The following is a 115,343-nucleotide window of genomic DNA, read 5'->3' as shown; positions in this document are numbered from 1 at the left end:
CTTAAAGGCCATCTTGAAAATAAATTACTCAGCCCTTTTGAAGTTTCCTGTGTATTGGGCGATAATAGTCCAATACTGTCAGTCATAGAACAAAATGTTGCTGACGATGATTCTCTGGCAAGCAGCGACGATCCGGTAAATAAAAATAAGGGAGCATATGTAATCAATTTATCAGCGATGGATTCGGCCTCAGGCAAAAGTTTTCGCCGACTCGCAGCTGAAAGCAAGCAGGCCTACCGGTCAGTATTTCCGGATAGCAGTTTAGAGTTAGCCTCTATTCCATTAATCGCCGGACGGTCAGCCAAAGCCTTGGTGTCCTTGGGGAAGAAGCAAAATTTAGAGAAAGCGGATGATGGCCACAGGGATTTCGATTTATTGTTTACGAACATGTCGAAAGATTCGCGCAGCCATAAAAAAATAGGCATATGGCCCCGGCTAGCGGTGCTAGCCACGCAGCGCCCGGGTCGCATGATGGATATAGATGGAATGCAAAAACAACTTCGCCTTTTGCACGAGATGCTTTTGGAAAATAAAAGTGACAAAGCAAAAAAGATACTGTATCCATTGCTTGATTCACTTCGCTTATACGAAAGCGAACTGGAGAAAGAAGACACCGAACTTGCTGGTTCTGATTTAAAATGGGTTGCTGCACAGCTAAAAACCATTGAGCAGAACCTGTCAGGCATAGGGCTTTGGGCAACTTCTGACAGGGAATTGGGGTGCTTGGTCAGAAGTTCAGACTCAAGGTTGCCATGCAGGGTAACGCCGCTGTACAGTGGCTGTTGGTGCCAGGGTTAACAGACACCATAAGATTTGAACAGGACACCAGCAAAAGCATGCATCTGGATATTCAAAACAAGGTTATACTGGATACCTTGCTACATATTCCTTTATACAAGGAGGCTTATCAACCCTTTTGGCTGAATAAACCCATGCGTAGCGATGGGAGTTATGGGATTGATACTGAGATGCAGGGCCGGCTTTCAGATACCACAAGTTTTCACGTCGAAGCGCGTATTCTAAATGGTGCGGATTCTCTGGTCTATCAGATACCTGTTTATTACCGACATTTTGACCGCATGGAAGGTCAGATCATCCGGCCGTTTTATACCATTGAGCCACTGCTGGTTTCGCTGACACCTACTGTCGTATTGACCCACGTTTTGAGAAACAACGAAACAATCGGAAATAAAGACCTGAATATAAATATTAAAACATTGTTTAATGATACGGCTCAGGTAGCACTATTTAAAATCCGGCAGGTGGGGATGAAAGCATTGATTAACGGACATAAATTAGTATCTGATTCTGCCAGTATTTTCTACCGGGATGCGGGTTTTATTACGCCTTCTGCCGGCGCAAAAATGAAAACCAGCATTGTACTGACACAGGATATGATCAAAGGGTTAAATCCGTTGACGCCAATATTAAAACCCAATATATTAATGAAATTGCCAGAAGGTGTCCAGGGATTTTCCTCCAATATTAAATCAGTCGGGTATGCTTATCAGCAGCCCAGGTTGTATAACTATCACAGTCAGACCATGGTTGTCGGTGATACCATTCATACGACAGGGCGGCAATTGTTATATGTGAATGGTCTTTCAGGTGATGTTTATGAAAATGCCTTTAATCAACTAGGGTATCGGGTACATAATACCGGATTTGTAAGACTGGCTTCCTGGATGCAGGAAGTTGACCTGACCAGTGGCATAATCCCATCCATGATTGAAGATAGTCTTCGTAAACTGGATGTAATCGTCCTTTCCGGGGCAGATGATCAACTACCCACAGATTCCGTTGAAAGAACACGCTTACAGTATATATTGGCTGTGTATATGCGGCTAGGTGGCCGGATCATTAATCTGGATCCCGATCCAGGTATGCAGGAGCTGCTACCGCTTAAAGATCGTATTTACAGCGGCATGTTGATCGGGATCAATAATCCGTATAATTCAACAGGAAGGCATCCTCAAATAGACCGTTCATCTGAGCTATTTGCGTTGCCCAATAAACTGCCTGATTCCTATTTTGAAAACTGGGACGGACTATTGGCTAGAAGCGCTGTATATATGAATGATAATGGACTTGGGAGCGTGCAAGGCAACCCAAAAAGCAAAACAAATTTGACTTTAGCCGATAGTTTGCGGCAGCAAAAAAAAGATAAGATGACTGGTGACAATAAGTATCCCGTTTGGATGCCCAAGCAAGTTGTAGATTCGGCAATGCATCGCTTTAAAGTAAACCTGGCAGCCGTCTCCATTCACTCAATTACGTACAATAAAACGAAAGATATGACTGCTGCAGTAAAACAGGGGGAAACCAAGGCTGTATTGATAAACTGTTTTTTGGAGCTGGGCCCCGATTTGGGTAATGGCAAAGTGCAGGCTTATAAATGGCTGGCCAATTTATTGGCCTACCCCATAAAGTGAACAAGGTCGATTAAAAATAGGGGCTAATTCAAAAATGCATATGGGTGCCAAAATATCCTTGTGATATTCAATTATTGAGGTAGTTGGATCCGGTAGTCCTATAAAATGACCGTTTTAGCTGTTAATTTTCAACGGTTGAGCTCATTTTGAGCAACAGGCAGTAACTTTACTGCTGAAATTTATGTCTGGATTAAATAATAATAATAATAATTTAAAAAAATAATAATATTATGGTGGAACCAGCACCACATCCTTCTCATTTATTGCAACCATCCTGGATTGAAACGCTTAGGGCCGAAGCGCCTAAGGCTGAATTACTGGGCAGGTTAACTGCAAAACAGCTAGAATTGTTTTATGATCAGCGTTGGTTTAAGGCCTTGTGCCTAAGGTATATGGCGGATTAGCGTGGTCTTTAAGAGAAATTGTGCGTTTTGAAGAGGCGATTGGCTGGGCTGAAGGCAGCGCCGGCTGGGTGTTTACCTTGTGTAGCGGAGCTGGTTGGTTTGCAGGCTATATCGATCCGGCCATTGCCCGTACTATTTTTAAACCCAAAAAGGCTTGTCTTGCAGGAAGTGGAGCAGTTGGAGGAACGGCCAAAATCAATAAAAAGGGAGGGGTGTTTTATCCGGTCAGTGGGCTTATGCCACAGGAGCCCCACATGCGACTATTTTTACAGCCAATGTCTTTTTAGAAGCAACAAACAGCATTCGGCCTTTGTTTCTATTGCCTTCAGAAGTGACAGTTATCAAAAGCTGGCACTCTATTGGGCTCAGGGCTTCAGCCAGTGAGTCTTTTATGGTTAAAAGGAGAAGCTTTCCGGCTGAAAGGTTTTTTCAGATAGATCCGGATAAGGCGGTCATAAATGCGCCGCTTTATCGGTTGCCCTTCGGAGCCCTTGCAATGGCCACTATAGCCGCCAATCTATCGGGGATGGCCTTAAGGTTTATGGAGGAAGTAAAGGCATTATGGGATAACAAAAAAGGAAAGGCAGTTGCAGGTAGACAAAATGCCTGGCAGCCAACGATCAAGATGCAGAGACCGGAGGCTTTATGGGAAGAATATTGGCAAAATTGGCAAGCTGCAAGAACCCGTCTTATTCAGAAAGTACAATATTTGGAGGATTTTATTGCCAGCCATATGTCAAACCCCATATTCGGCAACCATAAAACCTATCAAAGACATTCGCTTGTTGTATCTCGTGCAGCGCAAAGGCAGGTGATCATTTGCCGGGAAATTGTCAATGGGTTATACCCATATACGGGTCTCACCGGTGCCAGTATGGATAGCACTTTGGGCAAAGTATGGCGGGATTTTCAGACTGGGAGCCAGCATGCCTTGTTTGTTCCAGTTAAATAAATTGCCTGAGGGCGGTAAAACTTCTCTTTAGCTCCGATGGATACTGACTAGTCTGTGCCGTAAATAATAAATGTAAATGAGATTCAAGTGTGGTGCAACTGGGAGACAATTGAGATAAGGGCGGCAGCGAAAAATTCGCTGCTGCCCCTGTTCCGCTTAGGTCATTTTCCATTTAATTGCAACCAGTATTCAACTACCCTGTTTTATTGATTGCCCGGATAATATGTTTGTAACAAAGGTGCTGCAGATTACATCTGCGCATTGCTCGGCAAAATGAAAGAATGAAAAATGATGGCCCGGGAAAAGAATTTCCTCACAGGCCAGCTCCGCAGCTATTATTTGGGCATTTTCCGCATAAAACCGTCTTTTTTTAACGGATGCCGTGGCCGCACCTGTATATATTAAAACTTGATTGTTCCTTATTTTCTCAAAATCAGGTCGATAATTAACAAGTAACACGGTTTCCAGAAATTCCCGGCCAATATCAGGTCTCATACGGGTATCGGTACAATTTTCAGATGATCCTTGTAGGCGGACCCGCTGCGCAGTATGGGCGCGATGGGCAATCCCGTTCCCAGTGCAAATCGAAGTCCGGCTATGGACTCACCCCATTTTAAGGCTGTCAGATAGACTTTTGCAAAGTGTTTTGACAAAGCGTCAAATCGGGGATGAATACAGATGAGTGGTGGTTCGAAGACAATCATCTCCTTAACATACGCCGGATATTTTTCGGCGATATCCAGGGCGATAACCGCTCCGCTGCTCACACCGACGATATAGACTTTTTCCAGCCCCAGGGCCGTAACCAGATTGATGGCATCCTTTGCGAATTGATTAATATCGATATTAGAAGGCGTATGAGTTATACTGCGGGCTTTGCCATACAAGTCATAAGAAATGACCTGAAAGTTACCTGATAACGCATCTGCGATTTTATGTAACCACCAGCAGTCGCCAGACCCGCCGGGTATGAGCAATAAGGGGGCACCTTTGCCCTTTATTTCATAATAGATATGTCCTGATTTATATTTGTAATAGCCTTTGTGTAAAGGCAAGGAAGCATGTAAATCCATGATTAGATTATTTTGAATAATTAAGCAATTGACAATACAAAGCCGCCTGTCGCTATTGGTTAACGACAGGTCGTACTGTTTCAATAATTGCTTTTATCTAACCATTTTTTTAAAAGTGTCTTGCAAATATAAGGTAAAGATACGGTGATTTGTTGTATCTGATATTGCCACAGAATCGAATTAGATCAACTTTTATTCTTCTTTTAATCTTGGATCTGTATAAGTAATTGCTGTTTTACCGTGAGGTACCGGTTTGCCGGAAGCGTCCACGGTGACAAAAACGATTTTATCTATGGTCAGTATGATAGAATGGTCTATTTTATTGCGGACCTGGCAGGCAAGGGTAAGGGAAGTGGTGCCAAATTTGATGGCTTTAATGCCCAATTCTATGATATCGCCCTGACGCGGAGACCGCACAAAGTCGATTTCGGACATAAATTTTGTCACACAATTGCCGGTTCCTAGCTGAATAATAGCGTAAATAGCCGCTTCTTCGTCGATCCACTTTAATAAGGTGCCTCCAAAAAGGGTATTATTGGAATTTAAATCACCTGGTTTGATCAGTTTTCTGGTATAAAAATTCATTTTTTTGCCTTCAAAAATTGACGTTTGATTGTTTTCAGGTGCAAAATTACAACAATCTAAAGGCAAAGTCCTTACTTTTGTTGCCTGATTTCTGGCGTTTTTTGCCTAAAATCAGGTATTTATAAGCCATAATTGCCTCAAAAACTGCAGTTTAATGGAATTTTAGGGAGTTTTTATACAATATCACAAATTTTATTTTACCTTTGCAGCCCCAAATAGTTCTTTTTTGAGAATGGCATATTGGGAGTCTAAGCATTTTGCGAGGACGTTATCACCAAAAAAAGTATTAAAATGGCAAAAGAAATCTCTGGTTTCGTAAAGTTGCAGGTTAAAGGCGGACAAGCCAATCCTGCGCCTCCGGTAGGACCTGCTCTGGGTTCTAAAGGTGTGAACATTATGGAGTTCTGTAAGCAGTTCAATGCAAGAACACAGGACAAGCCCGGAAAAGTGCTTCCGGTATTAATTACTGTTTATTCTGATAAGTCTTTTGACTTTGTCATCAAAACAGCACCCGCTTCTATCCAATTAATGGAAGCAGCCAAAATCAAAAAGGGTTCTAAGGAAAGCAATCGTAACAAAGTTGGAAAAGTGACTTGGGAGCAAGTTGAGGCCATCGCACAGGACAAGATGCCTGACCTGAACTGTTTCACCGTTGAAAGCGCCATGAAAATGGTTGCCGGCACTGCACGTAGCATGGGTCTTACTATTGAAGGTACCGCTCCGTGGGAAAATTAATTCTTATCCTTAAAACTCATTTGTAATGGCAAAAATTACTAAAAAAAGAAAAGTAGCGGAAGCGAAAGTCGATAGCAATAAGTTCTATTCACTGACAGAAGCTTCTGCATTGGTTAAAGAAACCAATACTACAAAATTCGATAGTTCAGTGGATCTACACATCCGTCTGGGTGTGGATCCCAAAAAGCAGACCAGCAGGTTCGTGGTACTGTAACCCTTCCACACGGAACTGGTAAAACAAAACGCGTGCTGGTACTTTGTACGCCTGATAAAGAAGCAGCTGCTACTGAAGCCGGTGCTGACTTTGTTGGTCTGGATGAATATATCCAAAAATTGATGGCGGTTGGACAGATGTTGATGTAATCATCGCTACGCCTTCCGTAATGCCTAAAATCGGTCGTTTAGGTAAGATCTTAGGTCCTCGTAACCTGATGCCAAACCCTAAAACCGGTACCGTAACCAATGATGTTGCAGCTGCTGTAAATGACGTTAAAGGCGGTAAAATTGCCTTTAAAGTAGATAAAGCTGGTATCGTACACGCTTCCATTGGTCGTGTTTCTTTCACTGCAGATAAATCGCTCAAAACGGACAGGAATTGATCAATGCCCTGCTCAAATTGAAGCCAACTGCAGCTAAAGGTACGTACGTTAAAGGTGTCAGCCTGGCTGCCACTATGGGACCTGGCATCGCAGTAGATACTAAATCTGTTCAAAACTAATTCTGTAATCAAGATTAGTTTACAAACATCAAAAATTTTTGAAAATGACCAAAGATCAAAAAATGAAGTAATTGAGCTTTTAAAAGAAAAGTTCAGTCAATATAATAACTTCTATGTAACCAATACGGAATCTTTAACCGTAGCACAAATCGGTACCTTACGCCGCGCTTGTTTCAACAAGAATGTTGAAATGAAAGTAGCTAAGAATACGCTGATTAAAAAGGCACTGGAAGCTATTGATGCAGAAAAATATTCAGGTGTTTACGAATCACTGAATAATGTAACAGCGCTGATGTTCTCTGAGAACCCTAAAGAACCAGCTGTTATTATCAGCAGTTTCCGTAAAGAAGGCAAGAAAGAAAAACCTGAGCTGAAGGCAGCTTTCATCAATGGTGAAATTTACAGCGGCGATAAGAATCTGGATGCACTCACTAAGATCAAAACACGCGAAGAACTTATCGGCGAAGTTATTGGCTTACTGCAGGCACCTATTCAACGCGTGGTTGCGGCCTTGCAAAATCAGGAAAACAAAGCAGAAGCAGCAACGGAAGAAGCCGCGGCCGAGCCAGCTGAAGCAGCAGCTCCAGAAGCGCCTGCAGCTCCAGAAGCACCTGCAGCTGAATAATTTAAATTTCTCAGATTGTGTTAGCGCTAGTTGCACAATCTCTAAACTTTTTGGGGGGTATTTTTATAATTAAAGTGCACTCCAAGTATTTAATAATTTTTTTAAAACCCTCCGCTGGAGCGCTTAAAGGCAATGAAAGCGGAAAAAATTGAAAACAAAATGGCAGAAGTAAAAGCATTAGCCGAGCAGTTAGTAGGCTTAACAGTAAAAGAAGTACAGGAATTAGCCGATTTCCTGAAAACTGAATATGGTATCGAACCAGCTGCAGCAGCAGTTGTTGTTTCTGGTGGTGGTGCAGGTGAAGCTGCAGCTGAAGAAAAAACAGCATTCGACGTAGTTTTGATTAGCGGTGGTGCTAGCAAATTAGGCGTTGTTAAAGTGGTTAAAGAAATCACTGGCTTAGGTCTGAAAGAAGCAAAAGAAATGGTTGATGGTGCTCCAAAAGCAATCAAAGAAGGCGTTTCTAAAGCTGAAGCTGACGAAGTTGCAGCTAAACTGAAAGACGCTGGAGCTGAAGTAGAAGTAAAATAATCCCCACGCCCATTAGGGCTTCCAGGAATATTCTATAAAACCCGTTACGGATAATTTTGATCTGTAGCGGGTTTTTGTTTGACTGTGGCGGAAACTTTTAATAAGAGGAGGGACTTTAATTTAAATGCGGCTGAAAGTTTATCCAGATTAATCGTAGCTTAGTATACAGATATGAAAAATAATCGCAAAAAGAACAGGAAAAGGAATAAATCCAAGATCAAAAGGCCGCAAAAGCGGCTACAAAGATTGCAAATTGCCCCGTTGTGGTTATTGACGATTGATTATACGGGTAGCCAATTGGTGCATGCCTATAGCAAAAAGTTTAACACGGATCTGCTTTGCAGTATTAAAGAACTTCGTATGCTTGGCATTGAAATATCGGCGAACTATGAAGAGGCGGTGGCCCGGTCCCTTTCAAACCGGATTGAACAAAAAAGACAAAAGAAAGCAGAAAGTGACATTATGGAAGAAAGCTGGACGGATGCTAACTTTGCCTATATTGTCGGTTATACTAGTGGCGGCGCTCCCTATGGAATATCCTGGGAAGAACTAGATGATCAAGCGTAATAATTTTATTTTAACGTTAAGCGGCTGATTGAAAAAGAAAGAAAACAGTGTTTGATCGCAGATGGGATTCAAAGCAGAATTGCTGAAAGTTCCAAGACAATTCTTATGGACGGATGATTGATTACTTTTGGCGTCACAATGTTTTGTAACTTGCTGAGTAGATTTTTATGTGTTTTAATAATTGCGTAGAATTATGTTACTAGAAATTGCTGTTTTTAATATTAGTGCAGCCCTGCAAGCTCAAAAGGCAGGCGCTGACAGATTGGAACTTTGCGAAAACCCTTTAGAAGGGGGCACAACCCCATCTTATGGTACACTTCGGTTGGCCGCTGAAAAGATCGCTATTCCCGTTTTTCCTATTATCCGGCCCAGAGGGGAGACTTCCTTTATGGAGATGAAAGTTATGAGGTGATTAAAAGGGACTTATTGCTTTGTAAGGAACTGGGATTTCCTGGGGCTGTGCTTGGTTTATTGAATCAGGACGGCTCTATTAGTGTGGGACGGACCGCTCAACTGGTGGAGCTGGCCTATCCGATGGAAATTACCTTTCATCGAGCATTTGACCGTGCAAAAGATCCCTGGTAGCGATGCAGGCACTCATTGAATGTGGTATTTCCAGGATACTGACCAGTGGTCAGCATCCAAATGTCAGTGAAGGGATTGGTCTTATACAAAAGTTGATTACCGTTGCAAAAAAAGAGATAATCATATTGCCCGGAAGCGGTGTGCGCAGTGCGACGATTCCTATGCTTATGGAAGCCGGTGCAGTTGAATTGCATTCCAGTGCCCGCCAGTTAGTTCCATCAAAAATGGATTATACAGTACACTCCATGAATGAATCACTAGACACTTGGGGCGTAGACACTGCTGAGATTAAGGCCATGAAGGCGCTGATCTCAAAGTAATGGATTCGAAATCAATCAATAGCAAATGTGCAGTATTTTGTAGCGGTTTGTTAAGATTTCAATACCAAAAAAATAGCAGAAATGGATTTTTCAAAAGCCATACTCGGTCCGGTACATTTACAAAAAGAGGCGGCAGAAAGGATTGCCACGTCGGCTGCTCAGTCCCAAAGCGCCTTTGGACAATTACTTGCTTTGATGTCTTCGCAAAATGTGCTGTGCTGTAAGAGGGCCGCCTGGTGCTTTAGTCTGGCTGCAAAATTACGGCCAGGCTGGACAATCAATTGCCAAAAAGATTTGGTAGCCTTATTGGATAGAGAAAACCCACCTGATGGGTTACTGCGTAATACCCTTCGGATTTTAAGGGATAGCCGGCTTCAACCTGCTTTTTATGACCGGCTAGCCTATCATTGTTTCAATTTTGTGGAGGATCCAAAGCAAGCCATCGCTATCAGGGCTTTTGCGATGCATATTCTGGGACAAATCGGCCTCGCATTGCCTGATATCAGAAGCGAAGTCAAAGCCATTATTGACTATTATTTTACCGGTCAGACACACGCTGGTCTGGTCTCTTCTGCGAAAGCCGTCATTACCTTATGGAATAAGGCAGATAAGCAGGCGTATAAACAGACGGATAAACAGGCAAAGACTGCTAACAATAAGTAGTCTTTCAATATAGATCACTTTACGCTAAATGGCAGGACCTGTTTGCCATGATCTGAAAAGATCACCAAGTTATAATCTCCTTTATATAGTTTAGGTGTTCTGATCCGAAAACTGTCCCCTTTAAGGATATACTTCCTATGGACAGAAAGTACTTTATGCTGCCTTTTATTATAAACGATAAATTGGATATTTCTGCTTTTTGTTGCGGCGCGTACCAATATACTACCCGTCGTTACGCTAGCCGTAAAAATGCGCTGTTGCAAACGCTGGGGTGCATCTATTTCTTCCCCAGCTGCTGCTCTGCTCTTTGTCGTAGTAATTACCACTGCTTTTGAAGCGGTGGCTTGCAGCGGAGGTGCTTCCGCTCGTTCTCTGGAAAAAACAAATATGCTGCTGACCGGATAGTGATCGGATGTATGGCCATTTTTAAAATCAGGTACGACACTGGTGATATCCGTACGGATCTTCACGGAACCTGCTTTATAATATTTATTTAATTCCTTAGATATGATCTGTTGATCGATAACGCCTGGATAATCCAGGGTAGAGCGCAAGTTGGAAAGGTCCCGGGTTAAAACATAATAGTTCGGATCCTGCATAAAGCAATCATACGGGGAAGTTTTGCCTTTGGTAATGGAGCTAGTGACATGGTCATTGAAGTCTCCCAGAAGGATGAATGGTTGTCCTGGTTTATCTTTATCCAGTGCGGCTTTTAAGGTAGTCGCTCCTTGTAGCCTTCGGTCATAACTAGATAGGTCTGCCCCGGATTTTGCATGGATAATCAAAATTCTACTTTTTGATCCAGATCAGGCGTGTGAACTGTGGTCTGTAGTTCAAATGGGTATCTGCCAGAAGCAAAATAATAGCCTGCTTTTGGATTTTGCTGTAAATAACCAGAAGTTTTAATGTTTTTAAAGATCTGTTTGTTGTAAATAAAGGCGAGTTTCTGGCTGTTAGCGTATCCGGGATCTCTGGTACCCTTGGCTCCTGAAGCGTAATCAGAAAGGGCACAAGCATAATTAACACCCAGACTGCTGGTCAACTTTTTTAAAGCAGCTGGATCTACTATCTCGCAAAGGCAATATATATCCGCCTTTAGATATCCAATGATTTTAATGGCGTTTTGGAGTTGCTGTTCTTTATTCTTAGGTCCCTGGGTAGTAGCGCCCAGCCATTCAATATTCCAGTTGACCACCGTAATCGCATCAGCGCCGTTACTGCCTGCATTATCGACAGCTTCAGTGGTAATGGTATTTGGTGTAGTTCCTTTGTTTTCTCCGTTGGCCTGCGGTTGGTTGCAACCCACAAAAAAAAGGAGTATCAACAGATAATACAGACCTTTGGCCGGTGTAATTCGCGTAAGACGGCTACTGAGACGCTCAGATTTCACAGGTGTAGTTGTTTTAAAGGTGATAAGGATTTGGGTAGCAGATTTAAAGCTTAAATGGATTGTTTTCTTAGCAGCTGATAGGTTCAAAAAAGGGGACGTTCCTGATTTGGACGTCCCCGAATATGAATTTATCTAAAATGTTGCAATTACAACATCATATCTTCAACTTTCTTGCTTTTAAAGCAGATCGGAAAGGCGATGCAACCCGCTATGCCTATAAAACTCAGAATCGGGATGACCAATTCTTTAAACTGATGCTGGGTTACAGGGTTCGTGCCATAGTCGCCATTTGCAACCACCATAATCAACCATAAGGTAGCCAGTGCAAATAAAATGATGGTAATAATTGAACCTGCCTTTTTAAAGTAGTGATTAAAAGTGGCCCAAAGTACACCAAAAGTAACCAGTGGCAGGATGGAACCAAAACTGATCGTCTGTACATTGACAATATAAGAAGACATCCCTAATGCCGTAATATTCACATAGATAGACCAGTAAGCAATATTAAGAATCGCGGTTACGAATCCTAAGAATACACCAACGTAAATTGCACGAGTAACGGGTGTGTGATAGCTTTGAAAATCATATACCACTCTGTTCTCTGAAAGATTTTGATTGTCCATGCAGGAATACTTTTGAATAAATATTAAATTATCAGGTTACAAAGTTATGACAAACGGGTTGTATCTAAAAAACTTTTTTCGGTTAAAGGTGGGATAAACCCTAAATATTACCTGATATTCAAGTTTGTTTTCTTTGGAAGATAGCAGGTAGTTTTAGAGATATATTAATTGTAGTATATATGTCAAATCAAATTTACGTATTTTTCCACAGCAGACTGCCATCACCATAGCTCAGAAATCTAAAGTCATGGGTAAGGGCATATTGATAAATGTTTTTCCACTCCTGCCCAACAATGGCTGCAATTAATAGTAATAAAGTTGAGTGAGGTTGATGAAAATTGGTCAGGATTCCATCTGCTACCCTTAATTGATAACCAGGAGCGATGATAATGCGGGTTTGGGTGACAAGCGTTTTTTTGCCAGCCTGTTTTAAACTGTCCGTAACTGCTAAAAGCGCCTCCGTCAAAGTCTTATTTTGGGGCAGCCTATAAGGCTGCCACTGCTCAACGACAAATGGATCCAACTGGTCCGTCAATAATTTAACCCCCATCCAATACAGACTTTCCAGGGTTCTAAGTGAGGTGGTGCCTACCGCCAGGATCTTACGCTTATTTTTTGCCTGCTCATAAAGCGTTTCTAAAAAATCCAGCGGAACTTCCATAAACTCTGCATGCATCTCATGGTCTTTCATCTTGTCTGCTTTGACGGGCTTAAAAGTGCCGGCTCCGACATGCAGTGTGACAAAAGCTTCTTTGATGCCTTTATCACTGAGCTTTTGGAGCAGGCTCGGGGTAAAATGCAGACCTGCCGTTGGGGCAGCAACGGAACCGTCTTTGTCAGCGTAGACCGTTTGATAAGTTTTCAAATCATTTTGTTCTGTCGCTCTATTAAGGTAGGGTGGGAGCGGAAGCTGACCGGTTAGATGCAGCATCTCTGCAAAACTAAGGCTTTCCGGTATCCAGCTAAATCGTATAAGAAAGCTATCGCCTTGCTTTTCTTGTTTTTCTGCCTGTAATTCAATGGTTTGTCCATTGTGTTCAAGTCGCATTTTAAGGGCGCCGGTTTTCCATTTTTTGGCGCCACCTACCAGGCATTTCCAAAGAACTGTGCCTTTTTGTAGCATGGCCGTTGTAATATCCGGATACGCTCCACCCGGCTCCAGACAAAATAGTTCGATCTTACTGCCGGTGTCTTTTTTAAAAATCAGCCTGGCTTCGACAACTTTCGTATTATTAAATACCAATAGGCAGTCTGCTGGCAACTGCTCATCTAATTGTTGGTAAATCTTTTCTTGGATTTGCCTAGAATCGTTGCTGTTGTAAATCAGCAGCTTACTCTGATCTCTGACGGCCAGGGGATATTTAGCAATCCGGTCTTCGGGTAGATCGTAGTCAAAGGATTCAATGGAAAGTTCCTCTGGATGAACTAAAGAGGAATTTGCATGGGGCTGCGCTGTCATAAGGATATAAACAAATGTAAAATTAAAAACTGGTCGCAAAATTACGGTTTATTGAGGTATTCTAGTGCTGCTTTGCGCTGAGATGTCAAATGGCGCTCCAAGGCGGCCGCGGTTGGCATTATCAAAACGATTTAATAAAGAACTATTGAAAAGGAGCTTTGAAAATCGTTTGGTTTAGCAGTTGGTGAATAATTGAGCAAAAATTAATGAGCATCTGTCCTCCATTAACCTGAAAATGGCGGCTTACTTTCCTGTAGGAAACGCTTTGTCATACAACTGTAAATAGTCGTCAAAACGGTGTTTTTAAAGGAATTCTAAGGAAAATAGGTGCTACTACCATCCGAATTGTAGTATCTTTGCCGTAGAATTTTAAATGATCTATCATGATTAAGACAGGTAACCCGATTATCAGTATATATACAGAAATGACGCCCAATCCGGCGACCATGAAGTTTGTAGCCAATAAGTTGCTTTATCCTGGGAAAAGTATTGATTTTCAGGATGAAACGACCGCAGGCCCTTCTCCACTGGCTAAGGAGCTCTTTAGTTTTCCTTTTATCAGAAGTGTATTTATTGCCAGCAATTTTGTGACGCTGACAAAAACCAATGATGTAGAGGACTGGCAGGAAGTTATTCCACAGGTGAAACAGTTTTTAAAGGAATACATTGAAAATGGTGGTACCATTGTCAATGAAGAAGAGGTTTCTAAGATTGTCCCTGAATCATCTAATGCAATTGCAGCGGATGATGATGATATCGTTAAGAGAATCAAGGAGTTGTTAGATAATTATGTCAGACCGGCCGTTGAAATGGATGGCGGTGCTATCCAATATAAAAGTTACAATCATGGCGTTGTTAATCTAATGCTTCAGGGAAGCTGTAGTGGTTGCCCTTCATCCATGATTACCTTAAAAGCTGGTATCGAAGGCATGATGAAAAGAATGATCCCAGAGGTCAAAGAAGTGATCGCAGAAGCTGATTAATTGAACATTCACATCGATTAATCCGGCATTTGTCTATATTTTTGTCTGGTTTTTTTGGCAAAAAATGAGTCCCTTTATAGGGGCTCTTTTAATTAAACCACCTATATTGCAGCTGATTTTAAAGAATAGGGAGGATAAGAATATCCTCCCGCATTACATCTTATTTTCTCGCCGGGCCGCTTAGAAAACCCGGAGACTCTTTAAAGCCCTTTTCGTAGCGGCTGTATTTTAAACCTTTGGCTACTAACGGCTTTTTATTTCTTTAATTATAACGGCGTTTTTTCCACAAATCTCTGTAGGAAAGTGTCACGCCCAATTTAAAATAATTTTCCTGAATCAGGTTGTTTGTTGTGGTGCCTCTGGTACCGTATTGCAGGCTGATTAAGTAACTCAGACTGGATCTTTTGGAAAACAAACCTATCCCTAATGAAACGCCTTTATCCTGGATTTGCTGGCCATACATATTCACATATTCTGTATTAAAAAAAGCGCCGGCCTGCAAACGGAACTTTTCCATTTCTAAATACTGTCCGTTATATAAAAGGACTTTTCTGGGTGCATAACTCATCCCAAAGGAGAGTTGTGAGCTATTATTATATCCATAATTATACCCGTTGGTTGAATTCCCGACATCTTCCCATTTGCCGTATTGGTAATCTGAGGCAATGGTAAATGTCCTGTTGTAGGTCAGTGAGAGCCCGCCACCGATCTGGTCAGGGAGGTTAAAGCGCGTGTCTCCCAAAGTTGAGTCGGAGATGATATTAGTGGGTGCCCCATTATCCGGATCACCAGAGCTCATGGAAAGTGAACGGTCGCCTTTAAGGGTTGCCTTTTTTGTAGCGGTAAGGCCCAGACCCAGTCTGATCTTATCTGAGAGATTGCCTTGGTATTGCAGTCCCCCCGTGAAATTAAATCCTGCGTAATAAAGACGGTTAGCGGTATTGAGCTCGTTGCCAATGTAATTGGCTCCATATAAATATTCGGTCTGGGTCATGTTACCAAACAGATAGGAGCTATTTAACCCCAAAGAGAAATTCTTATTCAGTCTGAGACCATTGGAGAAATACACTTGATTAATGCCTCCGGTGCCTTCATAATAGGTCGTGATATAATCGCTGGTCCCGATAATGTTTTTCTCTCCATACAGGCTATAGTTGCTGCTGCTGTACTGCTTCAGCCCCCAGGCCGCTCCCCACCATTTTGTAAGCTTCGTAGCCATGGCAAACCGCTGAAATTGAGACTGATTTGATCTGATGGGATCTTTTATGGGTGTACCGGTGTAATTGATGGACTCAAAGCTGCCATTGAGTTCAATGGCAAAAAAATGATCATCCAGATAGGGCAGGGAAGCCGGATTAGATTCAAGGATAAAGCGTCCATCCCGTAGTGATCTGGTTGCGCCGCCCATACCACTGCCATAATCATAATTATCTTGACGGATATTGCCAATGCCCAGCATGGAATAGACCGAAATATTGCTCTGGGCATGAAGTGTTCCCAGCGTGCAAAAGCAAATTGCGGACATGAGAGGCATTAGCAGGGATTGATATTTTATGGATGTAACCGTCATTATTGTACAGATAAGTATTGAATTTTGAGTGTGGCCTTGCCTTTAGCAGCGCTGGCATCTCCTAGTTGCAGCCGGTTGAAACTATCATACCGGTTGGCATAGGGGCCTGTTAGCAAGAGGCCTTTTTTTAGCGAACCTGCGGTATTGTCACGCATGAGTGTTGACAAATAACTGGTAATATCAAATGAATAATAGGTGCCCAGCCCTGAGGTATTCTGATAGTCAATCACCAGATTACCGCTAAGTGCACTGCCTGAATTATCTGTCAACTGGCTGCCAAAACCATTATTTAGGTCTGTGGTAAACAGATTTAGCGTTGTTGGCAGTGCAAACTGCCTGAGGGTTCCCTGATCTGTTGGTTGCAGATATAATTTGGCGGCAATTATCTGCAAAAAGCCCGCTCTTTGCACCAGTGATCCAATCGACGGAAATTGTATTTTGATCATATAACCGGCCAGGGACTGCAACAGGGCATTATGACCTGAGCTGCCACTTGAGATGACAGGATTGGTCAGGGAAATGCCGGCCGCAGCCAGGCTTCCCTTGCGGTTAATGTCTATATGATTAAACTGGTGAGTAGCATCATTTAAACTAAAGACGGCCGTGTGCTGCGTTGCCTCTGGTAGCCCGGGTGTTTTGTAATAAACCCGCAATTCTATACTATCCTTAAACCCGTAGGCAATTTTATTTTGACTGGTAGGGGCAATTTTTAAGCCCTTAAAATAAGGCAAGAACTGATTGACAGACTGAATAGCTATATTTTTTTGAATGAGCAGATCCAGTAATTGCTGGCCAAAATTGTCAGACATTCTTATACTCATGGAATCAGCTGTGCCAGGCAGATCCGGACGCAGTATTTTTGAACCGGTCGCAAGTGGAGTCGTCTCGGCCAAAAAGGAGTCGTGATTGTATAAAGTTTCATCTGTGCCTGGGGTAATCTGCTCTTTTAGTTGATAGATGCCTACCTGAAAAGGTAAGGTGGTATCTCCTGCATATTTACCTGAATCCAGCCGCATGACCAGGCAAACAGAATCCAGCGTGGCATTGTCGTAAGTGGTGGCTGTTCCGCTGTAGCTAGGTGGCGCCAGTTCAAAATACGAACTCATTGTCAGATCTCCTACGGCAGTGTCTGAGATATATCCCAGCAGTGCTGTTCCTAGGTCTGCTGTCGCAAAGCTATCTGTATAAACAGTAGACAAAGTTGGTGTGAGACTGTCTAATTGTATGATTTGGGTGTACTGGCCATCGACAAACTGACCACCATATTGAATATCTTTTTTCGTACAACCGGCGGTGGCTACCGTTGTCAGTATTGCTAAAGTCGCTAAGTGTTGCCAGGTGTTTAAAGTCCCTGTTTTTTTGAAAAAAGACATAAGTCGGTCAGGAAATAATGAGCGGCAATGTTAGTTCCATTAAATGTTACAAAGGTGTTAGTGTGTATGAACTGGCCAAATTCATAGACGAATAGGCTCAATGTGTCGACAAGCTCGTAATGCCCGACAGGCGTGGATTTCAGCGGAAAAAATTGCCATATTTTTAACCTGATTTCTCATAGAACACCCCTTCCTTTGTACCAGAAAATGTCGCCCGAGAACGCTTATCCTGGTAAGCTTTGCTACTTGTGAGGTGGACTTTTTCTAGGCCTTCTTATTGATTAATCTCTTAGACGTACACTATTGCATAAGTTTAAATCATACATGCTGGGTTCCAGAACACTCTCCACCTTGGGGCAAATTGTGTTATGGGTGATGTTCTTTTTATTTCCCCTGCATTTATATAATGTGCGGATAATGGATCCCCACTTTTTCCAGCGGCAATTAATTGATAATATCTTTTTTGTGTTGCTTTTTTATGTAAATGTCAATTTTCTGGTTCCTAAATACCTGATTAAAGGGCGCAAGGCTAAATATTTTCTGGGGGTAGGAGTAATACTCATAGTTGTCTTTTGTCAACAGGTTCTGACAGAACATGCGTTTCTGCCGCCTATACATGCAAGGTTTGAACACCATGAAATGGCTTTCCCGGCCGCCAGAGGACGGATGGGACCCCATGATGATTTTTACGTTGAAAGAGGTACCACACAAGCCATTACTGCAGGCAAATTAGCGGACAGTGCCTATATTAGAAAGTATGGGCTGCCTCCACGCCCGGTAATATTGCCGCAAGGGCAGCACCGTCAGATGTTGATCCGCAAGGGCCAAGTTGGAATGGACGATGGTCTGCCTTTTGTTAAAGGGGTGGATGGATTTTTTATTTTTATGGTCGTCAGAAGGGCCTTTAGTACTTCATTATTGCTGTTATTAGTGGGCTCTTTCTGGAAAATTTCTTTTGTCTGGTCCAAGGCTGAAAAAGAAAAAGAACGACTGGAAAAAGAAAAGCTGGGTGCAGAACTAAAACTTTTAAAAAGTCAGATTAATCCGCATTTTCTGTTCAACGTACTCAATAGTCTATATGCGTTATCTTATAAAGAACAATCTAAAGTATCCACATCTATTTTAAAATTATCATATATCATGCGTTATATGATATACGATACGGCTGCCACGGCAGTACAGTTACAAAAAGAAGTCGATTATATAGAAAATTACATCGCTTTACAAAGGCTACGAATGCCGGATTTTATTGATATTTCTTTTAAGGCGGAGGGCGTATTGGCCACGCATTTTATTGAACCAATGCTACTGCTGCCTTTTATTGAGAATGCTTTTAAGCATGGGGTCAGTTATCTGACACCTTCTAAAATCAGCATTCAATTACTGATTAAAGCAGATGAGCTTTATTTGGAAGTGGATAATCCTATCGCTGGGCATAAACAAGTAGGACTACCCTCAGAAGGAGGTGTAGGTCTGAATAATGTGAGCGAACGCCTGAAATTATTATATGGAAGTTATTATGATCTGAAAATCCAACAAGCGGATCAGCGCTATAAGGTCAACTTGCATATTTCATTAAACAAAATAAAAAGGATCTGTATGATTAAGTGTATTATCATTGATGACGAACCGCTGGCCATAGAAATTTTAAAAGATTTTATTGAGCGAACCCAGGATTTACAGCTGGAAGCCAGCTTTGTCAGTGCAACAGAGGCGTTGGCTTATGTGGAGCGCTCCGATGCAACACTCGTATTTTTGGATGTACAGATGCCGGATCTAAATGGCATGGACTTTTTAAAACATCTGAACAGAAAACCAATGGTGATCCTGACCACAGCCTATCAGCAGTTTGCGGTACAAGGCTATCAATATGATGTAGCCGGTTTTTTGGAAAAGCCAGTCGCTTATAGTCAGTTTCTAACCGTGATTCACAAAGTAAAAAAGAAGCAAGAGGAGCTGGCGCTATTTGAAAAAACAGATGGGCATGATTTTCTTTTTGTCCGTACTGAGTATAAACTGATGAAAATCAATTATGCAGATATCTTATTTATAGAAGGGATGAAGGATTATTCCAAGATTTATATGAAAGGAAAAGATAAGCCCATCATTACCCTGCAGAACCTGAAATCTTTTGAAGAGAAGTTGCCTGGAAGGCATTTTGTCCGGGTACACCGTTCCTATATTATCTCTGTTACACAGATTGAATTGATCCATAAAAGCAGCGTCCTGATTGCACAGCATGAGCTGCCCATCAGCGACGGATTTAGGGAACAGTTAAATAAAATAATCCAACTCCATTCATAGATGGAGATTAGGTATTGGTAGATAAATCAGGGCACTTCGTCCAGAAATAGACGTTTTGAGTCCATTTTAACGATTTGAACCTCCTTTTAACTGATACTTTCACCACCAAACAAATTGTAAAAAAGGTATTTATGAAAACAAATAGACTGTTCCTGCTATTAGGGATCTGCCTTATGCTGGGTACTGCATGTACTAAATCGACGACTTCTGACGATGAAGAAGATGGCAACTGGGTAACGCGTTCCACCCTGGATGGTGTGGCAAGATCATTTGCGGTGGCATTTACCATTGGTGATTATGGCTATATCGGCACGGGCCTGGACGGCAACAATAAATTATTAAGTGATTTCTGGCGTTATGATCCGGCGACCAATTCCTGGACACAGATTGCTTCTATGGCGACCGCAAGACATTCTGCCGTTGCCTTTGCCATTGATGGGAAAGGGTATGTAGGAACAGGAACGGATGGTGTTGGCAATTACTTTAATGATTTTTATCAGTATGATCCGACTAGCAATATCTGGACTAAAAAAGCAGATTTTGCGGGCGCAGCCAGGTCCAGAGCAGTAGGCTTTGCTATTGGAGATAAAGGCTATATTACCTGTGGCTGGGACGGTACTTATTATAAGGATATGTATGCTTATAACCCCACGACAAACAGCTGGGCAGCCGAGATTTCTCTGGGCGGCGACAAGCGTGTCGGTGCCATGAGTTTTGTATACAATGACGAGGCTTATATTGTAGGGGGAACCAACAGCAGCGGACAGGCTGCAACTGACTTTTGGAAATTTTCTCCTGCCACGGACAGCTGGACCGAACTCAATAAGATTACCACTGCCACGGATGATGATTTTGATGATGACTATACGGACATTGTACGTACCAATGGCGTAGCCTTTGTTATTGGTGACAGAGGATTTATTACCACTGGGCAAAGTGTTGACAATGGCAGCTATGTAAATAAAACCTGGTGTTATAATTTTGCGACCGATCGTTGGACGCGCAGAACACCATATGAAAGTACCAGAGCCAGCCGCCGCGGAGCAGTCGCCTTTACGGTAGACGGACGTGCATTTGTCGGAACAGGTATTAACACTGGACAGCCCTTTGATAATTTTGATGAATTCCTGCCTGATCAGACTTATGAAGAAAATGACTAATCTTAATCCTGGCCTGATGCGCGCAATCATCTGCTCTGTGCGTCAGTTTGTAACAAGGCGGTTTGATTTATCATTGATGGTATGGCTATTTTTTGTGGCTACTTTGCCGTTGCTAAATAGCTGCCAAAACAGTGACCATAGCCAAAATAAGAATCGGACGGAAAGGTTAACCAAGGCGGGGGCTTTAGGCCAAAAGGCAGCAATCCCTGCTGTAACCCCTGCTGGCGTCCAGGCAGGTGCCCCTATATTTAACGAAGACAGTTCGCTTTTAAGGGTGCAGGCCGTAAAATTAACGGCCTCAGCAGCAGATGCGCGCTGGGGATATGAGATTTATGTGAAGGACAGTTTGTTGATAAGGCAACTCAGCGTGCCTGCTGTTGCGGGTAAATATGGGTTTACAAGTAAGGCGGACGCCGAAAAGATAGGAGAAATGGTTATACGTAAGCTTAAAACCCATCAAATACCTTCCATTAGCCTGGAAGAGTTAACTAAGGCGGGCGTTAGGTATAAGGCGTTTTAAAGCAATTTGACGCATTTTGACGCCCTGAGGTTGCAGGCTAAGTCTTTTTGACTTTTTTAAAATTGGTGTTTATTTAGCGGGCTAGATGATCCCTGCTTGATTTTAAAATAAAATGCGAAAGGGTGGGTAGGTTTTAAATAAACTTATCTGCCCTTAGTTTTTGTTATTTTAGAAGGCAGATCTGCATCCAAGAAATTGTCTTTTTCTTGATAACCAGCTTTCCAGTTATACCAGCGCCTCACTACCTTTAGCTTTTGATATAAATCAGCAGCGCAGATAACAACACAAAACTAAGTGCAATCAGTACGGCATTACGGATGACTTTAGGATAGCCGTTTTCGGTGACATTTACAAAAGGGTAGGGGTAATGCGTTGTCAGATGACCCAGTATCAGGATGTAGCCCAGATAGAGAAGGGGAAGTATCAGAAAATAGGCAATCAGACTTATATCCAACATGCCAGCCGGTACCAGCAAATACCAAAAAAGCACGTAGAATAAGGGAAGCCAGGTGTGCAGCAATGCATTGGCTAATTTATCCAATCCCACTAGTGGGAAGCTTTTTCTAAGCAGTAAATGGTAAATAACACCAACAATGATTATATATACGCTGATAGCAGTTGAAATAATGGCAACGGGTTTATCCATTAAAATGGAGACGGGGTATATAAACCAGGCGGTAAATGCGAGTGCTACGAGGATATTGGATAAGATGGTAAAATAACCCAGAAATCGACTCAGTGTCTGTTTAAAACTATATGCTGAACGGCCAAACATGAGCGACCATTGCAGGGTAATAGTCAACCAGGCGCAAAGGGCGAGTGTTCCGGCCAAAAAACGGATACCGGTGGGGGATAGTACACTTAGTGGGTTTGCCAAATGATGGGTAAGGGACATTTTGGGGACGCTGAATTTTATAGCCCTTTGTTTTAAATTGTTAAGGGCCGCTCTGTATATTTTTGATTAGTTATATGAACTATCCAAAGTTAATGGCTTCTGCCCAAAAAGAAAACCGGTTCTGTGTTAAAGAACCGGATTAACAAATGGGGAGAGAAAAAGGAGAAAATTGAGAAAATTGGTTGACTGATGGATTGCTCCAAATAGTACTGCAATGACCCAATAATTAGTGCCAGACAGCACTTTAGGTTTTAGTGGATACCCACCAATGTAGCTTATGAACTGACGACCAATTTGCAACAGTTGTCAGCCAAAAGAAAACATTTTTAAGATAGGCGATTGTGTTGGATGGCCACATAAAACGCGCTGAAGCCTGCCTGGGCTTAATCAGGTTTAGCCATGGGTAAGCATAGCGATCATAGATTGTGCGACCTGCTCGCTGTCCGCTCTAAAAATCAACGCTTGCAGCTCATTAATTTCGTTTTTGCTGAGTAGCATGTTTACGCCATAGTAAGGTGTGGGAATAATAATATGTCTGCAGTCCCTTTTTTCCACAGGGGTCTGCTTTTCACTGAGATGTTCTATCAACAAAGCGAACTTTTGATAATCTTCCTGGTTAATGGACAGCATCATGCCTGCAAATCCTATCTGGTAATAGCCACAACTTCTGCAACGCAGAATAAATCCGTTTTCACTTGTGTGGAGGTTGTTAAAATCGCACATATTCCATTGTTTTTATGTCAACAAAGATGGAATATAATAGGCCAAACGGTTTATGGATTCTGGAAAAATGCTTTCGAGATCAGGAATCATTTGAAGGGGCGGCTAGTGAGTCATGCGTTCAAATAAAAAGCTTTCTCAGGTAGTATTATTAATTACCATGAGAAAGCTTTTTATTTGCTGCCACCATTTTGTATGCGGCTATTTACCAAGACTAGTTTTCAGCAATCAAGTTTTCAATCGCCGTATCATATTTTTCTTTCCAATCCTGGATGCTGTCCCAGTTGACGCCGTCAATGGTGACGCTACCTTCAGTTACCGTACCTAACAGCGTAAAACTGGCAGATTGTGCCTTAAGTGCCGCTTCCAAGGTCTCGCTGGCCTCAGCAGGTACGCTGACCACAACCCGGCTTTGGGCTTCACCGAACCAGAAGGCATCTTTTCTGATGTCCGTTGTATTTTGTACATCAAAACCCAGATTACGGTTAAATCCTTTTTCCAATAGGGTGATCATCAAACCTCCTTCAGAGATGTCATGGGCACTGCTTATCTGTTTATTTTTAATGAGTCCGGCCACTACTTGCTGCAGGGTGTATTCTTCGTCCAGATCAAAGCTTGGAACGTTTGAAAATTCTACTTTTTGGAGTTTGTGCAGGTATTCTGAGGAGCCTATATCATTTTTAGGTGTGCCGATCAGATAGATCTTGTCACCTGCTTTTTTATAATCCAGGCTCATTTTATTTGTGATATCATCCAAAATGCCCACCATGCCAATTGTAGGTGTAGGATAGACCGGACCGGAAGGATTCTGGTTGTAAAAGCTCACATTGCCACCTGTGACCGGCGTATTGAACTTTTTGCAGGCTTCTCCCATACCCTGTACGGCTTTAACGAACTGATAATAGACTTCGGGGTCGTAAGGATTGCCGAAGTTTAGGCAGTTGGTGACGCCAATGGGCTCTCCACCCGAGCAGACAATATTTCTGGCGGCTTCCGCTACTGCGATTTCAGCGCCGACAAACGGATCTGCATAAACATATCGACTATTGCAGTCAGTGGTAACGGCAAGGGCCTTACCGGTTCCTTTGGCCAGGACAACGGCTGCGTCACTAGGCGCATTGGTCTGCGTATTGGCAGTACCTACCATGGAGTCATATTGTACCGTAACCCACCTTTTGTTTGCAATATTGGGGATTTGGATCAGATTTTCTGCGGCCGTTTTGATGGCTGCATTGTCTTTCAAATCCTCAATACTGTCCTGATTAAAGGCGGCTACTTTGTCCAGATAAGCAGGCCGGGTATATTCGCGTTCATATTGTGGAGCGCCGCCGCCCAGTACTAATTCTTCAGCCGGGACATCCGCCTCCAACTCTCCATTCATATAGAATTTTAACTGACCGTCGTCTGTAACATAACCGATTTCGCTGCAAGGAAGATCCCATTTTTCAAATACCTCCAAAATCTGATCTTCCTTGCCTTTATGGGCGACTAGTAGCATTCTTTCCTGGCTTTCACTCAGCAGTAATTCCCAGGCTTTCATGTTTTTTTGACGGGTAGGCACTTTTTCCAGATCAATATGCATACCCACACCGCCTTTGGCACTCATTTCCGCCGTTGAGCAGATTATGCCTGCGGCACCCATATCCTGCATGCCTACCACGGCATCTGTACGTAATACTTCCAGACAGGCTTCTAATAATTTTTTCTCCTGAAACGGATCCCCTACCTGTACGGCGGGCAGTTCCTCTGTACTTTCTTCAGTAATATTGGCGGAAGCAAAACTAGCTCCACCAATACCATCCTTGCCGGTAGCACTGCCCACAAAGAAAATAGGGTTACCCTTACCTTCGGCAGTGGCACTGACAGTTCTGTTGGTTTCAACGATACCCACACTCATGGCGTTGACCAGGGGATTGGTATGATAACAATCCTCAAAATAAACCTCGCCAGCTACAGTCGGCACACCAAAACAGTTGCCATAATGACCAATGCCGTGGACGATGCCTGCCAGCAGACGCTGTGTTTTTTTATCTTTCAGATTCCCGAAACGTAAGCTATTGAGCGATGCAATGGGTCTGGCTCCCATGGTAAAGATATCCCTTTGGATCCCACCCACGCCGGTCGCGGCACCCTGGAAGGGTTCAATGGCACTGGGGTGATTATGACTTTCAATTTTAAATACAACGCCGTAACCGCCACCCATATCCATCAGGCCGGCATTTTCTTCCCCTGCGGCCACCAGCATTCTGCCTCCATCACGTGGCAGGGTCTTCAACCATTTGATAGAGTTTTTATAACTACAGTGCTCGCTCCACATGGCACTGAATATACAGAGCTCCGTAAAGTTGGGCGTGCGACCTAATTTTTGTTTGATCAGTTCAAATTCTTCTGCGGTTAAACGCAGCTCTTTGGCGTGTTGTACGGTAATTTCCATTGGAATCTTTAAGAAAAATTGTAATTGAAATGCCACGCAAATTTATAACAAAAGTTGGGAAAAACAGCCCCGAACCCCTGCCCTTTTAAATGCGGTGGTGTCAACATGCTATAAAGCAAGCGGCCATTTAAGCAACCAGGCAGCAAAATACAAGGTTAAAAAGATCATCGGCGGTGAATTGTCTGAAGCGCAGGATTGCCTGATCTTATTGACAGACAGCAAGATGCCTTGTTTTATTGTAGGGAGCTATGGGGGCTATTCTGGCAGTTATTCTTATTGAGTGTCCTTTTCAGCACCTGTCACCAGATATTGCAGTACCAGGACATCATTAAATGCTGGACAATAATGGTAATACATTAACGCATTGATAGGATGTAGTACGCCCTGTAGCCCTCTTGACATATAAGAAGGGATATTGCCGATAAAATAGGCAAAATCACTATGTTCTATGACGGATTGCCAGTTTTGGGCACTGGGCAGTCTGAGTTGCGGGGTTTTTTCTCCCAGTTGCATCAGCGCATTTGCGGCAATGACCTTTTCCATTAAATCTGCGGATGGTTTTTGCAGTATTGCATAACCCGTCTTCATTAAGAAAGGACGCAGACTATCCAGCGCCGGTAGTTTTTTTTGCTGCATCAGTCTTGAATAATGATATAGCAGGATAGCTGTTTTACCGTAATATGGTGAAATGGCCAGCGGGCGCTTAATATAATCACCTGATTTTACGCTTTGTACAATCAGCCTCATGGCCGCTGAATCGGCTTTTGTCCAGGGTAGGTCATAATGACACACAAAACTTAATATATTGCTGAGTACAACTGCGTCCAGCACAACCGGGAATTTTTTGCCAAACCAGGTTGAGTAGGTATGGAACCTTCTATAGGCTTTTGGAGCAGTATGTAAATGTTTGCCAGGGTGTCCGGTATAATTTTGCAGGATCTGATGGAGCTTTTCCAGGCTGTCTTTATTGCCTTTGGGGTCGACAAAACGGGAAAGGACGCTGTCATCCATATCATCAGGTACGGCGCCATCTTTTTTGATCAGTGGGATCCACCAGGAATACGGAAAGCGGTAGGCACTGTCTCGTAGCCAGAAATTATAGCTGCCACGGGCTTTATTGTAAAATCTGGGATAAATCCTGCCAGAACGCTTAAGTAAAGTATCAATTCTTATTTGCAAGCTGTCTGGCAGTGCCGGTCTTATTTTTTTGAGTGTCAGGTCGATCAGTATATTGTAAAATATCGTAATGTCCTTTTTTTTCTTTTTAAAGCGCTGCGTGTGATGAATATAGGAAGGATAGCTGCCAGGTAGAAAAACCGCGTCTTCCCCTGGTTTTACCTGTGCTTTCTCCAGTCGGTGCAGAACAAGGCTAATCCGGGAAAGTGCTTTGGCATTATAGGGAGCTTGGTCGGACTTTTGCGCCAGTGCTACCGGACATCCAACAAACAGCAAAGCGCAAAAGAAGCTACAGCGCAGCAGCCATTGGTCTAATACGGGGCTGCGCGAGGCTTTTAGTAGCTGTTTTACTAGTCGTTTAAGCCGGTTAGTATAGAGAATATATGTGTTGACTGACTGCATAAATGAGAACTGGATAGGGGGACGCTTTTAAGTATAACACTTTGAGACCGCCATGGCTTTTCCTGCCTCAAAAATAAACAAATTAAAGCTGTCAATGGTCGATAGATGCTGGAAATTGGTGTTATGCCTTATTGAATAATGCTTAAATAACAATCGCCGCAGTACGGTTAACTGCGGCGATTGTTAGGGTAAAGTATCAAGAAGGAATACTTAGTAAGTATTGTTGTTATTGGTTTTTGAGTTCCATAGAGGAGTAGTGCTCAACTTTCTCGTTGGTGCTCTTCATCCATTGGGCCAGTTCCGGGCAATGGGCAAATGATGGATCTATCTGGATATAAAAATCTTTCATGTGCTTATTCAGCCAGTCATCCAGAGCCTCCTGTTTTTTGACTGCCAGGGCACGTTGAGCGACTTTATCGTAATCATCTTTAATATTTTCTCTATGAGGCTCCGTTCTAACCCGTAGATAAACAATTCTTACACCCTGTCTGCCAGTCTGATCGGTAAAGACCTGCGGGTCAGAAAAGTCACCAACTTTCATGTTGGGTAGCAGTTTGACCAAATCTTTATCATGGAGCTGATCAATGGTAAACGAAGTTACCGGGCTATAGCCATCATACCCATAAATTGCGCCGGCATTGTATTTGGCATCTTTGTCTTCGTTGTAACGGTTAAATGCTTCGGAGAAGTCCATTTTACCCGAAGAGAGCAAGTCCCTTATGCTGTCCATACGCTTTTGAACGATCTGAATTTCTTCATCTGTGACAGGAGGTATTTTGATGATATGTCTGACAATGGCATCATTACCAGCCCTACTCACCATCTGGATAATATGATAGCCCATCTGGCTTTTAATTACAGGAGAAATCTGACCTTCTCTTAACCGAAAAGCTGCATTCATAAAATCCGGGTCAATTCTGCCTTTATCATCCTGACGGTTGATACTCAATTGACCGCCTGTTTGCTTGGCGGCGGGTTCATCAGAATATAATTTTGCGAGGGCTGCAAAGTTGGCTTTTTTGTCTTCTACCTGCTTTTTCCAATCTTCCAGTTCGTTTTTGATATAATCGATGACGTCCTGATTGGGTTTTGGGTAAATAATAATCTGACTGGCCTCAAACTGACTTTCATAGAATTTAAGGCTATCCTTGGGAATCTGATTGTAATAAGCTTCTACTTCAATCGGGGTAATGGTTACGTTTTGCGCGATGGAACGTTGCATTTTCTGAGCCAGCAATGTCTGTTTTAAATCTGGGGTCCATTCCTGGCGCATTTGTTCGATGGTTTTGCCTGCGGCCTGTTCCAGTCTTTCTCTTGAGCCGAACTGTTGCAGGTACATTTGAATTTTGCTTTGAAAAGCCTGCGCAACCTCGTCATCTGAAAAGGGCAGGGAGTCCCGTTTGGCCTGGATGGCCAGGGCTTTCATCATGACCTGCGTTTTCAGGATATGACAATCCAGATCTGGTGGCAGATCCGTAAATTCCGGATTACTTTTATATTGATTGACGCCTTCCTGAATATCGGATTGCAGGACGATGTCGTCGCCTACCTGTGCGATAATCTTATCTGCCACGACTTTATTTGCGGTCGTTTGCTGAGCATTTGCGATGCCCGCAAGGCTCATTGCCATAGCAGCCAGAGTCAGGCCCCTTTTGATCATTTTTTTTTGCATTACCAATGATTATCTGTTTTTCACCTGCAGGTCTTAGCCTGAGGCGGTCTCAAAAATAGTGATTTGAAGGCAGTTAAAACCAGTGGTGGCGGGTTTTAACAAAATGTATTTATTTGTATTTGCCCATGAAACAAAAGGGCTAAATCATTTTTTTGAAAATAATTTAGCCCTTTTGTTTATTAAGCGGTATGCTTTAGATCATTTATTATTTGATTTAGTTTCAAATAACTGAGGATCAAAGCGTACGTTTGATTTCTTCCTGTTCGTAAGCCACGATATTATCGCCCACCTGAATATCAGTGAAGCTTTTCATGGTCAGACCACACTCGTAACCCTGCGCCACTTCTTTGACATCGTCTTTGAAGCGTTTTAAGCTGCCGAGCTCAGTATAGGCGCCTTCTTGTCTTGGATAGACCAGGATACCATCACGGAATAACCGGATTTTGTGATCTCTTTTGATCTTCCCTTCCAATACGTAGCAACCTGCAACAGTAGCCTTATCAAATTTGTATACTTCTCTGATTTCAACAGTAGCCACTTCTTTCTCCTGGATTTTTGGTTCCAGCATACCTTCCATGGCACTTTTGATCTCTTCGATCGCATTATAGATAATAGAGTAGGTCTTGATTTCCACACCTTCTTCATCTGCCAGACGTGCTGCCTGAGAAGAGGCGCGGACATTAAAGCCAAGGACGATGGCGTCAGAAGCCGTTGCCAACAAGACATCGCTTTCTGAGATCTGACCCACGGCCTTGTGGACCACGGTGACCACGATTTCTTCTGTGGAGAGTTTTTGCAGTGAATCACTAAGGGCTTCAACAGAACCATCCACATCACCTTTGATGATGATATTGAGTTCTTTAAAGTTACCCAGTGCGAGACGACGACCGATTTCATCGAGTGTGATATGCTTGCGGGTTCTAAGTCCCTGTTCACGCATAATCTGTGCTCTTTTATTGGCAATGTCTTTCGCTTCGGACTCTTCTTGATATACTTTAATTTTTTCACCCGCCTGTGGCGCTCCGTTCAGACCTAGTACCTGTACCGGGGTGGAAGGACCGGCGATTTCAATGCGTTGATTCAACTCATTGAACATGGCTTTCATTCTTCCATAATACTGTCCGGCGACCACCAGGTCTCCCTGACGTAAGGTTCCGTTTTGAACCAGTAGTGTGGCGACATAACCGCGACCTTTATCTAAAGAGGCTTCAACAATTGAACCGCTGGCTTCTTTGTCAGGATTTGCTTTTAGTTCCAGCACTTCTGCTTCCAGTAAGATCTTCTCTAATAGCGCATCTACGTTTAAACCTTGTTTTGCGGAGATTTCCTGACTCTGGAATTTACCGCCCCATTCTTCTACCAGAATATTCATCTGGGAGAGTTGCTCATATATTCTTTGCGGGTTGGCCCCGTCTTTATCGATCTTATTGATGGCGAAGATCATTGGGACACCGGCTGCCTGCGCGTGGCTGATGGCTTCTTTGGTCTGTGGCATGACCGCGTCATCCGCTGCGATCACAATCACCGCGATATCCGTTACTTTGGCTCCTCTGGCACGCATGGCCGTAAAGGCTTCGTGACCCGGTGTATCCAGGAAGGTGATTTTATTGTCACCAACGTTTACAACGTAGGCACCGATATGTTGGGTGATACCACCGGCTTCGCCACTGGCCACTTTGGTTCTTCTGATATAATCCAGCAGGGAGGTTTTACCATGGTCAACGTGCCCCATGATGGTTACGATTGGATTACGTGGTAACAGATCCTCGGGTGCATCCGTATCCTGCTCTTCGTCTTCCTCATTAACGTCATCCAGTCCGATAAAGTCTACCTCAAATCCAAATTCTTCGGCGACCAGTTCAATCACTTCCGCATCCAGACGCTGGTTAATGGAAACCATGATGCCCAGTCCCATACATTTGCTGATAATGTCTGTAAAACTGACATCCATCAGATTGGCCAGTTCGCTTACGGTAATAAATTCCGTTACCTGTAAACGCGTATCCTGTCTGGCTGCTGCAGCTTCCATTGCTTCGGCCATTTCCTGGCGTTTTTCCCTGCGGTGTTTGGCCTTGGATTTAGCCTTAGAACCACCTGAACCGGCGAGCTTGGCCTGTGTTTCCTTGATTTTTTCCTGAATGCGTTTTTGGTCGATTTCTTTATCGGCCTCAGCATTATGCGGTGTATATCTGGAACGACCACCGGGTTTATTACCGGTATGTGGATGTTGTCCAGGACGGTTATTGTTATGCCCTTGCCCTTGACCCTGACCGGGACGATTGCCTTGACCACCGCGGTGCCCACCACCATGGCTGTTGTCTCCGCTTCCTGCTGGTCTTTTGTTGTCCAGCGGGATGCGCTTGCGTTTGCGGCCACTATCTTTATTGGGCTTGGGTCTTGTATCGCTATCAACGGGCAACTGGATTTTGCCTAAGATCTTAGGTCCTTCCAGTTTAGCGGCGCGAATGTTCTCAATAACCGGTGGTTTGTTTTCCTCTGCCTCCGGTTTTTTGGGTGTGATAGATGGTTGTGCGGCCAAAGGCGCTTTTGGCTGGGTTGTTACCGGTTTTGCCGGCTGCTGCCCAGCTTTGTGCTCTGGTCTGTTTACCTGTTTGTGTTCTGCTTTTTTATGTTTTTCTTCTTTCTTAGGTGCCGCTTTTTTAGGACGGGTAGAAGAGTCGATGGCAGACAGGTCAATTTTATCAATGATTTTGAGACCCTCAATTTCTGGGGTCTTTGCTTTTGGCGTTTGCGGCTCTATTGGTGTTTGCTGCTCGGTAGCAGGAGCGGTCGCTGCCGCTGGTGACTCTGTAGACGCAGCCGCTTCGTTCGTTTGAACAACTGTTTCTTTCGTGGCAGGCTGCTCAGTCTGGTTTTTACTAGCAGGTGCCTCAGCCTCTGTGACAGGTTCGCTTGGAACCACTGGCTGTGTCGGTTGTGCCGGCGTCTGAGTCTGAGACTGAGAATCTGACTGTGTTTCAGGCTCTTTTTGAGGGGTAGCGGTTGGCTGCTCCTCTTTCTGGACCGTAGCAGCCGGTGCCTGCACTGCCGGTGCGGGTTCTGGGGACACAGGTGTCTCCAGGGGCGTCTGTTCTTCTTTTACCTCTGGAGTTGGCACGCTTGGTACCACCTCTTCCTTTTTCTTTTTTTCTTTTTCTTTCTCTGCCTGAGTGGCTACTGTACTTTTAGGAATCTCAATTTTATCAGCCTTGTCTTTAGCCAGTTTATCACTCTGAAACTCACGCTGAAGGGCAGCATATTGCTCCTCGGTCAATTTGGCCGTGGGTTTGAGTTCGTCCTTGTTAAATCCTTTGCTGTCAAGAAATTCTATGAGCGTCTCCTGCCCAATGTTAAACTCCTTGGCGGCCGCCAATAATCTTGGTAATTTCAATTCTGCCATATTTTCTTTTAGTCGTAGATAAGGTGATTGCTTCCTGTTTGTTCAGTAGCGGGCCTTATTTACTCTTTTTCAAATTCTTCTTCGAGGATTCGCCTGATGTCCTGGATGGTTTCTTTTTCCAGGTCGGTTCTTCTTTCAAGCTCTTCCGGTGTCAGGGCCAGTACACTGCGGGCAGTATCACAGCCGACACGTTTTAATTCATCAATGATCCACATATCAATTTCATCGGAGAATTCTACCAGGTCAATATCGAATTCTTCGGTTTCTTCATTTTCACGGTAAACATCAATATTATAACCTGTGAGCTCACAGGCCAGTTTGATATTCACCCCGCGACGTCCAATGGCCAGAGAAACCTGATCGGCTTGCAAATAGACCTCGGCACGCTTTTTCTCGTTATCGAGCTCCATATAACTGATCTTGGCAGGTGTCAATGAACGCTGGATGAGCAGTTGTGTATTGGTAGTGAAATTAATCACATCAATATTTTCATTTTTTAGTTCTCTTACGATACCGTGTATACGACTGCCTTTCATACCCACACAGGCGCCTACCGGATCAATTCTGTCATCATAACTCTCTACGGCCACCTTGGCTCTTTCGCCCGGCTCCCGGACAATTTTTTTGATAGTGATCAGCCCTTCCGCGATTTCCGGAACTTCCATTTCCATGAGTTTTTCAAGGAAAATCGGATTGGTACGGCTCAGGATAATGACCGGTGTATTGTTTTTTACATCAACACGACTGATCACGGCTCGGGTATTCTCTCCTTTTTTGAAGAAATCCTGCGGAATCTGTTCAGATTTAGGCAGGATCAGTTCATTACCATCATCATCCAGTAATAATACCTCTTTTCTCCATACCTGATAAACCTCAGCATTGATCATTTCTCCCAGACGACCTTCATATTGTTGTACCAAAAGATTTTTCTTCAGATCTCCAATACGGCTGGCCAGGGTTTGTTTGGCTGCCAGAATGGCTCTACGCCCAAAATCAAACAGATCAACAGATTCAATGAGCTCTTCACCGACTTCAAAGTCTGGTTCAATTTTAATGGCTTCGCTATAGGCGATTTCTGCAAGCGGATCTTCCACCTCTCCATCTTCAACGATCATCCTTCTTCTGAAAATTTCCAGGTCACCCTGTTCTGCATTGACAATTACGTCAAAGTTTTCATCACTTACATATTTTTTCCGAAGTAATGTCTTAAAGACGTCTTCCACCACTTTCATCATGGTTGGACGGTCAATGTTTTCCGCGTCCTTAAATTCCTGGAACGCTTCTATCAGATTAATACTTGCCATATTATACCATTTTAAGCTGGGACGCTTTCCCGCTTTTTAAAACTGAATTTGAACAATTGTTGTTTTTATATCTTTAAACGGCAATAAGGTAACTTCCGTTACAGCTTTTTTACCCTTTCCTTTTGTTTCTTCTATAGTAACCGTTTCGTCCTGAACTTCCTTTAGAATGCCTTCCAGTTTGCGCTCATCCAAAAGGGTTATTTCAACCTTACGGCCGGTGTTCTTTTTATATTGACGAATATTTTGCAGCGGCTCATCTACGCCCGGAGAAGATACTTCCAGTGAAAAATCTCCATCGGGATATAAACCTGCCTCTTCAATTTTCTTATAGAGTGCCCGGTTAAACTTGATACACTGATCAATGGTAATACCCTGGTCGCCGTCAATAAAAATCTTATAGTTATTGGTAGGCTTAACCTTGAACTTCACTTTAAAATAAGTGGATTCGGATTCTAAAATCTCGTCCAGAAAACCTTCCACCTGATCTAATATAACGCTATCCGACATGCCGTTTCTTTTGAAAATAACAGAAGGGAACGTTAGCCGTTCCCTTCATCCTCCGTTCTTTACACCGCAAAGGTAGTATAATATAGGGATTCAATCCAAATATTAATTTCTCTGGAATGTTCCCCGCAGAGATCTGAAGTTTACAGCGGATCAATTGATAACGTATATATAATATAACTCAGGGAATCAACCCCTTCTGTCTTTAAGTTTTAGCCAGCAGTTTATAAAGGCGTCCTGCTGGGCTTTCCCGCTGGTCAATCAGCTTGCTTTGGGGGCTCCTGGCTTTTAGCTGTTGAAGGCTGCTGCTCATTTTTTTCTCTTGATTTTTTCCCCATGTCCAAAATCCAGTCTTTTCTTTTTAGTTCAAAGTTGGTTCCCAGATAAAGATTTCTAACCTTTTCATCATCAGCGAGTTCTTCTGCTGTGCCATGCTTATAGATCTTCCCTTCAATTAAAAGATAAGCCCTGTCACAGATGGATAAGGTTTCATTTACATTGTGGTCTGTAATAAGAATCCCGATGTTTTTATATTTAAGTTTGGCCACTACCGCCTGGATATCTTCGACGGCGATAGGATCTACCCCTGCAAAGGGTTCATCCAGTAATATAAATTTTGGGTCTACCGCCAGGGCACGCGCAATCTCGGTTCGACGTCTTTCCCCTCCGCTGAGGCTATCTCCATTATTTTTACGAACATGATGCAGGTTGAACTCGTCGAGGAGATCTTCTAATTTGGTTGCCCTTTCCGCTTTGGACAGTTTGGTCATTTCCAGTACAGCCATAATATTATCTTCCACGCTGAGCTTCCTGAATACGGAGGCTTCCTGGGGTAGATAACCGATGCCCATCTGCGCCCTTTTATACATAGGGAGCTTTGTAATCTCCTGATCATTAAGATATACCGTTCCTTCGTCTGGCTTAATCAGCCCGACCACCATATAAAAAGAAGTGGTTTTGCCCGCCCCGTTAGGCCCTAAAAGTCCTACGATCTCCCCTTGGGTGACCTGCACGGAAACCTGATCGACGACCGTTCGGTTGCGATAGGATTTGACCAGATTCTTTGTATATATCGTAATACTCAAATGCTGCGTGGTTTATTTAAGATTTAAAGGCGACTAGTCGCGGCCTCTGATATAATGGAAATTTAAGTCGATCACCATTTATCCGACGCTGCTAAATGCCACGCAAATATAATCATCCTTAAGGTTAAAGCTGCGGTTTTTTCAGACCAAATTGTAAACATTCTGCCAGCAGTTATTGCCCATTTATTGGTCTGGCTGGCACTGACCGCGATATTAAAGGGTTGAAATTCTATATAGTAAATAATAATATATATCTTGTTTTGGCTAAAACAGGGTTAAAAAAGGTCTTTAGGAAAAATGAATGACATTTTAAAAATTGAGGTATAAAGTGGTCTTTAGTTGGATTACGAACGTTCATTTTGAGTCAACCACTGAAATACAGTGACTTTACAAAAGAATAAAATATAAATAATAATAAAATAAATATATTAAAAAGTGAAAATTGTATAGCGAAAACAGTATAAATTTGTTTTATAGAAACAGATATAAAAATTATTAATTTAAATAGACACTAATGAAAATAAGTTTTGATTTTAAAAAATGGGCGCCTTTTTGCCTGCTGGCTATTGTAGCGTTGTTATCCTTATTTGTTCCAGAAACTTCCCTATTTGATGGAACAGGTGTATATAATTCTGCTGACATTGCCTGGATCCTTGTCGCAACAGCGCTGGTATTTTTAATGACCCCGGGGCTGGCCTTGTTTTATGGGGGAATGGTGAACCGCAAAAACATCTTATCTACCATGATAAAAAGTGTCGTTGCCGCAGGAGTGGTAGGGGTACTTTGGATCGTTATTGGGTTTAGTCTGGCTTTTGGTGATTCGCTGGGCGGCGTCATTGGTAACCCGTCTACATTTTTGTTTTTTAACCACGTAAGCGCTGGAGCTCCCTGGGGTGGCGCTCCTACCATTCCTTTAATGTTATTTGCGCTCTTTCAGTTAATGTTCGCAATCATTACGCCGGGGCTGGTCGTTGGTGCTGTGGCAGAAAGAATTCGTTTTACAGCTTATATTTTGTTTATAGTGCTATTTAGCCTTTTGGTCTATTGTCCTTTGGCACATTGGTGCTGGAATCCGGATGGGTTCTTGGCAAAAATGGGGTTCTGGACTTTGCCGGTGGAACCGTGGTACATATTTCTGCCGGTTGTGCCGCACTGGCAGGTGCCATTGTATTAAAACGTAGAAAATCTCATCTGGAAAATATTGAATCGGCACCTGCCAATATACCTTATGTGTTGATTGGCACCAGTCTGCTTTGGTTTGGCTGGTTCGGATTTAACGCAGGTTCAGCCCTGGCAGCTAATGGGCTGGCGGTGTCCGCCTTTGCTACGACCAATACGGCTGCTGCTGCAGCCGGGTTGTCCTGGATGTTTTTTGATGTCTTAAAGGGGAAAAAACCTTCAGTATTGGGATTTTGTATCGGCGCCGTTGTAGGGCTGGTGGCAATAACCCCTGGAGCTGGTTTTGTGTCTATTGCCAGCTCCATATTTATCGGTGTAATCTCAGCTGTCATTTCAAATGTGGCTGTATATTATAAATCCAAATCCACGTTGGATGATGTTTTGGATGTTTTCCCCTGTCATGGTATTGGTGGTATGGTAGGGATGTTGCTGACGGGTGTATTTGCTTCCAAAGCCGTCAATCCGGCCGGCGCAAACGGGCTGTTTTTTGGGAACGCTTCGTTTTTTCTGACACAGCTGACAGGGATGGCCATTGTGGTGGTCTTCAGTTTTGGAATGTCTTATGGTATTTTTAAATTTATCAATTTTATTTTACCGCTCAGGGTCAGTGAAGAAGAAGAGGAATTAGGCCTGGATGCCAGCCAGCACAATGAAAAGTATCTGGATCCGCCGGTTGCCGCCTATAATTTTGAGCAAGAAGCTTTTACCGCTTAATTGGACACGTTAAATCTGATATATATTTTGATTGACTCTTCGTACCAATAATCACAAATCAACTGCCTTTTCTACTTGGATAAGAAAAGGCGGTTTTTGTAAGAAGCCGACTTGGCCTTTGGGTAGATTGCTGCGCAATTCAGGATAAATAGTTGTTTATGCTATCCATCCACGGAAGATTCAATAGAGCGTTGCCCGGACTTAGAAACTGTCATCTTCTCGCATCTTTAAACATAAAACTTTTCCTATGAAACTTGGATACTGGTTATTGGGGTCTTTACTGCTTTGCTCAGGTTGGGTCTCGGCCCAGGAGCATGTAACGGACACCTTAGAGGATACAACTGTTTTGGAGGATGGCGGTCGCCACCACCTGACGATCCATGGTAATCTGGATTTTTATTATAAAAGCACATTTCACGGCAATAAAACGCCGACAACCAGCTTTACGGACGCCAATGAGCGCTTTGAACTGGGGATGATGAGTGTACAGTTGGCTTATCAGGATAAAAACTATGGTGTTGTGCTGGATCTGGGCTTCGGTCCAAGGGCCAGGGCTTTTGCCTATACCGATCAGGGGGCCATGGCTGCCATCAAACAGGCTTATATTTATTATGATGTGACAAAGGGTCTTAGAATCAGTGCAGGCACCTGGGCCACGCATATCGGCTATGAACTGCTGGATCCTGCCCTGAATGCCAATTATAGCATGTCCTATCTATTTTCTACGGGGCCTTTCTCCAATACAGGGGTGAAGGCGGAATACATTACTGGAAATCATCATTTTATGGCCGGTATCAGTAATCCTACGGATTACAGATCCGTCCCGGAAAATGTATTAAACCGCAAAACAATCATTGCCCGTTATAGTTATGAGAAGCCCAGCGGACTAGTTATGGCCTTGAATTATTCGGGCGGTAAGCAAGTAGATAGCGTGAATCTACAGCAGATAGATGCGGTGGTGTCCGTGCCCATAAGCAATAGATTAAGTCTTGGTTGGAATGGTTCCGTAGTGCTTAGAAAAAAAATGACTACGGGCACAATGGAAAATGCGGATAAATCCTGGCAAAACTGGTGGGGACAGGCGCTCTATCTGAAAGCGGATTTATGTAAAAGGGTACAGCTAGGGCTCAGAGAGGAATATTTTAATGACAAAAAGGGCATTAGTATTATACCGCTGCTGGGAAATGCCTGGTCCACTACGGCCACCGCTCAGATTAAACAAGGAGATTTTACACTGATGCCAGAGATTCGGTGGGACCGGTTTTCAGCACCTTATGGAGCTGGTGGTTCAACCAATGCACAGAATGGATCTCGCGGACAGCTGTATGGATTAATCGCTGTGACCTATCAGTTTTAATGGTTTTTAGAATATTAGTTGTCCAATCAATGCGCCTGACACAAAAGTGCCGAATTAGCATGCGTATGAGCTAATTCGGCACTCTTATATGGTAAGTCGTTGTCTATTTTGCCGCTTCAGGCAATTTTAGGCGATTACTTTTAAGGTGTTTTTGATCTTATTGGCTTTGTAGATCAGTTCCTGCGGTTCCTGGCTTAAGATGGTAACATGACCCATCTTGCGGCCCGGTTTGGTGGTTTTTTTGCCATATAGATGTACAAAGACATTGTCCATTTTAAGCACTTCATCCAGGCCTTCATAAATAGCATCTCCCTGATAACCGGGAGTGCCCAGAATATTGACAATGGAAGAAGGAATGATCGGTTGTGTATTGCCCAGTGGTAACTGCATTAATATTCTGAGCAGCATATGGTACTGGCTGCAATAATTGGCCTCGATGGTGTGATGGCCACTGTTATGGACTCTTGGTGCTGTTTCGTTGACCCAGACATTGCCCGTACGGTCAATAAAGAGTTCTACGGCAAATAGCCCAGGGCTGGCCAGTTTTTCGACAACTTTCTGCGCCATGGCTTCGGCTTTCCAAAGCACCTGTTTGTCAATACGGGCAGGAGACAACTGAAAGTCCAGTAAGTTCAGTTTGGGATCGAATAGCATTTCAACGGCTGGGAATAGGGTTAATTGTCCGGCGTCGTTTTTAGCGACAGTAATGGCAATCTCTTTTTCGATTTCCACCATGGTTTCTAAAACCGCGGGCTGATCGAAAGCGCTTTCCAGGTCTTCTTCTTTTCTTAATACCTCAACGCCCCTGCCATCATAGCCTCCTTCTCCCAGTTTGTGTACGGCAGGCAGTAAATCTTTTCTGGATTTAGCCTCCGCCTGGCTGTGGGTGATAATAAAGGCTGGTGATGGGATTTCGTTTTCTTTATAAAATGTTTTCTGAAGTATTTTATTTTTGATGGTGCGGATGGCAGCAGGTTTTGGATATACACGTACGCCTTCTTTTTCCAGTGCTTCGAGCGCATCGACATTGACGGATTCAATTTCTATGGTAAGTGCGTCAAGTCCTTTACCAAAATTATAAACATCATCGAAGTTTTTAATGTCACCTTGCACAAAGTGATGGCAAAGGTGCGCGGCCGGGCAACCCGGGTCGTTTTCAAGTACATAGGTTTCAACAACAAAGTCTGCTGCTGCCTGTAATAACATACGTCCCAGCTGTCCGCCTCCAAGTATTCCAATTTTTTGCATAGTGTAATTTAAGTTGATCGCTTCCCTTTGCATGCGTTTGTCTTATAAGATTTAAGCGTAATGGGCAGTAAAGCGAGGGCCAAAATTACGGATTTGGGTTTGAATATGGATGCGGACAATTATTTTAAAAGAATAAAGTGCCTTTTAAGCAGCCAGTGTGAGATCAATGCTGACCCATAATTAATGGCCTTGTTTTGAAATTGTTTATTGGTTGTCAATTCTTTAGTTTTGATAGGCGTGGAGGGTAAAATCAATAGGTTTTAGTAGAAATCTGACAATTTTTATGCATTTTTGCAACAGATTCCAATTATAAATAAAAGAGAACCACATCTGTATGGCAGCTATATATCAGAAATTTACGGATCAGAAAAAGGCAGGAAAAAAGGCTTTTGCTGTATTAATTGATCCGGATAAAATGAGTAACGCTGAAATTGATCCAATAATAGAACAGGCACTGGCGGCTGGCGTGGATTATTTTTTTGTGGGCGGCAGCCTGGTGGTTGTTAATACGGTGGATCAGAATATTCAGCGTATTAAGTCTTTGTGTGATATTCCTGTGGTACTCTTTCCAGGATCTCCGTCACAGGTTTCTAAATATGCAGACGCGCTTTTCTACCTGTCTTTGATCTCTGGCAGAAACCCGGAGCTTCTGATAGGACAACATGTGATCAGTGCACCGGCGGTACGTAGCAGTGGTCTGGAAATAATGCCTACCGGATATATGGTTATTGATGGAGGTGCCCCGACTTCTGTTTCTTATATTGCCAATACGGCGCCTATTCCCGCAGATAAAAGTGATATTGCTCTATGTACGGCCATGGCTGGTGAAATGCTGGGTTTAAAATTGATATATATGGACGCGGGCAGTGGTGCGAAAAACCCGATTCAGGAAAATATGATCCGGCGGGTATCTGACAATATCGCTGTGCCATTAATCGTTGGCGGCGGTATTAAAACCCCTGAGAAGGCAGCTGCTAACTGCGCTGCTGGAGCCGATGTGATTGTCGTAGGCAATGCCATTGAAAAAGACATCAGCTTGTTGCGGGAAATAAGTGCTGCCGTGCACAAAGGTTAAATCAATGTTTGTTAAACTATCCGCTTTCATGCGTTGTTAAGCATCCTGGAACCATCAAAATATTTTAATTCATCAAAAAGAGCTAGCGTTATTATTATTTTATAAGCAGGATAGAGCGTTTCAATTAGATTGGCGGCTTATAAATCGCCTAACTGCGGTCTAAGGATAATGTCTTCAACAACTGCCTGCGGGGAAAGATGTGCCGCCGCATAGATCATCTTGGCCACATCGGATACTTCCATAATACGATTAGGGTCTATATCCATGCCTTCCCAGCTACTGGAAAAGGTGGCCCCTGGATAAATTCCGGTTACTTTTATGCCAAAAGGTTTTAATTCTTCTCTCAGATTACGGGTAAATCCAGATAAGGCATATTTGCTGATAGAGTAACTGCCGCCGTTGGCATAGGCCTGAATACTGGCAATAGAACACAGGTTAAAAATATGACCCTGCTTACGATTTATCATAGGCAGTACAAGGGCCCTGGTGAGGTGGTAGGCACCCATCAGGTTTACCTGAAGCATGCGCTCTAATTGTCCCTCCTGTTCATTATAACAACTGCCCGGTTGGTAGATTCCTGCATTGTTGACCAGAATGTCCACAGGCTGCCCGGTTTTAAGGATTAAATCGGCAAATGCTTTTATTTGGGTATTATCCTGAAAATCGCATGGGAAAATGGTTACGGTATGTTTGGCTGGCGTGCTGCTTAAGGCCACTGAAAGCTCGGTTAATTCTTCTTTTTTTCTGGCACACAGAAAAAAATGATGCGGTATGGTATCTTTTGCAAATAGTGCTGCTACAGCTTTTCCAATACCTCTTGTGGCGCCTGTTATTACGATTTGCATATATTATATTTTAAAATGTCTTAAACTTCAAAAGTAGTTTTATTTTTGGGAACCAAAAACCCAAATTATGGAAGAACAGAAGAAGACTTTAGCTAAGCGGATCATACAATATTTTTTTCAAGGAGTAATTGTTATAGCACCCATTGCAGTGACGATTTACTTTGTATTTTGGCTATTTACCGCCGTGGACAGTATTTTGCCTAATATCTTCGGATCAGTTGTGCCGGGAGAGGAAGGTGTACATCACATACCTGGTGTGGGAATACTGATGATGGTTATAATTATGATTCTCATTGGTTGGGCATCCTCTTCCTTTGTGATTAGCCACTTTATAGATCTTTTAGGTGCTGCACTGGAGAAAACACCTGGCGTGAAACTGATCTACTCCTCTGTGAAAGATTTTTTGAAGGCATTTTCCGGCAGCAAGAAGAAATTTGACAAGCCAGTCTTGGTGAATGTGGATAGCAGCGATGTGTGGCGGATGGGCTTTATTACACAAAATGATGCCAGTCAGTTTGATCTGGTGGAACACGTAGTGGTATATGTCCCTTTTTCCTATGCCATATCTGGAATGACTTATTTTGTGCCGAAAGTGAATATCCGCATGGTGAATGAAACGATTTCTTCGGCGGAGGCCATGAAGTTTGTGATCTCGGGCGGGGTTACTGAAATGGATAAGGCCGAATAAGATTAAGTAAATCTGATTGAGCTAATTTAAAGTTAAGTAAAGGGACAAATAGTGTTTATGATGCGGGGAATTGCAACCGAAAACTGGTTCCTTTTTCAGGCGTGGATTGTACCTGGATATTACCTTTATGGAGCAGCATGATCTGTTTACAAAGGCTAAGGCCGATCCCGCTGCCGGACTTTTTGGTGGAGAAAAAAGGAATAAAGATTCTTTCCATAATTTGTTCATCCATGCCTTTACCACTGTCTTTGACTTTAAGAACAACCTGGCCTTCCGGGGTCTTAACCCCGCTATGGTAATATGTTTTTCGGGACTTTCCTTGACGGCATCCATCGCATTGAGGAGCAAGTTAATCATAACTTGCTCCAGCAGTTGACGGTCAGCCTGCATTTTAAGACTAGGGTTTTTCAAGATGACATCCAGGCTGATGGCTTTGCTGGTCATGCCTGGCTGCATCAGAGAAGCCAGGTTCTCAAATAAATCTCTTACATAAAACTCGCTTGCATTGATCTGCCCAATCTTATTTAAGTTACGGTAGGAGGTGGAAAAGCGCATTAAACCATCACTTCTGGATCTAATTGTCTGCATTCCGTCCTGCAAATCCTTAAAATCTGCCGCAGGGATTATTTGATGGCTGTCAAGTTGTCCGAGCCTGTCCTGCAGGGTATTGGCAAGGGAAGAAATAGGCGCAATGGAGTTCATGATTTCATGGGTCAGCACTCTAAGGAGTTTATTCCAGGCCTCTGTTTCTGTAACATCCAGGGCTTCCTCTACATTTTGCATGGCAATGAGTTTCATTTGCATCTCATTGGTTACAAAATTGTTGGAGGTAAGTAACAGTTTATGTGGCCGGTTGAGAATCTCCACTTTTATTATTTGCTGGCCACCGGGACTGATTTTAAGAAAGGCTTCATTGAGTAGTGGTAATTGCCGCTCCAGTCTTTTAAGGTTCTTGATTCCCGGAACATTTAAAAGGGTTTTCATCTGATTATTAATCCAATAAATTTCGCCGGTACTCGGCTCAAAAGCAAGAATGGCGGTGTCCACCAGCTCAAGCACGTTTTGCAGGTATTGGTATTGAAGCTCTTTTTCCTGGCTGAGCTGTTTATAACCCATCACAATTTCATTAAAGCCTCTTCTGAAAAACTTCAGATGGGCGGGTGCCCGCCCAATAGAAAAATGCTGGGAGAGGTCCCTGTAATGAAGGGCTTGGACAAAATTATTAAAATCACGTTGGATATCCCTAAGTAATGCGACCACTCTATAGGTGAGCGCCAAAAATAAAAACAGGGCGACCACCCCACCAATGGGCATCGCTTTTAGGTAACACCATACGGCCGCCGCGGCGCTCAGGCCGATCAGTAGAAGGTGAATGGTGATCCGGATGCTGCTTCTATTCATATTAAATTAGCGCTTATGAAACCCCATGGGGATGAAGATTAGCTTGAAAAGGACGTCAATTTACCAGTAAAAAGGGGAGCCTCAAGCGTTTAAATATCATATTTACTGATCCGGCGGTACAATGCAGCCCTGGTAATACCCAGTTCTTTGGCCGCCTTTGAAATATTGCCTTCATGTTTGGAAATGGCGTTTAAGATAGCGTTTTTCTCCACCTGGCCCAGGTTCACAGACTTATCCAGAGGGGCCGGCTGTTCTTGCTGGTGTTCAATGGGAGAAAATAGGATATCATCAGCCTCAATTGCATCATTTTCTGTCATGATAATGGCCCGCTCGATGGCGTATTGTAATTCCCGCACATTGCCCGGATAGGTGTACTTGTTTAATTTCTTTTGCGCTTCTTTGGAAAAACTAAGTGCAGGTTTGCCGTATTTCTGGGCATAGACATTGGCGTAATGCGCTGCAATAGGTTGGATATCTTCTTTGCGGTCCCTTAAGGGGGGGATGGTAATTTCTACCGTGTTGATCCGGTAAATCAAATCTCTTCTAAACTTAGACTCATCTCCTAGTACACTTAAAGGGAGATTCGTGGCACAAATCAGCCGGATATCCACCTGCACTTTATCATTCGTGCCAAGCGGGGTTACATATCTGTTCTGCAAGGCGGTTAAAAGTCTGGATTGCTGTGCCAGTGTGATATTGCCGATTTCATCTAAAAATAAGGTGCCTTTGTCCGCGGCCTGGAATCTGCCGGCCCGGTCTTCCCTGGCATCGGTAAAGGCGCCTTTTTTATGCCCGAAAAGCTCACTTTCAAAAAGACTCTCTGTGAGTGCACCGACGTCGACTTTGACATAAGGATTTTTGCTGCGTAAAGACTGATCATGGATGGTCTGGGCAATCAAGTCTTTCCCGGTCCCGTTTTCACCTAGAATCAATATATTGGCGTCGGTAGGGGCGATTTTTTCGATTTTTCTAAAAACATCCTTCATCCCAGGACTCTCCCCTATAATCCCCGCTGGTCCTGCCGGGAGGTTCAGGCTGTCATTATTTTTCTGATAATTGTTTTTAACGGTTTCTAGTAGCTTTTGGTTCTGCCAGGGTTTGACCATAAAGTCCTGTGCACCCAGTTTCAGGGAATTGACTGCCAGGTCAATATCCGCGTAGGCGGTAATCATTACTACTGGTAGATTGGGATATAATTTCCTTACTTTCTGTAGCCAGAATAGCCCTTCGTTCCCGGTATTTACCTTGGATTTGAAGTTCATATCCAAAAAAAGCAAATCCACCTTGTTTTCTTTTAATAAAGAAAGCAGGTTCTCTGGGTTTTTCTCAGTAATGATCTGTTTTACCTCAGTTTTTAATAATAGTCGTACGGCGGTAAGCACATCTAAATCGTCGTCGACAATTGCAATAGTGGCATTTTTTAAGGCCATAGTTCCAGGGGATTATTTTGGATAAAGGAACGAATTATTTTTCAAAAATCCCTGACCGCTTATAGATCAATATAAATAGCAAAATGTTGGCATCTGTCCGGGTTTTGACAGCTTGTATTAATTACGTACAGCATGTGTATCAAAAGCGGACAGTTTGAGGGAAATGGCAAAATTGTAACTCACTGATATTTAATTGATTAATTGATTGGCATAGCCTTTACTGAATCTTTGAAAATTTGGTGAATGAAAAAACTGGTTTTTATAATTTGTGTGGTGGCCTGCTGGGTGGGCAAAGGTTTTGGTCAAGTTGATACAGCCAGGACTGATAGTAGTCAGTTGCAGTATCTGAGCCTGGAAGCGTGTGTGGAAACGGCTCTGCAAAATAATATGGATATTAAAACGGCCAAAACAAATGCGGCAATCGCTGGTGTGTACCATAATCAGGCAAAGTTAGAACAGCTTCCTTCTGTCAGTGGGTATATTGGTCATGGGCTTAATAGTGGCCGCTCCATCAATCCCTCTGATAATAGTTATATTTCGCAGAGTTTTACTTCTGCCAATTATAGCTTAAGTGCATCTCTTAGTCTATGGAACGGATTTAAACTTCGTAATTATATCAGAAAGACTAAATTAGACGCCGAGGCAGGTACATGGGATGCGCAGCAGAGCAAAGATGCCATTACTATTCAGGTGATTGCTGCATACCTGGAAGTCCTCAATCAGCAGGAAATCTTAAATAACTATTATAGGCAATTGCTTTCTTCACAGGTGCAATATAATCGCCTGGATACCTTAAATGAGAGTGGTGCTGCTAATCCAGATGATTTTTATGACATGAAAGGTCAATTAAGTAGTAGTGAACTGGCGATCATCGATCAAAAGAATATTATTAAATCTGCCAAAATTACCTTGTTTCAGCTGATGAACCAGCCACTCAATTTGGATGTTGTGCTAAAGGAGCCAAAGACTATGGATGTGAAATCCGCAGAGAATCAGTCCATTGACGCAATCTATAAGGGGGCCTTAACTTATTTGCCTTCGGTTAAATCTGCACAGTTAAAATTTCTGAGTGCTGGCAAGAACGTTGCTGTGGAAAAGGCTGATTTATATCCTTCTTTGTCTTTAAATGGAGGCATTGGAACCGCATTTTCCAGTGCAGCTACCCGTTCTATAGCAGGGGAAAGCATCACACAGGAAAATGGCAATTATGTAATCAGCGGATCGGAAAAGTTGCCGGTGTATACGAATACAACTGCTATGAGTTATAGAGATATTCCTTATTGGAACCAATTGAAAAATAATTATGGAACGAATCTGAACCTGACTTTGAATATTCCGATCTTTAATGGTTCCCAGGCCAGAAGCGATGTGAAAGTCGCAAAGCTACAACAAGACCTGGCAAAGGATCAGTTGAGTACCACTCAGACGGATCTCAAAAACACGATTAGCAAGGCCTATTTTGATCAACAAACAGCCCTTAATGCGTGGCTCAAGCAACAGGATCAGGTAGCCGCTTATAAGGAGTATTTTAGGATCTCTGAAGTGAAATTTAATACAGGAGCCATTAATTCTGCGGAATATCTGATTGCAAAGACCAAATATAGTCAGGCAGAAAATGCATTAATTGTGGCAAAATATAATTACATCTTTAAAACAAAAATACTTAGTTATTATAAAGGAGCACTTTCTCTTTAATAACCCAAACTTAATTTTTAAAATATACAGCAGTGGATAGAGCGATAGAACAGAAGACCTGGACCCGTAAAAAAATATTGACCATAATAGGGATTGTGGCACTTGTAGCCTTGATAGCGGGGAGTATTTATTATGCCAGTGGCGGCACTCGTTTAAATGTGGACAAGGAAAGAATTACCATTAGTGAGGTGACGGAAGGACAATTTAAAAACTATATTCCGGTCAACGGCGTGGTGATGCCCATTGCGACTATTTATTTGGATGCCATGGAAGGTGGCCGGGTGGAGGAGCGTTATGTAGAAGATGGGGCCATGATGAAAAAAGGAGAGCCAATTCTTCGTTTATCTAATCCAGATCTGATGATGAGTCTGGTGGAACAGCAAAATAATGTGTATAATACGTTGATGCAGGTGCAGATTGCCCAAAATGGTGCCCGTCAGACCTCTGTCAGTAACTTAAATCAATTGGCGGATGTACAAAGTCAATTGCAGGAGGCTAAAAGGCTGTATGATCTGGATAAAAAACTCTATGGTCAAAAGGCAATCGGATCTCAGGAATATGAGAAGGCAAAAATAAGTTACGATTATCTGGTAAAAAAGCTGGATTTACAAAGGACACTATTGCAGCAGGACTCCGTGGATAAGGTTCAGCAACTGGCACAACAAAATAAACTATATTCTGGCGCCAACAAAGCCTTTTCTCTGATGCAACAAAAAGTAGGCGATCTGATTGTTCGGGCGCCAGTGGATGGGCAGCTGACTTCACTGGATGCGGAAGTGGGTCAGAATAAAAATAAAGGAGAAAGACTGGGGCAAATTGATGTGATCAGTGATTATAAGGTTCGGGTAGATGTGGATGAGCATTATATTAATAATGTATTTCCGGGCCTGACCGGAACAGCCGTTGTAGGCAATGATACTTTACATCTTAACGTTAAAAAGGTATATCCTTCCGTGACTAACGGACGGTTTCAGGTAGATATGGCTTTTGAAGATAAAGCCCCTAAAACGATTCACAGAGGGCAAAGCCTGCAGATCATGCTGACTTTAAGTGATGATAGAAAGGCTTTACTGGTACCAAGAGGTGGATTCTTCCAGAAAACTGGTGGCAACTGGATTTATAAACTCAGCAAGGGTGGTTCTACTGCCTTTAAGGTGGATATTCAAATTGGTGGTCAGAATCCGGATTATTATGAAGTTCTAAAGGGCTTACAACCTGGAGACAAGGTGGTCACCAGTAGTTATGATAACTTTGGAGACAATGAAACACTGGTGATTAATTAAAATTGCTCAATCCATTAATAGTAAATAGCGGTTAAAACTTATAAGACATGTTTAAACGTTTTTTGATCACTACCTGGCGGAATTTTAAAAAAAGCAGGGCTTTTAGCCTGCTGAATATCACTGGCCTGGCCATTGGCATAGCCTGTGCAGGGATTATTCTGCTTTGGGTAGAGTATTATACGACCTTTAATCATTCGGTTAAGGACCTGAGCAGGGTATACCGGATGGAAAATGCGCAGGTATATGGTAAGGATACTTATACCTTTCCTGTTATGCCACTAGGAATCAGAGATGAACTTCTTAATAATTTTCCGGAGGTGGAAACGGCTGTGCGGTATATTGACGCAGGAATTAATGTTTCTTTGGAGAATAAAAATTTTGCAGAACAAGCTGCTTACGCTGACCCTGAGTTCCTTAATATGTTTAGTTATAATGTGATTAGGGGGGATGCGAATCGCGCACTATCTGCACCTGACGGTGTCGCATTGTCAGCAAAAGTCGCTAAAGCTTATTTTGGAAGTGTAGATGTTATCGGCAAAATGCTTCAAATCGATAAACAGCCATATCAGATCAATGCTGTGTTTAAGGATCCGCCAGAGAATATGACCTTTGCCAATGCCAAAATCATTTTACCTTACAGCGTTTATTATAATCAAAATAAGCAATATGATGCCTGGAATAATAATATGACAGAGGCATGGGTTCTATTAAAGCCCGGAGCGTCTGCTAAGAAAGTAAATGCTGCGTTGGCCGGTCTTGCAAAAAGCCATGGACAATTGAGCTATACCTATTTTATGTATCCTATGGAGCGTATTGCCATGCATGGCAACTTTAGTGGTACAAAGGAAGCTACTGGTGGAACCGTGAAAATGGTCAGAATGTTTGCGTTGATCGCTTTTATTATTTTACTGATTGCCTGTATTAATTTTATGAATCTTTCTACGGCAAGAAGTGAAAAGCGTGCCAGGGAGATTGGACTAAGGAAAGTGATGGGTTCTTCCCGAAGGGGACTGATTTTAAGGTTACTCTCAGAGGCAGTCTTAATGTCTTTTGCTGCTGTGGTTATTGCATTATTGCTTATTGCTGCCTGCCTACCGCTTTTTAATGGCCTGATTGGCTTACATCTTCAAATGAACCTAAGGAGCCTAAAGCATATCGGTTTTGTATGTGGACTTGGTATATTTAGCGGTCTATTGGCCGGCATTTATCCCGCATTTTATCTTTCTTCTTTCAATCCCATCGCAGCCCTTAAAGGTAATGGCCTTAAAGCAGGAGGCGCCAGCTTTATCAGGAAGATATTGGTGGTGTTGCAATTTTCAGTTTCTGCCATTATTATTGTCGCCATATTTGTGATTTATCACCAGATTCAGCATATGCGCACTAGAGATTTAGGCTACAATAAGAATAATGTGGTTTACCTAACCGCCTCTGACAAACTTTCTGAATCTTTCCCTGCCTTAAAGCAGGCATTAATGGCAACAGGAAAAGTTGCTTCGGTTTCTCTGGGTTCACATACACCACTCGAAATGAATAATAATGGAGGGGGCCTTAAGTGGAAAGGAAAGCAGGAAAACGAGGATGTTTTGATTACCAAAGTTAGAACGGATAATAATTATTTGAATACGTTTAATATCCCGTTGGTAGCCGGAAGGGGATTTAAGTCCAATCCAGACTTGGATAGCAATGATATCATTATTAATGAAACGCTGGCATCACTCATGGGAAAGGAAGGACGTGTAGGCGGCCTGATATATTATGGTCAACATGGAGCTTTGACTATTGTTGGCATCACAAAGGATTTTATTTATAATAATATATCAGCCACACATCCGGCACCATTAATGTTTTTTAATCAGCCTAAAGCTACGGGCTTAATCTTTATTCGTTTACAGGATGAAGCGGATTTGTCCGGTTCTTTGGCCGCATTAAAGTCTGTTTTTTTGAAATTTGACGCGGCTAAAGCTTTTGATTACCATTTTATGGATAAGGCGTTTGAGGCGACATTTCAGCAACAACGATTTACGGGCTCACTGGCCATTATATTTGGGGGGCTGGCCATCGTGATTTCCTGTCTGGGCTTATTTGGGTTGTCAGCTTATATGGCTGAACAAAGAACCAGAGAGATTGGAATTAGAAAGGTTTTGGGCGCCTCAGTGAGCTCCGTAATAAAGCTTTTGACCAGGGACTTTATTATTATGGTCTTTATTTCTTGTGTAATCGCCTTCCCCATTGCCTATTACCTAATGGATCACTGGTTGATGGATTTTGATTACCGGATAAATATCCACTGGTATGTATTTGCGGTTACGGCTTTATCTGTCGTGATTATTGCCTTTGTCACAGTTAGTTCGCAGGCATTTAAGGCAGGCAGACTAAATCCGGTAAAGGCTATCCGCTCGGAATAAAAGTTGACAAAACAATAAATTAAATAATACAAGTAAAAATATTAAAAATGAAAAAGAGAATTTTGGCTATTACGACACTCGCCTTTTTACTAGGGGCATCTTGCGTGCAGGCAAATAATGGGTCTGATAACGGTGACGGCCTTTCAATTAGTTCTGTTTTGCAGAAAGATAATTTTCGATCTGTAAGCAAAAAACAATTTGATGCCAGTCAGGTAAAATCGATGGATGTACGTACTGTGAGCGCCGATGTGGACGTCATGGGTGATGCAACAGATAAAGCTACTGTTGAGATGCTGGCAAAAGGCCCAAACAATAAATCTCTTTCTGAGTCAGAGATTAAAGAGCGACTAGAAAAGTATTACGACATTACCACTGAATTAAATGGAAGTCAATTGACTGTAAAGGTCGAATTCAAAACCAAGCATATAGGTAATAACCAAGGTTTAAGATTACGTTTTATTTTGCACACCCCATCTGCAGCAGATGCGAATATTAAATCTGTCAGTGGCGATGTCGAACTTACCCGTGCAGGACAGGTTAATATTAGTACGACCAGCGGAGATATTGAACTTGGGCATCTAAGTGGCGACGCCGTGACGGCAAGTGTATCGGGAGATATCCAAGTGAGTTCAGTGGGCGGTAGTTTTTCTGGTTCCACCACTTCCGGGGATATTAAGGCAGGAAAAGTGGGGGCATTAATGAAAGCCGGATCCGTTAGTGGCGATATTCAGATTGTAGCCGGAAAATTGGGCCAGGACGTTAAGATGAAGACCGTTTCTGGAGATGTTGACCTAAAAATTAAAAATAATGCAGGTATGGATCTGCATTTAAATACCCTTAGTGGAGATATGAATCTGAATGGACTGGGCGCTATAAATTATTCAACAAAAAGTAAAAGGAAAGTCGTAGCCCAGGTGAATGGTGGGGGCAAGGAGTTGGACATTGAAACTGTCAGCGGAGATATCCATATCAGTCAATCCTAAAACCCAAACGCATATTTGCATCCAAATTAATTTAAAATATTAGATCATGATCAAAATAACGGATTTAGAAAAGGTATATAGAACAGATCTTATTGAGACAGTAGCGATCAACAAAATGTCCTTTGAAGTGAGGCAAGGTGAATTTGTCGCCATAATGGGCCCTTCGGGTTGTGGTAAGTCTACGCTGCTTAATATTCTTGGGCTGTTGGACGACTGCGATGGGGGCAGTTTCATTTTTAACGGTCAGGAAATTGCACATTTTAATGAACAGAAACGTGCCATGCTGCGTAAGAAAAATATAGGCTTTGTCTTTCAGAGTTTTAATTTGATTGATGAATTGACGGTTTATGAAAATGTAGAGTTGCCGCTCATCTACAATAATATCAAACCTGCGGACAGAAAAATCATGGTAGAAGAAACCTTAGAGAAGATGCAAATTATGCATCGTAAAAGTCACTTTCCGCAGCAGTTATCCGGTGGACAGCAACAGCGTGTTGCGGTTGCGCGCGCAGTGGTCAATAAACCGAAACTTATACTGGCGGATGAACCTACCGGTAATCTAGACTCCCACAATGGTAATGAAGTAATGGATATGCTTACTTCATTAAACGAGGCCGGGACGACCATTATCATGGTGACCCACAGTGAGCATGACGCTAAATTTAGTCATCGTATCATCAGGATGCTGGATGGGGAAAAGATTACGGAAAATATCCTGAGAGAATTGGATTATATCCCGGATGTGGATTTGAAATCTGAGCATTAAACAATATCTCGGCTTACTTACTATGTAAAATGTTGCAATCATGATAAAAAGTTATTTGAAGACTGCCTGGCGCAGCTTAAAACGAAATAAACTCTTTTCTGGTCTGAATATTTTTGGACTGGCCATCGGCATGGCTGGAGCCATACTGATCGCCATATTATTGCAACATATGCTTAGTTATGACCGGTTTCATAAGCAGGAGGATCAGTTATTTATGATCTCCAATCGGGACAAACTTGGCGGTGATTTGTATACCTGGAGGTATACGCCTAAAATACTAGGTTCAACTTTAGCTAGTGAGCGGCCGGAAATACAGAACTGGACCAGATCTAGAACGGGTCAGTCGTTCCTATTTACAGTAGGTGATCAGAAAATTCAAAACAAGAATGGGAATTATGTAGATCCGGGGTTTTTTAAAATGTTCAGCTTTCCTATGGTAACCGGAGGACCTAATAAGGATTGGGATGCGGGAACCGGTATTATTTTGGCTAGCTCATTTGCTAAAGCGCTTTTTGGAAGAACTGATGTTGTTGGTCAAACGATTAAATTAGATACGTCTAGTTTGGTTACTGTATCAGGCGTCATTAAAGATATGCCGGAGAATACGGATCTTAAATCTGACTATTTGTTAAGTTGGGCGTATGCCAATCGATTTGGGGAAGTTGACAGTAGTTGGGGGAATAATTCAGTGCAGACCTATGTCAAATTGCAAAAAGGCACTAATCTTTCGGCTTTTAATCAGGCGATCAGGGATGTTACCAAAAGCCATAGGGATGATATTACCACAGAAATATATGCGGAACCTCTAAAAAATGTGTTTTTATACAGTGAACAGCATAATGGCAAGTTTGACTCCGGAAGAATTGTTGTGGTTCGTTGCCTGGCTGTAATTGGATTTTTGTTGCTTTTGATTGCCTGCATTAATTTTATGAATCTTAGCACGGCACAAAGTGAAAGGAGAGCAAGGGAGGTAGGGGTTAAGAAAGTAATTGGCGCTTCCAGGATCAGACTGATTGCTCAATTTTTGATAGAAAGTGTCCTGCTGTCCTTGTTTGCCTTTATAATCGCCTTAGGAATCGTCCTTTTAGTGCTGCCTGCCTTTGGAAACCTCGTAGAAACGAAACTCAGCTGGCATTTTGGATGGACAGGCTGGTTAATTGCATTAGCTGTTATGGTTATAACGGGACTTATAGCAGGTAGTTATCCTGCCTTTTATCTTTCTTCCTTTGCTCCTGTAAAGGTGCTCAAAGGCAGTTTTGTGCGTATGGGTGGTAAAATCAGTGCCAGGTCAGTTTTGGTTGTATTGCAATTTACAGTAGCCATTATTTTGATTTTAACCACTATTATGATTACCCAGGATATCCGCTATGTCCAAAATCGAGATACCGGTTATAACCAAAGTGAACTGGTATTTAGCTCACTTAATGGCAATCTTCGCAAGAATTATCCAGCTTTAAAAAATGAACTTTTAAGTAGCGGTGCCATTACATCCATGTCCCGTAATATGTCTCCCATTACACAGCGTTTTAGTGATGGATGGGGTATGACTTGGCCAGGATCTAACAAAGCAGATGAGAAAACTGATTTTGTAAGGTACAGCTCAGATGCTGATATGGTAAAAACCATGGGTATGCATCTTGTGAAAGGTCGGGATATAGATATTTATAAATACCCTGGTGATAGCACGGCCATGATGCTGACCCAGTCGGCAGTTAAGGCCATGCGCCTTAAAAATCCTATTGGAGCCATTGTTGGTGATAATGATACAAAATGGCATGTTGTCGGGGTAATCGATGATTTTATAATTGAACAACCCTTTGATAAGATACAACCGATGGTCATTGAAGGACCTGATTCTTGGTATTCTACCATACATTACAGGCTTAATCCTGCCCACTCAGTAGAGCAAAACCTGGCTACGATTAAGCAAGTATTTGATAAATATAATATGGATTATCCTTTTGAGTACCATTTTGCCGATGATACCTATGCCACGAAATTTAAGGAAAATAAAAAGCTGGGGCAATTATCCATGCTCTTTGCAGGACTCACCATTTTTATATCTTGCCTGGGTTTATTTGGATTGATTACGTATATGGCAGAAACCAAAACCAAGGAAATTGGTGTTCGTAAAGTGTTAGGGGCGAGTGTCGCAGGAATAATTGGCTTACTTTCTAAGGGCTTTGTGAAGTTAATTATTATTTCTTTTGTAATCGCTGTGCCTATAGCCTATTATATTATGCATAGGTGGTTATCTGCCTCTACTTATAGTATTAGTGTGCAGTGGTGGTGGTTTGTTATAACAATTTTGATAGCAGTTATAATCGCCATTTTAACGGTAAGTTTTCAGGCGATGAAAGCAGCCCGGGTAAGTCCGGTAAAAAGTCTGAAAACTGAATAATTGATTTTAATGTATAAATCATGATAAAGTATTATTTAAAAATAGCATTGCGCAATTTTAGAACAAGTAAGCTGTTTAGCTTTCTGAATCTAATGGGCCTTTCTATTGCTGTTGCTATATGCATTCCGCTGTTTTTGTTTATTTGCAAACAAAAGAGCTTTGACAGTATGTACACCCACCTGGATAATATATACCGGGTGAATTTAGTGCCACATGCAAAACCAAATGAAGTGTGGGCCAGTGTACCCAATGCGGTGGCTCCTGCTTTGACCAGGGATATCCCAGAAGTTGCTAGTGCGGCTAGGTTGCTTAAAAATGGTTTTGGTACGCCGGCAACGCTTAGGGTGGACCATGAAAATTATAAGGAAGATTTACTTTACTGGTCTGACCCGGATTTGTTTAAAATTTTTGATTTTGATTTTGTTGTCGGTAATGCATCCAATCCTTTGGGTGAGGATAATGCTGTTGTCATAAACCAGACGGAGGCTAAAAGGCTTTTTGGGGTTAAAAGCCCAATTGGACAATCCATTATTGTAGATAATGGACCGCATTTGGTTGTTACGGGCGTTTATCGGGACTTGCCTGATAATAGCAGCATAGATCCCGCTATTATTGGTAACTTTAAGGCTGACCGGCTGAGTAAAAGTATATATTGGAGTAATGCCAGTTATGAAACTTTTTGTTTGTTGAAACCTGGCGCAGACGCTGCGGTTGTTAATAAAAAGGTGGCAGCGTTGACTCAAAAATATATAAAAGACAGAGAAGATCGGTGGTTTGATCTCAAAATACAGCCGTTATCTGAAATCCATTTACATTCAGCACAAATAACCGACACGTATATTAGTCGTATAGGTGATATCAAGACGGTAAGGCAGATAGGGTTATTAGGGCTTTTAATCGTCATTATTGCAGCCATTAATTATATGAACCTCGCTACGGCCAGATCTGAGAAAAGAGCACGGGAGGTTGGTATAAATAAAACATTAGGGCTACCAGGGCACAAATGATTCTGCGATTTTATGCAGATACAGGACTTACGGTGTTACTAGCCATTATTGTAGGTTTTGTTATGTCATTTGGTAGTTTGTATTTGTTTAATTCAATCAGTGGGAGCCATTTAGATATAACAGATCTTTTAGGCATACCTACTTTTTTATTCCTTTTGGTTATCTGGTTTATAGTGACCTTACTTGCAGGTAGTTATCCGGCGCTTTTATTATCAGGTAGTTCTGCTTTACAACTCATGCAAAAGAAGTTTTCCAGGGGTGGGGCAGACCAGTTGTTTAGAAAGATACTTGTTGTTGTTCAATTTAGTTGTTCTATTGTTTTGATCATTGCTATTGTGATTATTTATCAGCAAATGAAATTTGTAGGCAACAAGAATTTGGGATTTAACCCCAATGGGGTGCTGATGGTTAACATTAGTGGTGTCCGGGATCCAGGTCATTTGGAAAGCTTTTCCAATGCCATCTCGCAGATTCCGCAAGTCCATGAAGTATCACAGTTACAAGTTCCGCCTGGTTTTAGTGCCAGTCAAAGATCTCTGCATAAAGGTGATGAAAAATCAGATTTGACACTATTTACCTGCCACGCAGACGGCGCAGTGGTTTCTACGCTGGGATTGAAATTGCTAGCAGGAAAAACCCTGCCGGACCATCTGTCAAAAACTGATTCCATGGTATATGTTGTGGCCAATAAAAAGGTGATCGATTATCTTGGATGGACGCCTGAAGAGGCCATTGGTCGAAAAGTTCAGGTGGATTTGGGTAACAATGCCTATATCGTCGGCGTCGTGGATGATTTTAATTTTCTTTCTTTAAAAAGACCCATTGAACCCTATATTTATTATGCGGCAAATGATGCTCCAGAATCCTTTAATGCTATGCTAATCAAGATGAATACAGACCAGCTTGCATCTACAATGGATAAGGTACAAAGGGATTTTGCCAAATATGTGCCTGCCGTTGCATTTGATTATTCTTTTTTAGACGCACATCTGGCCACGCTTTATAATGCGGATAGGGTAATGCAAAAAGTGGTGCTGCTGTTTTCTTGTCTGGCTATTTTTGTATCTTGTTTGGGCTTGTTTGGGTTATCTGCCTTTATGGCTGAACAAAAGACAAAAGAAATTGGCATCCGTAAAGTGCTGGGCGCCAGCAGTTTTTCAATTAGTAAAATGCTAAGTTTGAATTTTCTAAAATTGGTGCTGCTTTCCATTGTTATAGGCATACCTGTAGCCATTTATTTGATGCAGAAGTGGTTATCTCATTTTGAATATCGAATTCACATTTCCTGGTTGGTTGTTGGGCTGTCTGCAACCACAGGCCTGTTGATTGCCTTACTTACGGTTTCCTATCAATCCATTAAAGCAGCCAGCGCAAATCCGGTAAACAGCATTAAGGCAGAATAGGGGAAAGGGCAATGACATTATATTCAAGTGCTTCGAATCTATTTATTATATTCACAATTTAGAAAACAATACTATACAATGATTGAACTATCACATCTTTCCAAATGGGTTAAAACCGGTTCTTTGCAAACTTTTCTATTAAAGGATATCAATATTACCATTAACAAAGGCGCCTTTGTATCGATTATGGGGCCATCAGGATCCGGTAAATCTACGCTTCTTAATGTAATAGGAATGCTAGATGACTGGGACGAGGGGCAATACCTGTTTATGGGTGAAGAGGTAGGAAAGCTGAAAGAAAGAGCAAAACAAGCATTACATAAAGATCATATAGGCTTTGTTTTTCAAGCCTATCATTTAATTGATGAGTTGACCGTCTATGAAAACATAGAAACGCCTTTACTATATCAGGATATTAAAAGTGCTGAGAGAAAAGCTATCGTGGCGGATATGCTGGATCGGTTTCAGATTGTGGGCAAAAAGGATTTATTCCCAGCACAGCTGTCCGGTGGTCAGCAACAATTAGTAGGCATAGCCAGGGCCCTGGTTGCAAAGCCTGATTTAATTCTGGCTGATGAGCCAACCGGTAATCTGAACTCTAAACAAGGCGAGGAGATTATGGAAATTTTTACAAGGCTCAACAAAGAAGACGGTGTTACAATCATTCAGGTTACCCATTCGGAAAAGAATGCAGCCTATGGGGACCGTATTATTAATCTATTGGATGGCAGGATAGAAAGCTGATTTTGCTCTTTTTAGCGATGTTTTTGTGATTTTTAGATGGCCATAAGCTGTAAAAAGTCCTTTTTTACAGCTTATGGCCAATATTTTTACCTGCTTAACCTAATAAAGATGAATAAGTTGATTATAATGAAGGATTTTGTTTTGTATTTTAGTTTGGTTTATAAAATAAACTAGTTTACTTTTGTTTTATAAAATTCAAAAATATGGAAGAGAAAGCAATTTCACCAACTGAAAGCCTGCAAATCATCGAAAAGATGTTAGCGGATACCAGAAACCGCTTTTATAATAATGGCTTTGCCTTTTTATTGTGGGGAGTACTGATCATCCTGATTTGTTTAACCTCTTTTACAGCGCACGCCTTAGGTCATGATGGCCGCGATGGGTATATCTGGGGGATAGGCATCGGATTAGGGATATTGATTACTGCCGTTTATTTTTGGCGTATTGCTCCAAAAACCCGAAAATTTACCAGGCTGGATAGTATTAATGGCAAGGTATGGATTGCCTATGCCATCAGCTATTTTGTATTGATGTATTTATGTTTGCATTATCAGATTTTCGCGCCACCGTTTATTTACCTTTTACTCGGCATGGGGATGTTTATTACGGGCGGTATTTATAGATTCTGGTCTCTTTATGCAGGTGCTATTATATTTTGGATCGGCGCAGTTATTTGTACACTGTTGCCAATGGGATCAGGGCAATTATTACTTACTAGTGTTTTAATGTTACTTGGTTATTTATTGCCTGGCTATATTCTCTGGCAAAAAGCAAAAGGAGATGCTCATGTTTAGGGAACTTGATCCATTATTACATTCTGAACTCAGGCTGGCAATAGTAAGTTTGTTGGTTGGTGCTGGTGAAGCAGAGTTTAAAGAACTTAAGCTAAAAACCGGCGCTACGGCAGGCAATCTGAGTGTACAGGTACAAAAATTGGCGGATGCTGGTTACATTCAGGTAGAAAAGTCTTTCAGAGGGAAATACCCATTAACCACCTGCAAAATTACCAAGGCAGGACTGGAAGCCTTTAGTAATTATGTGGATGTACTAAAAGATTATTTAAAACCAAAGGCCTAAGTATACTTCGGAGGAACTTGAGAGCATTTTACCGAACGGGTAGGTAGTTTTACCTTAAAAAGCTGGGCTGGTTTAAATAATCATCTGAATTTTGTGGGATAGCAAAACCTATAAAATTTTAAACATTATTAATCGATGAAAAGCGGTTATTTTATTTTCTTATTTGGCCTTATATTATTTAAGGCAAACGCGCAAACCAAAATTGAAGGTGGTGTAAAAGATGGTAAAATGAGACCTTTGATTGGTGCCAGCATTGCTGTTAAAAACGGTTATGATGGCGCAATTACTGATAGCGCTGGAAACTATCATTTTACAACAACAGATCAGGGCACTGATACGCTTATTTTTAGTCTGACCGGTTACAAATCTATAGAAAAGATTGTGCAGCTCAATGGGCAAGCAATTACCCTAAATGTTGTGTTGAAAGAAGCTTTTAATGAACTGAGTGCCGTTACCATTACCGCGGGTTCCTTTTCTGCCGGTGATAATAAAAAGGGAGTTGTTCTCTCCTCACTGGATATATTGACCACGTCAACGAATGCGGATATCTCCTCCGCTATGAGGCTTTTACCAGGTACCCAGCAAAACGGCGAAAGCTCCGGTTTGTTTGTTCATGGGGGAACTGCGGGTGAAACCGCTCAATATATGGATGGAGCGGTGATTCAAAACCCTTACTATGCGGGAGGCCCGCAAATCATGCAAAGGGGTAGATTTGATCCGCGGCTATTTAGTGGAACCATGTTTGCTACTGGCGGCTACTCTGCACTTTATGGTAATGCCATGTCATCTGTTTTGCTAATGAATAGTAATGACCTGCCTGAAAAATCAGAATATGAAATAGATGTATCGCCCATTGCTTATGTTAACCTTAGAACGCAGCAATTGGCCAGGGATAAAAAATCGGCTTATGGCATCAGTTATAACTATATAAATGTCTGGCCGGAAATGCAGGTTGTCAACACCTATTTTGATATTACAAAAACTCCGGTATATCATACGGCTAATTTTTATTATCACAGAAAGACAAAAGGGGGCATGATTAAATATTACACCGAGTTCAGCCATAATGATGTCGGCTATAGCTGGCAGGATATTGATAGTCTGGTGCTAAAAGATAAAATTAATGTTGCCAATAATAACTGGTATAATAACCTGAACTGGACCGAACTGTTGGGGGCTAAATGGAAAATGACCTGGGCCAATAGCTTTAGTATGAATCATGACCATATTACCCGATCTGTTCTGGATAATAAGAATGAAGCAGTTGTATTTGATCCTTCTTTATATTGGATGAATAATAAAATTTTCACCTATTTGAATTCTGAGGATCACCTGCAATCAAGATTTGTTTTGGAAAAAACATTTCGGTATTTAAATGCAATTCGCTTTGGCGGAGAATATGATTATGCACATACGGATGGTTTATATAATGGCCGCAGCATTAAATTTAATGACCATTATGGGGCGGTATTTGCAGAAAACGACCTTTATTTCACCAATAACTTTATGTTGAAATCGGGTATTCGCGCTGAAAGGTCTGCCCTTATAAATGAAACAAAGGTGGCGCCTAGGATCTCAACGGCCTATCGTATTGGCCCCAATGAACAGCTCTCTGCGGCCTATGGTATTTTCTATCAGAAGCCCGAAGCGCATTATCTGATGTATAATCAAAATTTAAGATTTACCAAGTCCACGCAGTATATACTTAATTATCAGAAAAGCACTACCAGTCAGATTTTGCGTCTGGAGGCCTATTATAAAAAGTATGATGATCTCATTAGTCTTGTGCCTGCGACCCAGGTAAATGATTATCCTTTTTCTAATGACGGTTATGGGCATGCGGAAGGTTTTGATCTGTTTTGGAAGGATCAGAAAACTTTTCCCTTTAAATATTGGATTAGTTATTCCTATATCCACACAAAGCGTCAATTTTTAAATTATCCTACACCGTTGCAACCTGACTTTATTACCCCGCATACTTTTTCTGCGGTGTTGCAACAATTCATTCCGGGTATTAAATCACAGGTGAATTTTTCTTATAGTTTTGCAACAGGAAGGCCTTATTATTATTTTGCACCGGATTTGCAAAGTCATACTTATCAGTTGAAAACCCAAGGGAAGTCTTCTGATTATAATAACCTAGATTTTAGTATAGATTACTTGCCTGATTTTGGGAAGACAAATAAGAAAATGACAGTGATGTTTGTCGCCACAATTAAGAATATTTTAGGCCTTCAACAGATTTATACCTATAATTATTCCTACGATGGCTCTTATAAACAGCCTGTATGGCCAATGTCCAAACGTCAATATTTTATAGGAGTATTCTTTAACTTTGGGAGAGACAGATCTCAGGAGATTATCAATGAAAATTTGTAACCTTTTTTATATATGATTTAATTTAAACATCACTTAAAAATAAAAACAATGAAAAGAATAATTGCTACCACAGCATTTGTTTTATTGCTGAGCGCAACCGGTTTAATGGCTCAATCTGCCAGATATGTGCCTGCTATGAAGGCCGATTTAAAATTGCTGAGGGAGGCTAAATCAATGCAAGATTATAATAGTGTTGCTGCGGCTTTTACCAGAATTGGTAATGCGGAAAAATCTTTATGGATTCCTTATTATTATGCGGCTCTTGCAAAACTGCATGGGGCCATAAATGATAAGTCAGCTGACAAGGATCAGATTGCCGCCCAGGTGGACACCTTACTTGCCAATGCAGAAACTATTGAAAAAAATTCAGAACTTACTACTTTGCATTATTATAATGAAGTGCTGAAAATGACTGTCAATCCAGCGGCTAGATTTATGGAGAAGGCGCCCTTGATGGAGAAATATTTTAAAATGGCAGTGGCCGAGGACTCGACTAACCCCAGAATTTATTTTATGAAAGGGCAGACCGTATTTCATACGCCTGAAAGCTTTGGAGGCGGAGCCAAAGGTGCTAAGCCGCTGTTTCAAAAATCAGTCGATCTTTATGCAATGCAAGATACCACCAAGAGTTTTAAGCCAAAATGGGGCAAAGAGGATGCGGAAGCTATGTTGAAAAAGTGTGAGCAGTAATTAGTAATTATTAGAATAGCAATTTAAATTTATAGGCGGTACCACTTTTATGAAAGGTGGGCCGCCTTTTATTTGGCGGATTCAAGTTATAATAATAGGGTGCAGGGGGATTTTAAATTTTGTGATTGTGGCTTTTGTTTTGAGATTTGGTCAGGGGCTTCCACGGGAACTATATAGCTGTAGGAGATATTATTATTAATGATAATGTAAAAAAAATGGTGGATTTCCTGAATAAAGTAATTACTTTGCGTTGTATATCTTACCCATATGTCTAAGTCATTTATCAATATTAAAGAACTGGCCCAGGCACTGAATCTGTCCACCTCGACAGTCTCAAGAGCCTTTAGGGATAAGAATGATATTAATCCTCAGACCAAGCAGTTTATTTTGGATAAAGCCAAGGAGTTAGGTTATTATCCTAATATATATGCCAGCAACCTCAGGGGCTCAAAAAGTCGGACGCTGGCCGTTATCATGCCTGAACTTGCTAATAATTTCTTTTCATTAGCTGTGAAAGGCATTGAAAAAGTGGCCCAGGCCAAAGGTTATCATACGTTGGTGTATGTTACGGATAGTAACTATAGCAAGGAAATCAGTATTGTTGAGGATCTTTTTAATGGCAGGGTAGAGGGGATTATCATGTCGGTTTCCGGAGAAGGTTCAGATCATCAATATATAAAAAGCTTAAGGACAGTAAAATTCCACTGGTATTTTTTGACCGGGTTTACGAAGATATTGAGGTGCCTAAAGTTGTAACGGATGATTTTGACAGTAGTTTTAAAGCCACGGAGTATTTTCTTAAAAATGGATTAAATAAGGTGGCTTTTCTGGTGATAGATAAAAGCGTATCCATTGGAAATGCACGTTTACAGGGATATCTGGAGGCGCATAAGAAATGCAGGAAAAAGGTAGATAAAAAACTGATTATAGATTGCAGTAATGACTTTGACGAAACTTACGAAGCGATTAAGCATGCGATAACTTTATATCAACCCGAGGCACTTTTTGCAAGTGTCGAACGGTTGGCTACTGCAGCCTATAGGGTTTGTAAGGATTTGAATATCAGTATTCCAGAAGATATAAAAGTCATTAGTTATTCTAATTTGAATATTGCTGATCTATTGAACCCTTCGCTGTCAACCATAACACAACCTGCAGAAGCCCTGGGTAAAGAGGCTGCAAAACTTATTTTTGGGATTCTAAATGGGTTACAACCCTCCAATAAAGAGCAAATTTTACGCGCGGAAATCATTCATAGGATTTCTAGTAAATTCTAACATCCATTGTGACTCGTTTTAACGAACAACTGTTGGTATTCAAAATGTTATTGCAGGTTTTGTTGTCGTAATTTGGCAATTTGTTTTAGAAAAAATGCGTCAAAAGCCTCTTCGGGCTGTTATAAAAATCATAATAAAAGTTAAGAAAAATTTGGCTGTTATTTAATTTCCTTTTAGTTTAGCCGCTGAATACTGATCGGGAACGTTTCCGTTATGTTTCGGGAACGTTCTCTATTGGCGTTTAACCCAAGAAAAACGCTTTTTATTAACAAAAAATTAAAATATTCTAAAACCCAAAGTAATGACGAATTCTAAAAAACTTCCTTTTTTACTGGGACTTTTCTTGTCGGTCGTTTTTTGCGGCTTGGCAGCAGCTCAGGGAGGTAAAACGATCACTGGGGTCGTTTTGAGCCAGGATCAAACGGCGCTTGCCGGCGTATCCGTTTCGGTTCCCCAAAGTAGCACAGGAACGATCACAGATGACAAGGGGCTTTTTCACTTCAGGTGCCAACGACTATGACCAGCCTCTCTTTTTCCTTTATTGGTTATTTAACGCAGGTAGCACCTATAGGGGCTAATAATCAAATAAATATTATTTTGATTAGAGATAGTTCTTCTAATCTGGGCGACGTAGTTGTAATTGGTTATGGATCTGTTGATAAAAAAGATGTGACGGGCGCCATTGCCACTATTTCCACTAAAGATTTTCAAAAAGGATCCATTACAAGCTTTGACCAAATGATTGCAGGTAAAGCACCTGGGATATCCATTACCTCAAATGGCGGACACCCAGGAAGTGGTTCAACCATTAGGATACGAGGTCTGTCTTCACTTAGTGCAGGACAGGATCCATTGCAAGTTGTGGATGGCGCGCCATTTAGTGGCTATGTCAATCCCAATGATATTGAGTCAGTCACTATTTTAAAAGATGCAGCGTCTGCAGCCATTTATGGTTCGAGAGCTTCAGGTGGTGTTATTTTGATTACCACAAAAAAGGGACGTCTTGGGCAAACCAAGGTGAATTTTAATAATCAGTTTTCGTTAAGCCAGGTCAAAGATTATGTGGATGTCTTAACGGCAGATCAGTTCAGGGATTTTGTTAACTCCAGTAGCTTTTTTAATGAGGAAGCGAAGAGCCTTATGGGAACAGCCAATACAAACTGGCAGAAAGAAATTTATAGAACTGCAGTAACTTCCAATAATAACATCAGTCTTTCTGGCGGCATAGGAAAAATCCCTTATCGTTTATCTGTGGGGTACCTTAACCAGGCCGGTATTCTTAAAACAGATAATATGGGGCGTACTACCGGTTCGTTGAGTTTAACCCCTACTTTGTGGCAGAATCATTTAAAGATTACTTTAAATCTGAATGGTAGTGTAACCAGAAACAGGAATGCGAACCAGGGCGCAATAGGAGCTGCCATCGCATTTGACCCGACGCAGTCTGTTTATGACGGAACTGACCATACATTTGGAAACTATTATGAATGGGTACGTGCAGATGGCACGCCGAACCCGCTTGCAGCGTTCAATCCCGTGAGCATGCTAAGTCAACGTACAGATATCAGTCATTATAACCGCGGTTTTGGTAATATAAATGTGGATTATAGCCTGCACTTTCTGCCTGATTTGCACGTAAGCGCGAATCTTGGTTTCGATGTGGGCAATTCTACGGGGACGACAAAGGAACAGCCGACCTCCAGAAACACCTATAATCTGCAATCTTCGACCGTTTACAAAGGACTGAATAACCAATATAGCAGCGATTTTAATAATTATTTTGCGGAGTATATGCTGAACTATAAAAAGGATATCACTTCCATTAAGAGTAATATTAATGCGATCCTTTTATATGGATATTATGATGACAGAAGTGTGACAGATAATTATGCTTCCTATGATTATTTCAATAGAGAAATCCCAAATTCCCAGCCTAAGTATCCCGATTCGTTAAAGCAGAATACCTTGATCTCTTATGTTGGGCGTTTGATTTATACTTACGACAATAAATACACATTAACGGCTTCTCTGCGTAGAGACGGGTCTTCTAAATTTGCACCGGATACCCGTTGGGGATGGTTTCCTTCTGTTGCCTTAGGATGGAATCTGAAAAAAGAAGGCTGGTTTGGTGATGCCAGTGCATTGTCATCGTTAAAACTTAGAGGCAGTTATGGTATTACGGGTAATCAGTCTGGCATTGATAATTATAGGTTTATCCCTACTTATTATCTCAGCGATAACGTGTCAAACTATCAATTTGGGGATAATTTTTATTCCATGTACACGCCTTCCTCCTATGATGAGTCCTTGAAGTGGGAGAAGACAGCGTCGGCTAATATAGGCCTGGATTTTGGATTTTTTGATCAAAGAATTTTTGGTAGTGTTGATGTTTATAATAAACACACCACAGATTTGCTGGCGGTTGTCAATATCCCTGCAGGTACTAATTTTACCAATCAGCTCTTAACCAATATTGGTTCTATGACCAGTAAAGGAGCTGAGTTGAATCTGGGTTTTGTACCAGTAAGATCAAATGATGTAGAATGGACCGTCAACCTTAATGCCGCTTATAATAACAGCAAGATCACCAAATTACTGGCTAATGCTGACTCTTCCTTTAAAGGACAGCCTGTTGGGGGCATTGAAGGTGCAACAGGGCAGACGATCCAGATCCAGAATATGCAACAAGAGCCCAATGCCTTTTTGGTTTACAAACAAGTTTATGATGCAAATGGTAAACCCATTGAAGGGGCCTATGAAGATTTAAATGGTGATGGGCAAATCAATCCCTATGATGACCAGTATAGTTATAAATCACCATGGCCTAAATGGGTGCTGGGTTTTAGTACAAATCTCAGATATAAAAAATGGAATTTCAGTACGACGCTAAGGGCAAATATTGGGAATTACATGTATAATAATATTGCCTCAAACCAAGGCATTGCCTATAACATGTCTGTGAATCAATATCTGGCCAACGCAGTAACGGATGTGTTATACACGCGTTTTATCAATAAACAACAACAATCCGATTATTATGTACAAAACGCATCGTTCTTGAAGATGGATAATATAGGGATCACTTATAATGTTGGACAAGTATTAAAATACAAGAATACAGACCTTAGTTTAAGTGCGCATGTGCAAAATGTACTGTGTATAACAAAGTATGATGGACTGGATCCTGAAATTTACGGGGGCATTGACCAGAATATCTATCCTAATCCTAGGGTGTATACCATTGGCCTGAACCTTAATTTTTAATCTGACATTCTAACGGTGGATGTTCTTAAGGGAATAAACACAATTAAAACATATTTGAGATGAAACATAATTTTCAAAAGATATATATAATTTGGGCATTGGTTTTTGCCATGACCGCATTCTCCTGCAGTAAAAAGCTGGATAGGATGCCCATAAATACAACAAGTAATACAGATGTTTTCAGTACCATTGATGGTACGAAACAAGCGTTGGCTAAAGTGTATGGTGCATTTGCATTAACTGGAAGCAGCGGGTCTGGAAGTTCTGATCTGGGAGGTATTGATGCCGGGACATCGGATTTTTTGAGGCTGTATTGGAATGCACAGGAACTACCAACAGATGAAGCCCTCTGTGCATGGGGAGATCCCGGCATCCCGGATCTAAATGAAATAAGCTGGACTTCCGGTAATCTATTGCTCAATGGTCTATATAATCGTTGTATTTACCAGATTACAGTTGCGAACTCTTTTATTAGGGAAACTGAGAATGTACCTGCTTCATTTTCCGATGAGGATAAAGAGAATCTGACACATTTTAGGGCCGAAGCAAGGTTTGTCAGAGCTTATCAGTACTGGGTATTAATGGATCTTTTTGGCAATCCGCCATTTACGGATGAAAATAGTAAAATAGGTAAAATTGCGCCGCCCCAAATTAAAAGAGCCGATTTATTTACCTATATAGAAAGTGAACTTAAGGCAATCGAGCCAGATCTTGTTGCGCCTAAACAAAATGAATATGGCCGGGCCGATCAGGCGGCTGACTGGGCACTGCTGGCCAGACTTTACCTGAACGCTGCCGTGTATACAGGTACGGATCATTATACCGACGCTATCACTTATTCAGAAAAGGTGATAAACTCTGGATATAGTCTGGACACGCATTATAATGACCTTTTTCTGGCTGATAATAATGTCAATAATCCTGAAACAATTCTCTCCATTAATTATGATGGAAATGAAACCCAGAATTATGGGGGTACCACCTTTTTGGTAAATGCATGTATTGATGGCAGTACAGGTGACGGTCCGGACGCCTATGGTGTGCCAGCTGGTGGCTGGGGCGGTATAAGAGCGCGTTCTCCTCTCCCTAAACTCTTTGGGGATGACTATACGGCCTCCAAAGATAAAAGGGCCGCATTAATGCTTGGAACGGAATATGACATTACCAATACGACCACCTTTGCTGAGGGGGTAAAAGTAATTAAATTCAGAAATACAAATTCAGATGGAAGCCTGCCTGCCAATGCAAGCACATTTGTCTCCACTGATTTTCCACTTTTCAGGCTGGCAGAGCAATACCTGATTTACGCAGAAGCGGTGCTACGTGGTGGCACTGGTGGTGATAAAGCGACTGCTATTAGTTATATAAATAAACTCAGGGAAAGAGCTTATGGTAATACCTCAGGCAATGTAGCCAATATTACATTGCCATTTATCCTGGATGAAAGAGCCAGAGAGCTTTATTATGAAGGTTTCAGAAGGACAGATTTGATCCGTTTTGGTGAATTTACCGGCAGTGCCTATATATGGCCCTGGAAGGGCGGCATTAAAGATGGTACCAGTGTTGCGGATAAATATAATTTATTTCCCATTCCGGCCTCTGATGTGGCGGCCAATCCTGATAACCTGACACAGAACCCCGGATACGGCAATTAACATTAATGATCACTTTGATAAATTTATAATAATGAAAATTCGATTCAATTTTATATGCATGTTGGTATCAGCCTTAATGCTGAGTTTTGCCTCCTGCAAAAAGGACCAGACACTGGTGGTTGCCACGCCAAGTACACCGGTTAGTTTGACAGCCAGTCAGAGCACAATTGTTCTGAGCGAAGACAATGCGGCGGATAAAGCGGTGGATCTTTCCTGGAATAAGGCCGATTTTGGTTATGCAGCTGCCATTAGTTATCTGTTGCAGGTAAGTTATAAGGATTCTGCTTTTAGCCGGTTTTCTTCTTTGGGGATGGGGCAGGCAACTTCGACTTCATTTACAGTGGCTGATTTAAATACCCTTCTTTTGGGAGCCAAGTATCAGCCAAATGAAGCCAGCGAAGTGAAAATCAGGGTACTGGCCCAGGTGGCAGACAGTCTCTATGCCTATTCTGATCCGCTAACAATAACCGTTACCCCTTATGTAGCCAAACGTGTTATTCCATATCCTTTCCTTTATGTCCCTGGGGATTACCAGGGATGGGCGCCTGATGCGGACATTATAGCAAAATTATATTCTATTAAAGACGATGGTAAATATGAAGGATATTTAAATTTAACCAAAGCAGATAACCCGTTCAAATTTACTGTAGATCCGAACTGGGATGGCGTCCAGTATGCTGCCGGTGCCACTGAAGGTACCATCGCTACCAGCGGCGATAACCTGGATATAGCAGGCGCAGGCTATTATCTGATCCAGGCAGATACGAAAGCACTTACCTGGAGTGCAACACTTGAGAACTGGGGTATTGTTGGAGATGCAGCCGGTGGTTGGGGTGATAATGATGATATTATGTTTGATTTTGACCCCGAAAATCAGGTGCTGACGAAAACAGTTCAACTCAATGCAGGATTACTCAAGCTCAGGGCTAACCACAAATGGGATCTTAATATCGGTACGGGAGATGTATATGGTGCGGATAACTATACCATCGCTGAGGCTGGTACTTATGTAATTACCTTGGATTTAAGAGTTCCCAAAGAACCTGTTGTCACAATGACCTTACAATAATCTAAATGAAACGTCCTGTTCTGGTTGGCTGATTGCAAGCGGTCAGAACGGGCGTTTATTTCTATTTTTCTTTTATGCATATTTTAAGCACAACGATCATCTCATTAAGTTTAATATCGTCCGTTATGGGCCAAAATAGTATGGTAGCAGCTACCCAACCTGATAATATCCCTTCTTTGGAAACAACGCAAGTACATAATCATATACCCATGCCATCCTCCCTGGTAACACCGGGGGATGTATTGAAAATTGAACAGGTGGCTCATGGGCTTAAAGTCCAGACCGTACATAGTTATGTGGAAGTGTTGGCATACTCGCCATCCATAATCCGTGTCAGAATGGATAAAAATCCGTTAGGGAAGGATTTTTCCTATGCGGTGGTGGCGGCTCCCGAAAAAGTGGCAACTACTTGGAAAGAGTCAGCAGATCGTATCCTTTTCTCAACAGACAGTCTGGATGTAGTTATCCTTAAAAAGCCATTTTCAATTGCATTTTATACCAAAGAAGGAAAACTGATTAATGAGGATGTGGCCAGTATGGGCACCTCCTGGATTGGCAATCAGGTAACGACCTACAAGCAGTTGCAGCCTGAGGAACGCTTTATAGGACTAGGTGAAAAGACCGGCAATCTGGATAGAAAGGGAACAGGTTATGTCAACTGGAATAACGATTCTTATGGATACGCAGCGAATGCTGATCCGATTTATTCAAGTATTCCCTTTTATATAGGACTACACGACTCTTTGTGTTACGGAATATTTATGGATAATACCTTTAAATCCGATTTTAATTTTGGAGCCAGCAATAACCGTTTTTCTTCCTTTGGCGCAGATGGCGGCGAAATGAACTATTATTTTATCTATCAAAAAAAGGTAGCAGATATTATTACCGACTATACCGCACTTACTGGGCGCATGTCTTTACCCCCACTGTGGAGTCTGGGCTATCAGCAAAACCGCTACAGTTATTATCCGGACACCGAAGTATTGCGTATCGCCAAGACACTCAGAGAAAAAAAGATTCCGGCAGATGGTATCACTCTGGATATCCATTATATGGAAAAATACAAACTCTTTACCTGGGATAAAAAAAGATTTCCGCACCCCATTGATATGAATAAGGAACTGGAATCCATGGGCTTTAAAACAACAGTCATCGTTGATCCGGGCATTAAAGTAGAAAAGGGTTATCCTGCCTATGAAGATGGTATTGCAAAAGATGTATTTATTAAATATCCAGATGGCAATCCTTATACAGCTGAAGTGTGGCCGGGTTGGTGCAATTTTCCGGACTTTACCAGCCAAAAGGGCAGAGACTGGTGGGCGGATAAGGTCAGGTTTTTAGCCGGTACTGGTGTGGATGGCATCTGGAATGATATGAATGAGATTGCCAGTTGGGGCAACAAAATGCCTTTTAATGTATTATTCGATTATGATGGACAGGGGGCCACAACCATTGGTGCCCATAATGTCTATGCCCTGGAAATGGCCAGAGCCAGTTATGAAGGCGCAAAAAAGAGTTTTAAGGAGCGTCCTTTTATCCTGACCAGAGCCGGTTATGCGGGGCTGCAAAGATATACAGCTATCTGGACGGGGGATAACCGGGCAGAAGATGATCATATGATGGCAGGCGTTCGTTTACTCAATAGTCTGGGACTCAGTGGAGTAGCCTTTACCGGGATGGACATAGGAGGCTTTACAGGCAATCCAAGTATCGGTTTATTTGCCAGATGGATCCAAATAGGGGCTTTTACACCTTATTTTAGAGGGCATACGGCTGTAAATACCAAATCAGCAGAACCCTGGACTTTTGGGGAAGAAGTGACAGAGATCTCCCGCAATTTTATCGGTCTGCGCTACCGGTTAATACCCTATATCTATTCAAATTTTTATCAGGCTACCCAAAACGGATTGCCGCTTATGCGTAGCTTGGCCATTGATTACAGCTTTGACGATAAGATTTATGATACCCGTTATCAAAACGAGTATCTTTTTGGCCCAGATTTATTGGTTCTTCCCTTTGAGAGCAAAGAAAAGTTTGGGGAAGCCTATTTCCCGGAGGGGATTTGGTATGATTTGTATACAGGTGCGCCGCAAAAAGGAGGAGTAGAAAAGATTCTAAAACTGGCTTATAATAAACTGCCCGTGTATGTAAAAGGTAGTAGCTTCATTCCTATGCAGTCACTGGTACAGTCCACCCAGATTTTACCGAAGGATACCCTGATTTTGAATATTTATAAAGGCAATACGGATAATCAATATACCTATTATGAAGATGATGGTAAGTCTTATTCCTATCAATCGGGAGATTATTATAAGCGTGACTTTGTGTATGATCATGAAAATAACCGGATTATTCTTAAAAAAGCTGTAGGGAATCGCAACTCTATTTTTAAAAGTATTAAATTAGTGATGCATGGATTTGATAATAAAGATCATTTTTCCATAGATGGTCACGCTGTCGGCTTCAAAAAGGATTTTGTTGCACTTTTAACACCAATCTCTAAATTTGATCCTCAAGGCGTGGCAAATCCGTTAGAAGGAGAAGACGTTCTCAGCCATGTTATAAGAAATGTAAGTGATGAGATTGTCATCGACCTTAAATAATATAAAGCAATCTTTAAAAAGTAAATTGAAAGCGCATGGGTAAGTGGTGCAAGGTTTTGTTTATTTGTGTTTTAATGGCTGGAGTTGCAAAGGTTTCTAACGCCCAGCATGACTTAAAGGCACTTGATAGGGTAAGGCCCATGTCCTGGTGGGTGGATATGGCTGACTCTTCTTTGCAATTACTCGTTCATGGAAAAAACATAGCGGATCGGACGGTCACCTTAGATTATCCCGGTGTCCATCTGATCAAGGTAAATAAAGTTGAAAATCCCAATTACCTGTTTATTGATCTGGTCATTGACAAAGGGACAAGATCTGGTAGTTTTGACTTGGAATTTTCCAAACAAGGCACTAAAACAATCGTTTATAATTATAAACTGGATCAACCAGATCAGCGACCGGGTCGCAATCAGGGTGTTACGAGTGAAGATCTGATCTATCTGGTGATGCCAGACAGATTTTCCAATGGAGACCCTTCCAATGACAGGATAGCTGGAATGAAAGATCAGTCATTGAACCGGGATTCGATGTATGATCGACATGGAGGAGATTTGCTGGGGCTGATGAACCATCTGGATTATATTAAAGATTTGGGCGCGACCGCCATCTGGTGTACACCCATGATTGAAAATGATATGAGCAGCGCTTCTTACCATGGTTATGCCGCTACAGATATCTATAAAATTGATCCGAGGTTTGGCTCCAATGAGCTATATAAGGCTTATGTGGAAAAGGCGCATAAGATGGGCCTTAAAGTCATCAAAGACGTTGTTCATAATCATATAGGCTCCCAGAGTTGGATCATGCAGGATCTTCCTATGAAAGACTGGGTACATCAATGGCCTACTTATACAAACAGCAGTTACAGAGATCAGCCAGTAATGGATATTCACCGTTCCGTAGCAGATCAAAAAATTATGCTGAATGGATGGTTTGTACCTACGATGCCGGATCTGAATCAAAACAATCCTTATGTGGATCGTTATTTGACACAAAACCATATTTGGTGGATAGAATATGCGGGAATTGATGGCCTGCGCCTGGATACTTACCCTTACAACGACCCTAAGTTTATGTCGGTCTGGGCGCGCGCAATTTTAAATCAGTTTCCGCATCTATCTATTTTTGGAGAGACTTTAGTTACTACAGTTGCAGAACAAGCCTTTTTTGCCGGTGGAAATACTGTCAACAGAGGGCTGGATACGCATTTGCCAGGTGTGACGGATGCAGTGCTTAAAGATGCTATTTATGGGTTTTTAAATGACAAGGAAGGTTGGGTAGATGGCTCCAATAAACTCTACGCTACGCTATCGCTTGACTTTTTGTATAAGCATCCGGAACAAAACGTAGTCTTTCTGGATAACCATGACATGAGCAGATTCTATTCTATGATCGGTGAAGACTTTAATAAATTCAGGCAAGGCATGGGGATTTTATTGACGATGCGCGGTATCCCGCAGCTTTATTATGGAACAGAAATTTTAATGAAAAACTTTTCAAATCCTGATGGTCTGGTCAGAGAAGACTTTCCTGGTGGCTGGAATCAAGATACGGTCAGTAAGTTTACAGCAAAAGGCCGCAGCGAAAAGGAAAATAATGCATTTAATTTTATTAGAACGCTGGCCAGATTCCGGGCTTCCAGCCCCGCACTAAGGGCGGGTAAACTGATGCAATACGTTCCGGAAGATAAAATATATACCTATTTTCGATACACCGATACGCAGAGCGTGATGGTTATTGTCAATAAAAATGATCAGATGAAAAATCTGAATACCAATAGATTTAAAGAAAGCTTGCAGGGATATAAGCAGGCAACAAATGTAATAACGGGATCAAGATTGCCGGATATTACCTCCTTAAGTCTTCCGGCCAATAGTATTACCATTTTGCAATTACAAAAATAATGAAGGTGTCCCTTGGATTTAGAAATCTGCAAAAGCTCAGTGCAGCTTGTTTGACCATTTGTCTGATCGCTGGTTGTTTATCTACTAAACCTAACGAAAAAGACGAACAACAAAAGGAGCATGAACAAAAGCAGCAGTTATGGGCTGAGCCTGCTGGCAAGCCAGTTATATACCAAGTGCTCGTCAGATTATTTGGCAATCAAAACCTGACCAATCAATTAAACGGTTCCATTGAGCAAAATGGTGCCGGAAAATTTAACGATATAACTGATCGTGCCCTTGATAGCATTAAAGGATTGGGGATAACCCATATTTGGTATACTGGCGTACTGGAGCACGCGACCATGACTGATTATACAAAATTTGGTATTGCACTGGATGACCCTGATGTTGTCAAGGGTAGGGCAGGCTCTCCTTATGCGGTGAAAGATTATTATGATGTGGATCCTGACCTGGCGGTAAACGTGAATGAACGTTTACAAGAATTTCAAGCCTTGATTGGCAGAACGCATGAGCATGGCTTAAAAGTAGTCATGGATTTTATACCCAATCATGTTGCCAGGGGGTATCATTCTGATAGAAAACCTAAGGGTGTAATAGACTTTGGTGCTGATGATGATACAACGCTCAGGTTTAGCCCCCAAAATGATTTCTATTATTTGCCAGGCACTTCGTTTAAGGTTCCTGCTGGTGTGGATCCAGGTGGTCGTGACTTTCATTCGTTGCTAAAGGATGGTAAGTTTAAGGAAGTGCCTGCTAAAGTAACCGGCAATAATGTCTTACGCCCCGATCCATCAATAGATGATTGGTATGAGACCATTAAACTCAATTACGGAATTGATTTGTTTCACGCAGATGCTGTGCATTTTAACCCGGTACCGCCGGTCTGGAAAAAATGCGGGATATATTGCTCTATTGGGCGGCCCAGGGAGTAGATGGATTTAGGTGCGATGTGGCTGAAATGGTGCCACTGGCTTTCTGGAAATATGCAATCGGTGCTGTAAAGGCAAAATATCCCGATCTTATTTTTATTGCAGAAGCATATGACCCTGCTAAATATAGCGCGTTTACTGCACCAGGGGTATTTGATTATCTCTACAATAAGGTAGGTTTGTATGACGTCTTAAAACCTATTTTAAGAAATGACAGCAATGCGGATACCAAAAATATCCTCGAAATTTTAAATAAGCAGGCATCTATCAGCAGTCATTTGCTGAACTTTCTGGAAAATCATGATGAACAGCGTATCGCCTCTACTCAGTTTGCAGGCGATGCTTATTGGGGAGAAGCGGCTATGGGCGTCGCTGCGACGGCCACGACCGGTCCTGTGTTAATTTATTTTGGACAGGAGCTGGGGTAAATGCTCCGACTGCCGAAGGATTCGGTGGCGCAGATGGGAAAACGACAATATTTGATTATTGGGGATTGCCAATTTATCAAAAATGGGTAGATAAAGGTAAATACGATGGCAAAGGGTTAAATAAAGACCAAAAAGGGCTTAGAGCATTTTACCGCCAATTATTAAACCTGGCAGCTAATAGCAGTGCCATTCGTAAGGGGAAATTATATTTATTATCAAGTCCTGACTTGGGTAAATACGGCATGTGTTATCTGCGTTATGATCAAGGGGAAACTTTACTATTTGCCGCCAACTTTGATCACAAGCAATCTCTTAATGCGGCAGTTCATCTACCTGACTTAATTCGATTGGGCAAAGCAGCGGTAGTAGATGTTGCAGGTACCCGTCAGGCGGATCCTGCCCAACTGTCCAATCGGAAAGCGAACCATTTTACTTTCGATACGAGTAGGAATACCGTTCATATTCGCCTCAGTCCTGGTGGTTTTCTGGTGTGGAAAATAAGGTAGTGAAGAAGCCGGTGTCTACGTTAAAATGGCCTATATTTAAGGAGTTAAAATGAGTAAACCTTCACATAGGTGAAAAGCGGATAAGGTGTAGGGTAGGTCCAGTATAGGCCCCGAAAAGAAAAATCAAGCCAATGACGACAATAAAAATCGTGAAGCCAAAATTGTCTATTAAAAGCATATTCAACATGAGTGTTGGATTTTTTGGTATTCAGTTTGCCTTCGCCTTGCAAAATGGCAATGCTTCCAGAATCCTGCAGACTTTTGGCGCTGAGGTAGATCATCTATCGCTTTCTGGTTGGCAGCGCCTTTGACCGGGATGATCGTTCAACCTTTAATCGGCCATTTTAGTGATAAAACCTGGACACGATTTGGCAGAAGAAAACCCTATTTTCTGGTGGGCGCATTACTGACAGCCATTGCTTTAATGGTGATGCCTAATGCCTCGTTTTTGGCCTACCTAATGCCGCCCATTATTGTAGGAGCCAGTATGCTGATGTTAACGGACGCTTCCATTAATGTGGCCATGGAGCCCTTTAGAGCGCTTGTGGCGGATAAATTGCCGGATAGTCAGTCCAGTCTGGGCTTTTCTATCCAGACTTTTTTAATTGGTGCAGGGGCCATATTAGGATCCGTTATGCCTTTTTTGCTGGCGGAGGTATTCCATGTCAAATCTACGGCCATCCCTGGTGAAGTGCCTGCTAACGTCATATTTACTTTTTATATTGGGGCGGCCGTGTTGGTGGCGGCGATCCTTTGGACTATTTTTACGACCAGAGAATATAGTCCTGAAGAGGCAAGGATGTATGAACGGGAAAATGTGAAAGAGCTGGATGTTGTCCAGGAAGTTATTAAAAGTGAAGGCAGCATCAAAACGATTATTAAAGATATTCGCAAAATGCCGCAAACCATGCGCCAGCTGGGCTGGGTGCAGTTCTTTTCCTGGTTTGCCTTGTTCTCCATGTGGGTATTTACCACACCAGCAATTGCGGAACATATTTATCACCTGCCTGCTACTGATACGGCATCTGCGGCTTATGCGGAGGCGGGCAATTGGGTTGGCGTATTGTTCGGGGTTTACAACGGTGTTTCTGCGGTGTATGCCCTGTTACTGCCCAAAATTGCCATAAATCTGGGCAAAAAGCGTACGCATGCATTGTCTCTTTTGGTCGGTGGCTTAAGTCTTGTGGCCATCCTCTTTATTCAGGATAAATACTGGCTACTACTGCCCATGGTGGGTATTGGCATGGCCTGGGGCAGCATTCTGGCTATGCCTTATGCCATTTTAGCTTCCTCTCTGCCACCCAGAAAAATGGGGGTATATATGGGGATTTTTAATTTTTTCATTACCATTCCGCAAATTGTAAATGGCCTGTTGGGCGGATTAATCCTTAAATATTTTTACCATAGCAATGCTATTTATTCTCTCGTCATGGCTGGTGGATTTATGATTTTGGGTGCCTTTGCCATGATGAAGGTAAGGGTGAAGGAGCCTGTCAAACCATTTACAAAAATGTGATGCAGATATTATCAATTGCAACTAACCATCAATAATTAAGCTGAATTTTTCTTTTACTATTGCTTTAAGACTGTGATGAATTTTGGAGGCGCCTGATCTAATTGTGATTGCCCAATTTTTTATTCGCATTTTCGCCATATTCAGTGGGACGCCTATTTGGCTATCGCTATCATACAAATATACCTAAGGATAAAGTTAAAGAAAGTGGGTAGATGTTAACGAACTAAGGGGCAATGTTAATTATAATTAACTGATAATCAAAATAGAACATCGTTGTTTGCCGAAATCACCGAAACATTGGCTCATTTGACCTAAAACCCACCCCATAGATGTAACTTCAAGAACAATCCACTATCTTATATATGTGCGCCGCTAATAAGAAAAGCATTTAGAAAAGCGCACAAAGTAGAAAGAAGAAGTAAAGAAGTAGCATAAGGGTATTGACATTATTTAACCCATTAAATTTTAAGTTATGAAAAAGATTATCGTCATCATGAGTGTATTTGCCGGTGTGTTTTTTGCCGGTGGCTCAAAGGCACAGATTAATATCAGTATTAATATCGGTAGCCAACCAGATTGGGGTCCTTCAGGCTATAACTATGTAGATTATTATTATTTGCCCGATATCAATGCTTACTACAATGTAGCGACTGCGCAGTACATCTACCTGATAGGCAATAGATGGCATTTTGCAAACAGATTACCTAACCGTTTCAGTAATTATAATATCTACAATGCGTATAAAGTAGTGGTAAACCGTGCATATCCTTATCAGAATAATCAGTATGATATTCAGCATTATGGACAGTACAAAAGTTATCGGCCACAGCCTATGTTAAGGGATAACAATGCCTATAGGGCCATGAGAAATAATGGCAACCATTATAATGGAAATTACAATGGTAATAAGGGGAATAGTCATAATACAGTAGTTGCAAAAAGGACAGAGAAAAAAGTGATTAAGCAAACCAACCGTACCATTAAACAAAATGATCGTACAACTAAAGCAGTTCGCTCTACACCACAGCGCAGCACTGTACAGCGTAGCAGGTAACGGCTCGATTTCAAACAAGCATTTGAGGTTTAGTGTTTAGCATATAAAGATCGTTATCGTTTACAGGGGTAAACGATAACGATCTTGCTTTTTGGCTATGTTGGAACTCGTTATTTTTAGTTATTGTTGCGGAAAGTCGCTATTGTCTGAGGATTTAATATAAATGGCGGCGTTGGCTATAATGCCAGGAGAAGACAGACTAAGTGTGTCACCTTTTATTGTGATAAACTGATTGATGCTTGTACCGTAATCTATCTGGCCAATAAACTGCTGTGCTGTTTGCTGTTCCTTAATTAGGGTATAGTTTCCAGAGTCACTGACTGCTCCATTTACATAGCGCCAATAAAACCTTGGAGCAAAAATGATTTCATTTTGGTCGCTCGGTTCATAAGTTGAATCGACAATAGCACCTGTTGTCATTTTATATAGTTGCCAGGTGCCTTCCAATTGATATTTATTCGTAGCTGTATCGTTGTCCTTACTGCAACTCGTTAAAACTAGTGCGGTGAAAAGTAGGGTAACAGTTATTAAAGAAAATATATGTTTAGCTTTTAGGTTAAGGTTCATAGGTTTATTTTTTTTGTTTGACTATTTAGGAAGATTGGCAGGAAGGTAGGTAGGTAGGTAGGACATTGCCGAATCAATACTTATTTTTTTTGGCATTTTGCCTTTCGGCGTCCCAGTCTAAAAAAGGATCATCTATTGCGGGAGGTGGTGTTTTTGGTGAGCGGCCGGATTTATTTTTATCGAAATGATTTTTGGATGCGCTCTGATCATGTTGCCGGTCATCTTCAGGATCGTCATCCATATCCTCCTGATGCTCGTCTTCCACTTCAAATTCATCTTCTTCGATTTCCAACACCTCAAAATCCAGCATCTCTGCCAGCTCCAGGAAAAAGTCTACTTTTTCCTCAGGAATATTAATAATAAAAGATTGCATAGCCTACGTTTCTAATTTGACTACCCCGAAATTACATTAAAATCAATAATTGCCGTAATAATCAATTCAATTTATAAGCCATTAGTTGTTTATAGTCCATCTATCAACCCAATGGTTCCTTTGGGGCCTGCTAAATAGAGTTTTTTTGTTGTCGGAATGTATAGCAGACTATTGAAGGGCCTTTTGTCAATGGTCTGCCAATGTTTGCCGCCATCGAGCGTCAGCCAGACTCCATGAAGGCCACAAGCAATTATTTTTCTTGGGTCAATAATGGCTACGCTGCTGCCATACCCAGGAAGTGCATGCTGGTCTTGCCAATGTTTACCACCGTCATAACTGATGGCAAAACAACTGTCTCCCTGCCCTGGCTTTGTATAATCACCTCCGACAAGCGCAATGATCTTCCCTTTTATATCCATGCCATTGGGCCCAGAAGTAGGGATAGCCTGACGGAAGGGTAGCTTTGTGACAAGGCCACGCTGCTGCTCTTTTCCTGAATGTATCCAGATATTGGCACAGGTGCCTCCGCTTGGGAAAATAAAACTGCCATTCGGCAATAGGTGAATATTAGTGCCGCTGGCGGCAAAAAATGCTTCTCCGGCAGCGATTTTTGTATTAAAACTGGCAGCCATTGTTTGCCAGCTGTTACCCCCATCCTTGGTACGCGCTAAAAATGGTCGACTATCCTTGGGATCACCTACTGGATCTCCCAACACGATCCCCTGCAGCGTATCGACAAAATCCACCGCATCCAAAAACATTCCTGGGCTGTCGTTACTGTAAACCAGCTGCCAGTCTTTGCCCTTGTCAACCGTTTTTAGGATAACGGCGGGTGTATCGATGCCAGTAATAACGGCTGCGCCCTTATTAATTGCTGCAATATCTCTAAAATCCCTATTGGCAAACCCGGCGGGCTGATGCCAATTCCAGTGAATACCACCATCCAGACTGTATCCGATCCAGCCGTTACTGCCACTGACCCAGATCTCCTTGCCATTTCTAGATGACAGGCCTCTGAGATTGGTCGATTTACCAGACTGTAGCAGTTGAATTGTAGGTAATTGTCCAAAAGCGGTTTGCCCACTTAATAATATTGCAATGGCTAAAAATAAAATGTGACGCATAATTAAATAAGTGGCTTTTTATAATTACAAATTTTACAGGGCTACAAAGAGGTTAAAATTAGTCAATTTTAGTGCACTGACAGTGTCTCAGGTACTGTTTTTCTGGCTTTTGGGTGGGATATGTTATCTTTGCCGCATGGTAATAAAAAACGCCTCTTATGTGATTTCCAGCCCGAGCTGGCAAAAATGTCCGGCGCCTGACAGGCCAGAATATGCCTTTATTGGCAGAAGCAATGTAGGGAAATCCTCCCTGATCAATATGCTTTGTCAGCGGCAGTCACTGGCCAAGACCTCATCGACGCCTGGTAAGACGCAGATGATCAATCATTTTGCTATTGAAAGCAGCAAAAAGGAAAAAGCGCCTAAATATAGCTGGTATCTGGTGGATTTGCCGGGGTATGGGTATGCAAAAGTGGCCCAGAAATCCCGGAAAGCCTGGTCAAAAATGATCGAGGATTACATTTCAGGCAGAGAGAATTTAATGCAACTCTTTGTTTTGATTGATGGCCGTCATAAACCACAGGCGATTGATTTAGAATTTGTTATGGCTTTGGGCCATTGGCAGATTCCTTTCACACTAGTCTACACGAAAACAGATAAGGAAATGCCAAGCGTGGTTGAACGTAATATTGGTTTTTTCCTGGAGCAGTTGCGTAGTTCCTGGCAATTTTTGCCACAAGTCATTATAACCAGTGCTACTAAGAAAGTAGGTCGGGAAGAAATTCTGGAATTGATTGGTAATTATAATGAAAAATATGAAGAAGATCAGACCAGATTTAAATAAGCTGGGATGCACCTTAATTGTCAAAAGACCGGACAACGCCTGTTAGTAAAAGTGGGTTTGTCCGGTTTTTTGTCTTTTGTGGTTGCCCTTCTTAATAACTTCGACAACCCATTTATTGTACAATCAGGCAATTCTCGTAACTTTCCGCTTCAAAATCTATCATCAGATCATCATTTAAACAAATTTTCAGCCATGAAAAGGCACAATTTTAATTCAGGGCCGTCTATACTTCCACAGGAGGTGCTAAGAAAGGCCAGTGAGGCCATCATCGATTTTAATGGCCTGGGGTTGTCCATCTTGGAAATTGGACACAGGACCCCTTGGTTTACAGAGGTTATTGAGGAGGCCAGGGCACTAGTGAAGGAACTCATGGGACTGGACGATACCTATAGCGTCTTATTTTTGCAGGGCGGGGCAACCACTCAGTTTATGCAGGTGCCGTTAAATTTGTTACCGGTGGGTGGTCAGGCTGCTTATATTAAAAACGGGATTTGGGGAACCAAGGCTATCAAAGAAGCGGAGGTATTTGGCAAGGCAGTGACAGTCGGGGATACTTCTGATCGTAATCACAGCTATATTCAAAAAAACTTCACCGTTGACGAAGGCAGCAGTTATCTGCATTATACCAGTAATAATACCGTCGAAGGCACACAGTGGCATTCACTGCCTGCAGCAGGGGATACGCCACTTATTGCTGATATGAGTAGTGATATCTTTTCAAGGCCTGCTGCTTTTGATAAACACGCCTTGATTTATGCAGGTGCCCAAAAAATGCTGGTGCAGCGGGCGCCACTATTGTTGTTATTAAAAATGAGATACTTGGAAAGACGGGTAGAAATATCTCCCCGATTCTGGATTATCAGAGACATATTAAAGCGGCCTCCATGTTGAATACCCCGCCGGTCTTTGCCGTGTATGTTTCTTTGTTAACGCTTCGTTGGATCAAAGACCAAGGCGGGTTAATTGAAATGGAAAAAAGAGCGCAGGCGCGTGCAGATTTGTTCTATGCAGCACTAGATCAGCTGGATGTCTTTAAACCACTTGTTGAGAAGGAAGACCGTTCTTTAATGAATGCTACTTTTACAACTAAAAATAAAGACTTGGAAGCGCCATTTTTGGAACTTTGTAAGCAAAACGGTATGGTGGGCGTAAAAGGACACAGAAGTGTAGGTGGCCTTAGGGTTTCCATGTATAACGCGATGCCTATTTCCAGTGTGCAGGCGCTTGTTGATCTAATGACCGAATTTGATAAATCTAAATAGTATTAAACCGTATAAATTTAAAAGGGGCAACCCTGTTTTTTAAACCATCAAGACGCTCGGATTCTCATTTAAGACCGGATCCGGCGCAATTGTAATAAAAAGTATGAGTAAGATCCAACCTTTTAACGCACTACGCCCGGCAGAAAATTTTGCGGCGGGTGTGGCCAGTAGACCTTATGATGTATTAAACCGTGAGGAAGCGAAAAGTGAAGCGGCAGAAAACCCAGCTTCTTTTCTGCATATTACCAAAAGTGAAATCGACCTACCGGAGTCTGTAGATATCCACGACCAGGCCGTTTATGAAAAGGCCAAGGAAAATCTGAAGGCATTTATTGATAATCACATCCTGATCAAAGAAGAGAAGCCAGCTTACTATATCTATCAGTTAATCATGAATGGCAAAAGCCAGACAGGACTAGTGGCAGTAAGCTCAGTGGATGATTATGAAAATGATGTTATTAAAAAGCATGAATTTACCCGCCCTGAAAAAGAACAAGACCGTATCAACCACATAACGGTCACAGGTGCGCAGACAGGCAATGTTTTTTTGGCCTATAGAGATGTTGATCAGCTCAATCAATTAATTGGCGACTGGAAAGATCAGCATCCTGCCATCTATGATTTTGTAGCACAGGACGGTATTCGCCACACGGTATGGTTGGTGGATAACGACGAGGCTATCAGTCAGATCTCAGCAGCCTTTGAAAATCAAGTCCCGCAGACCTATATTGCGGATGGTCACCACAGAGCGGCATCTGCCGCCAAAGTACGCAAAGGACTGGGCGCTGATAAAACGCCGGCAGCAGATTATTTTCTGACCACCTTATTTCCAGCAAGCGAACTCCAGATACTGGACTATAACAGGGTTATAACGGATTTAAATGGGTTGTCTACAGAAGAATTTTTGGAAAAACTCAGTGAAAATTTCACGGTGTCTCCAAGTACATCGCCGGTAAAGCCTACCGCTTTACACCATATTGGTCTTTATATTGATCATAATTGGTATGAACTGGTGGCAAAACCAGGTACTTTTGATGAGCAGGATCCTGTTGGTGTCTTGGATATCAGTGTTTTGCAGAAAAATGTGCTGGGCCCCATCCTTAATATCCAGGATCAACGTACGGATAAAAGAATTGATTTTGTAGGGGCATACGTGGCTTGGAAGGGTTAACAGCGCGTGTAGATTCGGGAGAAATGGTTCTGGCATTTAGTTTGTATCCTGTAGCCATCGAGCAATTGTTTGCAATTGCAGATAGCGGCAATGTGATGCCGCCTAAGAGCACCTGGTTTGAACCTAAATTAAGAGATGGATTATTGACCCATCTTATTAAATAGAAGAGAATACAAATCAGGTGATCAATTAATGATAACCGTAGCGTAAATATTTCAACAACAAAAGTTTACTATGAAGAAATTACTGATACTACCGATGCTTTTACTAGGCGCACTTGCGACTTTTGGTCAGGCTGGTGTGGTAGATGCACACAAGCAAGCCATGGACAAAGCGAAAGCTGGAGATCTGGATAAAGCGCTATCAATTATTCAAACCGCAGAACAAAGCTATCCGGATAATCTTAGTCTGCTCAAAGATGAGGCCTTTATCAATACCTGGAAAAAGAACTATACTCAGGCAATTGAGGTAGGTAAAAAACTGGTCGCTAATCCTGATGCAGATGAACAGTGCTACCAGATCCTGGGTTCAGCTTATAGAGGTGCTTCTAAATATAGTGAAGCTGAACGCGTATATACAGAGGCCGTAGACAAATACCCTGAAAATAGCCTTTTATATGCAGAACTGGGAGATGCACTAAAGCAAAACAATAAATTACCACAGGCTAAAGATGCATGGGAGAAGGGCATAGAAGTAGGTCCTTCAATCAGTAGTAATTATTATTTTCTGTCAAAGTTCTATGCGGATCAGAAAAACCCTTTATGGAGCGTACTCTATGGAGAGATGTTTATTAATTTTGAATCTTTTTCCGGTCGGACATCAGAAATCCGGACGCTCGTGACCGATCAATATGCTGCACTGTTTGCAACACCGGCTGTCCTGCAAAATTATATAGATAATGGGCAGGGCTTTGAAAAAGCAGTGGCGACTACTTTTCAGCAATTTCAGGATATGGTAACCGGTGGGGTAACCCCAGAAAGCCTGTATGCTTTAAGAGGTCAGTTTATTGTTAACTGGTTTAATAGCGATAATGCGAAACAGTATCCTTTTAAATTGTTTGACAGGCAACAACAATTATTAAAACTCGGTATTTTTGAAGCCTATAACCAGTGGTTATTTGCTTCTTATAATCAAAGCCGCTTTAGTAATTGGGGACATATGCATGATGGACTGATTAAAGAGTTCAGTAAATTCCAAAAATCTTCCATGTTTAAAGTCCCTAAAGGGGAGTATTACGCGCATAATTAATATTTAAAAGCATTAAAAATGAAACTCGGCACCTAAAATATATTCAAATTTTAGGTGCCGAGTTTCCTTTTAAAGGACCTTCTACCCGGATCTCGGTGTTTTTTTATGATACGATCAGGGGCTCAAGATTTTTAAATCCTGCATCAAATACACAGAATCTGGCAGGATAACCACCTGCGATGTACCCGATTTCATGGTCCATGTTAATAGCACGCGCGGGTCGACTGGTGGCCATGGCGAGGGCTTCCTGCTCGGTTACCTCCAGATAGCGTAGGGCGTTTTGCAAAGCTTCTACCATAGAGATGGCGGCACCCGCCAGATTTCCCTCTTGATTACGGTAGGTACCTGCGATCATTTTGGCATTAAAATCTGCCCAGACAAAATCCTGAACCTTTCGCCCAAGAAAACTACTGTCCGTGATCAGTAAAAGTTGCTGTTGTTTTAATTGGTGGGCGATCCTGGCGGCGCCATAATGAACATGATGGCCATCCAGGATAATTGGCGTCCAAACACCTGCTCTTTCAAGTGCTGCACCGGTAAAGCCAGGGCTTCTGGAACCAAAGGGGGACATGGCGTTATATAGATGTGTTACCAAATGAATCCCCATATCAAAATAATGCATGGCTTGTTCATAGCTCATATCAGAATGCCCTGCAGCAATTAAAATGCCCTGATCCATCAAATAACGGATTTGATCATCGCTAAACATTTCAGGGGCTAGTGTCATGATCTTTATGATACCCTTCCCTTCTTGTACAATTAATTCCAGTTCTTTGTCCGTTGGTCTGCGAACTATGCTGGCGCTATGTGCCCCGCGTTTTACGGGATTAAAAAAAGGCCCCTCCAGATGCATCCCCAGCACGCCTGCTTCCGGGTAGTCCGCCTGGAAATTCTGGACAGCATTGAGCGATTGTATTATGACCTCGGTGGGAGAAGAAATCAAGGTTGGCAAAAAATGTAGCGTGCCGAAGTCCTTACATGCAGTAGCGATATCAAGCAGGCTGCTAGCCGAAGGGTCTTTGGAAAAATATTGCTGGTAGCCACCATTTATTTGCAGATCGATCAGAGCGGGCCCTAGCCGCCGTCCTTTTAGATTGATGATCTGGGTATGGTCAAAATCATGGTCCTCATGATCATAACCAGGTTGCCCTTCGTCTGATGCATATATCTTTAAAATCTTGCCTGATTGTATAAGTAACGCCCCATTTTCTATTATACTGTCTGAGGCTTCAAAACCCGTATAGATCTGCGCATTTGTAATCAGGGTACGCATCGTGGATGAGGTTTTTGGTTGGTTCATTTTATGGTCATCGTTTTTGCTATATGTGTTATTCAATAAGTGCCTGTTGACTTTTAATAAGGCTTGCCCGTTGCTGCTGGAGCGCTTTCTCTCCTTTCGCTTTTTTGCCTCGTACCATGACAAGCGCAATAAGTACCAGGACAACACCTGCTAGTGTATAGAGCGACAAAGGATCATGCATAAAAAAAGCTGCAATGATAAAGCCAAAAATGGGGCAAAGGTAAAGCCACATACCAGCTTTAATGGGGGCAGATTTTAACAACCAAAGCCAACACTGGATGGCTATAATGGAAACAAATATAGCCAGCCATCCAGATGAAATCCAGAAGTGCTGGTCAAAATGATTGGCGCTACTTTTATAGGTTAATAGCATAAAAGGGAAAAGTAATGCACCGCCTATCAGAGTTTGCCAGCCATTAATGGTTAATATTTTCAAGCCCTGCCAATCCATTTTGTTAAAATAAATAGAGGCCACGGAATAAGAGAGCATTCCAGCTAATATGATCACCAGACCTTTTATGGAAACACCGGTGCCAATCAGCAAAGGATAGGCGGCGATAATAACACCCAGTAAACCCAATAGCAAGGCTGCCATTATTTTTATTGGTGGCACCTGTTTTAAGAAAATGATAGACAATAGACCGATAAATATTGGGCTGGTGGCGATGGCCAGCGCACCGATTCCTGCTGTTACGTCTTTCATCGCCAGCACATACAGTCCTAAATACACCGTAATATTAAAGAATCCATAGTTCGTAATCATTTTCCATTGCCGACCACGTGGAAAGGGATAACGACGAATCCCATGGGCATAAACCAACATGCATATAGATGCGATGGCAAAGCGCATCAGGGCAATGGTAAGCGGTTGAGCAACCTTGAGCCCGATTTTGGTAGCCGTAGAGGCGGAAGACCAAAGCAGGGTAAAAATAACCCCGATCAGCACCCATTTAAGGCCAGGACTTTTAAATGAAGGAGAAAATGCCATGTAATAAATGTACTAAGCTAATGGGCTTTTTTCCAATTAACCAATTTAAATTTTATTTTTCGATAACCTGCTGCTTCGTATAAAATGCCGACTTCATTTTTGCTGACCTGGACAATATCGCTGTAAGCGGTATTGCTTGCCTCTATTAAATATTGGACCGGCCAGCTTTGAGCGTCATCGTAACTGATTCTAAGGGTCAAAGAGTCTCTGCCACTACGGCTTGCATTATTTGAAAAGGCCAGGGTATTGTGCTTTTTTCCGTAGTTTAAAGTTAAAATAGCGCCTTCACAAATCGGATCCGGCAATTGCTTATCATAATAGGTGGTGTCCCAGCTTTGCCCGCCATCGCTGCTGATGGCAATGATCCGGTTTCTTTGTCTGCCGCTTTGATCACGGCTATTCATCAGCAGGCGTCCCTTCGATAGCTCAGCGGCAGTCGATTCATTGGATCCGGGAAATGCGTTGTTTTGGCTGATATGAAAGCTTTTTGCGTGATCATCGGTATAAAAGCCATGGGCCACGTAGTCTGTAAAATCTGCTTTGGGTGCTCCCTGGGAATGATTGGCAGCGACATAGATCCTGCCTTTATAATGGCCAGTTTTTAGTTGCATAGCGTGACCAGGTGTGTTGGCATAACTGCGCCAGTCTTCCGGATGGTTCCAGCGGGGATTTAGATTTGGCTGGTCAATCTTATTGGTCTGGTCGGTAATATTAACCGGATCAGACCAGCTGCGGCCATTATCTGTTGAAGTGACATACCAGATCTCTCTGACACCTTCTTTTTTACGCATGCGCCCCTCGTCAACGTTACCCGTATTATAAAATAAAAAGATTCTTCCTTTAGGATAGGCAGGATCGCTATAGTCAACGACCGGGGCAGGATTGCCTGCCTGCAAATCGCCATTGGAGGCAGCTACGCTTAAGGCGCCCCATGATTTCCCCTGATCTTTACTGCGGCGTAAAACAATTTTTACATGACCAAAATCAGCCCCTCCGTCCACCCTGCCTTCAGCAAAGGCAAGTAGCGTCCCGTCAGGAGCTTTGATAATTGCGGGTATCCTAAAAGACTTATATCCTTGGCTACCCGACTCAAAAACGGTTACGGCCGGGGTTGTGTCGATCGACTTAATAGCGGGATTTCCTGCCAACTCCTGAACTGCGTTTTGGCTGGTTTTGCAGGCTACTAATAACGAACTGCAGGTAAGTAGCATTATTGCAAAATACAGTTTTTTTATATTTAGTTTTAAGTTGGTACATTGTAATTGCATCATCATACAAATTTAGGATTTTAAAAATGGAGGCAAGCTAATAGTGGTGACTAAATTGCTTTAATTAGCGGTTACCAGCGCTGACAACAAACGCATACAATACCACTGTTGTCTGGGTAAATGGAAAGGACCCTTAAATAGATTGCCTTTTGCTGTTTGAGCCAGGGAGCCATCCCTGTGCAAATAACCATACCACTCGCCGTGCTCTTTGTCATGAAAATAATTTTCGGTGTACTGGCGCAAATCTTCGTGCCAGGTTTTGTATTTCTGATCGCCTGTCAAGGTATAGGCAAGCAGGGTGGCGATCAAAGCTTCATTTTGTGGCCACCAAAACTTCATGTCCTGCCAATATTCCTGTACAGGCTTGCCATATACATCCAGGAAGTATAATATACCGCCGTAGGTTTTATCCCAGCCTCTTTCCCACATATAATCCAGCATCTTACAACCAAGCTGTTGATAATGTTTGTTGCTCCGATAACGTGCTTCATGCAGGATAAACCAGGCTCCTTCGATTGCATGACCCGGATTAAGTGTGCGACCATCGATATGATCTATGATGCTGCCATCCGGCGCCACCTGTTCCATGACACAACGGATATCTTCTTTCACAAAATCTCTTTCGATTTCAGCGATCCAGTCTTGGATCAGCTGATCACATCTGGGATCACCAATGGTTTCCCGCAGCTGTTGGGCGGTATTGATCATAATCATTGGAATGCCGATAGCCTTTGCAGGACGGGTTGGCTCAAATTTAGGGGTCATCAGCCGTTCACCCTTGGCATATTCAAGGCAGCGCGTAAAGAGCTCCCTTGCTTTTTCGGCCATCCTTGCATCCTGGGTAGCCTTTGCATATGCGGCTAGGGCGATCACGGCAAAAGTTTCAGAAAAAAAATAACGGCGCATCCGAATGGGTGTTCCATCCCTTTGCATGTGGAAATACATTTTACCTGCCGGGTCAAAACAGTGATTGAGCAAAAAATCAATCCCCGCAGCGGCCCCATCCAACCAGGCTTGTTTTTTCTCCACTGTATTATAGAGAGTGGCTAGGAGCCAGGCGGCTCGCCCCTGGATCCAGACAGCTTTGTCATCATCAATCAAACTTCCGTCAGCATCCCGCATAAGCAGGTAACCGCCATACTTTTGATCAATGCTTCTGGGGAACCAAAAAGGTAAGGTATCCTCCAGGAGCTCTTTTTGGTAAAACTGATGTAACTCTTTGATATAAGCTAAGTCCATATCGTTATTTTTTAAATTTGTTGCCTGTTAAATTGTTGTAGAAGGTGCTTAAAAATTTATCCTGGAGTCGCTATTGCCTGGTAATACTAGTTGGCGCATTACTTCAGATCTGCTTTAAAAGTACTGGCCGGAAGGCCAGCGCTATTGATCAGATTTGCTCTGGAAAATCCATTCCAGCCGTATACCACACTTTGAACCTGGATAGATGGGGGCAAAGTCATTAAAACATCGCTACCTTTAATGCTGGCTTTAACAGGTAGTAAATTGCCCGCCATGTCCATCACTTCAAAACCGGTTAAAGGCTGATGGTTCTTACTTGTCAGACCCTCCGCATGGGAAAAGTGAACCGTAAGTATTGTCTTAGCCGCGGTAGTTGTTTTGCGGATGGATTTAAATGCAGGGCCGGTGTCTGGTATGTCTATATGATAGGTTTCTTTTAATGCCACCCGCGCAAGCCTTTTACCTACCGGGATCTTATCCGGGTAATGGACATTGAGCGAATCTCCCAAATCACTGGTGACCACCATTTTTGTATTCGGAACTTTGTATTGTAATTTCCTTTGCAGATCCCTGAAATAATTCCAGGAAGGTCTGTCCAGACTGGAGAGCTGGACATAATAGAAGGGTAGATTTTGGTGCCAGGCCTGGCGCCAGCTTCGAATAAAAACCGGAAATAACTTGCCATACAAGGGGGCATTATCTGCGTCACTTTCTCCCTGATACCAGATAACCCCTTGGATGGGCAAACCGGCGATCTTGGCAATACCAGCTTCATAATTATAAGCAGGTTCGTAGGGATGACGCTGGTAGGGGTTGATGGATAATGCTAGGTTTTTACCGGCTCTTTGCCTACACCAGGCCATCAGGAAGTCTGAATGAAGGTAGTCGTTTAAGGCAGGTTCAAATAATGGGTTATTTTCCAAAGAGGTTCTATCTACCCAGGAAATCAGCGGAGAGCCGCCTACGGCAATTTCAATGATACCTACTGGTATATCTTTTTTGACAGCGATCTCTTTGCCAAATACATAGGCAATTGCAGAAAATGCCGCGACGCTATTTTGATCTGGCTGCTGCCAGCTACCGGAAAAAAAGGCCAGATTATTGACTTTATTTAAGATGGTGGTGTCCCAATTCACATTATCCGTTGCGGCTAGGTTCTTATAGTTAAATAATCGTAAGGTACCAGGTGCATTACTGCTGTTTTTAAGTAAACTGTCTGCTTTTTTAGCTTCTTTTACAGTGAAAAGCATATTGGATTGCCCGGATGCCAGCCAGACATCGCCAATCAGGATATTTTTTAATTGTATTTGCCGCCCTGCATTTTCAATGGTCATTTGTTGGGGCTGGCTGCTGGCTTTTTCAGCAGGCAACTGCAGTTTCCAATGGCCATTAAAAGGAACCCGTACTTTTTGTGTTGCACCATGAAAGCTGACAGAAACTGTTGTACCACTATTGGCGGTGCCCCAGACTTTAATGGGTCTCTCTCTTTGTAAAACCATATTATCTGTAAAGATATCGGCAAGTTTAAGTCCCCCGAAATTGCCGGTAATATGTTGATATATAACAGTTGCCAGTTTTTGCGCACCGGCTTTATTTGGATGCAGTGTAGGTTTGTCGGTTATCAGATCCGGACGGTCGTGAAAATTTGCATAAAGGTCAATAATTGGAAGCTGACCTATCCTGGCCACCTTTTCAATGTCCGTTTGCACCTTTTTATACCAAGTGGCCGTGCTGGACATAAAACGGGGATGCCCCGTGAAAATAGGGGTCATCTTACAAATATAAATTTTAACGGACTTGTTAGCCTGACGAAATGTGTCAATTAACCAGGTATAATCAGGTATAAATTGGTCGCGATAAAGCGCATAATCTCTGGGATCTGTATCATTTAAGCCTAGGTCAATGATTACGATATCCGGATGCATTTGGATGGCCTTTTTAAATTCGGCTGTTTTATAGTAGGGATTATGGCCTCTTTTTAATAGGGTTGCGCCACTATGGCCAAAATTGCCCACTTCATAACGAATGCCCAACATGTTTTGTAAGACAGCTGGGTAGGACTGGGTAGCTGGATCTTTAAGGGTGTATCCATAGGTGACAGAATTGCCTACGCAGGCAACCTTTATTTTCTGGGCTAAGAGATGACCACTGATGGTGACAAAAAGAAAGAATAATGTTCCTGTCAATAATTTACATGTATTAAAAATGAGCCGCTCTTTTGTTTGCATTTGCATTATCAAGACAATATTTAAGCTTTATTATTTAAAATCATTTACAGTAGGCTTTAATGTCCATAACTGCGTTATCAGCGCCGCCAGTACGATGATTGACAAAAGAGCGAAATCTCTGCCCAGATGTCCACCGTCGGTGGATCTGCCCAAAAGATCTGTGATAAAAGCGCCAAAGAAAACGCCCACCATATTCATCAGCCCATAGGCGGTGGCTCGGTATTTGGGTGCTACAAATTGACAGAGAATGGGCATATTGTTCGCATCAAAAATGCCAAAACCGAGGCCAAAGCAAATGCCTGCGGCAACAAGCACAATTAGACTATGGCCAAATCCCATAAATAGTAAACCTGGAATAGTGAGCGACAGACCAATGGCACTGGTAAATATCCGGCCCCGGATATTGGTAAGAACCCACCTGTCAGAAACAAAACCGCCCAGTATAACACCAGCAAAGGAAGAAATGGCGATTGTCATGGTGGATAAAGGCCCGGCCTGACTCATCGGCATATTCAGATGATGCGCAAATAATGTGGGTAACCAATTTTTAGTAGCCCAACCTGGAAGGCTGGGTACCGCAAAATACATCAGAATAATCCAGAATGCCATATTAGAGAATAAGACGGAAATGGCTTTGCCGATCTTAGGTTTATCAAGTGACCTGTTTTGAGCGTGTAAACTAAACCGCTCAGGATTTTCCCTTAAAAATAAAATTAAGATGAAGGCGTAACCAATACCCATCAGCCCAAAGGTATGAAAGGTGAAGTGCCAGCTATAGGACGCTGCCACGGTGGCACCGAAGCCGCCTAAGGCAGACCCTAGATATAAGCCTGTCATATGGATGCCAATCGCCAGGGAACGCGTTTTTTTTGGATGGAACTCTGCTATAAGCGCCAGTGCTGCAGGTATGTACAGGGCTTCACTGATGCCCATTACTGCTCTTAACAGGTAGAGCTCATGAAAGGTCCTGGCATAACCCATACCAAAAGTGACGCCTGACCAAACCAGTAAACTACCAACAATCAGCCATTTTCTGTTGACACGGTCTGCTACGGCTCCTGCAACGGGACTCATCAGGCCGTAAATCCACAGAAATATCCCCATCAATAGGCCGAAATTAGTCGCGGATCTCAATTCATGGATGTCCACCTGAATGGCAGGGCGCATGGTAGAAAGCATCTGCCGGTCCAGGTAATTGAGTAGTCCGACGCCCCAAAGCAGGGCTACTAATAACCAGGGATAGTATTTTTTCTGTTGAATCATGGTGATGAATAGTTGTTGGAAAGACGCATAAGTCTAACGTTTATAATGCAAATATTATGGCGTAGGATTTATGGCACCTTCTATAATGTTTGCATAACGAATGCCAGCTCTTATTTCTCCGCAGGGTATAATGACGCCCTTTTGCCAGGCGATGGCTGTTGTGGTAACCTGAGCGGCAAAGGAAAGTTTACCCGCGGGTTTCCACTGGTCTAATGCAGGATTATAGGCGAGGATTTGACGGGTAAATCCAGGATGATGCTGTTGCAAAGTATTTTTTTGCAGGGTCAACTGTCTTTTCTCCGTGCTATCTTTTGCCACAGCGATTTTTAAGAGCAGGTCCTCTGTTTGGTGAAAGGTCTCACCCTGATCTCCGCCAAAAAACAGCAGCTTTCCTTGCATCGTAATCCCGGTTGCCGCAGAAACGCTGTATGGGAGATTTGCTTTTTCTTCCCAATTTTGGTTTTCTGTATTAAAGGCAAATAAGGAAGCGTAAAAAGTAGTTCTTGCTTGTACGTTTGACTTTCTGCCTCCTGCCAAATAAATGGTATGACTAGGCTGATCTGCATATAAAACGCCAAAGCTGGTAGGTTGAACTAACTCAGGTAATGGCTGCCAGCCCTTGGCCGTATCGGTTAGATCCAGCAGCAAGAATTGTCCTAATGTGTGGCCATTGGCATTATTACCCCCTGCCAGATAAACTTTACTACCCATGGCGGTTATCATGGCCCCTGAACAGGCTACAGGCAGGGAAGGCAAAGAGGTGATTTTTAATTGTGGTTCCAATTGCGATTTGTCGATATGGATCAATTCAACGGTGCTTAAAGGGCCAGTTTCATTTTCTCCGCCTGCCACTACGATGCCGGTATCCGTTGAAACGCAGGCTGGATAACCTATGGAGTAAGGGAATTCGCCTATAACTGGACTAAGTAAAGCAGTATCGCCGTTTTCCTTATTCAATAGTCGATAAATGTAGAGTTTACGGTGGTACGCTTTATTACCCCCTTCCCAGGGTAAACCCTTTGGGAAATTACTGCCGCCGCCTACTACCAAGTACCCGTTAGAAATGCCGGCCACGGGTCCGGCTAGCCCAGGATTTGGCGTCGCCTGACCTTGGTTGCTTTCTGGAGGTAACTCGCCCAGCTTTGTCCAGTGCAGGTTGAGGGAGTCTACACCATTATTGTCCGGTTTAGGGTTATTACAGGAAGCAAACAATGCCATAATAAGTAAGATGGGCGTTAATAATATATTTGAAAAATTACGCATAAGTCACCACGGTTGAGGGTGGGTTAAATAAACTGAATGCATTACAAAGATCAATTGGGTGCTTTGCCCTCTTTTTGAATAGGTGGCGTAAAGCCTCCAATTTATTTAGATCTGAAAGATTCAAAATCCAGCGCTGCTACTTCTTGTTTAAATGCTTCAAACGCCTCAGGAGTCATATTTGACACCGGGAGTCTGAATAAACCGCAATCCATATCTACGAGTTTCATAAAAGCCTTGCCGGTGGCGATGCCCCCATATTTGCCAAGTAGGCGAATCATGTCAATGGCCTTTTGTTGTAAGGCTTCCGCTTTCTTAAGATCCCCTGCCTGGTAAGCTGCTCTCAGATCCAGGTATAAAGGTGCTGCGTAGTTGTAGGTGCTGCCGATGGCTGCCTTTGTTCCTAAAGGTAAGGAACTAAGCATATTCTCATCCCTTCCCATAACATATTATACCTGCCATTTTCTACATGCATACAACTCTGAAAATCCATAAAATCCTCGTGCGTATATTTAATGCCACAAAAGTTATCAATGGAGCCACCTGTGGCCCTTAATAAGTCGTACATTGGAATATAACAACCCGTTAGAACGGGGATATGATAATAGTAAAATGCCGTTTTGGGCGCTGCTCCAGCCACTTGGCGGCAAAGTTCCGCCAGGACACTGGCCGTGGCCGGCTTAAAATAAAAAGGAGCTGTAAAAGCAATACCATAAATGCCAGCCTTTTCTGCCGCAGTGGCAAGTCTGATCGCATCTTTTAAGCAAGTGCCACCGACCAAAAGGACAACATGAAAATCAGGATCTTCCTTAGTGACTGTGCGCCAGGCCCACAGGAGCTCGATTTTTTCTTCCATCGTCATCGAAACGCCTTCACCTGTTGATCCGGCAATAAACGCTCCTGTAACCTTATTTCTTTTAAGTAATTGGTAATAGTTATTAATGACCGCCAGGTTTAGGCTGCCATCTTCCAGCATGGGGGTAAAAGGAGCAGCGATCAGACCTTGTAATTTTGAAACCATTCTTTATATTTTATTGAATAAAAATAAACAAATACAGTTATTTGAATTGTTTAATAAGCGGGCCGTGGATTGATCCCAAAGTTAGGTAAATTTGTCAGACATATTCCTGATGGAGTAAATCAGGTGGTCTCAACTTTTACTGCAACTTTGTTCATTATTTCCTGCGGGTGTTGTATGCGCTTTACTAAACCGTCAAATAAATATTAAATACTTATGTATGACATAATAAAGGTGCAAATAAATTGGCTTATTTTCGATAAAAAGTTAAATAATTTTAATTATAATGTAATGTGTATTGATAAGCAAAAGATAATGGATAAATGAGGTTTCTTTTATTACTGCCCGGAATCTATTAATACGGCAAAAAAATGAATTTACCGAAGGGCAGTATTGTTTAATTGCGCATCCTTGCTTCGCTGGTTGATTGGCTTTTTATGCGTTTTTTTTTGATCTAAACTGAATTACCCGGGGACTATTACGTCAAAATGATGGCGAGAAGAAGGCGGAAAGAAGCCACTTAACCTACAACAAAAGGACTGAAAAACTAGCGTTTTCGCTATTTAATCAGTCCCTTAATCTGTTATTTTAAATCCCTTTATGGAAATCTCTTATGAAATTCGGTATTTGATGAACCCAAACCGATGGTTGTGGGCTCGTCTAATTTAACTGGCGACTTCCAGCTCTTCATTGATTGTTTGTGTGATACTGTCAAAAATGGTGTCCACTGTGCCTTCTCCGGTTATATTTCTCACGACGCCATTGTTATCATAATAATCGGCCACCACCGCTGTTTTTTTACGGTATTCTTTAATTCTTTCCCGGATTATTTCTTCATTGGCATCATCGGAACGACCACTGGTCTTTCCTCTGAGCAGTAAGCGTTCAACCAATTCATCTTCACTGACTTCCAGTGCTAATACCAAGTTGATGGAACTCTCATAGAGTTTTAGCAGTTTATCCAGGGCTTCTGCCTGCGCTTCTGTTCTAGGGAAACCATCAAAGAGAAAACCGCGGACGGTTTTGTGGGTCTCAATGGCCTTGCTGATCATACCAATTACCACGGCATCGGGAACCAGTAAGCCTTTATCAATAAATTCCTTTGCTTCCTTGCCCAGCGCGGTTTCAGATGCGATTTCATGACGCAGTAAATCCCCTGTACTCAAATGCTTTAAATTGTATTTTTCTGCAATTTTCAGACTTTGTGTACCTTTTCCGCTACCTGGAGCACCAAACAAGATTAGATTAAACATAACTTATATTAAATATAATTTGAACAGCAAATGTACTGATTTTTTTAATGCAAAAAGCCGATCACACCTGCATTACACAGAACTTTGGAGCTAACAATTGTTTGCCTGGTTTAGCCAAGTTTTTCTTTGATCAGGTCCATGACGCGCTGTGGATCAGCTTTGCCTTTACTTCTTTTCTTTACTTCACCGACAAAAAGCCCAATCAGTCCTTTTTTGCCTTTTTGGTAGGCCTGCACTTTTTCCGGCATACTTTCCAGGGCTTCACTTATCCAGGTATTGAGTAGTGCGGCATCATCTGTTTGTATTAAATTAAGATCGGTCGCGATTTCAAGTGGCGATTTTTCTGTATTAGCCTTATGCGCCTCTCTTAAAGCAGGCAATAGCCTGGTGGAGGCTACAGAGAAACTTAATTTGCCTTCAGCAACCAGGTTCACCAGTTCTGCCAATGTGCCCGCAGTAATTGAGGTTTCATCAATCAGCAAGTGCTCATCATTCATAATGGAGCGCAGGGGGCCACTTATCCAGTTGACCACAGCTTTATAATGATGGGTATACTTAACGGACGCTTCAAAATAGTCTGCAATCTCCTTTTCGCTGACCAGTTGTTCAGCGTCATATTCACTTAGATCATACTGCGCTTGATATTTTTGAATAAGTGCCTGTGGTAATGCAGGCATATCTGCTTTTATCTGCCGGATAAATGCTTCGCTCAGATGAATAGGCGGGAGGTCAGGCTCCGGGAAATACCGGTAATCATTGGCCTCCTCTTTATCTCTGATCGCAAAAGTAGTTCCATCAGTCGCATCAAAACTCCTGGTTTGCTGTTTAACCTTGCCGCCAGCTTCCACCAGCTTGATCATCCGGTCTATTTCATAATCGATGGCTCTTTTAATATTGCGGGTAGAATTTAAGTTCTTGACTTCCACCCGGGTGCCAAGTTCAGGATCCCCTGCGGGCCGGATAGAAATATTGGCGTCACACCTTAGGCTACCCTCCTCCATATTGGCGTCTGAAACACCAATCCAGCGCACCAGACGCCTGAGTTCTTGTACATAATTCCAGGCTTCATCGGCAGAAAACATATCGGGTTCAGATACAATCTCTACCAGCGGAGTGCCGGCGCGGTTTAAATCCACGCAGGTGTCCTGGTCATAAATATCATGGATACTTTTGCCGGCATCTTCCTCTAAATGAATATGATGCATTTTCACCAGCCGGGTTCCTTCCTGCGTCTTTATAGGAACCAGGCCCCCCATACAAATCGGGTGAGTATGTTGAGTGGTCTGCCAGCCTTTTGGCAAATCCGGATAAAAATAGTTCTTGCGGGCAAAAAGTTATATGGCATAATCTCACACTGACAGGCCAGACCAAGACGCACTGCATATTCAATTGCTTTTTTATTAATTTTAGGCAGGGTACCGGGTAGCGCCAGTGTTATAGGACTGATATGTGTATTGGGCGCAGCCCCAAAAGCGGTACTGTCTCCACAAAATAATTTGCTGGCAGTATCCAGCTGAACATGTATTTCCAGGCCGATCACAGCCTCGTATTTACCTTGATAAATTATTGCCATATTGTTAGCAAAGGTAAAGCGCAGTCTATGAAAATCGTTCAGTATGCCCAATAAAATAATTGATTGGAGCACCAGTGGCTGCTATAATGAGCGGTTCTCCTGTCTAAGCCTTTTTTATTGCTGGTTGATAAGTTTCTTTGTGTGTTAATAATAAGAAAAATATAATAACGTGTAATAACATGGAAATCAATAAGTCAAACTTTTCGGCCAGGGATGCCCCAAACATCAGGATGCCCATAGTAGCAATGCCCAGGGTCAACCCATATCGGGTAATCTTGCCTCCGATAAGAATGAGCAAGCCTGTGCCGGCCTCTAAAAAGGGAATAATGTAGCACATGATAAGGGTAGGGGTGCCGCCAATAAAAGTGTGGCTGAACATTTCCAGATGGCTATGGGCAAAGAAACTGAGTTTGGGGATCCGGACGGCACCGTGAAAGAAGATACTGATACCGATGGCGATTCGGGTGGCCTGATAGGCCAGTTGCTGATTGGTAAGTTGCATAAGTGATCGTATTTTTAGGGATAGATGCTTAAAAATACAAAACCTGAAGCAGGAGGAACCAAAAAAAATATAAAGACAACGCAACCTTTGTTAAATTGTTCCCGTCTTATGTTTTAGAAAGGATGAAAAGAGCAGACAATTATACACTGGACTTACTGATAGAAGGATGCATCAATAATGAGCATGCGGCTCAAAAGGTCATCTATCAGAGATATGCAGCTAAGATGTTTGCAGTTTGTCTTAGATACGGAAAGACAAAAATGGTAGCAGAGGAGCTCTTACAAACTGGTTTTGTAAAAGTATTCAGGTCAATAGTCCATTTTAGAAAAGAAGGCTCCTTTGAAGGCTGGATTAGAAGAGTTATGGTAAATACGGCTATAGAATATTACAGACAGGCGGCGAAAATCCAGGAAACGAAAGAACTTACGCCGGATCTGGACACTGAAGGTAATTATGGATCGGGACTTGACAATCTGGCTTTAGAAGATTTAATGGCACTTATTGCTGCCCTGCCTGATGGTTATAGAATGGTATTTAATATGTATGCGATTGAAGGGTATTCCCATAAAGAAATCGCCGAAAAACTGGGCATTACAGAAGGCGGCAGCAAATCACAGCTTTCCCGTGCCCGCATCGTATTGCAAAACGCAATCAATAAAAGAGAGGAGGTGGCATATGCAAGATTTGAAAAATAATGACGCTAACAAGAACTTAGGCGATCATGGCGGTGACAATAGACCCAATAGCTTTGATCAGGAACTAAGGCGTTTGTTGGCGGACGCGGAAGTGTCTCCTGATGACGCCTTGATGGATAAAATGTTTGCCCGGTTGCAAATGGGCGAGCGAGCTGTAGAAAAAGACCATGATAAAAGCCGGCCTGCTCAGGTAAAACCGCCGGTCAAATTGGCCCGAGGACTGCGTTTAAGCTTTAAATCAAAATTATCTTATGCGGCAGCGGTTGGCGCAATCTTGATTATGCTTACCATCGGTATTAAGGAACTGGGGAAAAAAGATACGGTGATTTTACCGCCGGAAGGATTGACGGTGTTAAATCAGCCTACAACCCCAAGGGTTACAGATCAAAATGGGCAAACGGACGCTAAAGTAAATACAAATCAAGGTGCAAAAACAGATATGGTAACAGCTTCAGCCACTTTAACAGCTAAATCCAATGAAGGGTTAGAAGAGCCTAAAAAAGCACTTAAAAAAGAGGTTCAAAGGGATGTTCAGAAGGATGTTCAAAGGGATGTTCAAAAAGAAAGCCAGCAGGACATTGCAGCGCTGAAAAAGCCAAGGAATAACACAGGGACAGATAACGGCGTTGTCACTGCAGGTCGATCTATTAAAAATACAACAGACCTGGCTAGTGGGGCAACGAAGGATAAGGCAGTCATTGCAAGGGCAAATGGAAAGGGTAAAGGTGTAAATCAAATCAATAATGCAACCGGACAGGTAGAAAACAAGAGTCTTACGGATGCAGTTGCTTCCGGACTAACGAAGATGGATGGCCACAACGGCGCAACCCAAACTGCTGGCCTGGCCCTTCAAAGGCAAAAGAAAACAACTATGGACGCCAATGAATCTGCTATTGCGCATACTGATCAGCAGGCTCAGACGATCGTTACCAGTTCCTTAGATGTGGACCAGCTCACGGCAAAGGATTATAACCAGACCGTGCTTGCGGATCACAAAACGCATGTGCGTCGTAACCGCAAAAAAGGTGGATTTTTCAGAGGTCTGGTGCAGAAAATCAGTAATGGTGCCAAGTCGATTTCTGAAGATGTTGTCACCCAGGATGAGGATAAAACAGTTATTAATATTGGTATCGTAGCAATTACTGCTTATAAATAAAAACTGAAAACAAAAAAATACATAATATGAAAAAAGTGTTATTTATCGCTTTTATGGCCATGGTATGCCATAGCGGATTTGCTCAGGATAATGATGCCACGGACAGTCTGAGTGGCAGAAAGAAAACCTCCCTTGTCAATATAAATACTACCGGTAAGGATGGGAAGTCAAAAACCACCAAGGTAAAAGTAGATATTGTGCACCGCTCCAAGAATGCCTATTTTGAGATTAATCCAACCGTGGAGTTTGGCTGGAACCGTTTTATGGATCATGGTAAGCTTAAAGTCGGGTCTAACAATAGCGATTTGCGGCTGGACAAAGGGCCTGAGTTTGCTTTTTATCCTGTAGTAGGCGGTGTCTATCTGGATAAAGGTCATTTTCTGAAGCTCTCCACTGCGCTAGGGATAACCTGGAATACTTACCATTTTGAAAAGGATATTACCTTGGAAAAAGGTCAGGATATGTTGACTATTATTCCTGAAGGAGATATACATTTTTCTAAAAATCTATTGAGATCCAGATATTTGACCATGCCACTTATCTTTTCCATATACCCTGTCAGAAAAAGTGAATTTCAGATTAACATGGGGGTAGAAGGCGGTATTCTGTTGGGTGCCAAAACAAAACAGATCAGTAAGGAAGAAGGTAAAGTAAAAGTAAGGGGGATTTCAATTTGAATCCTGTCAGGTATGGTCTACGCTTTGGTTTGGGAACAGAAACCGTGAATATCTATGCCAAGTATTATATGACAGATGTATTTGCCAATGGTGAGGGGCCAAAAGACTTTAATACGGTATCTATTGGTATCAATGTGGGTTTCTTCTAATGCTACGGGTGTAGGTGGCTTACCTTAAGGCAATCCATTTAAATGTCAGAAATTGAGTATGTAAACTTTGTCAGCCGTTCTGGTTCTCTTTGATTAGAGATGTCTGGAGCGGCTGACTCTTTGTTGTTTAGGTTATGAGTGCGGTTGTCGTAATTGGAACTTAACGGGCTATATATTGCGATGAGACGGGATTTTCGTACTTTTGCGCCATTATCTGGAACAATATGGCGGCATCAACAGACTTTAATTTTGATAACTGGGAAAAACGGTCTTTAGACCGAAAAAAGGTGTATGCCCAGCGTCTGGCCAAAATCGACAAGAAGGCGGCCCTAAAAAAACTGCCCCGTCTACATGAGCAAGCTTTTGAAAAAGTAGATTGTCTTTCCTGCGCCCGGTGCTGCAAAAATTATTCGCCCCGGTTTAAAATGCCAGACATTAAAAGGATTTCCAAGGTCCTTGGGATGAAAGAAACAGAGATGATCACCACTTATCTATATATGGATGAAGAGGGGATTATGTGGTGAAATCTTCTCCCTGTCCTTTCCTACAGGCGGATAATACCTGCCAGATATATGAAGATCGTCCCTCTGATTGTGCCAGATTCCCCTATACGGATGAGGATGTACTTTTTAAACGAAAAAACATCACGCTCAAGAATGCAGAATTCTGTCCTGCAGTTTATTACGTTTTAGAAAAACTTTTTGAATAATATTCGTATTTTCGTTAGCATCCAATAGTCACGTTTCATCAACTTAATTTTGAACCCTTTATATGGGCCACTTACCCACGCTTATTGAAGACCTGGCACTGATTTTATTTTCCGGAGCTGTTGTAACCCTGCTTTTAGGAAATTAAAACAACCCCTGGTACTCGGCTATATAATTGCGGGCCTTTTGGTAGGCCCGCATATCTCTTTGGTACCAACTGTGGTAGAGGAAAGGAATATTAAAATCCTGGCGGAACTAGGTGTTATCTTTTTACTTTTTAGCCTTGGGTTGGAGTTCAGCTTTAAAAAGCTAATGCGGGTAGGGGGCGCAGCCTCCGTTACTGCCTTTGTAGAAATCGGGTTTATTGTTGTGGCTGGCTACCTGGTAGGTAAATGGATGGGCTGGAGCCAGATGGATAGTATTTTTCTGGGGGCACTTCTGGCGAGTTCATCTACTACTATTATTATCCGAGCCTTTGAGGAGTTGGGGGTGAAATCCAAAAGGTTTGCCGGTGTGGTATTCGGGGTACTGGTCGTAGAGGACCTGGTCGTGATTCTCTTACTGGTATTATTACCCGCTATTGCGGTTTCAAGAGAATTCGAGGGGGGCGCCATGCTTATGACACTCATTAAGCTCGTGTTCTTTTTGATCCTGTGGTTTGTACTGGGTATTTTTCTGATTCCTTCTTTTTTAAAGAGAATGCGTGGGATGATGGACGATGAGATGCTGCTGATCCTGGCCATCGGTCTTTGCCTGGGCATGGTTGTTTTGGCGACCAAGGCGGGCTTCTCTGCTGAATTAGGGGCCTTTATTATGGGGTCTATTCTGGCAGAAACCACTTCTGCCGAAAAAATAGAACATTTATTTAAACCGGTGAAAGATGTATTTGGCGCCGTTTTCTTTGTTTCAGTGGGCATGATGATTGATCCGGTGGCCATGTGGGATTACCGGCTGCCTATTATCATCGTGACGCTGCTGACTATTTTGGGTAAATTCTTCAGTTCGGGACTGGGAGCGCTTTTATCCGGCCAACCATTGAAGCAATCGGTTCAGGTGGGGATGAGCATGGCACAGATCGGTGAATTTGCCTTTATTATTGCCGGGCTGGGGGTAACGCTCAATGTTACCAGTGATTTTCTTTTTCCGGTAGCGGTTGGGGTTTCAGCGCTCACAACTTTTACCACTCCTTATATGATTAAGTCTTCCGATGCGGCTTATAAACTGGTTCTTAGGGTGATTCCACAAAAATGGGTCTCTTCGGTCAATCTTTATGCTTCCAGTACCCAAAAGATCCAGGCCGAAAGTGCCTGGAAGAAAGTCATAAAATCCTACACAACTATTCTGGTAACCAATGGAATTGTTATAATTGCGATTCTGCTGATCTCCATTAACTTATTGGAGCCATTTTTGATTGGGAAGTTAAAGAGCATGACCTATGTAGGAATTGTGGGCGTATTTATTACGCTTTTACTGGGAGCGCCTTTTTTCTGGGGGTTAATGATGAAACGTCCTGCCGGGTTGGCCTATAAAGAGTTATGGCTGAATAGCATTTACAATCGAGGGCCGTTATTAGTCATAGAGATAACCCGTAATTTGATCGGGGCGACGCTCATTGGTTTGTTACTCGACCGCTATTTTTCCGGTAAAGTGGCACTACTTATTTTGCTTCCGGTGATTTTGCTCTTTTTTATGTGCTCAGCAAAAAGATTCAGAAGTTTTATGGCAAATTAGAAGCGCGGTTTTTGATTAACCTAAATGCCAGAGAGGCCGCTGAAAAGGCGAAAAGGCCACTATTAGACTTGGGTAAATATGATATTTCTGACTGGGAGACGCATATTTCACAGCATGTGGTTGGCTCAAATGCGACTTTTCTAGGCAAAACATTGATGGAGCTTAAATGGCGGGAGAAATACGGTGTCAATATCGCCTTTATCAAAAGAGGCGATCTGGTTATTTTGCCGCCCAAAAGGGAAGAGATTATTTTCCCGGCCGATGAAATCGGCGTTATCGCTACTGATGAACAGTTAAGTAAGTTTCAGCCGGTATTGGAGTCCAGTAGACCTGAAGCCTACACGGCCAGCACTAGCAAGGTGGAAGATGTCGGCTTACAAAGATTGGTGGTGGATGAGCATTTTAGGGTTAAAGGTATGACCATCCATGATAGTGGTATCCGGGAGAAAACAGACGGATTGGTTATCCGGGTAGAAAGAGAAGACCAGCATTTTATTAATCCTTCCTCAGATACAATGCTGCAGTGGGGAGATGTAATCTGGCTGGTGGGTAACAAGCAAAAGATACAGGCGCTGAAAGATGCCTGATCCTAACAGCAATGGGTAACATAAGCATAATGATTACCTTTGCACTTAAAACACGGATTTTCTGAGAACTTTTCTAAAAATACTTGGACGTACGTTTTTGATTATACTGGCAGTATTACTGTTGGTATGGATTCTTATTCAGACTGAGCCCGTACAGAACTTCCTGGTAAAAAAGGTGACGGCCAGACTGTCTAAGGACCTGCACACAGAGGTCAGTATAAAGCATGTCAGCTTTACGCTCTTCAATAGGATGGATCTGGATGATATTCTGATCAAGGATCAGAAAAAAGACACGCTGCTGGCAGCTGGCGCACTGAAAGTCAGAATCACTGACTGGTTTTTTCTTAAAAACAATATCGAACTTAAATATATCGGACTGGAAAATGCATCCATTTACCAGAATCGCAAGGATTCGGTCTGGAACTTTCAGTTTCTGATCGATTATTTTTCAAGTCCTAAAAAGGATACGACCAAAGGAACCATTGATCTGGATCTTAAAAAGGTAGACCTGAAAAATGTCCGTTATTATAAACAGGACGGCTGGCGCGGAGAAGATATGGATGTGTCTGTCGGCAGGATGCTCCTGGATGCGGAAAAGATTGACCTGAATACCTTAGAATTTAAATTGCACTATCTGGAGCTGGATAAGCCAAAGTTTGAATTGACTCAATATAAAGGAAACAGGCCTTCCCCGCCCCTCTCAAATGAGCCCGATACCGGTTTGTATTTTAATGCGGCTGGTATGCATATTGAACTCGACAGCCTGCATATGATGGGTGGTACTTTTGCGCTCATAAATCATATGCGCCCGCACACGGTGGTGCCTTATTTTGATGACCGGTTTATTCAATGTAATCATCTGGATATTGCTGCCAGAAAGCTTTCTTTTGTCCGCGATACGATTAAAGCGGATATGCGCCTCAGCACTACAGAAAGAAGCGGGTTTACCATTAAACACCTAAAGGCGGATTTTAAATTGACCCCCCAGGTCATGGAATTTAAAAATCTGGATATTCTTACAGGGGGCAGTCACCTGGAAAATTATTATGCCATGTCCTTTAAAGATTTTCAGGAGGATATGGGGGATTTTACCACTAAAGTGCATATTACAGCAAGGTTTAAAAACGCATCAGTCAGTAGTAAGGATATCGCCTATTTTGCCCCAGCGTTAAAAACCTGGAATAAACAATTTAAGCTTTCCGGGTCCATGCAAGGGACCGTAGCTAATTTTAAAGCCAATAATTTTTTAATCAGTGGTGAAGGCGGAATGGTTCTTAGAGGGGATCTGACCATGAAGGGATTGCCGGATATTGCCCATACGGTCATGGATTTTGATACTATTGATCTGAATACGAATTATAATCAACTTTTACCCATTGTTCCGCAGCTCAGAGAGATAAAAAATCCAAATATGGCTGCGCTAGGTGATATGCATTATAGTGGCAACTTCCATGGGACAATCTATGATTTTACCACCAAAGGAAGTCTTTCTACCGCACTAGGCGGCGCAAGAGCCAACCTGAATCTTAAATTTCCGGATAAAGGTGAGCCTACTTATAAAGGAACCATTAAAACCAAATCCTTTGATCTGGGTACCTTCATTGAGACAAAAGCACTAGGTAATGTCGCTTTTGACGGCAGTTTTGAAGGCAGCTCATTTGCCCTTAATACAATGCGGGCCGGCTTAAAAGGGCATTTTGACAGTCTGGAGGTCAATCATTATGCTTATTCTGGTGTGGATGTCAACGGGACTTTCCAAAAAAAGTATTTTACAGGTGAACTCAAAATTGATGACCCCAATGCGACCTTTCTTTCAAATGTTGAGATCGATTTTAATGGAGAAAAGCCCAGATTCAATGTCCTGGGGGATCTGGTCGGGCTTGACATGCGCAAGACGCACCTGACTAATCAGAACCTGACACTAACGGGGTTATTTGACTTAAACTTTGAAGGAGATAATATAGATGACTTCGTTGGGTCGGCCAAGCTGCTCAACGTTTCATTAATAAAAGACAGCACTGCACTGAACTTTGATTCACTGGCATTTTATGCCAGTATTGATAGTAATCAGTATAAAGTGCTGACAGTAGAAAATAATGAGTTCAATGCAAAGGTAATTGGTGCTTATTCTATATTGGATTTGCCAGTTACTTTTCAGTCCTTTTTAAACAAGTACTATCCTGCATTTGTCAATCCACCTAAAGAGGTGCCTAAAAATCAACATTTTACCGTCCAGATTGAGACGGGTAATTTTGAGCCTTACATCAATCTGATTGATTCCAATTTACATGGTTTTGATAGTGTCAGTATAAAAGGGGCCGTCAATACGGATGACTCGGGTAGCTTTTATTTTGATGCCCGTATCCCGGAATTTAAATATAAGCGTTTTAAACTCCAAGGAACACATCTGGCAGGGAAGGGAGATTTTGAAAAAATAGATTTTGGTGCCCGGGTGGACCGCTTTTATTTAAACGACAGTTCTTTTTTCCCGAATACCAAATTGTTGATTAATTCTAAAAACGATCACTCCCTGGTTCAACTCACTACAGGCTCCAATAATACCATTAATGAGATTAATATATCGGCGATGGTGGATAATCTTTCTGATGGGGTTAAAATCCAGTTCCAGCCTTCCTATTTTGTCCTCAATGATAAAAAGTGGGATCTGGAAAAGCAAGGGGAAATCATCATCAGGAAACATTTTGCCTCTGCTAAAAATGTAAAATTCTCTCAAGGGTTCCAGGAATTAACCGTAGAAACACAACAAGGGAAAAGAGATACGACCAATAATAACCTGGTTTTTAATTTGACGAAAGTTAATATCGGCGATATCACACCCTTATTTTTTTCAAGTCCTAGAATAGAAGGGCTCGCGACAGGTTCCATTGTAATGATCAATTTCTTTGGTGATTTCAGTGCCTATGAAAAACTTACTTTTGACCAATTAAGGGTCAATGGAGACTCTGTAGGGGTGATGCATTCAACGGCTTTCTACTCCGCCAGAAATGATCGGATCTCCATAAAGGCGGATGCAGATAATCAAGATTATCATTTTAATGCAGACGGCTATTATAACCTAAGGGATTCTATCGGCTCTCCACTTGATTTAAATGTGCAGTTAAAAGACACCCGGATTTCCTTCTTAAATCAATTCCTGGGTAATCTATTTAAGAATATTGATGGAAAAGGAACAGGCGATATTCAGCTGAAAGGATCTTTTGAGAAACTTAAATTGTTAGGAAAGGCACATATTGATTCGGCGAGTCTGGATGTTATCTATACCAAGGTAAAATATTTTGTGCCTTCTGCGGATTTTGTTTTTAATGATGACAATATTGATTTTGGGCAGTTTACGGTGAAAGATATCTATGGCAATACAGGAACTGTCAAAGGTAAACTCTATCATGATGGCTTTCAGAATATGCGTTTTGACTTTGATATGAGTTCGCCTAAAATTCTGGTTTTAAATACACTGGCTACGGATAATGAGCGGTTTTATGGTAAAGCAATTGCGAATGCAAGGTTCACACTAAAAGGAACCCAGGAGCAAATGTTGATGGATATTAAAGGCAGCGTTGCTGATTCATCCAATATTAGTATTAATACCAATACCACAGCTGTAAGCAGCGATGCTGACTTTATTGTCTTTAAAAAATATGGTCAGGAGGTTAAGAAAAGTGGCGATCAAGACTCTCATCTGAATATTAGTATGGATCTTACGGCCAATGACCTGGCGGTGATTAATGTAATTTTAGATCCATTGACCGGGGATGTAATCACTGCAACGGGTAATGGACGATTGCAGATCTTTATGCCTGCTCACGGGGAAATGACCATGAAGGGCAAATATGCGATCTCTAAAGGTCGGTATAATTTTAATTTTCAGACATTTCTTAAAAAGCCATTTCAGTTCATTGAAGGGGCGAATAATTTTATTGAATGGACAGGAGACCCTTATAATGCTAATCTGCATATCGATGCCCAATACACGGCTCATCAGGTGAGTATCAATGATTTGATTAATACGCAGTCAAGCGTACAGGGGCAGGCTGGATTAAATAATATCCGAGGATATAGGGGAGATGTTTATGTAATTGTAGAGCTCAGAGGGCTTTTGCTGAAACCGGATATAGGGTTTAAAATTGACTTTCCTACCGGCAGTTCCGTTAAATCAGACCCTGATTTTGCCCTGTTCATCAACCGGATGCAAAGTGATGAAAATGAAATGCTCAAACAGGTCACTTATCTGATCGTTTTTAATTCTTTTGCACCTTATGGACAAGCAGGCAATACGGCCAATATTACCTCTGCCGGGGTTAATACGATCAGTTCACTGGTGACACATGAATTGAATAATTTATTTTCACATGCACTCAATAAACTGACCGGTGATCAGGGACTCCGTTTTGAAGTAGGCGCTGCGACCTATAGTAGTGCCAGTATATTGGGGACCGGCTCCAGTAATAGTAGATTGGACAGGCAAAGTGTGAACTTTAAATTATATCAGAGTCTGGCCAATGATAAAATACTGTTGAGTTTTGGATCAAATCTGGACTTCGGGTTGGGTAGTTCTGCGGCGGCTATGGAAAATGGAAGCTTTCAGTTTCTACCGGATATCTCCGTGCAGTTTGTACTGACCAGGGACCGAAAATTGCGAGCAGTAATTTTCAACAGAAGTAGTCTGGGGGTCGCTTCTGCCGGATCTATTGGCCGGCAAAATCGTTATGGCGTCTCCATCAGTTATACCAAAGATTTTGAGAAACTTTTTGCTGGGAAAAAAGAATCGTTTAAGGAAGTTAAGACCCGGGAAAATACGATGGAGATCCGACCCAAATAGATTGGGAGATTGGAACAGACCAAAATTTATTAAGAATATGACTTGGATGGGTGGCTACAGGAATATAATATTGATGCAGTACCTTGAGCGTGGATATTTTAAGCAATAAGCAGGCAGCTGCTATGCTGCTATGATGATCCATGTATTAAAAATGCGTTGAGCCCACTTGATATTCATCCAGTGGGCTCAACGCATTTTTTAAACGTAAATATTATAATTCTCCCAATTCCGAGCAGGTAGGGGTTAGTTTACCTTTTTCATGCCACCAATCAGAATGGAGATCATATTTTCTTCTAATTCTTCCGGTGGAATCTGTGTTTTGGAGCGGTGCCAGGACTCAATACCATTGATCGCATGCAGTAGCAACCATATGGTAGAGGGAACATTGATCTCTTTGATTTCTCCAGCTTCAATTCCTTTGGTGATTATATGATTGATCCGCTTACGATAATTGTGTTTCATGGTCTGGTAACTGGATAGGTATGCATCTTCCAGATGTACCCATTCTCTGTCTGCTACCACCACATCATCAAAATTTTCAATCATCTGGTTGATTAAAAAGCGTAGGATGAGCTCCACCTTTTCAGATAAGGCTCTTTAGAATTTTCTACGGATTCCAGATAGTCATTGTAAATATTGGCGGTATTAAAGCAAATGTCATACAATAACTCCGACTTAGAGCGGATGTGATTATAGAGACTAGCTGCCTCGATGCCGATTTTCTCTGCCAGATCACGCATGCTGGCAGCTTTATAGCCGCGTTGACGAAACAGGTTGGACGCTGCATTTAAGATGACGTCTTTTTTAGTGATGTCTTTGTCTGTTTTGATTCTTGCCATAGCTACAAAATTATAATTATTTCAATGCAAAATAAGAAAATTTGTTAGTATTTCCACAAGCGGAATAGAATTTGTGTTCTGAATATGGAAAAATGAGCGAATTGTCATGATAATAGATGAAAAATGGCTGCTGGAACTGCTTGATTCTCCATTGGAAACACAAACTCTGGCGGGGGAGGATAAGCAGGCAATGTTAATTCGCGGAGTCACTCATTTGATTGAGACTGATTTTGCCGGGCTTTGCCAGCTTTTGTACCGGGTAGATGTGGATGAAAAGCGTTTGAAAGAGCGTTTAAATAGCTCAGATGCCCCACCTGCTGAAATTATTGCCCACCTGCTTTTGGAAAGACAGAAACAAAAAGTAGCTTTACGGGCGAAGTATCAGATGGGAATACCCAAGGATATTCCCGAGGATGAAAGGTGGTAAATAGTCCAAGGAATAACCGATGGAGTGGATTTTTTGGGTAATATTTGCTTTCTTCAAGCATTCCTGTTTAGCAAAATAATGTAACGTATGTATCAATCGACAACGACAATAAGGGTTCGGTATGCTGAGACGGACCAGATGGGTGTGGTATATTATGGAAATTATGCGCAGTATTTTGAAGTGGGTAGGGTAGAGGCCATCCGTCAATTAGGGTATAGTTATAAACAAATGGAAGAAGAAGGGGTGGCCATGCCGGTGGTCTCTATGGAAACAAGATTTCTCCGATCAGCCCTTTATGATGAAGAGTTGACCATTGTGACCACTATTCGCGAGTTGCCCGTTGCGCATGAGATTATTTTTGACTGTGAAATCTTTAATGAGCGGAAAAAGTTATTGACCACAGGTAAGATCAAATTATATTTTTTAGACAAAGCCAGCTGGAAAAAAATCTCCATTCCTAAGACCTTAAGGAGCAAATTAGCGCCATTTTACGATCAAGCAGACAAGGCTGAAAGCAAATTGCAGCCAATTACTAGCAAGGCAAAGCCTAAAGCTTAATTTTGCCGGAATAGGCTGATATTATGTCGCAAATTAGGGTGTGATATTTTGATTGCGACAAATTTCTGACAGATTTACGCTTGCATGATTATCTTTTATTGGCAGAATTTGCGCCAAAACGGCTTATAAAGGGATGGATTTGCCCCGGTCACGTAGGCGCCCATGCTTAGCAATATATTGTTATAGGGGATAATTGAATGGGGTGCATTAAAACAAAAACTCTGAGCGAGGTAGAGTTAGTATTTTCGGTCTGTCGTATACCTAACCAGTTCCTCCAGCGCATCTCGGACCTCTGATTGGGGATAATGGAACAGCAGTTCTAATGCTTCATCTCTGAATTGGATCATTTTTTCGGTGGCATAGTCGATGCCACCTGCTTGCCTGACTGTGTCGATAACGTATTGAACCTTTTCTTTGCGTGTATTTTGGTTCTTGACAATGTAAATTATCTTCCGGCGCACATCGGACGAAGTGTTATTAAGGGTATATATGAGCGGTAAAGTGAGCTTTTTTTCCTTTATGTCATTGCCGGTCGGTTTGCCAATATTAGCGGAACCATAATCAAAAAGATCGTCTTTTATCTGGAAGGCCATGCCTACTTTTTCCCCGAATTGTTCCAATCTTTGGATATCTTCCTCCTTTTCAAAGGTGGAAGAGGCCCCGGCACCGCAGGCGGAAGAGAGCAGAGAGGCTGTCTTGCCTTTGATAATATCATAATATACCTCCTCATCCAGGTTCAGGTTGCGCGCTTTTTCTATTTGAAGGAGCTCGCCTTCACTCATTTGTTTAACAGCAGTAGACAGGATTTGCAAAATCCTGAAATCACCGTTATTAATGGATAAAAGCAAACCTTTGGATAGCAGATAGTCCCCGACCAGCACGGCGACCTTGTTTTTCCAGAGCGCATTAATGGAAAAGAAACCCCTACGCTCAGCAGCATCATCCACCACATCATCATGTACCAGGGTCGCGGTATGCAGTAGTTCCACCAGGGAGGCTGCCCGATAAGTCTTATCGTTGACTGCCCCTCCTAATCTGGCACTCAGCATAACGAACATAGGACGCAGTTGCTTGCCCTTGCGTTTGACAATATACTGCATAATTCGGTCAAGCAAAGGGACTTTGCTTTTAACGGCTACCTTAAAATGACGCTCAAACTCCCTGAGTTCTGATGCGATGAGTTGATTTGCTTTTTTCACTAACTAAAATACGTGTCAAATACGCTCGCTAAGGTAGTATTATAAAATTTAAAGGGAAAAATAAACTTTTCGTTAGCAGGATAGTCTATTCAACGTTTTATATCAGCTAAAACCAGATAAGTAATAAATTTAATTTATAGGGTTTGAAGGTTTGGTTTGGCACGATATATGTAAATATGGATAAGAATGAAATTCGTATAAAATATAAAGGGTCTTTGGAGGCGGAATTTACTTATATTTAGTAAACAATTAAAGAATTAAATGTAATAAATATTTGCTATTTCAATTACTATTACTATTTTTGCCCTCGAATATTCATTGGAAGCATTAAATAAAAAATTAAATCTCAATTTATGGCAAGCAAAAAGTACACGATGATGTTAGGTCTTTTAGGCCTTATCTCGACAGCAGCTTTTGCTCAAGACACCAGTACAACTACTAGCGAGTCTGTGAGCACTCAGGGTACCAGCATCTCTGCCGGCACCAATGCTGACGATTCATGGATCTACGATGGCACTAACAAAGTGCGCGTTACCAAAGAAGATCAGCAGAATGGTTTCTTAAACCACACCAACCCTTATCCGGCAAAACCACGTAACATGATGGAACTGGGTATCGGTCTTGGACCCTCTTTCATGTTCACCGCAATTGACCCTCGTTTTGGGTATGGTGCAAGCATCTCTTTGAGAAAAGCTTTAAGTCATACGTTCTCTTTAAGGTTAGGTTATGGAGCATCTAACAACTTTGGTCTGGACTATCGTCTGCGCCCAGTTGCTGATGCAACGCTTCCTAGTACTATTAAAAATATGTATGGCACAGGAAACACTTACCTGGCAAACTACAAGACTTTTATCCAGCAGGCTTCCTTAGACTTGATCGCTGATCTTAATTCTATCAGCAACTATCGTGGTAACCCTAAAACTAGCTTCTATGCTTTAGTGGGTTATAGCTTTAACATGGCTAACGTAGCAATCAACGCACTGGATGCAAGTGGTAACGCTTATACATGGAACCTGCCTAGTGGCTCTAGAAAAGACATCAAAGATGCCGCTAAACAACAACTGGAAAACAACCAGTCTAACGGTATCCTGGATGTTAAAGGTAAAAACGATAACAGCAGACAATATGAAACTGCGGGTTTAGACAGCAAAAGAGATGATGTTGTTGGATCTGATGAAACCATCAACCGTCACGGTTTAGACGCTGGTATCGGTGTGGCTTTCAAAGTTTCTCCTAGATTCAATATCGGTATCGAACAGAAGTTCACTATGTTCTTCAGCAATTCAGATGTACTTTCTGGTTTACACCTGAGCCGCGAAGGTCGTAACACAACTTTAAGCTCTACTCAAGTTCGTTTCAACTTCAACCTGGGTAACAGCGATAAGAGAATTGAACCACTGTGGTGGGTTAATCCAAACAACTACGTGTACAACAAGTTAGCTACACGTGATGTATTACCTGATGCTGATGGCGATGGTATTACTGATCAGTTCGACCAAGAACCTAACACTCCAGCAGGTTGTGCAGTTGATACACACGGTCGTTCACTGGATACAGATGGTGACGGTGTACCTGATTGCAGAGACAAACAAGTGCTGACTCCTCAGTCTTGGTTCCCAGTTGATGCTGATGGTGTTGGTACTGAACCAGAACCAGCTTGTTGCCAAGAGCTTCGTGATAAATTAGCCGCTCAGCCGGTTGCTGCAGAATGTGCTATCACAAGCTTACCAAGCGTACACTTCAACAAATCTAGCATCAAATTAGATGACGCTGCTAAATCAGCATTATCTTCTGCAGCTGCTCAGTTGAATTCTAATCCTAATTGTAAAGTGAAAATTGTTGGTTACGGTGCTTCTAACAAACGTGCTCAACAGTTAAGCTGGGATAGAGTAAACGCTGTTAAGAACTTCCTGATCGAACAGCAAGGTATCTCTGAAGGTCGTATCATCTTCACTTATGGTTACGATGGTGATGCAAACACTGTAGATCTTCAGCCAACTACTGAATCTGGTCCTTCTACAGTTCCAGCTCCACATCCAAATCTTCAAAAATAATAGCGCAGCTATTTAATTGAAAATATAAAGAGAGCCACTCACATCGAGTGGCTCTTTTTTGCGTGTACATATAGGGTTTGGAGTTGACAGTGTCTTAATACTTAGGAATTTCACAAACCTTATGAGACAATTAAAACTGTTTTTAAGGGGATTTGTTAAGGATTGAGTATTTTTACAATGAATAAATACTTCTTATGTATAAATTATTGCTGATATTGACTGTCTGTTTGTTATCCTTCAGCTCCAAGGCTCAAGAGGCTTATATTTATGGTTATATAAAGGACAGTTTAACCGAATTGCCCATTCAGGATGTGCATGTATCCGGCAATAGGGGAGATACCAGTGATTATACGAATAGCAGCGGTTTATTCGTCGTTAAGGCTTCTATGGGCGATACCCTTACTTTCCTTAGAGTGGGCTATTTTACACAAAAAGTGGCGCTTACTCAGGGTGTTTTGATTGACACCTTACGGATTATTATGGTGCCTAAGACCCATGAACTGGAAAGTGTAACAGTTTCCTCCTATGGCTACGCAGATTACCAGGCTGATAGTGCAGATCGGCGAAAATATTTTGAGGAAGTGATTGGATACGCGAAGCCACTTTTTGATAATGCAAATTCAGGAGCAGGGCTGGGCATTAGTCTGGACAGGATCTTCAGCCATAAGGAAAAAAACAAGAAAAGAGCCTTTAAGCTCTTTAAAGATGTAGAGGAGGATAAGTATATAGATTTTCGGTTTAATTCCATCCTTGTGCACAGTTATACGGGGTTTAAAGGGGAAAAACTACAACGCTTTATGCGAAAATACCGGCCTTCTTATAATTGGCTGCGAAGCCATACCAGGCAGGTGGATTTGCTCTATTATATCAATGCTAAACTCAAGAAATTTAAATAAGGATTTGCTGAGATAAAATGGGACATTTATGGGAATTGTTAGCGAACTTTACGCCCGCTGCTGTTTGTAGCAGGCCCAACCAACATTATTGAATTTAATTAGTACACTATGTGGTATAGACTCGGGAAGTGGATTATAAAAAGGCGCATTTTGCTTTTATCCTTACTGGCCTTGGCTACCCTTTTTATGGGGTATTTGGCAAAGGATATAAAAATGAGCTATGAATTCTCAAAAGCCATTCCCGTAGATAATCAAAAATACAAGG

At 42.2% G+C, this 115,343-nt stretch carries 103 protein-coding genes and 4 pseudogenes (2 of these 107 cut by a window edge); 66 read left to right on the top strand and 41 right to left on the bottom strand.

What is annotated here, in order from left to right; all coding sequences use genetic code 11:
* From FSB73_RS07155 to FSB73_RS07140, 5 genes are all read left to right on the top strand, one after another.
* Positions 1–798: the 3' portion of a PIG-L family deacetylase gene (locus FSB73_RS07155; protein WP_146780858.1), read on the top strand. It extends 588 nt beyond the left edge of the window; 798 of the gene's 1,386 nt are visible here — the last part of the coding sequence; the start codon falls outside the window, past its left edge; it ends in the stop codon at positions 796–798.
* Complete coding sequence (locus FSB73_RS07150) at positions 753–2,432, top strand: hypothetical protein (protein ID WP_146780857.1); 1,680 nt, start codon at positions 753–755, stop codon at positions 2,430–2,432. Before FSB73_RS07155 ends, FSB73_RS07150 begins: the two co-directional genes overlap by 46 nt.
* A gap of 230 nt (positions 2,433–2,662) precedes the next feature.
* Positions 2,663–2,836, top strand: coding sequence for a hypothetical protein (locus tag FSB73_RS23230; RefSeq protein WP_158639447.1), 174 nt, complete (start codon positions 2,663–2,665; stop codon positions 2,834–2,836).
* A complete protein-coding gene (locus tag FSB73_RS07145; protein WP_158639446.1) occupies positions 2,812–3,123 on the top strand; it encodes an acyl-CoA dehydrogenase family protein in 312 nt (103 codons plus the stop codon). The genes FSB73_RS23230 and FSB73_RS07145 overlap by 25 nt, the downstream gene beginning before the upstream one ends.
* Before the next feature lie 44 nt (positions 3,124–3,167).
* Positions 3,168–3,788, top strand: coding sequence for an acyl-CoA dehydrogenase family protein (locus tag FSB73_RS07140; protein ID WP_146780855.1), 621 nt, complete (start codon positions 3,168–3,170; stop codon positions 3,786–3,788).
* 189 nt (positions 3,789–3,977) lie between these two features.
* Here FSB73_RS07140 and FSB73_RS07135 read toward each other — a convergent pair whose 3' ends face one another.
* The 3 genes from FSB73_RS07135 to FSB73_RS07125 all read right to left on the bottom strand — a co-directional run bounded on the left by FSB73_RS07135 (position 3,978) and on the right by FSB73_RS07125 (position 5,446).
* Positions 3,978–4,283, bottom strand: a complete 306-nt coding sequence (locus tag FSB73_RS07135) for a hypothetical protein (protein ID WP_146780854.1) — start codon at positions 4,281–4,283, stop codon at positions 3,978–3,980.
* Positions 4,280–4,861, bottom strand: a complete 582-nt coding sequence (locus tag FSB73_RS07130) for an alpha/beta fold hydrolase (protein ID WP_146780853.1) — start codon at positions 4,859–4,861, stop codon at positions 4,280–4,282. The genes FSB73_RS07135 and FSB73_RS07130 overlap by 4 nt, the downstream gene beginning before the upstream one ends.
* A gap of 192 nt (positions 4,862–5,053) precedes the next feature.
* The gene (locus tag FSB73_RS07125; protein ID WP_146780852.1) at positions 5,054–5,446 is read right to left on the bottom strand and encodes an acyl-CoA thioesterase; all 393 of its coding nucleotides are present in this window, start codon (positions 5,444–5,446) and stop codon (positions 5,054–5,056) included.
* A 291-nt stretch (positions 5,447–5,737) separates the two neighbouring features.
* Here FSB73_RS07125 and rplK point away from each other — a divergent pair, with 291 nt between their 5' ends.
* From rplK to FSB73_RS07090, 8 genes and pseudogenes are all read left to right on the top strand, one after another.
* Complete coding sequence (gene rplK / locus FSB73_RS07120) at positions 5,738–6,181, top strand: 50S ribosomal protein L11 (RefSeq protein ID WP_146780851.1); 444 nt, start codon at positions 5,738–5,740, stop codon at positions 6,179–6,181.
* A 25-nt stretch (positions 6,182–6,206) separates the two neighbouring features.
* Positions 6,207–6,395 (top strand): hypothetical protein, encoded by a 189-nt coding sequence (locus tag FSB73_RS27950; protein WP_449371694.1) that lies wholly within the window; start codon positions 6,207–6,209, stop codon positions 6,393–6,395.
* A 23-nt stretch (positions 6,396–6,418) separates the two neighbouring features.
* Positions 6,419–6,780: pseudogene (locus FSB73_RS27945) on the top strand (50S ribosomal protein L1); the annotation flags it as partial.
* A gap of 96 nt (positions 6,781–6,876) precedes the next feature.
* Positions 6,877–7,524, top strand: coding sequence for a 50S ribosomal protein L10 (gene rplJ / locus FSB73_RS07110; RefSeq protein WP_317132868.1), 648 nt, complete (start codon positions 6,877–6,879; stop codon positions 7,522–7,524).
* 132 nt (positions 7,525–7,656) lie between these two features.
* On the top strand, positions 7,657–8,055 hold the full coding sequence (gene rplL / locus FSB73_RS07105; RefSeq protein ID WP_449371693.1) for a ribosomal protein bL12: 399 nt from the start codon (positions 7,657–7,659) through the stop codon (positions 8,053–8,055).
* 171 nt (positions 8,056–8,226) lie between these two features.
* On the top strand, positions 8,227–8,622 hold the full coding sequence (locus tag FSB73_RS07100; protein WP_146780849.1) for a hypothetical protein: 396 nt from the start codon (positions 8,227–8,229) through the stop codon (positions 8,620–8,622).
* Between the two features lie 193 nt (positions 8,623–8,815).
* Positions 8,816–9,527: pseudogene (locus tag FSB73_RS27500) on the top strand (copper homeostasis protein CutC).
* Between the two features lie 81 nt (positions 9,528–9,608).
* Positions 9,609–10,190: a hypothetical protein gene (locus FSB73_RS07090; RefSeq protein WP_146780848.1), complete on the top strand. Its 582-nt coding sequence runs from the start codon at positions 9,609–9,611 to the stop codon at positions 10,188–10,190.
* A 14-nt stretch (positions 10,191–10,204) separates the two neighbouring features.
* On the opposite strand, the gene FSB73_RS07085 is transcribed toward FSB73_RS07090, so the two are convergent.
* From FSB73_RS07085 to FSB73_RS07070, 4 genes are all read right to left on the bottom strand, one after another.
* Complete coding sequence (locus FSB73_RS07085) at positions 10,205–10,975, bottom strand: exonuclease/endonuclease/phosphatase family protein (protein WP_146780847.1); 771 nt, start codon at positions 10,973–10,975, stop codon at positions 10,205–10,207.
* On the bottom strand, positions 10,972–11,580 hold the full coding sequence (locus FSB73_RS07080) for an exonuclease/endonuclease/phosphatase family protein (protein WP_146780846.1): 609 nt from the start codon (positions 11,578–11,580) through the stop codon (positions 10,972–10,974). Before FSB73_RS07080 ends, FSB73_RS07085 begins: the two co-directional genes overlap by 4 nt.
* Positions 11,581–11,726: 146 nt before the next feature.
* Positions 11,727–12,203, bottom strand: coding sequence for a hypothetical protein (locus tag FSB73_RS07075; protein ID WP_146780845.1), 477 nt, complete (start codon positions 12,201–12,203; stop codon positions 11,727–11,729).
* Between the two features lie 193 nt (positions 12,204–12,396).
* Positions 12,397–13,662: an S-adenosylmethionine:tRNA ribosyltransferase-isomerase gene (locus FSB73_RS07070; protein ID WP_146780844.1), complete on the bottom strand. Its 1,266-nt coding sequence runs from the start codon at positions 13,660–13,662 to the stop codon at positions 12,397–12,399.
* A 383-nt stretch (positions 13,663–14,045) separates the two neighbouring features.
* Between FSB73_RS07070 and FSB73_RS07065 the strand changes: the two genes are divergently transcribed.
* A complete protein-coding gene (locus tag FSB73_RS07065) occupies positions 14,046–14,645 on the top strand; it encodes a NifU family protein (RefSeq protein ID WP_146780843.1) in 600 nt (199 codons plus the stop codon).
* A gap of 262 nt (positions 14,646–14,907) precedes the next feature.
* On the opposite strand, the gene FSB73_RS07055 is transcribed toward FSB73_RS07065, so the two are convergent.
* Together FSB73_RS07055 and FSB73_RS07050 are read right to left on the bottom strand one after the other, a co-directional pair.
* The gene (locus tag FSB73_RS07055) at positions 14,908–16,170 is read right to left on the bottom strand and encodes a hypothetical protein (RefSeq protein ID WP_146780841.1); all 1,263 of its coding nucleotides are present in this window, start codon (positions 16,168–16,170) and stop codon (positions 14,908–14,910) included.
* 44 nt (positions 16,171–16,214) lie between these two features.
* Positions 16,215–17,588 carry a DUF4270 family protein gene (locus FSB73_RS07050; RefSeq protein WP_146780840.1) on the bottom strand — a complete coding sequence of 458 codons (1,374 nt, stop codon included), beginning with the start codon at positions 17,586–17,588 and terminating at the stop codon, positions 16,215–16,217.
* Positions 17,589–17,912: 324 nt separating this feature from the next.
* Between FSB73_RS07050 and FSB73_RS07045 the strand changes: the two genes are divergently transcribed.
* From FSB73_RS07045 to FSB73_RS07035, 3 genes are all read left to right on the top strand, one after another.
* Positions 17,913–19,892 carry a histidine kinase gene (locus FSB73_RS07045; RefSeq protein ID WP_146780839.1) on the top strand — a complete coding sequence of 660 codons (1,980 nt, stop codon included), beginning with the start codon at positions 17,913–17,915 and terminating at the stop codon, positions 19,890–19,892.
* 131 nt (positions 19,893–20,023) lie between these two features.
* Positions 20,024–21,052: a Kelch repeat-containing protein gene (locus FSB73_RS07040; RefSeq protein WP_146780838.1), complete on the top strand. Its 1,029-nt coding sequence runs from the start codon at positions 20,024–20,026 to the stop codon at positions 21,050–21,052.
* Positions 21,053–21,068: 16 nt separating this feature from the next.
* On the top strand, positions 21,069–21,572 hold the full coding sequence (locus FSB73_RS07035) for a DUF4907 domain-containing protein (protein ID WP_158639445.1): 504 nt from the start codon (positions 21,069–21,071) through the stop codon (positions 21,570–21,572).
* Positions 21,573–21,819: 247 nt separating this feature from the next.
* Here FSB73_RS07035 and FSB73_RS07030 read toward each other — a convergent pair whose 3' ends face one another.
* From FSB73_RS07030 to purL, 3 genes are all read right to left on the bottom strand, one after another.
* Positions 21,820–22,467, bottom strand: a complete 648-nt coding sequence (locus FSB73_RS07030) for a Pr6Pr family membrane protein (RefSeq protein ID WP_146780836.1) — start codon at positions 22,465–22,467, stop codon at positions 21,820–21,822.
* A gap of 393 nt (positions 22,468–22,860) precedes the next feature.
* Positions 22,861–23,190: a DUF6686 family protein gene (locus tag FSB73_RS07025; protein WP_146780835.1), complete on the bottom strand. Its 330-nt coding sequence runs from the start codon at positions 23,188–23,190 to the stop codon at positions 22,861–22,863.
* 211 nt (positions 23,191–23,401) lie between these two features.
* Positions 23,402–25,621, bottom strand: coding sequence for a phosphoribosylformylglycinamidine synthase subunit PurL (gene purL, locus FSB73_RS07020; protein WP_146780834.1), 2,220 nt, complete (start codon positions 25,619–25,621; stop codon positions 23,402–23,404).
* A gap of 97 nt (positions 25,622–25,718) precedes the next feature.
* Between purL and FSB73_RS07015 the strand changes: the two genes are divergently transcribed.
* Entirely contained in the window at positions 25,719–25,901 is a 183-nt protein-coding gene (locus FSB73_RS07015; protein WP_146780833.1) for a hypothetical protein, read from the top strand.
* On the opposite strand, the gene FSB73_RS07010 is transcribed toward FSB73_RS07015, so the two are convergent.
* The 6 genes from FSB73_RS07010 to lptB form a co-directional block, all read right to left on the bottom strand.
* Positions 25,895–27,199 carry a hypothetical protein gene (locus FSB73_RS07010; RefSeq protein ID WP_146780832.1) on the bottom strand — a complete coding sequence of 435 codons (1,305 nt, stop codon included), beginning with the start codon at positions 27,197–27,199 and terminating at the stop codon, positions 25,895–25,897. The two genes, FSB73_RS07015 and FSB73_RS07010, sit on opposite strands and share 7 nt — an antisense overlap.
* Before the next feature lie 226 nt (positions 27,200–27,425).
* Positions 27,426–28,871 carry a peptidylprolyl isomerase gene (locus FSB73_RS07005; RefSeq protein WP_146780831.1) on the bottom strand — a complete coding sequence of 482 codons (1,446 nt, stop codon included), beginning with the start codon at positions 28,869–28,871 and terminating at the stop codon, positions 27,426–27,428.
* 235 nt (positions 28,872–29,106) lie between these two features.
* The gene (gene infB, locus FSB73_RS07000) at positions 29,107–32,271 is read right to left on the bottom strand and encodes a translation initiation factor IF-2 (RefSeq protein WP_146780830.1); all 3,165 of its coding nucleotides are present in this window, start codon (positions 32,269–32,271) and stop codon (positions 29,107–29,109) included.
* A 59-nt stretch (positions 32,272–32,330) separates the two neighbouring features.
* Positions 32,331–33,575: a transcription termination factor NusA gene (nusA, locus tag FSB73_RS06995; RefSeq protein ID WP_146780829.1), complete on the bottom strand. Its 1,245-nt coding sequence runs from the start codon at positions 33,573–33,575 to the stop codon at positions 32,331–32,333.
* Between the two features lie 36 nt (positions 33,576–33,611).
* The gene (locus FSB73_RS06990) at positions 33,612–34,082 is read right to left on the bottom strand and encodes a ribosome maturation factor RimP (protein ID WP_146780828.1); all 471 of its coding nucleotides are present in this window, start codon (positions 34,080–34,082) and stop codon (positions 33,612–33,614) included.
* A gap of 254 nt (positions 34,083–34,336) precedes the next feature.
* Positions 34,337–35,164, bottom strand: a complete 828-nt coding sequence (gene lptB / locus FSB73_RS06985) for an LPS export ABC transporter ATP-binding protein (protein ID WP_146780827.1) — start codon at positions 35,162–35,164, stop codon at positions 34,337–34,339.
* 514 nt (positions 35,165–35,678) lie between these two features.
* Here lptB and FSB73_RS27495 point away from each other — a divergent pair.
* Positions 35,679–37,057 (top strand): annotated as a pseudogene (locus FSB73_RS27495) (ammonium transporter).
* 247 nt (positions 37,058–37,304) lie between these two features.
* Entirely contained in the window at positions 37,305–38,414 is a 1,110-nt protein-coding gene (locus FSB73_RS06975; RefSeq protein WP_146780826.1) for an outer membrane beta-barrel protein, read from the top strand.
* 126 nt (positions 38,415–38,540) lie between these two features.
* On the opposite strand, the gene FSB73_RS06970 is transcribed toward FSB73_RS06975, so the two are convergent.
* Positions 38,541–39,662: a 5-(carboxyamino)imidazole ribonucleotide synthase gene (locus FSB73_RS06970; protein WP_146780825.1), complete on the bottom strand. Its 1,122-nt coding sequence runs from the start codon at positions 39,660–39,662 to the stop codon at positions 38,541–38,543.
* A 334-nt stretch (positions 39,663–39,996) separates the two neighbouring features.
* On the opposite strand from FSB73_RS06970, the gene FSB73_RS06965 reads away from it, so the two are divergent.
* Positions 39,997–40,737 carry a geranylgeranylglyceryl/heptaprenylglyceryl phosphate synthase gene (locus FSB73_RS06965; protein ID WP_146780824.1) on the top strand — a complete coding sequence of 247 codons (741 nt, stop codon included), beginning with the start codon at positions 39,997–39,999 and terminating at the stop codon, positions 40,735–40,737.
* A gap of 137 nt (positions 40,738–40,874) precedes the next feature.
* On the opposite strand, the gene FSB73_RS06960 is transcribed toward FSB73_RS06965, so the two are convergent.
* Complete coding sequence (locus tag FSB73_RS06960; protein ID WP_146780823.1) at positions 40,875–41,582, bottom strand: SDR family oxidoreductase; 708 nt, start codon at positions 41,580–41,582, stop codon at positions 40,875–40,877.
* Between the two features lie 67 nt (positions 41,583–41,649).
* Here FSB73_RS06960 and FSB73_RS06955 point away from each other — a divergent pair, with 67 nt between their 5' ends.
* Complete coding sequence (locus FSB73_RS06955; protein ID WP_146780822.1) at positions 41,650–42,270, top strand: DUF502 domain-containing protein; 621 nt, start codon at positions 41,650–41,652, stop codon at positions 42,268–42,270.
* A 21-nt stretch (positions 42,271–42,291) separates the two neighbouring features.
* Here FSB73_RS06955 and FSB73_RS27940 read toward each other — a convergent pair whose 3' ends face one another.
* Positions 42,292–43,671: a sensor histidine kinase gene (locus FSB73_RS27940; RefSeq protein WP_262712529.1), complete on the bottom strand. Its 1,380-nt coding sequence runs from the start codon at positions 43,669–43,671 to the stop codon at positions 42,292–42,294.
* An 89-nt stretch (positions 43,672–43,760) separates the two neighbouring features.
* Entirely contained in the window at positions 43,761–45,101 is a 1,341-nt protein-coding gene (locus FSB73_RS06945) for a sigma-54-dependent transcriptional regulator (RefSeq protein WP_146780820.1), read from the bottom strand.
* A gap of 243 nt (positions 45,102–45,344) precedes the next feature.
* Here FSB73_RS06945 and FSB73_RS06940 point away from each other — a divergent pair, with 243 nt between their 5' ends.
* The 27 genes from FSB73_RS06940 (at position 45,345) to FSB73_RS06820 (ending at position 78,145) form a co-directional block, all read left to right on the top strand.
* A complete protein-coding gene (locus tag FSB73_RS06940) occupies positions 45,345–46,796 on the top strand; it encodes a TolC family protein (RefSeq protein ID WP_146780819.1) in 1,452 nt (483 codons plus the stop codon).
* 32 nt (positions 46,797–46,828) lie between these two features.
* The gene (locus FSB73_RS06935; protein ID WP_146780818.1) at positions 46,829–48,079 is read left to right on the top strand and encodes an efflux RND transporter periplasmic adaptor subunit; all 1,251 of its coding nucleotides are present in this window, start codon (positions 46,829–46,831) and stop codon (positions 48,077–48,079) included.
* A 47-nt stretch (positions 48,080–48,126) separates the two neighbouring features.
* Positions 48,127–50,484 (top strand): ABC transporter permease, encoded by a 2,358-nt coding sequence (locus FSB73_RS06930; RefSeq protein ID WP_146780817.1) that lies wholly within the window; start codon positions 48,127–48,129, stop codon positions 50,482–50,484.
* Positions 50,485–50,531: 47 nt separating this feature from the next.
* Positions 50,532–51,467, top strand: coding sequence for a DUF4097 family beta strand repeat-containing protein (locus FSB73_RS06925; RefSeq protein WP_146780816.1), 936 nt, complete (start codon positions 50,532–50,534; stop codon positions 51,465–51,467).
* Positions 51,468–51,513: 46 nt separating this feature from the next.
* Positions 51,514–52,233, top strand: coding sequence for an ABC transporter ATP-binding protein (locus FSB73_RS06920; protein ID WP_146780815.1), 720 nt, complete (start codon positions 51,514–51,516; stop codon positions 52,231–52,233).
* Between the two features lie 40 nt (positions 52,234–52,273).
* On the top strand, positions 52,274–54,634 hold the full coding sequence (locus FSB73_RS06915) for an ABC transporter permease (protein ID WP_146780814.1): 2,361 nt from the start codon (positions 52,274–52,276) through the stop codon (positions 54,632–54,634).
* A gap of 20 nt (positions 54,635–54,654) precedes the next feature.
* The gene (locus tag FSB73_RS06910; RefSeq protein WP_146780813.1) at positions 54,655–55,641 is read left to right on the top strand and encodes an ABC transporter permease; all 987 of its coding nucleotides are present in this window, start codon (positions 54,655–54,657) and stop codon (positions 55,639–55,641) included.
* Positions 55,638–57,044, top strand: coding sequence for an FtsX-like permease family protein (locus FSB73_RS06905; RefSeq protein WP_146780812.1), 1,407 nt, complete (start codon positions 55,638–55,640; stop codon positions 57,042–57,044). Before FSB73_RS06910 ends, FSB73_RS06905 begins: the two co-directional genes overlap by 4 nt.
* 78 nt (positions 57,045–57,122) lie before the next feature.
* On the top strand, positions 57,123–57,788 hold the full coding sequence (locus FSB73_RS06900) for an ABC transporter ATP-binding protein (protein WP_146780811.1): 666 nt from the start codon (positions 57,123–57,125) through the stop codon (positions 57,786–57,788).
* A 203-nt stretch (positions 57,789–57,991) separates the two neighbouring features.
* Positions 57,992–58,582, top strand: a complete 591-nt coding sequence (locus FSB73_RS06895) for a hypothetical protein (RefSeq protein WP_146780810.1) — start codon at positions 57,992–57,994, stop codon at positions 58,580–58,582.
* On the top strand, positions 58,575–58,865 hold the full coding sequence (locus FSB73_RS06890) for a winged helix-turn-helix domain-containing protein (protein ID WP_146780809.1): 291 nt from the start codon (positions 58,575–58,577) through the stop codon (positions 58,863–58,865). Before FSB73_RS06895 ends, FSB73_RS06890 begins: the two co-directional genes overlap by 8 nt.
* A gap of 135 nt (positions 58,866–59,000) precedes the next feature.
* Entirely contained in the window at positions 59,001–61,244 is a 2,244-nt protein-coding gene (locus FSB73_RS06885) for a TonB-dependent receptor (RefSeq protein WP_146780808.1), read from the top strand.
* A 48-nt stretch (positions 61,245–61,292) separates the two neighbouring features.
* The gene (locus FSB73_RS06880; protein WP_146780807.1) at positions 61,293–61,934 is read left to right on the top strand and encodes a hypothetical protein; all 642 of its coding nucleotides are present in this window, start codon (positions 61,293–61,295) and stop codon (positions 61,932–61,934) included.
* 267 nt (positions 61,935–62,201) lie between these two features.
* The gene (locus FSB73_RS24385; protein ID WP_225974573.1) at positions 62,202–62,690 is read left to right on the top strand and encodes a LacI family DNA-binding transcriptional regulator; all 489 of its coding nucleotides are present in this window, start codon (positions 62,202–62,204) and stop codon (positions 62,688–62,690) included.
* Positions 62,606–63,211: a substrate-binding domain-containing protein gene (locus tag FSB73_RS24380; RefSeq protein WP_225974789.1), complete on the top strand. Its 606-nt coding sequence runs from the start codon at positions 62,606–62,608 to the stop codon at positions 63,209–63,211. The genes FSB73_RS24385 and FSB73_RS24380 overlap by 85 nt, the downstream gene beginning before the upstream one ends.
* A 301-nt stretch (positions 63,212–63,512) precedes the next feature.
* Positions 63,513–63,731 (top strand): hypothetical protein, encoded by a 219-nt coding sequence (locus tag FSB73_RS06870; protein WP_146780805.1) that lies wholly within the window; start codon positions 63,513–63,515, stop codon positions 63,729–63,731.
* The gene (locus tag FSB73_RS06865; protein ID WP_146780803.1) at positions 63,728–66,475 is read left to right on the top strand and encodes a SusC/RagA family TonB-linked outer membrane protein; all 2,748 of its coding nucleotides are present in this window, start codon (positions 63,728–63,730) and stop codon (positions 66,473–66,475) included. Before FSB73_RS06870 ends, FSB73_RS06865 begins: the two co-directional genes overlap by 4 nt.
* 59 nt (positions 66,476–66,534) lie before the next feature.
* Positions 66,535–68,130, top strand: coding sequence for a RagB/SusD family nutrient uptake outer membrane protein (locus FSB73_RS06860; RefSeq protein WP_146780801.1), 1,596 nt, complete (start codon positions 66,535–66,537; stop codon positions 68,128–68,130).
* 31 nt (positions 68,131–68,161) lie between these two features.
* Positions 68,162–69,199 carry a SusE domain-containing protein gene (locus tag FSB73_RS06855; RefSeq protein WP_146780799.1) on the top strand — a complete coding sequence of 346 codons (1,038 nt, stop codon included), beginning with the start codon at positions 68,162–68,164 and terminating at the stop codon, positions 69,197–69,199.
* A 125-nt stretch (positions 69,200–69,324) separates the two neighbouring features.
* Positions 69,325–71,805 (top strand): glycoside hydrolase family 31 protein, encoded by a 2,481-nt coding sequence (locus tag FSB73_RS06850; protein ID WP_225974571.1) that lies wholly within the window; start codon positions 69,325–69,327, stop codon positions 71,803–71,805.
* Between the two features lie 35 nt (positions 71,806–71,840).
* Positions 71,841–73,709, top strand: a complete 1,869-nt coding sequence (locus FSB73_RS06845) for a glycoside hydrolase family 13 protein (RefSeq protein ID WP_192904097.1) — start codon at positions 71,841–71,843, stop codon at positions 73,707–73,709.
* A 5-nt stretch (positions 73,710–73,714) separates the two neighbouring features.
* Entirely contained in the window at positions 73,715–74,644 is a 930-nt protein-coding gene (locus FSB73_RS06840) for an alpha-amylase family glycosyl hydrolase (protein WP_158639443.1), read from the top strand.
* Positions 74,605–75,069, top strand: coding sequence for an alpha-amylase family glycosyl hydrolase (locus FSB73_RS06835; RefSeq protein ID WP_146780795.1), 465 nt, complete (start codon positions 74,605–74,607; stop codon positions 75,067–75,069). The genes FSB73_RS06840 and FSB73_RS06835 overlap by 40 nt, the downstream gene beginning before the upstream one ends.
* Positions 74,988–75,575, top strand: coding sequence for a hypothetical protein (locus tag FSB73_RS06830; RefSeq protein ID WP_158639442.1), 588 nt, complete (start codon positions 74,988–74,990; stop codon positions 75,573–75,575). Before FSB73_RS06835 ends, FSB73_RS06830 begins: the two co-directional genes overlap by 82 nt.
* A gap of 131 nt (positions 75,576–75,706) precedes the next feature.
* Complete coding sequence (locus tag FSB73_RS24375) at positions 75,707–75,886, top strand: hypothetical protein (RefSeq protein WP_225974570.1); 180 nt, start codon at positions 75,707–75,709, stop codon at positions 75,884–75,886.
* A complete protein-coding gene (locus FSB73_RS06825) occupies positions 75,871–77,091 on the top strand; it encodes an MFS transporter (protein ID WP_225974569.1) in 1,221 nt (406 codons plus the stop codon). The genes FSB73_RS24375 and FSB73_RS06825 overlap by 16 nt, the downstream gene beginning before the upstream one ends.
* A gap of 472 nt (positions 77,092–77,563) precedes the next feature.
* Positions 77,564–78,145 carry a hypothetical protein gene (locus tag FSB73_RS06820; protein WP_146780792.1) on the top strand — a complete coding sequence of 194 codons (582 nt, stop codon included), beginning with the start codon at positions 77,564–77,566 and terminating at the stop codon, positions 78,143–78,145.
* A 120-nt stretch (positions 78,146–78,265) separates the two neighbouring features.
* Here FSB73_RS06820 and FSB73_RS06815 read toward each other — a convergent pair whose 3' ends face one another.
* The 3 genes from FSB73_RS06815 to FSB73_RS06805 form a co-directional block, all read right to left on the bottom strand.
* On the bottom strand, positions 78,266–78,712 hold the full coding sequence (locus FSB73_RS06815) for a hypothetical protein (RefSeq protein WP_146780790.1): 447 nt from the start codon (positions 78,710–78,712) through the stop codon (positions 78,266–78,268).
* 73 nt (positions 78,713–78,785) lie between these two features.
* Entirely contained in the window at positions 78,786–79,085 is a 300-nt protein-coding gene (locus FSB73_RS06810) for a hypothetical protein (RefSeq protein WP_146780788.1), read from the bottom strand.
* Positions 79,086–79,174: 89 nt separating this feature from the next.
* The gene (locus FSB73_RS06805) at positions 79,175–80,209 is read right to left on the bottom strand and encodes a WD40/YVTN/BNR-like repeat-containing protein (protein ID WP_146780786.1); all 1,035 of its coding nucleotides are present in this window, start codon (positions 80,207–80,209) and stop codon (positions 79,175–79,177) included.
* 136 nt (positions 80,210–80,345) lie between these two features.
* On the opposite strand from FSB73_RS06805, the gene yihA reads away from it, so the two are divergent.
* From yihA to FSB73_RS06785, 4 genes and pseudogenes are all read left to right on the top strand, one after another.
* Complete coding sequence (gene yihA, locus FSB73_RS06800) at positions 80,346–80,993, top strand: ribosome biogenesis GTP-binding protein YihA/YsxC (protein ID WP_146780784.1); 648 nt, start codon at positions 80,346–80,348, stop codon at positions 80,991–80,993.
* 6 nt (positions 80,994–80,999) lie between these two features.
* A pseudogene (serC, locus tag FSB73_RS27485) lies at positions 81,000–82,255 on the top strand (3-phosphoserine/phosphohydroxythreonine transaminase).
* A 103-nt stretch (positions 82,256–82,358) separates the two neighbouring features.
* Positions 82,359–83,426 carry a DUF1015 domain-containing protein gene (locus FSB73_RS06790; RefSeq protein ID WP_225974568.1) on the top strand — a complete coding sequence of 356 codons (1,068 nt, stop codon included), beginning with the start codon at positions 82,359–82,361 and terminating at the stop codon, positions 83,424–83,426.
* Between the two features lie 234 nt (positions 83,427–83,660).
* Positions 83,661–84,674 (top strand): tetratricopeptide repeat protein, encoded by a 1,014-nt coding sequence (locus FSB73_RS06785; RefSeq protein WP_146780782.1) that lies wholly within the window; start codon positions 83,661–83,663, stop codon positions 84,672–84,674.
* Positions 84,675–84,777: 103 nt separating this feature from the next.
* On the opposite strand, the gene nagA is transcribed toward FSB73_RS06785, so the two are convergent.
* The 13 genes from nagA to FSB73_RS06730 form a co-directional block, all read right to left on the bottom strand.
* Positions 84,778–85,974: an N-acetylglucosamine-6-phosphate deacetylase gene (gene nagA, locus FSB73_RS06780; protein ID WP_225974567.1), complete on the bottom strand. Its 1,197-nt coding sequence runs from the start codon at positions 85,972–85,974 to the stop codon at positions 84,778–84,780.
* A gap of 28 nt (positions 85,975–86,002) precedes the next feature.
* Positions 86,003–86,962 carry a DMT family transporter gene (locus tag FSB73_RS06775; RefSeq protein WP_146780780.1) on the bottom strand — a complete coding sequence of 320 codons (960 nt, stop codon included), beginning with the start codon at positions 86,960–86,962 and terminating at the stop codon, positions 86,003–86,005.
* Positions 86,963–86,979: 17 nt separating this feature from the next.
* Positions 86,980–88,236, bottom strand: coding sequence for a sialidase family protein (locus tag FSB73_RS06770; protein ID WP_225974566.1), 1,257 nt, complete (start codon positions 88,234–88,236; stop codon positions 86,980–86,982).
* Positions 88,237–88,290: 54 nt separating this feature from the next.
* Positions 88,291–89,469: an AGE family epimerase/isomerase gene (locus tag FSB73_RS06765; protein ID WP_146780778.1), complete on the bottom strand. Its 1,179-nt coding sequence runs from the start codon at positions 89,467–89,469 to the stop codon at positions 88,291–88,293.
* A 98-nt stretch (positions 89,470–89,567) separates the two neighbouring features.
* Entirely contained in the window at positions 89,568–91,703 is a 2,136-nt protein-coding gene (locus tag FSB73_RS06760; RefSeq protein WP_225974565.1) for a GDSL-type esterase/lipase family protein, read from the bottom strand.
* Positions 91,704–91,727: 24 nt separating this feature from the next.
* Positions 91,728–92,960: an MFS transporter gene (locus tag FSB73_RS06755; RefSeq protein WP_225974564.1), complete on the bottom strand. Its 1,233-nt coding sequence runs from the start codon at positions 92,958–92,960 to the stop codon at positions 91,728–91,730.
* Between the two features lie 54 nt (positions 92,961–93,014).
* Positions 93,015–94,223: a hypothetical protein gene (locus tag FSB73_RS06750; RefSeq protein ID WP_146780775.1), complete on the bottom strand. Its 1,209-nt coding sequence runs from the start codon at positions 94,221–94,223 to the stop codon at positions 93,015–93,017.
* Between the two features lie 101 nt (positions 94,224–94,324).
* Positions 94,325–94,663: a dihydrodipicolinate synthase family protein gene (locus FSB73_RS26425; RefSeq protein WP_262712527.1), complete on the bottom strand. Its 339-nt coding sequence runs from the start codon at positions 94,661–94,663 to the stop codon at positions 94,325–94,327.
* Positions 94,624–95,241, bottom strand: a complete 618-nt coding sequence (locus tag FSB73_RS06745) for a dihydrodipicolinate synthase family protein (RefSeq protein ID WP_262712526.1) — start codon at positions 95,239–95,241, stop codon at positions 94,624–94,626. The genes FSB73_RS26425 and FSB73_RS06745 overlap by 40 nt, the downstream gene beginning before the upstream one ends.
* A 662-nt stretch (positions 95,242–95,903) precedes the next feature.
* Positions 95,904–96,491 (bottom strand): adenylate kinase, encoded by a 588-nt coding sequence (locus FSB73_RS06740; protein ID WP_146780774.1) that lies wholly within the window; start codon positions 96,489–96,491, stop codon positions 95,904–95,906.
* 110 nt (positions 96,492–96,601) lie between these two features.
* On the bottom strand, positions 96,602–97,792 hold the full coding sequence (gene gatB, locus FSB73_RS06735) for an Asp-tRNA(Asn)/Glu-tRNA(Gln) amidotransferase subunit GatB (protein ID WP_262712525.1): 1,191 nt from the start codon (positions 97,790–97,792) through the stop codon (positions 96,602–96,604).
* On the bottom strand, positions 97,726–98,064 hold the full coding sequence (locus tag FSB73_RS26420; RefSeq protein WP_262712524.1) for a hypothetical protein: 339 nt from the start codon (positions 98,062–98,064) through the stop codon (positions 97,726–97,728). The genes gatB and FSB73_RS26420 overlap by 67 nt, the downstream gene beginning before the upstream one ends.
* A gap of 103 nt (positions 98,065–98,167) precedes the next feature.
* Positions 98,168–98,566 carry a DoxX family protein gene (locus FSB73_RS06730; protein WP_146780772.1) on the bottom strand — a complete coding sequence of 133 codons (399 nt, stop codon included), beginning with the start codon at positions 98,564–98,566 and terminating at the stop codon, positions 98,168–98,170.
* A 122-nt stretch (positions 98,567–98,688) separates the two neighbouring features.
* On the opposite strand from FSB73_RS06730, the gene FSB73_RS06725 reads away from it, so the two are divergent.
* The 8 genes from FSB73_RS06725 (at position 98,689) to FSB73_RS06700 (ending at position 109,105) form a co-directional block, all read left to right on the top strand.
* A complete protein-coding gene (locus tag FSB73_RS06725) occupies positions 98,689–99,261 on the top strand; it encodes an RNA polymerase sigma factor (RefSeq protein WP_146780770.1) in 573 nt (190 codons plus the stop codon).
* Complete coding sequence (locus tag FSB73_RS06720) at positions 99,242–100,417, top strand: hypothetical protein (protein ID WP_146780768.1); 1,176 nt, start codon at positions 99,242–99,244, stop codon at positions 100,415–100,417. The genes FSB73_RS06725 and FSB73_RS06720 overlap by 20 nt, the downstream gene beginning before the upstream one ends.
* Positions 100,418–100,443: 26 nt before the next feature.
* Positions 100,444–101,094 (top strand): hypothetical protein, encoded by a 651-nt coding sequence (locus tag FSB73_RS06715; protein WP_146780766.1) that lies wholly within the window; start codon positions 100,444–100,446, stop codon positions 101,092–101,094.
* Positions 101,095–101,467: 373 nt separating this feature from the next.
* Positions 101,468–101,767 (top strand): YkgJ family cysteine cluster protein, encoded by a 300-nt coding sequence (locus FSB73_RS24370; RefSeq protein ID WP_225974563.1) that lies wholly within the window; start codon positions 101,468–101,470, stop codon positions 101,765–101,767.
* Entirely contained in the window at positions 101,761–101,952 is a 192-nt protein-coding gene (locus FSB73_RS24365) for a YkgJ family cysteine cluster protein (RefSeq protein WP_317132840.1), read from the top strand. Before FSB73_RS24370 ends, FSB73_RS24365 begins: the two co-directional genes overlap by 7 nt.
* 184 nt (positions 101,953–102,136) lie before the next feature.
* Positions 102,137–103,681: a cation:proton antiporter gene (locus FSB73_RS06705; protein ID WP_262712523.1), complete on the top strand. Its 1,545-nt coding sequence runs from the start codon at positions 102,137–102,139 to the stop codon at positions 103,679–103,681.
* Positions 103,682–103,692: 11 nt separating this feature from the next.
* On the top strand, positions 103,693–104,268 hold the full coding sequence (locus FSB73_RS24360; protein ID WP_225974562.1) for a TrkA C-terminal domain-containing protein: 576 nt from the start codon (positions 103,693–103,695) through the stop codon (positions 104,266–104,268).
* Positions 104,269–104,365: 97 nt separating this feature from the next.
* Complete coding sequence (locus tag FSB73_RS06700) at positions 104,366–109,105, top strand: translocation/assembly module TamB domain-containing protein (RefSeq protein ID WP_146780765.1); 4,740 nt, start codon at positions 104,366–104,368, stop codon at positions 109,103–109,105.
* 243 nt (positions 109,106–109,348) lie between these two features.
* On the opposite strand, the gene FSB73_RS06695 is transcribed toward FSB73_RS06700, so the two are convergent.
* A complete protein-coding gene (locus tag FSB73_RS06695) occupies positions 109,349–109,651 on the bottom strand; it encodes a hypothetical protein (RefSeq protein WP_146780763.1) in 303 nt (100 codons plus the stop codon).
* Between the two features lie 8 nt (positions 109,652–109,659).
* Positions 109,660–109,944, bottom strand: coding sequence for a TetR/AcrR family transcriptional regulator (locus tag FSB73_RS06690; protein ID WP_146780761.1), 285 nt, complete (start codon positions 109,942–109,944; stop codon positions 109,660–109,662).
* Positions 109,945–110,050: 106 nt separating this feature from the next.
* Between FSB73_RS06690 and FSB73_RS06685 the strand changes: the two genes are divergently transcribed.
* The gene (locus FSB73_RS06685; protein WP_146780759.1) at positions 110,051–110,371 is read left to right on the top strand and encodes a hypothetical protein; all 321 of its coding nucleotides are present in this window, start codon (positions 110,051–110,053) and stop codon (positions 110,369–110,371) included.
* A gap of 87 nt (positions 110,372–110,458) precedes the next feature.
* Positions 110,459–110,929, top strand: coding sequence for an acyl-CoA thioesterase (locus FSB73_RS06680; RefSeq protein ID WP_146780757.1), 471 nt, complete (start codon positions 110,459–110,461; stop codon positions 110,927–110,929).
* Between the two features lie 236 nt (positions 110,930–111,165).
* Here FSB73_RS06680 and FSB73_RS06675 read toward each other — a convergent pair whose 3' ends face one another.
* On the bottom strand, positions 111,166–112,128 hold the full coding sequence (locus FSB73_RS06675; protein WP_158639440.1) for a polyprenyl synthetase family protein: 963 nt from the start codon (positions 112,126–112,128) through the stop codon (positions 111,166–111,168).
* Between the two features lie 353 nt (positions 112,129–112,481).
* Between FSB73_RS06675 and FSB73_RS06670 the strand changes: the two genes are divergently transcribed.
* From FSB73_RS06670 to FSB73_RS24355, 3 genes are all read left to right on the top strand, one after another.
* Positions 112,482–114,182, top strand: coding sequence for an OmpA family protein (locus FSB73_RS06670; protein WP_146780755.1), 1,701 nt, complete (start codon positions 112,482–112,484; stop codon positions 114,180–114,182).
* Positions 114,183–114,376: 194 nt separating this feature from the next.
* Positions 114,377–115,078 carry a hypothetical protein gene (locus tag FSB73_RS06665; protein WP_146780754.1) on the top strand — a complete coding sequence of 234 codons (702 nt, stop codon included), beginning with the start codon at positions 114,377–114,379 and terminating at the stop codon, positions 115,076–115,078.
* Between the two features lie 150 nt (positions 115,079–115,228).
* A protein-coding gene (locus FSB73_RS24355; RefSeq protein WP_225974561.1) for an RND transporter family protein crosses the window boundary here: on the top strand, positions 115,229–115,343 show its 5' end (the start). The gene runs 578 nt beyond the window's last position; the window shows 115 of its 693 coding nt (coding positions 1–115); its start codon is at positions 115,229–115,231; the stop codon falls past the right edge of the window.

Source organism: Arachidicoccus ginsenosidivorans, assembly GCF_007971385.1.
GTDB classification, from domain to species: Bacteria; Bacteroidota; Bacteroidia; order Chitinophagales; family Chitinophagaceae; genus Arachidicoccus; species Arachidicoccus ginsenosidivorans.
The sequence above is the reverse complement of the archived record's forward strand: the minus strand, read 5'-3'. Positions and strand labels throughout refer to the sequence as shown.

What these genes read in the sequence shown, in the direction of transcription:
- FSB73_RS07075 (WP_146780845.1), bottom strand. Translation starts at nt 12,203, where the DNA reads ATGGACAATCAAAATCTTTCAGAGAACAGAGTGGTATATGATTTTCAA.
- FSB73_RS06820 (WP_146780792.1), top strand. Translation starts at nt 77,564, where the DNA reads ATGAAAAAGATTATCGTCATCATGAGTGTATTTGCCGGTGTGTTTTTT.
- FSB73_RS06790 (WP_225974568.1), top strand. Translation starts at nt 82,359, where the DNA reads ATGAGTAAGATCCAACCTTTTAACGCACTACGCCCGGCAGAAAATTTT.
- FSB73_RS06785 (WP_146780782.1), top strand. Translation starts at nt 83,661, where the DNA reads ATGAAGAAATTACTGATACTACCGATGCTTTTACTAGGCGCACTTGCG.
- FSB73_RS06925 (WP_146780816.1), top strand. Translation starts at nt 50,532, where the DNA reads ATGAAAAAGAGAATTTTGGCTATTACGACACTCGCCTTTTTACTAGGG.
- FSB73_RS06760 (WP_225974565.1), bottom strand. Translation starts at nt 91,703, where the DNA reads ATGCAAATGCAAACAAAAGAGCGGCTCATTTTTAATACATGTAAATTA.
- FSB73_RS06905 (WP_146780812.1), top strand. Translation starts at nt 55,638, where the DNA reads ATGATTCTGCGATTTTATGCAGATACAGGACTTACGGTGTTACTAGCC.
- FSB73_RS06880 (WP_146780807.1), top strand. Translation starts at nt 61,293, where the DNA reads ATGAAAAGAATAATTGCTACCACAGCATTTGTTTTATTGCTGAGCGCA.
- FSB73_RS06720 (WP_146780768.1), top strand. Translation starts at nt 99,242, where the DNA reads ATGCAAGATTTGAAAAATAATGACGCTAACAAGAACTTAGGCGATCAT.
- FSB73_RS26425 (WP_262712527.1), bottom strand. Translation starts at nt 94,663, where the DNA reads ATGGGAAGGGATGAGAATATGCTTAGTTCCTTACCTTTAGGAACAAAG.
- rplK (WP_146780851.1), top strand. Translation starts at nt 5,738, where the DNA reads ATGGCAAAAGAAATCTCTGGTTTCGTAAAGTTGCAGGTTAAAGGCGGA.
- FSB73_RS06725 (WP_146780770.1), top strand. Translation starts at nt 98,689, where the DNA reads ATGAAAAGAGCAGACAATTATACACTGGACTTACTGATAGAAGGATGC.
- FSB73_RS06715 (WP_146780766.1), top strand. Translation starts at nt 100,444, where the DNA reads ATGAAAAAAGTGTTATTTATCGCTTTTATGGCCATGGTATGCCATAGC.
- FSB73_RS07100 (WP_146780849.1), top strand. Translation starts at nt 8,227, where the DNA reads ATGAAAAATAATCGCAAAAAGAACAGGAAAAGGAATAAATCCAAGATC.
- purL (WP_146780834.1), bottom strand. Translation starts at nt 25,621, where the DNA reads ATGGAAATTACCGTACAACACGCCAAAGAGCTGCGTTTAACCGCAGAA.
- FSB73_RS06750 (WP_146780775.1), bottom strand. Translation starts at nt 94,223, where the DNA reads ATGCGTAATTTTTCAAATATATTATTAACGCCCATCTTACTTATTATG.
- nagA (WP_225974567.1), bottom strand. Translation starts at nt 85,974, where the DNA reads ATGAACCAACCAAAAACCTCATCCACGATGCGTACCCTGATTACAAAT.
- FSB73_RS06930 (WP_146780817.1), top strand. Translation starts at nt 48,127, where the DNA reads ATGTTTAAACGTTTTTTGATCACTACCTGGCGGAATTTTAAAAAAAGC.
- FSB73_RS07125 (WP_146780852.1), bottom strand. Translation starts at nt 5,446, where the DNA reads ATGAATTTTTATACCAGAAAACTGATCAAACCAGGTGATTTAAATTCC.
- FSB73_RS06670 (WP_146780755.1), top strand. Translation starts at nt 112,482, where the DNA reads ATGGCAAGCAAAAAGTACACGATGATGTTAGGTCTTTTAGGCCTTATC.
- FSB73_RS24370 (WP_225974563.1), top strand. Translation starts at nt 101,468, where the DNA reads ATGGCGGCATCAACAGACTTTAATTTTGATAACTGGGAAAAACGGTCT.
- FSB73_RS06815 (WP_146780790.1), bottom strand. Translation starts at nt 78,712, where the DNA reads ATGAACCTTAACCTAAAAGCTAAACATATATTTTCTTTAATAACTGTT.
- FSB73_RS06955 (WP_146780822.1), top strand. Translation starts at nt 41,650, where the DNA reads ATGGAAGAACAGAAGAAGACTTTAGCTAAGCGGATCATACAATATTTT.
- FSB73_RS27950 (WP_449371694.1), top strand. Translation starts at nt 6,207, where the DNA reads ATGGCAAAAATTACTAAAAAAAGAAAAGTAGCGGAAGCGAAAGTCGAT.
- FSB73_RS23230 (WP_158639447.1), top strand. Translation starts at nt 2,663, where the DNA reads ATGGTGGAACCAGCACCACATCCTTCTCATTTATTGCAACCATCCTGG.
- FSB73_RS06810 (WP_146780788.1), bottom strand. Translation starts at nt 79,085, where the DNA reads ATGCAATCTTTTATTATTAATATTCCTGAGGAAAAAGTAGACTTTTTC.
- FSB73_RS06835 (WP_146780795.1), top strand. Translation starts at nt 74,605, where the DNA reads ATGCGGGATATATTGCTCTATTGGGCGGCCCAGGGAGTAGATGGATTT.
- FSB73_RS06775 (WP_146780780.1), bottom strand. Translation starts at nt 86,962, where the DNA reads ATGGCATTTTCTCCTTCATTTAAAAGTCCTGGCCTTAAATGGGTGCTG.
- FSB73_RS06805 (WP_146780786.1), bottom strand. Translation starts at nt 80,209, where the DNA reads ATGCGTCACATTTTATTTTTAGCCATTGCAATATTATTAAGTGGGCAA.
- infB (WP_146780830.1), bottom strand. Translation starts at nt 32,271, where the DNA reads ATGGCAGAATTGAAATTACCAAGATTATTGGCGGCCGCCAAGGAGTTT.
- yihA (WP_146780784.1), top strand. Translation starts at nt 80,346, where the DNA reads ATGGTAATAAAAAACGCCTCTTATGTGATTTCCAGCCCGAGCTGGCAA.
- FSB73_RS07130 (WP_146780853.1), bottom strand. Translation starts at nt 4,861, where the DNA reads ATGGATTTACATGCTTCCTTGCCTTTACACAAAGGCTATTACAAATAT.
- FSB73_RS07005 (WP_146780831.1), bottom strand. Translation starts at nt 28,871, where the DNA reads ATGCAAAAAAAAATGATCAAAAGGGGCCTGACTCTGGCTGCTATGGCA.
- FSB73_RS24375 (WP_225974570.1), top strand. Translation starts at nt 75,707, where the DNA reads ATGACGACAATAAAAATCGTGAAGCCAAAATTGTCTATTAAAAGCATA.
- FSB73_RS06895 (WP_146780810.1), top strand. Translation starts at nt 57,992, where the DNA reads ATGGAAGAGAAAGCAATTTCACCAACTGAAAGCCTGCAAATCATCGAA.
- FSB73_RS06770 (WP_225974566.1), bottom strand. Translation starts at nt 88,236, where the DNA reads ATGATGATGCAATTACAATGTACCAACTTAAAACTAAATATAAAAAAA.
- FSB73_RS06990 (WP_146780828.1), bottom strand. Translation starts at nt 34,082, where the DNA reads ATGTCGGATAGCGTTATATTAGATCAGGTGGAAGGTTTTCTGGACGAG.
- FSB73_RS06970 (WP_146780825.1), bottom strand. Translation starts at nt 39,662, where the DNA reads ATGCAAAAAATTGGAATACTTGGAGGCGGACAGCTGGGACGTATGTTA.
- FSB73_RS07025 (WP_146780835.1), bottom strand. Translation starts at nt 23,190, where the DNA reads ATGTGCGATTTTAACAACCTCCACACAAGTGAAAACGGATTTATTCTG.
- nusA (WP_146780829.1), bottom strand. Translation starts at nt 33,575, where the DNA reads ATGGCAAGTATTAATCTGATAGAAGCGTTCCAGGAATTTAAGGACGCG.
- FSB73_RS07150 (WP_146780857.1), top strand. Translation starts at nt 753, where the DNA reads ATGCAGGGTAACGCCGCTGTACAGTGGCTGTTGGTGCCAGGGTTAACA.
- FSB73_RS24385 (WP_225974573.1), top strand. Translation starts at nt 62,202, where the DNA reads ATGTCTAAGTCATTTATCAATATTAAAGAACTGGCCCAGGCACTGAAT.
- FSB73_RS07090 (WP_146780848.1), top strand. Translation starts at nt 9,609, where the DNA reads ATGGATTTTTCAAAAGCCATACTCGGTCCGGTACATTTACAAAAAGAG.
- FSB73_RS06945 (WP_146780820.1), bottom strand. Translation starts at nt 45,101, where the DNA reads ATGGCCTTAAAAAATGCCACTATTGCAATTGTCGACGACGATTTAGAT.
- FSB73_RS06940 (WP_146780819.1), top strand. Translation starts at nt 45,345, where the DNA reads ATGAAAAAACTGGTTTTTATAATTTGTGTGGTGGCCTGCTGGGTGGGC.
- FSB73_RS06845 (WP_192904097.1), top strand. Translation starts at nt 71,841, where the DNA reads ATGGGTAAGTGGTGCAAGGTTTTGTTTATTTGTGTTTTAATGGCTGGA.
- FSB73_RS07070 (WP_146780844.1), bottom strand. Translation starts at nt 13,662, where the DNA reads ATGACAGCGCAGCCCCATGCAAATTCCTCTTTAGTTCATCCAGAGGAA.
- FSB73_RS26420 (WP_262712524.1), bottom strand. Translation starts at nt 98,064, where the DNA reads ATGGCAATAATTTATCAAGGTAAATACGAGGCTGTGATCGGCCTGGAA.
- FSB73_RS06890 (WP_146780809.1), top strand. Translation starts at nt 58,575, where the DNA reads ATGTTTAGGGAACTTGATCCATTATTACATTCTGAACTCAGGCTGGCA.
- FSB73_RS07030 (WP_146780836.1), bottom strand. Translation starts at nt 22,467, where the DNA reads ATGTCCCTTACCCATCATTTGGCAAACCCACTAAGTGTACTATCCCCC.
- FSB73_RS07040 (WP_146780838.1), top strand. Translation starts at nt 20,024, where the DNA reads ATGAAAACAAATAGACTGTTCCTGCTATTAGGGATCTGCCTTATGCTG.
- FSB73_RS06865 (WP_146780803.1), top strand. Translation starts at nt 63,728, where the DNA reads ATGACCAGCCTCTCTTTTTCCTTTATTGGTTATTTAACGCAGGTAGCA.
- FSB73_RS06855 (WP_146780799.1), top strand. Translation starts at nt 68,162, where the DNA reads ATGAAAATTCGATTCAATTTTATATGCATGTTGGTATCAGCCTTAATG.
- FSB73_RS06965 (WP_146780824.1), top strand. Translation starts at nt 39,997, where the DNA reads ATGGCAGCTATATATCAGAAATTTACGGATCAGAAAAAGGCAGGAAAA.
- FSB73_RS07135 (WP_146780854.1), bottom strand. Translation starts at nt 4,283, where the DNA reads ATGAGACCTGATATTGGCCGGGAATTTCTGGAAACCGTGTTACTTGTT.
- FSB73_RS06755 (WP_225974564.1), bottom strand. Translation starts at nt 92,960, where the DNA reads ATGATTCAACAGAAAAAATACTATCCCTGGTTATTAGTAGCCCTGCTT.
- FSB73_RS06740 (WP_146780774.1), bottom strand. Translation starts at nt 96,491, where the DNA reads ATGTTTAATCTAATCTTGTTTGGTGCTCCAGGTAGCGGAAAAGGTACA.
- FSB73_RS06920 (WP_146780815.1), top strand. Translation starts at nt 51,514, where the DNA reads ATGATCAAAATAACGGATTTAGAAAAGGTATATAGAACAGATCTTATT.
- FSB73_RS06900 (WP_146780811.1), top strand. Translation starts at nt 57,123, where the DNA reads ATGATTGAACTATCACATCTTTCCAAATGGGTTAAAACCGGTTCTTTG.
- FSB73_RS06885 (WP_146780808.1), top strand. Translation starts at nt 59,001, where the DNA reads ATGAAAAGCGGTTATTTTATTTTCTTATTTGGCCTTATATTATTTAAG.
- FSB73_RS07035 (WP_158639445.1), top strand. Translation starts at nt 21,069, where the DNA reads ATGCGCGCAATCATCTGCTCTGTGCGTCAGTTTGTAACAAGGCGGTTT.
- FSB73_RS07050 (WP_146780840.1), bottom strand. Translation starts at nt 17,588, where the DNA reads ATGTCTTTTTTCAAAAAAACAGGGACTTTAAACACCTGGCAACACTTA.
- FSB73_RS06680 (WP_146780757.1), top strand. Translation starts at nt 110,459, where the DNA reads ATGTATCAATCGACAACGACAATAAGGGTTCGGTATGCTGAGACGGAC.
- FSB73_RS06915 (WP_146780814.1), top strand. Translation starts at nt 52,274, where the DNA reads ATGATAAAAAGTTATTTGAAGACTGCCTGGCGCAGCTTAAAACGAAAT.
- FSB73_RS06665 (WP_146780754.1), top strand. Translation starts at nt 114,377, where the DNA reads ATGTATAAATTATTGCTGATATTGACTGTCTGTTTGTTATCCTTCAGC.
- FSB73_RS06765 (WP_146780778.1), bottom strand. Translation starts at nt 89,469, where the DNA reads ATGGACTTAGCTTATATCAAAGAGTTACATCAGTTTTACCAAAAAGAG.
- FSB73_RS27940 (WP_262712529.1), bottom strand. Translation starts at nt 43,671, where the DNA reads ATGAATAGAAGCAGCATCCGGATCACCATTCACCTTCTACTGATCGGC.
- rplL (WP_449371693.1), top strand. Translation starts at nt 7,657, where the DNA reads ATGAAAGCGGAAAAAATTGAAAACAAAATGGCAGAAGTAAAAGCATTA.
- FSB73_RS06960 (WP_146780823.1), bottom strand. Translation starts at nt 41,582, where the DNA reads ATGCAAATCGTAATAACAGGCGCCACAAGAGGTATTGGAAAAGCTGTA.
- FSB73_RS06685 (WP_146780759.1), top strand. Translation starts at nt 110,051, where the DNA reads ATGATAATAGATGAAAAATGGCTGCTGGAACTGCTTGATTCTCCATTG.
- FSB73_RS07055 (WP_146780841.1), bottom strand. Translation starts at nt 16,170, where the DNA reads ATGTCCGCAATTTGCTTTTGCACGCTGGGAACACTTCATGCCCAGAGC.
- FSB73_RS06695 (WP_146780763.1), bottom strand. Translation starts at nt 109,651, where the DNA reads ATGATTGAAAATTTTGATGATGTGGTGGTAGCAGACAGAGAATGGGTA.
- FSB73_RS06730 (WP_146780772.1), bottom strand. Translation starts at nt 98,566, where the DNA reads ATGCAACTTACCAATCAGCAACTGGCCTATCAGGCCACCCGAATCGCC.
- FSB73_RS06860 (WP_146780801.1), top strand. Translation starts at nt 66,535, where the DNA reads ATGAAACATAATTTTCAAAAGATATATATAATTTGGGCATTGGTTTTT.
- FSB73_RS06850 (WP_225974571.1), top strand. Translation starts at nt 69,325, where the DNA reads ATGGGCCAAAATAGTATGGTAGCAGCTACCCAACCTGATAATATCCCT.
- FSB73_RS06870 (WP_146780805.1), top strand. Translation starts at nt 63,513, where the DNA reads ATGACGAATTCTAAAAAACTTCCTTTTTTACTGGGACTTTTCTTGTCG.
- FSB73_RS06910 (WP_146780813.1), top strand. Translation starts at nt 54,655, where the DNA reads ATGATAAAGTATTATTTAAAAATAGCATTGCGCAATTTTAGAACAAGT.
- FSB73_RS07010 (WP_146780832.1), bottom strand. Translation starts at nt 27,199, where the DNA reads ATGCAGTCAGTCAACACATATATTCTCTATACTAACCGGCTTAAACGA.
- FSB73_RS07045 (WP_146780839.1), top strand. Translation starts at nt 17,913, where the DNA reads ATGCTGGGTTCCAGAACACTCTCCACCTTGGGGCAAATTGTGTTATGG.
- FSB73_RS07065 (WP_146780843.1), top strand. Translation starts at nt 14,046, where the DNA reads ATGATTAAGACAGGTAACCCGATTATCAGTATATATACAGAAATGACG.
- FSB73_RS06745 (WP_262712526.1), bottom strand. Translation starts at nt 95,241, where the DNA reads ATGGTTTCAAAATTACAAGGTCTGATCGCTGCTCCTTTTACCCCCATG.
- FSB73_RS06690 (WP_146780761.1), bottom strand. Translation starts at nt 109,944, where the DNA reads ATGGCAAGAATCAAAACAGACAAAGACATCACTAAAAAAGACGTCATC.
- FSB73_RS06975 (WP_146780826.1), top strand. Translation starts at nt 37,305, where the DNA reads ATGAAACTTGGATACTGGTTATTGGGGTCTTTACTGCTTTGCTCAGGT.